At 53.9% G+C, this 113,941-nt stretch carries 111 protein-coding genes and 4 pseudogenes (2 of these 115 cut by a window edge); 62 read left to right on the plus strand and 53 right to left on the minus strand.

The features are described from left to right. Nucleotides 1–1,509, minus strand: the 5' portion of a protein-coding gene (gene mdcA, locus ACMYSK_RS05560; RefSeq protein ID WP_434640887.1) for a malonate decarboxylase subunit alpha. Its footprint begins 147 nt before the window's first position; the window shows 1,509 of its 1,656 coding nt (coding positions 1–1,509); the start codon lies at nt 1,507–1,509; its stop codon lies off the left edge, out of view. A 325-nt stretch (nt 1,510–1,834) separates the two neighbouring features. Next, nucleotides 1,835–2,866, minus strand: a complete 1,032-nt coding sequence (locus tag ACMYSK_RS05565; RefSeq protein WP_434640889.1) for an AI-2E family transporter — start codon at nt 2,864–2,866, stop codon at nt 1,835–1,837. A gap of 549 nt (nt 2,867–3,415) precedes the next feature. Here ACMYSK_RS05565 and mdtJ point away from each other — a divergent pair. The 3 genes from mdtJ to ACMYSK_RS05580 all read left to right on the plus strand — a co-directional run bounded on the left by mdtJ (nt 3,416) and on the right by ACMYSK_RS05580 (nt 6,355). Next, on the plus strand, nt 3,416–3,778 hold the full coding sequence (gene mdtJ, locus ACMYSK_RS05570) for a multidrug/spermidine efflux SMR transporter subunit MdtJ (protein WP_434640891.1): 363 nt from the start codon (nt 3,416–3,418) through the stop codon (nt 3,776–3,778). Then, nucleotides 3,765–4,094 (plus strand): multidrug/spermidine efflux SMR transporter subunit MdtI, encoded by a 330-nt coding sequence (mdtI, locus tag ACMYSK_RS05575; RefSeq protein WP_434640893.1) that lies wholly within the window; start codon nt 3,765–3,767, stop codon nt 4,092–4,094. The genes mdtJ and mdtI overlap by 14 nt, the downstream gene beginning before the upstream one ends. A gap of 104 nt (nt 4,095–4,198) precedes the next feature. Next, on the plus strand, nt 4,199–6,355 hold the full coding sequence (locus ACMYSK_RS05580; RefSeq protein WP_434640894.1) for a putative bifunctional diguanylate cyclase/phosphodiesterase: 2,157 nt from the start codon (nt 4,199–4,201) through the stop codon (nt 6,353–6,355). A gap of 4 nt (nt 6,356–6,359) precedes the next feature. Here ACMYSK_RS05580 and ACMYSK_RS05585 read toward each other — a convergent pair whose 3' ends face one another. Next, nucleotides 6,360–7,172, minus strand: a complete 813-nt coding sequence (locus tag ACMYSK_RS05585) for a trypsin-like serine peptidase (RefSeq protein WP_434640896.1) — start codon at nt 7,170–7,172, stop codon at nt 6,360–6,362. Between the two features lie 663 nt (nt 7,173–7,835). Beyond that, nucleotides 7,836–8,753, minus strand: coding sequence for a LysR substrate-binding domain-containing protein (locus tag ACMYSK_RS05590; protein ID WP_434640898.1), 918 nt, complete (start codon nt 8,751–8,753; stop codon nt 7,836–7,838). 119 nt (nt 8,754–8,872) lie between these two features. On the opposite strand from ACMYSK_RS05590, the gene ACMYSK_RS05595 reads away from it, so the two are divergent. Then, the gene (locus ACMYSK_RS05595; protein WP_434640900.1) at nt 8,873–9,514 is read left to right on the plus strand and encodes a LysE family translocator; all 642 of its coding nucleotides are present in this window, start codon (nt 8,873–8,875) and stop codon (nt 9,512–9,514) included. A gap of 219 nt (nt 9,515–9,733) precedes the next feature. Here the strand turns inward: ACMYSK_RS05595 and asr are convergent, their stop codons facing one another. Together asr and ACMYSK_RS05605 are read right to left on the minus strand one after the other, a co-directional pair. Next, on the minus strand, nt 9,734–10,210 hold the full coding sequence (gene asr, locus ACMYSK_RS05600) for an acid resistance repetitive basic protein Asr (RefSeq protein WP_434640902.1): 477 nt from the start codon (nt 10,208–10,210) through the stop codon (nt 9,734–9,736). A gap of 183 nt (nt 10,211–10,393) precedes the next feature. After that, nucleotides 10,394–11,881 (minus strand): carboxypeptidase M32, encoded by a 1,488-nt coding sequence (locus ACMYSK_RS05605; protein ID WP_434640903.1) that lies wholly within the window; start codon nt 11,879–11,881, stop codon nt 10,394–10,396. Between the two features lie 271 nt (nt 11,882–12,152). Between ACMYSK_RS05605 and ACMYSK_RS05610 the strand changes: the two genes are divergently transcribed. Then, nucleotides 12,153–12,245 carry a KPN_01571 family protein gene (locus tag ACMYSK_RS05610; protein WP_004862449.1) on the plus strand — a complete coding sequence of 31 codons (93 nt, stop codon included), beginning with the start codon at nt 12,153–12,155 and terminating at the stop codon, nt 12,243–12,245. A 34-nt stretch (nt 12,246–12,279) separates the two neighbouring features. On the opposite strand, the gene ACMYSK_RS05615 is transcribed toward ACMYSK_RS05610, so the two are convergent. Continuing rightward, entirely contained in the window at nt 12,280–13,530 is a 1,251-nt protein-coding gene (locus tag ACMYSK_RS05615; protein ID WP_434640905.1) for an MFS transporter, read from the minus strand. Nucleotides 13,531–13,647: 117 nt separating this feature from the next. Here ACMYSK_RS05615 and ACMYSK_RS05620 point away from each other — a divergent pair, with 117 nt between their 5' ends. From ACMYSK_RS05620 to bioD, 3 genes are all read left to right on the plus strand, one after another. Further along, nucleotides 13,648–14,556, plus strand: coding sequence for a LysR family transcriptional regulator (locus tag ACMYSK_RS05620; protein ID WP_434640907.1), 909 nt, complete (start codon nt 13,648–13,650; stop codon nt 14,554–14,556). Between the two features lie 118 nt (nt 14,557–14,674). Next, entirely contained in the window at nt 14,675–15,895 is a 1,221-nt protein-coding gene (mlc, locus tag ACMYSK_RS05625; RefSeq protein WP_434643887.1) for a sugar metabolism global transcriptional regulator Mlc, read from the plus strand. Between the two features lie 127 nt (nt 15,896–16,022). Continuing rightward, nucleotides 16,023–16,718 (plus strand): dethiobiotin synthase, encoded by a 696-nt coding sequence (bioD, locus tag ACMYSK_RS05630; protein ID WP_434643889.1) that lies wholly within the window; start codon nt 16,023–16,025, stop codon nt 16,716–16,718. Here the strand turns inward: bioD and clcB are convergent. From clcB to ACMYSK_RS05655, 5 genes are all read right to left on the minus strand, one after another. Then, nucleotides 16,671–17,966: a voltage-gated ClC-type chloride channel ClcB gene (clcB, locus tag ACMYSK_RS05635; protein WP_434640909.1), complete on the minus strand. Its 1,296-nt coding sequence runs from the start codon at nt 17,964–17,966 to the stop codon at nt 16,671–16,673. The genes bioD and clcB overlap by 48 nt on opposite strands. Nucleotides 17,967–18,160: 194 nt before the next feature. Further along, complete coding sequence (gene dmsD, locus ACMYSK_RS05640; protein ID WP_434640911.1) at nt 18,161–18,769, minus strand: Tat proofreading chaperone DmsD; 609 nt, start codon at nt 18,767–18,769, stop codon at nt 18,161–18,163. Between the two features lie 42 nt (nt 18,770–18,811). Then, the gene (locus tag ACMYSK_RS05645; RefSeq protein ID WP_434640913.1) at nt 18,812–19,669 is read right to left on the minus strand and encodes a dimethyl sulfoxide reductase anchor subunit family protein; all 858 of its coding nucleotides are present in this window, start codon (nt 19,667–19,669) and stop codon (nt 18,812–18,814) included. A 54-nt stretch (nt 19,670–19,723) separates the two neighbouring features. Next, nucleotides 19,724–22,174, minus strand: a complete 2,451-nt coding sequence (gene ynfE, locus ACMYSK_RS05650; RefSeq protein WP_434640915.1) for a selenate/tellurate reductase subunit YnfE — start codon at nt 22,172–22,174, stop codon at nt 19,724–19,726. A gap of 144 nt (nt 22,175–22,318) precedes the next feature. After that, the gene (locus tag ACMYSK_RS05655; RefSeq protein ID WP_434643892.1) at nt 22,319–22,582 is read right to left on the minus strand and encodes a DUF1161 domain-containing protein; all 264 of its coding nucleotides are present in this window, start codon (nt 22,580–22,582) and stop codon (nt 22,319–22,321) included. Nucleotides 22,583–22,717: 135 nt separating this feature from the next. Here ACMYSK_RS05655 and ACMYSK_RS05660 point away from each other — a divergent pair, with 135 nt between their 5' ends. After that, a complete protein-coding gene (locus ACMYSK_RS05660; protein ID WP_434643895.1) occupies nt 22,718–23,395 on the plus strand; it encodes a YnfC family lipoprotein in 678 nt (225 codons plus the stop codon). On the opposite strand, the gene speG is transcribed toward ACMYSK_RS05660, so the two are convergent. Both speG and ACMYSK_RS05670 read right to left on the minus strand, forming a co-directional pair. Further along, the gene (gene speG / locus ACMYSK_RS05665; RefSeq protein WP_434640917.1) at nt 23,389–23,949 is read right to left on the minus strand and encodes a spermidine N1-acetyltransferase; all 561 of its coding nucleotides are present in this window, start codon (nt 23,947–23,949) and stop codon (nt 23,389–23,391) included. The genes ACMYSK_RS05660 and speG overlap by 7 nt on opposite strands. Before the next feature lie 60 nt (nt 23,950–24,009). After that, nucleotides 24,010–24,351, minus strand: a complete 342-nt coding sequence (locus ACMYSK_RS05670; RefSeq protein WP_434640919.1) for a DUF1283 family protein — start codon at nt 24,349–24,351, stop codon at nt 24,010–24,012. A 154-nt stretch (nt 24,352–24,505) separates the two neighbouring features. Here ACMYSK_RS05670 and ACMYSK_RS05675 point away from each other — a divergent pair, with 154 nt between their 5' ends. From ACMYSK_RS05675 to ACMYSK_RS05705, 7 genes and pseudogenes are all read left to right on the plus strand, one after another. Continuing rightward, nucleotides 24,506–24,832, plus strand: a complete 327-nt coding sequence (locus ACMYSK_RS05675) for a YnfA family protein (RefSeq protein WP_434640920.1) — start codon at nt 24,506–24,508, stop codon at nt 24,830–24,832. 58 nt (nt 24,833–24,890) lie between these two features. Continuing rightward, nucleotides 24,891–25,034 (plus strand): annotated as a pseudogene (locus ACMYSK_RS05680) (MFS transporter); the annotation flags it as partial. A gap of 132 nt (nt 25,035–25,166) precedes the next feature. Further along, nucleotides 25,167–26,381: a D-mannonate dehydratase ManD gene (manD, locus tag ACMYSK_RS05685; protein WP_434640921.1), complete on the plus strand. Its 1,215-nt coding sequence runs from the start codon at nt 25,167–25,169 to the stop codon at nt 26,379–26,381. Between the two features lie 10 nt (nt 26,382–26,391). Next, complete coding sequence (locus ACMYSK_RS05690; protein ID WP_434640923.1) at nt 26,392–27,405, plus strand: Zn-dependent oxidoreductase; 1,014 nt, start codon at nt 26,392–26,394, stop codon at nt 27,403–27,405. 49 nt (nt 27,406–27,454) lie between these two features. Then, nucleotides 27,455–28,831, plus strand: coding sequence for an MFS transporter (locus ACMYSK_RS05695; protein ID WP_434643897.1), 1,377 nt, complete (start codon nt 27,455–27,457; stop codon nt 28,829–28,831). Nucleotides 28,832–29,045: 214 nt separating this feature from the next. Further along, nucleotides 29,046–30,509, plus strand: a complete 1,464-nt coding sequence (locus tag ACMYSK_RS05700; protein WP_434640925.1) for a mannitol dehydrogenase family protein — start codon at nt 29,046–29,048, stop codon at nt 30,507–30,509. 415 nt (nt 30,510–30,924) lie between these two features. Continuing rightward, nucleotides 30,925–31,356, plus strand: coding sequence for a universal stress protein (locus ACMYSK_RS05705; RefSeq protein ID WP_434640927.1), 432 nt, complete (start codon nt 30,925–30,927; stop codon nt 31,354–31,356). Between the two features lie 54 nt (nt 31,357–31,410). Here ACMYSK_RS05705 and ACMYSK_RS05710 read toward each other — a convergent pair whose 3' ends face one another. Both ACMYSK_RS05710 and ydfG read right to left on the minus strand, forming a co-directional pair. Next, nucleotides 31,411–32,097, minus strand: coding sequence for a GntR family transcriptional regulator (locus ACMYSK_RS05710; protein ID WP_434640929.1), 687 nt, complete (start codon nt 32,095–32,097; stop codon nt 31,411–31,413). Nucleotides 32,098–32,189: 92 nt separating this feature from the next. Then, nucleotides 32,190–32,939 carry a bifunctional NADP-dependent 3-hydroxy acid dehydrogenase/3-hydroxypropionate dehydrogenase YdfG gene (gene ydfG / locus ACMYSK_RS05715; protein WP_434643900.1) on the minus strand — a complete coding sequence of 250 codons (750 nt, stop codon included), beginning with the start codon at nt 32,937–32,939 and terminating at the stop codon, nt 32,190–32,192. Between the two features lie 528 nt (nt 32,940–33,467). On the opposite strand from ydfG, the gene ACMYSK_RS05720 reads away from it, so the two are divergent. After that, the gene (locus tag ACMYSK_RS05720; protein WP_434640931.1) at nt 33,468–33,590 is read left to right on the plus strand and encodes a hypothetical protein; all 123 of its coding nucleotides are present in this window, start codon (nt 33,468–33,470) and stop codon (nt 33,588–33,590) included. Nucleotides 33,591–33,694: 104 nt separating this feature from the next. Further along, nucleotides 33,695–35,740 (plus strand): peptidyl-dipeptidase Dcp, encoded by a 2,046-nt coding sequence (gene dcp, locus ACMYSK_RS05725; protein ID WP_434640933.1) that lies wholly within the window; start codon nt 33,695–33,697, stop codon nt 35,738–35,740. A gap of 168 nt (nt 35,741–35,908) precedes the next feature. On the opposite strand, the gene ACMYSK_RS05730 is transcribed toward dcp, so the two are convergent. Then, the gene (locus tag ACMYSK_RS05730) at nt 35,909–36,151 is read right to left on the minus strand and encodes a DinI family protein (RefSeq protein WP_434640935.1); all 243 of its coding nucleotides are present in this window, start codon (nt 36,149–36,151) and stop codon (nt 35,909–35,911) included. A 276-nt stretch (nt 36,152–36,427) separates the two neighbouring features. Here ACMYSK_RS05730 and ACMYSK_RS05735 point away from each other — a divergent pair, with 276 nt between their 5' ends. Together ACMYSK_RS05735 and ACMYSK_RS05740 are read left to right on the plus strand one after the other, a co-directional pair. Beyond that, a complete protein-coding gene (locus ACMYSK_RS05735; protein ID WP_434643903.1) occupies nt 36,428–36,847 on the plus strand; it encodes a translesion error-prone DNA polymerase V autoproteolytic subunit in 420 nt (139 codons plus the stop codon). A 2-nt stretch (nt 36,848–36,849) separates the two neighbouring features. Then, the gene (locus ACMYSK_RS05740; RefSeq protein WP_434640937.1) at nt 36,850–38,115 is read left to right on the plus strand and encodes a Y-family DNA polymerase; all 1,266 of its coding nucleotides are present in this window, start codon (nt 36,850–36,852) and stop codon (nt 38,113–38,115) included. A gap of 382 nt (nt 38,116–38,497) precedes the next feature. Here ACMYSK_RS05740 and ACMYSK_RS05745 read toward each other — a convergent pair whose 3' ends face one another. The 3 genes and pseudogenes from ACMYSK_RS05745 to ACMYSK_RS05755 all read right to left on the minus strand — a co-directional run bounded on the left by ACMYSK_RS05745 (nt 38,498) and on the right by ACMYSK_RS05755 (nt 40,125). After that, entirely contained in the window at nt 38,498–38,809 is a 312-nt protein-coding gene (locus tag ACMYSK_RS05745; protein ID WP_434640939.1) for an HNH endonuclease, read from the minus strand. A gap of 192 nt (nt 38,810–39,001) precedes the next feature. Next, a pseudogene (locus ACMYSK_RS05750) lies at nt 39,002–39,203 on the minus strand (L,D-transpeptidase family protein); the annotation flags it as partial. Nucleotides 39,204–39,306: 103 nt separating this feature from the next. Then, complete coding sequence (locus ACMYSK_RS05755) at nt 39,307–40,125, minus strand: AraC family transcriptional regulator (RefSeq protein ID WP_434640941.1); 819 nt, start codon at nt 40,123–40,125, stop codon at nt 39,307–39,309. Nucleotides 40,126–40,396: 271 nt separating this feature from the next. Between ACMYSK_RS05755 and cfa the strand changes: the two genes are divergently transcribed. Together cfa and metK are read left to right on the plus strand one after the other, a co-directional pair. Then, on the plus strand, nt 40,397–41,545 hold the full coding sequence (gene cfa, locus ACMYSK_RS05760) for a cyclopropane fatty acyl phospholipid synthase (RefSeq protein WP_434640943.1): 1,149 nt from the start codon (nt 40,397–40,399) through the stop codon (nt 41,543–41,545). A 67-nt stretch (nt 41,546–41,612) separates the two neighbouring features. Then, nucleotides 41,613–42,758 carry a methionine adenosyltransferase gene (gene metK, locus ACMYSK_RS05765; protein WP_434640945.1) on the plus strand — a complete coding sequence of 382 codons (1,146 nt, stop codon included), beginning with the start codon at nt 41,613–41,615 and terminating at the stop codon, nt 42,756–42,758. Nucleotides 42,759–43,146: 388 nt separating this feature from the next. On the opposite strand, the gene ACMYSK_RS05770 is transcribed toward metK, so the two are convergent. Both ACMYSK_RS05770 and ACMYSK_RS05775 read right to left on the minus strand, forming a co-directional pair. Beyond that, nucleotides 43,147–44,340, minus strand: coding sequence for an MFS transporter (locus ACMYSK_RS05770; protein ID WP_434640947.1), 1,194 nt, complete (start codon nt 44,338–44,340; stop codon nt 43,147–43,149). 141 nt (nt 44,341–44,481) lie between these two features. Beyond that, entirely contained in the window at nt 44,482–45,618 is a 1,137-nt protein-coding gene (locus ACMYSK_RS05775; protein WP_434640949.1) for an alpha/beta hydrolase, read from the minus strand. Between the two features lie 172 nt (nt 45,619–45,790). Here ACMYSK_RS05775 and ACMYSK_RS05780 point away from each other — a divergent pair, with 172 nt between their 5' ends. The 6 genes from ACMYSK_RS05780 (at nt 45,791) to arsC (ending at nt 51,298) form a co-directional block, all read left to right on the plus strand. Next, nucleotides 45,791–46,681, plus strand: coding sequence for a LysR family transcriptional regulator (locus ACMYSK_RS05780; RefSeq protein ID WP_434640951.1), 891 nt, complete (start codon nt 45,791–45,793; stop codon nt 46,679–46,681). A 314-nt stretch (nt 46,682–46,995) separates the two neighbouring features. Continuing rightward, a complete protein-coding gene (gene arsR, locus ACMYSK_RS05785; protein ID WP_434640952.1) occupies nt 46,996–47,346 on the plus strand; it encodes an As(III)-sensing metalloregulatory transcriptional repressor ArsR in 351 nt (116 codons plus the stop codon). A gap of 47 nt (nt 47,347–47,393) precedes the next feature. Then, the gene (gene arsD, locus ACMYSK_RS05790; RefSeq protein ID WP_434640954.1) at nt 47,394–47,756 is read left to right on the plus strand and encodes an arsenite efflux transporter metallochaperone ArsD; all 363 of its coding nucleotides are present in this window, start codon (nt 47,394–47,396) and stop codon (nt 47,754–47,756) included. A gap of 17 nt (nt 47,757–47,773) precedes the next feature. Continuing rightward, entirely contained in the window at nt 47,774–49,525 is a 1,752-nt protein-coding gene (gene arsA, locus ACMYSK_RS05795; protein ID WP_434640956.1) for an arsenite efflux transporter ATPase subunit ArsA, read from the plus strand. Between the two features lie 45 nt (nt 49,526–49,570). Next, nucleotides 49,571–50,860 (plus strand): arsenite efflux transporter membrane subunit ArsB, encoded by a 1,290-nt coding sequence (gene arsB / locus ACMYSK_RS05800; RefSeq protein ID WP_434640958.1) that lies wholly within the window; start codon nt 49,571–49,573, stop codon nt 50,858–50,860. A gap of 12 nt (nt 50,861–50,872) precedes the next feature. Continuing rightward, the gene (arsC, locus tag ACMYSK_RS05805) at nt 50,873–51,298 is read left to right on the plus strand and encodes a glutaredoxin-dependent arsenate reductase (protein WP_434640960.1); all 426 of its coding nucleotides are present in this window, start codon (nt 50,873–50,875) and stop codon (nt 51,296–51,298) included. 31 nt (nt 51,299–51,329) lie between these two features. Here arsC and arsA (ACMYSK_RS05810) read toward each other — a convergent pair whose 3' ends face one another. From arsA (ACMYSK_RS05810) to ACMYSK_RS05830, 5 genes are all read right to left on the minus strand, one after another. Continuing rightward, a complete protein-coding gene (gene arsA, locus ACMYSK_RS05810; RefSeq protein WP_434640961.1) occupies nt 51,330–53,087 on the minus strand; it encodes an arsenical pump-driving ATPase in 1,758 nt (585 codons plus the stop codon). A 20-nt stretch (nt 53,088–53,107) separates the two neighbouring features. Continuing rightward, the gene (locus tag ACMYSK_RS05815; protein ID WP_434640962.1) at nt 53,108–53,470 is read right to left on the minus strand and encodes an arsenic metallochaperone ArsD family protein; all 363 of its coding nucleotides are present in this window, start codon (nt 53,468–53,470) and stop codon (nt 53,108–53,110) included. Nucleotides 53,471–53,545: 75 nt separating this feature from the next. After that, nucleotides 53,546–54,091: a sigma-70 family RNA polymerase sigma factor gene (locus ACMYSK_RS05820; protein WP_434640963.1), complete on the minus strand. Its 546-nt coding sequence runs from the start codon at nt 54,089–54,091 to the stop codon at nt 53,546–53,548. 8 nt (nt 54,092–54,099) lie between these two features. Next, entirely contained in the window at nt 54,100–54,813 is a 714-nt protein-coding gene (gene arsH, locus ACMYSK_RS05825; protein ID WP_434640965.1) for an arsenical resistance protein ArsH, read from the minus strand. Beyond that, nucleotides 54,803–55,138, minus strand: coding sequence for an ArsR/SmtB family transcription factor (locus tag ACMYSK_RS05830; RefSeq protein ID WP_434640967.1), 336 nt, complete (start codon nt 55,136–55,138; stop codon nt 54,803–54,805). The genes arsH and ACMYSK_RS05830 overlap by 11 nt, the downstream gene beginning before the upstream one ends. 311 nt (nt 55,139–55,449) lie before the next feature. Here ACMYSK_RS05830 and ACMYSK_RS05835 point away from each other — a divergent pair, with 311 nt between their 5' ends. Then, nucleotides 55,450–55,731: a hypothetical protein gene (locus ACMYSK_RS05835; RefSeq protein WP_434640969.1), complete on the plus strand. Its 282-nt coding sequence runs from the start codon at nt 55,450–55,452 to the stop codon at nt 55,729–55,731. Between the two features lie 364 nt (nt 55,732–56,095). Here the strand turns inward: ACMYSK_RS05835 and ACMYSK_RS05840 are convergent. Continuing rightward, nucleotides 56,096–56,310 (minus strand): annotated as a pseudogene (locus ACMYSK_RS05840) (SOS response-associated peptidase); the annotation flags it as partial. An 808-nt stretch (nt 56,311–57,118) separates the two neighbouring features. Between ACMYSK_RS05840 and ACMYSK_RS05845 the strand changes: the two are divergent. Continuing rightward, nucleotides 57,119–57,349: a hypothetical protein gene (locus tag ACMYSK_RS05845; RefSeq protein ID WP_434640970.1), complete on the plus strand. Its 231-nt coding sequence runs from the start codon at nt 57,119–57,121 to the stop codon at nt 57,347–57,349. A gap of 110 nt (nt 57,350–57,459) precedes the next feature. Here the strand turns inward: ACMYSK_RS05845 and bla are convergent, their stop codons facing one another. Next, nucleotides 57,460–58,335, minus strand: coding sequence for a PLA/ORN/TER family class A beta-lactamase (gene bla, locus ACMYSK_RS05850; RefSeq protein ID WP_434640972.1), 876 nt, complete (start codon nt 58,333–58,335; stop codon nt 57,460–57,462). 282 nt (nt 58,336–58,617) lie between these two features. Between bla and ACMYSK_RS05855 the strand changes: the two genes are divergently transcribed. Beyond that, nucleotides 58,618–58,878 carry a hypothetical protein gene (locus tag ACMYSK_RS05855; protein ID WP_434643906.1) on the plus strand — a complete coding sequence of 87 codons (261 nt, stop codon included), beginning with the start codon at nt 58,618–58,620 and terminating at the stop codon, nt 58,876–58,878. A 68-nt stretch (nt 58,879–58,946) separates the two neighbouring features. Next, nucleotides 58,947–60,050, plus strand: a complete 1,104-nt coding sequence (locus tag ACMYSK_RS05860) for an AAA family ATPase (RefSeq protein WP_434640974.1) — start codon at nt 58,947–58,949, stop codon at nt 60,048–60,050. Nucleotides 60,051–60,089: 39 nt separating this feature from the next. Here ACMYSK_RS05860 and ACMYSK_RS05865 read toward each other — a convergent pair whose 3' ends face one another. Together ACMYSK_RS05865 and ACMYSK_RS05870 are read right to left on the minus strand one after the other, a co-directional pair. Further along, nucleotides 60,090–61,355, minus strand: a complete 1,266-nt coding sequence (locus ACMYSK_RS05865) for an MFS transporter (protein ID WP_434640975.1) — start codon at nt 61,353–61,355, stop codon at nt 60,090–60,092. Nucleotides 61,356–61,546: 191 nt separating this feature from the next. Then, nucleotides 61,547–64,657 carry a beta-galactosidase gene (locus ACMYSK_RS05870; protein ID WP_434640977.1) on the minus strand — a complete coding sequence of 1,037 codons (3,111 nt, stop codon included), beginning with the start codon at nt 64,655–64,657 and terminating at the stop codon, nt 61,547–61,549. Between the two features lie 222 nt (nt 64,658–64,879). Here ACMYSK_RS05870 and ACMYSK_RS05875 point away from each other — a divergent pair, with 222 nt between their 5' ends. The 5 genes from ACMYSK_RS05875 to ACMYSK_RS05895 all read left to right on the plus strand — a co-directional run bounded on the left by ACMYSK_RS05875 (nt 64,880) and on the right by ACMYSK_RS05895 (nt 68,788). After that, entirely contained in the window at nt 64,880–65,944 is a 1,065-nt protein-coding gene (locus ACMYSK_RS05875) for a LacI family DNA-binding transcriptional regulator (protein WP_434640979.1), read from the plus strand. 496 nt (nt 65,945–66,440) lie between these two features. After that, the gene (locus ACMYSK_RS05880) at nt 66,441–66,815 is read left to right on the plus strand and encodes a Spy/CpxP family protein refolding chaperone (protein ID WP_434643909.1); all 375 of its coding nucleotides are present in this window, start codon (nt 66,441–66,443) and stop codon (nt 66,813–66,815) included. A gap of 79 nt (nt 66,816–66,894) precedes the next feature. Then, nucleotides 66,895–67,323: a glycine zipper 2TM domain-containing protein gene (locus ACMYSK_RS05885; protein WP_434640980.1), complete on the plus strand. Its 429-nt coding sequence runs from the start codon at nt 66,895–66,897 to the stop codon at nt 67,321–67,323. 150 nt (nt 67,324–67,473) lie between these two features. Beyond that, a complete protein-coding gene (locus ACMYSK_RS05890; RefSeq protein WP_434640982.1) occupies nt 67,474–67,809 on the plus strand; it encodes a TonB family protein in 336 nt (111 codons plus the stop codon). 415 nt (nt 67,810–68,224) lie between these two features. Beyond that, complete coding sequence (locus ACMYSK_RS05895; RefSeq protein WP_434640983.1) at nt 68,225–68,788, plus strand: YagU family protein; 564 nt, start codon at nt 68,225–68,227, stop codon at nt 68,786–68,788. 53 nt (nt 68,789–68,841) lie between these two features. Here the strand turns inward: ACMYSK_RS05895 and ACMYSK_RS05900 are convergent, their stop codons facing one another. The 8 genes from ACMYSK_RS05900 to ftrA form a co-directional block, all read right to left on the minus strand. Beyond that, complete coding sequence (locus ACMYSK_RS05900; protein ID WP_434640985.1) at nt 68,842–69,801, minus strand: YbgA family protein; 960 nt, start codon at nt 69,799–69,801, stop codon at nt 68,842–68,844. Between the two features lie 239 nt (nt 69,802–70,040). After that, nucleotides 70,041–70,814, minus strand: coding sequence for a MerR family transcriptional regulator (locus ACMYSK_RS05905; protein ID WP_434640987.1), 774 nt, complete (start codon nt 70,812–70,814; stop codon nt 70,041–70,043). Between the two features lie 272 nt (nt 70,815–71,086). Then, the gene (locus ACMYSK_RS05910) at nt 71,087–72,868 is read right to left on the minus strand and encodes a tannase/feruloyl esterase family alpha/beta hydrolase (RefSeq protein ID WP_434640989.1); all 1,782 of its coding nucleotides are present in this window, start codon (nt 72,866–72,868) and stop codon (nt 71,087–71,089) included. Between the two features lie 108 nt (nt 72,869–72,976). Beyond that, nucleotides 72,977–75,100 carry a TonB-dependent siderophore receptor gene (locus tag ACMYSK_RS05915; protein ID WP_434640991.1) on the minus strand — a complete coding sequence of 708 codons (2,124 nt, stop codon included), beginning with the start codon at nt 75,098–75,100 and terminating at the stop codon, nt 72,977–72,979. A gap of 473 nt (nt 75,101–75,573) precedes the next feature. Beyond that, nucleotides 75,574–75,765: a hypothetical protein gene (locus tag ACMYSK_RS05920; protein ID WP_434640993.1), complete on the minus strand. Its 192-nt coding sequence runs from the start codon at nt 75,763–75,765 to the stop codon at nt 75,574–75,576. Nucleotides 75,766–76,164: 399 nt separating this feature from the next. Further along, complete coding sequence (gene mgtS, locus ACMYSK_RS05925; protein ID WP_004102377.1) at nt 76,165–76,260, minus strand: protein MgtS; 96 nt, start codon at nt 76,258–76,260, stop codon at nt 76,165–76,167. Between the two features lie 147 nt (nt 76,261–76,407). After that, on the minus strand, nt 76,408–76,623 hold the full coding sequence (locus ACMYSK_RS05930) for a DUF4177 domain-containing protein (protein ID WP_434640994.1): 216 nt from the start codon (nt 76,621–76,623) through the stop codon (nt 76,408–76,410). 53 nt (nt 76,624–76,676) lie between these two features. After that, nucleotides 76,677–77,690, minus strand: coding sequence for a transcriptional regulator FtrA (gene ftrA, locus ACMYSK_RS05935; RefSeq protein ID WP_434643912.1), 1,014 nt, complete (start codon nt 77,688–77,690; stop codon nt 76,677–76,679). Between the two features lie 68 nt (nt 77,691–77,758). Between ftrA and ACMYSK_RS05940 the strand changes: the two genes are divergently transcribed. The 7 genes from ACMYSK_RS05940 (at nt 77,759) to urtE (ending at nt 85,178) form a co-directional block, all read left to right on the plus strand. Beyond that, nucleotides 77,759–78,151: a rhodanese-like domain-containing protein gene (locus ACMYSK_RS05940; RefSeq protein WP_434640996.1), complete on the plus strand. Its 393-nt coding sequence runs from the start codon at nt 77,759–77,761 to the stop codon at nt 78,149–78,151. 191 nt (nt 78,152–78,342) lie between these two features. After that, the gene (locus ACMYSK_RS05945; protein ID WP_434640998.1) at nt 78,343–79,446 is read left to right on the plus strand and encodes a cobalamin-independent methionine synthase II family protein; all 1,104 of its coding nucleotides are present in this window, start codon (nt 78,343–78,345) and stop codon (nt 79,444–79,446) included. Nucleotides 79,447–79,621: 175 nt separating this feature from the next. Beyond that, nucleotides 79,622–80,893, plus strand: coding sequence for an urea ABC transporter substrate-binding protein (urtA, locus tag ACMYSK_RS05950; protein WP_434641000.1), 1,272 nt, complete (start codon nt 79,622–79,624; stop codon nt 80,891–80,893). Nucleotides 80,894–81,035: 142 nt separating this feature from the next. After that, complete coding sequence (urtB, locus tag ACMYSK_RS05955; protein WP_434641001.1) at nt 81,036–82,601, plus strand: urea ABC transporter permease subunit UrtB; 1,566 nt, start codon at nt 81,036–81,038, stop codon at nt 82,599–82,601. After that, nucleotides 82,601–83,674, plus strand: a complete 1,074-nt coding sequence (gene urtC, locus ACMYSK_RS05960; RefSeq protein ID WP_434641002.1) for an urea ABC transporter permease subunit UrtC — start codon at nt 82,601–82,603, stop codon at nt 83,672–83,674. Before urtB ends, urtC begins: the two co-directional genes overlap by 1 nt. Beyond that, nucleotides 83,674–84,471, plus strand: coding sequence for an urea ABC transporter ATP-binding protein UrtD (gene urtD, locus ACMYSK_RS05965; RefSeq protein ID WP_434641004.1), 798 nt, complete (start codon nt 83,674–83,676; stop codon nt 84,469–84,471). Before urtC ends, urtD begins: the two co-directional genes overlap by 1 nt. An 8-nt stretch (nt 84,472–84,479) precedes the next feature. After that, the gene (gene urtE / locus ACMYSK_RS05970) at nt 84,480–85,178 is read left to right on the plus strand and encodes an urea ABC transporter ATP-binding subunit UrtE (protein ID WP_434641006.1); all 699 of its coding nucleotides are present in this window, start codon (nt 84,480–84,482) and stop codon (nt 85,176–85,178) included. 41 nt (nt 85,179–85,219) lie between these two features. Here the strand turns inward: urtE and ACMYSK_RS05975 are convergent, their stop codons facing one another. Continuing rightward, nucleotides 85,220–85,690: a helix-turn-helix domain-containing protein gene (locus ACMYSK_RS05975; RefSeq protein ID WP_434641008.1), complete on the minus strand. Its 471-nt coding sequence runs from the start codon at nt 85,688–85,690 to the stop codon at nt 85,220–85,222. 117 nt (nt 85,691–85,807) lie between these two features. After that, entirely contained in the window at nt 85,808–87,004 is a 1,197-nt protein-coding gene (ydeE, locus tag ACMYSK_RS05980; protein WP_434641010.1) for an efflux MFS transporter YdeE, read from the minus strand. A 213-nt stretch (nt 87,005–87,217) separates the two neighbouring features. Here ydeE and eamA point away from each other — a divergent pair, with 213 nt between their 5' ends. Together eamA and ACMYSK_RS05990 are read left to right on the plus strand one after the other, a co-directional pair. Then, complete coding sequence (eamA, locus tag ACMYSK_RS05985) at nt 87,218–88,117, plus strand: O-acetylserine/cysteine exporter (protein WP_434641011.1); 900 nt, start codon at nt 87,218–87,220, stop codon at nt 88,115–88,117. Nucleotides 88,118–88,983: 866 nt separating this feature from the next. After that, nucleotides 88,984–89,466, plus strand: a complete 483-nt coding sequence (locus ACMYSK_RS05990; RefSeq protein WP_434641013.1) for a glutathione peroxidase — start codon at nt 88,984–88,986, stop codon at nt 89,464–89,466. A gap of 4 nt (nt 89,467–89,470) precedes the next feature. Here the strand turns inward: ACMYSK_RS05990 and ACMYSK_RS05995 are convergent, their stop codons facing one another. Beyond that, nucleotides 89,471–90,931: a TrkH family potassium uptake protein gene (locus tag ACMYSK_RS05995; protein ID WP_434641015.1), complete on the minus strand. Its 1,461-nt coding sequence runs from the start codon at nt 90,929–90,931 to the stop codon at nt 89,471–89,473. Between the two features lie 177 nt (nt 90,932–91,108). Further along, nucleotides 91,109–91,696: a cysteine/O-acetylserine transporter gene (eamB, locus tag ACMYSK_RS06000; protein ID WP_434641016.1), complete on the minus strand. Its 588-nt coding sequence runs from the start codon at nt 91,694–91,696 to the stop codon at nt 91,109–91,111. A 104-nt stretch (nt 91,697–91,800) separates the two neighbouring features. Between eamB and ACMYSK_RS06005 the strand changes: the two genes are divergently transcribed. After that, nucleotides 91,801–92,676 carry a LysR family transcriptional regulator gene (locus ACMYSK_RS06005; protein WP_434641018.1) on the plus strand — a complete coding sequence of 292 codons (876 nt, stop codon included), beginning with the start codon at nt 91,801–91,803 and terminating at the stop codon, nt 92,674–92,676. Between the two features lie 92 nt (nt 92,677–92,768). Here the strand turns inward: ACMYSK_RS06005 and marB are convergent, their stop codons facing one another. From marB to marR, 3 genes are read right to left on the minus strand one after another with little or no spacing between them, the layout of a single operon-like run. After that, nucleotides 92,769–92,975, minus strand: a complete 207-nt coding sequence (gene marB / locus ACMYSK_RS06010) for a multiple antibiotic resistance protein MarB (RefSeq protein ID WP_434641020.1) — start codon at nt 92,973–92,975, stop codon at nt 92,769–92,771. 30 nt (nt 92,976–93,005) lie between these two features. Further along, nucleotides 93,006–93,386 carry an MDR efflux pump AcrAB transcriptional activator MarA gene (gene marA, locus ACMYSK_RS06015; protein WP_434643915.1) on the minus strand — a complete coding sequence of 127 codons (381 nt, stop codon included), beginning with the start codon at nt 93,384–93,386 and terminating at the stop codon, nt 93,006–93,008. Nucleotides 93,387–93,403: 17 nt separating this feature from the next. Then, nucleotides 93,404–93,838: a multiple antibiotic resistance transcriptional regulator MarR gene (marR, locus tag ACMYSK_RS06020; RefSeq protein WP_434641022.1), complete on the minus strand. Its 435-nt coding sequence runs from the start codon at nt 93,836–93,838 to the stop codon at nt 93,404–93,406. Nucleotides 93,839–94,084: 246 nt separating this feature from the next. On the opposite strand from marR, the gene ACMYSK_RS06025 reads away from it, so the two are divergent. Next, complete coding sequence (locus tag ACMYSK_RS06025) at nt 94,085–94,753, plus strand: MarC family NAAT transporter (RefSeq protein ID WP_434641024.1); 669 nt, start codon at nt 94,085–94,087, stop codon at nt 94,751–94,753. A gap of 87 nt (nt 94,754–94,840) precedes the next feature. On the opposite strand, the gene ACMYSK_RS06030 is transcribed toward ACMYSK_RS06025, so the two are convergent. Further along, nucleotides 94,841–96,040, minus strand: coding sequence for a sugar transporter (locus ACMYSK_RS06030; protein ID WP_434641026.1), 1,200 nt, complete (start codon nt 96,038–96,040; stop codon nt 94,841–94,843). Between the two features lie 205 nt (nt 96,041–96,245). Here ACMYSK_RS06030 and ACMYSK_RS06035 point away from each other — a divergent pair, with 205 nt between their 5' ends. Beyond that, entirely contained in the window at nt 96,246–97,037 is a 792-nt protein-coding gene (locus ACMYSK_RS06035) for a PhzF family phenazine biosynthesis protein (RefSeq protein ID WP_434643917.1), read from the plus strand. A gap of 9 nt (nt 97,038–97,046) precedes the next feature. Then, nucleotides 97,047–97,835 (plus strand): PhzF family phenazine biosynthesis protein, encoded by a 789-nt coding sequence (locus ACMYSK_RS06040; protein WP_434641028.1) that lies wholly within the window; start codon nt 97,047–97,049, stop codon nt 97,833–97,835. Between the two features lie 49 nt (nt 97,836–97,884). Here the strand turns inward: ACMYSK_RS06040 and ACMYSK_RS06045 are convergent, their stop codons facing one another. Then, the gene (locus tag ACMYSK_RS06045; RefSeq protein ID WP_434641030.1) at nt 97,885–98,835 is read right to left on the minus strand and encodes an L-lactate dehydrogenase; all 951 of its coding nucleotides are present in this window, start codon (nt 98,833–98,835) and stop codon (nt 97,885–97,887) included. A gap of 142 nt (nt 98,836–98,977) precedes the next feature. Between ACMYSK_RS06045 and ACMYSK_RS06050 the strand changes: the two genes are divergently transcribed. After that, a complete protein-coding gene (locus ACMYSK_RS06050; RefSeq protein ID WP_434641032.1) occupies nt 98,978–99,460 on the plus strand; it encodes a GNAT family N-acetyltransferase in 483 nt (160 codons plus the stop codon). Here the strand turns inward: ACMYSK_RS06050 and ptrR are convergent. Continuing rightward, a complete protein-coding gene (gene ptrR, locus ACMYSK_RS06055) occupies nt 99,414–100,292 on the minus strand; it encodes a putrescine utilization regulator PtrR (RefSeq protein WP_434641034.1) in 879 nt (292 codons plus the stop codon). The genes ACMYSK_RS06050 and ptrR overlap by 47 nt on opposite strands. Before the next feature lie 118 nt (nt 100,293–100,410). Here ptrR and sad point away from each other — a divergent pair, with 118 nt between their 5' ends. From sad to ACMYSK_RS06090, 7 genes are all read left to right on the plus strand, one after another. Beyond that, nucleotides 100,411–101,796, plus strand: coding sequence for a succinate-semialdehyde dehydrogenase (gene sad / locus ACMYSK_RS06060; RefSeq protein ID WP_434641036.1), 1,386 nt, complete (start codon nt 100,411–100,413; stop codon nt 101,794–101,796). 78 nt (nt 101,797–101,874) lie between these two features. After that, nucleotides 101,875–102,801: a glutaminase B gene (gene glsB, locus ACMYSK_RS06065; RefSeq protein ID WP_434641038.1), complete on the plus strand. Its 927-nt coding sequence runs from the start codon at nt 101,875–101,877 to the stop codon at nt 102,799–102,801. Beyond that, nucleotides 102,801–103,169 (plus strand): DUF4186 domain-containing protein, encoded by a 369-nt coding sequence (locus ACMYSK_RS06070; protein ID WP_434641040.1) that lies wholly within the window; start codon nt 102,801–102,803, stop codon nt 103,167–103,169. Before glsB ends, ACMYSK_RS06070 begins: the two co-directional genes overlap by 1 nt. Nucleotides 103,170–103,281: 112 nt before the next feature. Continuing rightward, nucleotides 103,282–104,703 (plus strand): diguanylate cyclase domain-containing protein, encoded by a 1,422-nt coding sequence (locus ACMYSK_RS06075; protein WP_434641042.1) that lies wholly within the window; start codon nt 103,282–103,284, stop codon nt 104,701–104,703. Between the two features lie 81 nt (nt 104,704–104,784). Next, entirely contained in the window at nt 104,785–105,312 is a 528-nt protein-coding gene (locus tag ACMYSK_RS06080) for a GNAT family N-acetyltransferase (protein WP_434641043.1), read from the plus strand. Between the two features lie 103 nt (nt 105,313–105,415). Next, nucleotides 105,416–106,867, plus strand: coding sequence for a tagaturonate reductase (locus ACMYSK_RS06085; protein WP_434641044.1), 1,452 nt, complete (start codon nt 105,416–105,418; stop codon nt 106,865–106,867). A 297-nt stretch (nt 106,868–107,164) separates the two neighbouring features. After that, nucleotides 107,165–107,605, plus strand: coding sequence for a GNAT family N-acetyltransferase (locus tag ACMYSK_RS06090; RefSeq protein WP_434643920.1), 441 nt, complete (start codon nt 107,165–107,167; stop codon nt 107,603–107,605). Nucleotides 107,606–107,860: 255 nt separating this feature from the next. On the opposite strand, the gene tam is transcribed toward ACMYSK_RS06090, so the two are convergent. The 3 genes from tam to ACMYSK_RS06105 form a co-directional block, all read right to left on the minus strand. Continuing rightward, entirely contained in the window at nt 107,861–108,625 is a 765-nt protein-coding gene (gene tam / locus ACMYSK_RS06095) for a trans-aconitate 2-methyltransferase (protein ID WP_434641046.1), read from the minus strand. 196 nt (nt 108,626–108,821) lie between these two features. Beyond that, the gene (locus ACMYSK_RS06100; protein ID WP_434641047.1) at nt 108,822–109,112 is read right to left on the minus strand and encodes a hypothetical protein; all 291 of its coding nucleotides are present in this window, start codon (nt 109,110–109,112) and stop codon (nt 108,822–108,824) included. A gap of 228 nt (nt 109,113–109,340) precedes the next feature. Further along, nucleotides 109,341–110,531, minus strand: a complete 1,191-nt coding sequence (locus tag ACMYSK_RS06105; RefSeq protein WP_434641049.1) for an MFS transporter — start codon at nt 110,529–110,531, stop codon at nt 109,341–109,343. A 202-nt stretch (nt 110,532–110,733) separates the two neighbouring features. Between ACMYSK_RS06105 and ACMYSK_RS06110 the strand changes: the two genes are divergently transcribed. From ACMYSK_RS06110 to ACMYSK_RS06125, 4 genes and pseudogenes are all read left to right on the plus strand, one after another. Continuing rightward, nucleotides 110,734–111,180, plus strand: a complete 447-nt coding sequence (locus tag ACMYSK_RS06110; protein ID WP_434641051.1) for a glyoxalase — start codon at nt 110,734–110,736, stop codon at nt 111,178–111,180. Further along, nucleotides 111,177–111,721: pseudogene (locus ACMYSK_RS06115) on the plus strand (GNAT family N-acetyltransferase). The gene ACMYSK_RS06110 and the pseudogene ACMYSK_RS06115 overlap by 4 nt, the downstream one beginning before the upstream one ends. Before the next feature lie 136 nt (nt 111,722–111,857). Further along, nucleotides 111,858–112,478, plus strand: coding sequence for a LysE family translocator (locus tag ACMYSK_RS06120; protein WP_434641053.1), 621 nt, complete (start codon nt 111,858–111,860; stop codon nt 112,476–112,478). Between the two features lie 227 nt (nt 112,479–112,705). Next, on the plus strand, nt 112,706–113,875 hold the full coding sequence (locus ACMYSK_RS06125; RefSeq protein WP_434641055.1) for a YbfB/YjiJ family MFS transporter: 1,170 nt from the start codon (nt 112,706–112,708) through the stop codon (nt 113,873–113,875). Here the strand turns inward: ACMYSK_RS06125 and ACMYSK_RS06130 are convergent. After that, on the minus strand, nt 113,852–113,941 hold the final stretch of the coding sequence (locus ACMYSK_RS06130) for a LysR family transcriptional regulator (RefSeq protein WP_434641057.1). Its footprint extends 759 nt past the window's final position; 90 of the gene's 849 nt are visible here — the last part of the coding sequence; its start codon lies beyond the right edge, outside the window; it ends in the stop codon at nt 113,852–113,854. The two genes, ACMYSK_RS06125 and ACMYSK_RS06130, sit on opposite strands and share 24 nt — an antisense overlap.

Consider the following 113,941-nt stretch of genomic DNA (forward strand, 5'->3'; position numbering starts at 1 on the left):
GCGCAGTTCGGTGACACGCTTCGCATCGACGCCCAGGCCGATGTCGGTGATCCCGGCGACCGCGGCGACCATTGCCCGACGTTCTTCGAGGCTTTCCGCGCGGTAGAGATAGGCAATACCTTCTTCGGTCAGCACGTGGGTCACGTCATCGCCGTAGATCATCACCGGCGCCAGGGGCATTCCGGAGGCTTTGGCCACCTCAACAGCATCGAGTGTTTCCACAAAGGTGGGTTTCGCGCCGGCCTGGAAGGTTTCGACCATCTGCACCACCAGCTTTTTGCCGCGCTGCATGGGGTCCGGTTCCGTTATCATGTTCAGCCAGGCCGGAGTGGCATGACGACGACCGTGCGGATCATGGCCCATGTTCGGCGCGCCGCCGAAGCCGGAAAGACGACCGCGGGTAACGGTAGAGGAGTTAGCGAGGCCGTCGACTTGCAGGGTAGAACCGATAAACATATCGACCGCGTACTGGCCTGCCAACTGGCAGAAGGCGCGGTTAGAGCGCATGGAGCCGTCGGAGCCGGTGAAGAAGATATCCGGACGAGCGCGGATGTACTCTTCCATCCCCAGTTCGCCGCCGAAGCAGTGCACGCTTTCCACCCAGCCGCTCTCAATTGCCGGGATCAGCGTCGGGTGTGGGTTGAGCGTCCAGTGTTTACAAATTTTGCCTTTCAGGCCGAGCTGTTCGCCATAGGTCGGGAGCAGCAGTTCGATGGCGGCGGTATTAAAACCGATCCCGTGGTTCAGGGACTGCACCTGATGCTCCGCGTAGATGCCTTTAATCGCCATCATCGCCATCAGGATATGTTCCTGCTTAATCAAGCGTGGGTCGCGGGTAAACAGCGGTTCAATAAAGAACGGTTTGTCGGCCACCACCACGTAATCGATCCACGAACCGGGAATATCGACGCGTGGCAAATCGCACTCGTCGTCCACCAGTTCATTGACCTGAGCAATAACAATGCCATCGTGGAAGGCGGCGGCTTCTACCAGCGCCGGGGTATCTTCGGTGCTGGGCCCGGTGTAGAGATTACCTTTGCGGTCGGCTTTGTAACCGGCAATCAGCGCGACGTTCGGCGACAGGTCGACGTACAGGCGGGAGTAAAGTTCGATGTAGGTATGAATCGCGCCAATTTCCAGCAGACCATCTTCCAGCAGCTGCGAAATTCGCAGGCTTTGGGTGCCGGAGAACGAGAAGTCGAGCTTATGGGCTATCCCTTTTTCAAATAGATCCAGATGCTCACTGCGCCCGACGCTGGGCATGATCATGTGCAGGTCGTGGATTTTTTGCGGGTTAACTTCCGCAAGCATGCGGGAGAGAAAATCGGCCTGTTTCTGGTTATTACCTTCAAGAACCACGCGGTCGCCGGGCGCAAGCAGGTGCTCCAGGGCATCGACCAACTGGTCGGTAGGGATAACCTTACCGGAGACGTTAGCGGCAGCCAGTCGCCGCTGCTTTTCCGTACGGCGGCGGTTCCACACGCGTCCCGTCGTTTGTTCGGCATTCATTATTAACCTCCTGATTCGACAGATCGTTTTGATTGTCATGGTATGGCGGTCAGTGTGCGACGCGCGGAGCTGCGCATCAATTAAGCCCGGCAGAGAATCGTTAGCTTGAGAGTAATGATTTCCTGAGTGATTATGTGATGAGGATCGAGGATGGAACCGGGAGGGTCAGCTATGGGGCGATATACAGAGCCATGGTCACCGGTCTCCCGGGAGGGAAACATTGTTGCTATGAAGTAGCATCACAGATAGCGTGGCGTCCCCTTTAGTTGTACAACTGAAGAGAACCTGCCGCTGGCGGCATTGCACCGCCAGGGTGAATACAAACCTACCGACTTAAATCACTTAGCAGTACCGCAATACTCTGCCCGCCAGGGCTCTGCTCAAGTGCGATTTTGACAATAATCGTCAGCGGTACGGACAGCAGCATGCCGACTGGCCCCAGCAGCCATCCCCAGAAAATCAGTGACAGGAATACCACCAGCGTTGATAGCCCCAGGCCGCGCCCCATGATCCGCGGTTCAAGGATATTCCCGAAAACAAGGTTAATCGCCAGGTAGCCCGCCAGCACCACCAGCGCATCGTACAGCCCGCCAAACACCAGCACCTGCAAAATGGGCGGAATGGCGGCCAGGACCGAGCCAATATTCGGAATATAGTTGAGGGCAAAAGCCAGCAGGCCCCACATAAAGGCAAAACGAACGTCCAGGAGCACCAGCATGCCCCAGACGACCAGCCCGGTAACCAGGCTGATGGCGGTTTTTAACACCAGATAGTGAGAGACACTGTCGAGTGCGCGCTGAATAGCGCCCATGCCTTCCACCGGCCTGGACATCAGCTGCTGTAGCTTGGCCGGTAGCTGCGGAACTTCCAGTAGCATAAAGACCACCGTCAGCAGCAAAAGGAAGATGGAGGACATGGCGTTGGACAGCTGGGTAAGCAGGCCGGTCACCATCATCATGACCGCATTAGGGTCGATGTATTTATTCAACTCTACGACGGATACGGTAAAGCCAAATCGCTGTAGCCAGGGAGTCACGGTATGCACCGGGCCGGACAGGGAGGTGCGGTATTCCGGGAGCGTGCGCGCGAGTTCATTTAGCGAGGTGCCTAATGAGGCCAGTAAAACCACCGCCAGCATGACAATCGCACCAATTAATAATGAAATGGCCAGCACGCGGGGGACCCGACAGCGCATCATCAGGTGGACCACGGGGTTGATCACCACGGCGAGGAACAGCGCAAGGATGAACGGGACGATGATATCTGCCGCGAAGCGGATACCGGTGAGAATGATGACCAGCATGCCCAGCATGATGACAATCTTTAATCCATTAAGCGTAATGATGGGTTTGGCCATAGGTGTCCCTGAAAAATATAATCGGGTTTTCCTCACAGTGTAGACCCGAATGGTGCGATAAAATCAGTAAAAATGCATCAGCCGGACGAGGGTGTTACCTTGATAAAAGCCTACGGTGGAGAAAACTATCCTGTTGCTAAAATAAAATAATGAAGTTGCCATCATAATGGCGACTGGCATCAGTAAAAGCTAATCAAAATCAAATGTTGGACGTAAAGAAGTGCAAAGGATTTGAGTGTAATGTAGCATTATGGTACAAATTTACTGTGTATAACTACCGAGGACAATAGTCATCCGCAATGACGAGAAGCAATACCGCGGATAATTGTAATTTTATGGACAATCAGTTCAGGATGTATATTTCTAATCACCCTGCAGTTTCCTTCCTTGTCTGCCGCTTTGCCGGCGAGCAACACTGGCGCTCCGCGCTTTAGTCCTTTCTCTCTGCCTGAGTTGGCGCTATGCGCACGGCTAAACGATCTCAGAATTTTTTCGGTTTACCTTCGCTGTAAGCCGCAGTGGATTATATTCTCTAGCAGGAGAAGGATTATGTTTTATTGGATGTTATTAGCTTTAGCTATCGTTGCTGAAATTACCGGCACACTGTCTATGAAATGGGCCAGCGTCAGCGGTGGGCATACGGGTTTTATTTTGATGCTGGTGATGATTGCACTTTCTTATATATTCCTGGCGTTCGCCGTTAAAAAAATCGCCCTCGGTGTGGCCTATGCCTTGTGGGAAGGTATCGGTATTTTACTGATCACTTTGTTCAGCGTTCTGCTGTTTGATGAAACGCTTTCGCTGGTCAAAATGGCCGGTCTGGCAACGCTGGTGGTCGGGATTGTATTAATTAAATCCGGGACTAAAAAAGCGGTGAAACAACCAGAGGAGTCGGCTCATGCAACAGTTTGAGTGGGTGCACGGCGCCTGGCTGGCGCTGGCGATTGTGCTGGAAATTGCCGCGAACGTTTTTTTAAAGTTTTCAGATGGTTTCCGCCATAAAGTGTACGGCATGCTGTCGCTGCTGGCGGTGCTGGGTGCCTTCAGCGCACTCTCCCAGGCCGTGAAAGGGATTGACCTGTCGGTGGCCTATGCGCTGTGGGGTGGTTTCGGTATTGCTGCCACCATTGCGGCCGGTTGGATCCTGTTTGGCCAACGCCTGAATAATAAGGGCTGGATAGGCGTGATACTGCTGGTGACCGGCATGGTGCTTATAAAACTGGCGTAATGTGATGCCGCCTGCATGCGCGGGCGGCAAAATTTGTTCTCTGTATTATTCTTTAAAAAGAGTACTGGCGGCGCGTTGACCTTCAGCCGTAATGAGGACAGATAATGGTTAATTTGCCTGGTTGGCGCAATCTTCCCTCGGCCAAAACGCTTTCGGTTATGATCTTCCTCGCCGGCATTGGCCTTATTGTCTCAATTATCTCTCTCATCTATCTTTCCCAGCATCTGATTGGCATCAAAACCAATGAAATCGACAGACACCGATCCGTACTCTCCGTAGACGGCGCAGTGCAAACGTCGGTGAACCGCGTACTTTCGCTGGTGCTGGATAATTCGATATGGGATGACGCGGTCAAGCAAACCTATGCGCCGACGCTGAACGCCGGCTGGCTGTATGACTCCTGGGGCTCAGGCTTCAAAATTAATAATCTCTATGACGGTACCTTTGTTCTCGATCAGCATTATCGCGTGCTGTGGGGCTCGTTTCGCAGCCAGGCCTTTAATGAAACCGATATTCGATTTTTTGGCAGCGGCCTGCAAACGCTGATTACGCTGCACGCCGAAGCGTTACGCAGCGGCAAAGGCGCCTACGCCGGGATTACCCGCACCCGTGAGGGGATAGCCTTTATTGGCATCGGGCTGATTCGCCCGACAGTGGGGCGTTTGCAGGTGCACGATGACACGCGCCGCTATCTGGTCGTCACCCGGCATATTAACGCCGAGATGCTGCAAAGGTTAGGTAATACATTCCAGATCAATGGGCTGCATGAAACGCAGGGCAGCGGGGAATATAGTATTCCGCTGCGCACCAATGCCGGGGAGATCATCGGTTACCTGAGCTGGCAGCCGCGTCTGCCGGGTGCTGAGGCTGCACACGCGGCGTCAAACAGCATCAGGCTTATTGCGGTAATGGCTGCCAGCCTGATCCTGCTGTTTATCCTGTTCAGCTGCCTTGGACTGTACAAGCTATCGTGCGGGGAGAAGCTGGCGCGAAAAATCGCCATGACCGACTGGCTCAGCCAACTGCCCAACCGACGGGCGCTGATTGGGCGGTTGAATCAGGTGTGCGAAAAGTCACGGCATGAGATTCAGTGCGTGGTGTTTATTGACCTCGACGGTTTTAAAGATGTCAACGACAACTACGGTCATGATGTTGGTGATGCGCTGATTGCCCATATTGCCAGAGAGCTTCAGCAGCGGGTGCCGGCGGACGGTCTGCTGGCCCGCATGGGTGGCGATGAATTTGCCATGACCATCAGTGGAGAGCAGGCGATCGATCACGCATCGGCTTTTGCGTGGGCGGTGCTGGAGATGCTGAAATCGCCCGTGCATCTCAATGAACGTAAAATTTACATCAGCGCCAGCATCGGTATTGCCAGCGGCACTCCGGCCTCCTGTTCAAGCACCGAGCTGTTTCGCCGGGCTGATATCGCGATGTATCACTCTAAAAAATCAGGGAAAGGGCGTACATCCTGGTATGACGAGACCCTCAGCGATACCCGCCAGTATCAGCTGAATATCGAAAACGGCATTCGCCAGGGGCTGGAAAACGACGAGTTTGATGTCTGGTATCAACCCATTGTTAACGCCGATACATTGGCGATGGAGGGCGTCGAAGCGCTGCTGCGTTGGCCGCGCCGCCCGGAAGGGCCGCTGCCGCCGGATGTGTTTATCGGCATCGCAGAAAGCAGCGGTCTGATCTATGCGCTCGGGCAGTTTGCGCTCTACCGGGCCTGCTGCGATCTGCAATCGGCAGGGGAACTGATGCTGTCGGTGAATATCTCTCCCGCGCAGTTTCGCGACCCGGAATTTGAAACGCGTGTCGTACAGGTTCTTGGCCGCTGCCATTTTCCGGCCCGTCGTTTGCAAATAGAGGTCACCGAAAGCTACGTGATGGAAAATCCCGCCCGCGCCCTTGCGGCCATTGAGAATCTTAAAGCGCTAGGGGCTGCGGTCGCCCTGGATGATTTTGGCATCGGTTATTCCAGCATCGGCTATCTGCGTAGCTTTCGCTTCGATACCCTTAAGATTGATAAATCGCTGGCCGGGCTGGTTGATGTCGATGCCCAGGCCGCGGAGCTGGTTCGCGGGACGGTGCGTATCGCCGGGGCGCTGGGAATGACGGTGGTGGCCGAAGGGGTTGAGAATCAGCAGCAGCTGGCGCTGCTGCGTCGGGCTGGATGCGACCGTCTACAGGGCTTTTACTTCAGCGAACCGATGCCACTTGCATCTCTGTTACAGCTGCGCCAGCAGCAGGGCTAGCGGTTTACTCGCTGGCCAGCGCTTCCAGCCGGTCACGAAAACCGGTCACCGAAATCGCCCGGTTATCCGCCCGCCAGCGATCTTTAGGACCAGGGGCAGAACTCTGTACGGCAATAACCTGCCAGCCGGAATCGGTTTTTAACAGCAGCGGTGAACCGCTATCGCCGGGCAGGGTATCGCACTGATGTGACAGTACCGTTGTCTGCGCCCAGCCGGTCACAATGCAATCCTGATGGTTATATAAATCATCAAGATGGTCTTCCGGGTAGCCGGACTGGGTGACCTTTCTCTCTGCGACCTTCAGCGCGGCGGTGAGCGCGGCTTTATCTCCGCTAAACAGCGGGACAGGGGTAATCCCGCCGGGCGCATAGCGCAGAACAATTAAGCCAAAGTCCCACGGTGCAGCGGCCGAGGGGACAATCCAGCCGTCGCCATCGGCTTTCAGGCGTTTGCCCAGTGTCGGGTCGACGCGGCCTTCAATGCCATGAATCTCATAGACCCAGCTGCCTTTACGGGAGATAAAACGCAGGGCCACGACTTTATCCGGTTTGCCTTTTGGCGGCGTCAGCAGGCAGTGACCTGCGGTCAACGCCAGGTGCGGCGAAATGAGGGTGGCGGTACACAGATTGCCGCTGGCGGTTTCTAACTGACCAATGGCATCCCAGGGTTCCTCTGCGGGATTGCTGACCGGCTTGCGATCGTCATGACCAAAAAAAAGCGTCTTGATATCTTTCGCACTCATGCTGTCATCATCAGCGTGAGCAAGCGGGGACAGCAACCAAAATGAACACAGTAATAACAGTACGTCTTTACGCATATCACTCTCTGGGGAGAAATTATGATTTTACATATCATCCTTTCACGCGCGTCACTCGGGTGAAACGGCCGGGATGATTTTGTGTATATTGACAGTAGCAGGAGATTTAAGTTTATGAAAGTTAAGAGTAATTTTAATTAAAGCAAATGGCGAGCAAAATTACATCAAAACGGCCCTTATTTGCGGAAGAATGAAGATAACTCAACCGGTTAGCGCGTATCTCTCCGTGGTGTTATTTCCGCAGAAACCGGTGTGGGAAGCAACATAAATCGGGTTACCGAAAGTACCAAATCAGACGGAAATCCGGCGTTTGGCGAGTGGAGGTGGCATAAGATTATTTTGTGGGTAACGCCGATAAAACGACAAAAATACAAATGTACTCACCGAAAAATGCACTTCTTTACCGTGTTCTTGAATACTTTCAAAGTGAAACATTTTCTCACCGCAAATATTGTTATTCCTCTCATCCGTTGAGCAAACAGAGATGTTGTCCTGGCGATGATGACACCAGTAAATTCTTATTTCCGGTTTCGGGAGGATGTATGTCAAAAAAAGGTATTCGCGCGTTAGTTTATGTTTCCCTTGCGTCAGTTTTTATCTGGGGCGCGGCGGGATATCTGGTCGTACAGGCCGTTCACGTCATGTAAATCCTCGCAGCAGAAATCACTTCGGTGCCTGGCCTCGACGGGTTATTCCCTCGGGGAATGGCGCCGGAATATGCTCAAGTAAAAATTGATACAGCAGGGCGACGGGCTGCGGATTAAGCGTGTTCTTTGGCCACACCAGATAATAACCCTCGCCGGTCGCAATGGCTTGCGTAAACGGCAGCGCCAACAGGCCGCTGCGAATAGCCGCCAGACTCAGAAAGAGATCCCCCACCGATACGCCGTGCCCGCTCATGGCGGCCATCGTGCCTTGTTCCAGACTGTCAAAAACGATGCCCTGATTGATCTCTACCGGCGAGGGGGTTTCGGCATGCTGTAGCCAGCGTCGCCAGTCCCGACGGTCAGTTGTCGGGTGAATCAATGGACAGGCTGCCAGCCTCTGGCGTGCAGCCTCGACCATCGCCGGGGCACAAACCGGAATCAGCCATTCGGCGAACAACAGTCCATGACATTTATCTTCGCCAAAATGACCGTCTCCGAGGAGGATCGCACAATCGTAAGGCTCGCGGGTGAAGTCGACGCTGTCTCGGTCCATCCAGACGCTACTCATCTCTATTACCGGTCGCGGATGCTGCTGGCGAAAGTGTTGCAGCACATCCAGCAGCCAGCGCATGGTCAGCGTTGATGGCGATTTCAGCCGTAGCTTGCCCACCTGATGTCGTAAGGTCTGGCAGGCTCTGTCGATGGCAGAAAAATTCTCCGCCAGCGCACTGGCAAGCTGTCTTCCTGCGTCGGTAAGCGCGATTTTCGGCCCCTGACGGATAAACAGCCGGCAGTCGAACCAGGCCTCGAGCGTGCTGATATGTCGGCTGACCGCTCCGGGAGTGACGTGCAGCGTTACGGCAGCTTTGCTAAAGGAGCCAAGGCGGGCGGCGGTTTCGAAAGCGCGCAGGGCATACAGCGGAGGCATCGACATGGCTGTGAACTCTCTATGTTGAGTTTTACTCACATTCAAACTCATCATTTGTCGTTTTTCAACCCTGAAATCAAAGTAGAGAATGCGCTGACCGAAAGAGCTTAAAGTGAGTCAGAGTCATGAACTATACGTTGATGGTGGGATATGCCCTGGCGGTGCTGGCGCTGATTGCCACCCCTGGGCCGGTGGTGTTTCTGGTGACCGGTGCCGCCGCCAGGGACGGGGCTTTATGTGCACTGCGTACGATGGTGGGCAGTCATCTGGCGTCGCTGGTATTGCTTGCTGGCGCGGCCGCTATGTTGACCGGCGCGGTGGGAATCAATCCTGATATTTTGCTGCTGCTGGCGATGGCGGGGTCTGTCTATATTACACAGCTCGCCCTGCGTATGCTGTTCACACCTTCCAGAGCGTCTGGACCGGTGGCTGCGCAAGGCGGGTTGCTGGCGGGGTTTGTAACCGCGTTAAGTAATCCCAAGGACATTTTGTTCTTTGTCGCGTTTTTTCCGCAGTTTATTCATATCACCAGCGATGTTGGTCTGAGTCTGGGCCTGCTGACCGTCATTTGGGTGGCAATCGATCTGGCTGTGCTGTCGCTGTATATTTTTGCCATTCGCCGCTGGCTGGCGCCGAAGCATGCCCGCCGTTTAACGACCGTATCGGCGTGTTTTTTGTTGGTTATTGGCGTGTATGGCGTTGGCTATCATTTCTGGCGGATTTTTCGCACGATGGGCGAGTCAAGCCTGATGTCGGGAATATTCTGATGAAAGACAATCGGCGTATTGAAAGGTTACTGGCCCGCTGCGAGAGACGATCGGGTGCCGCTTTATTCAGTAAAGGAAAAAGCGAGTTGCGATCAGCGCGCAGAGGATTAACAGGATCAGGATGAGCTCAAAACGATAGCGCCGCAGCATAAGTGCCCTCCAGAAAAAAACGGCGCTGAAACAGCGCCGATTTAGGATTAACCAGACTTACCGGAAGAATTAAGCAGCCGGTTGTGCAGCAGGTTTAGCAGCCTGATGTTTAGTGGTTTTGTGATGCTTTTTGGCAGCCTGAGCTTTCTGCGCTACTGGTTTAGCGGCAGTTTTGTGGTGTTTTTTCGCAGCCTGGGCTTTCTGAGCTACCGGTTTGGTTGCGGCTTTGTGGTGTTTTTTAGCGGCCTGGGCTTTCTGCGCAGCGGCTGGTTTGGCAGCGGCTTTGTGGTGCTTTTTAGCGGCCTGGGCTTTCTGTTCAGCGGCTGGTTTGGCAGCGGCTTTGTGGTGTTTTTTAGCGGCCTGAGCTTTCTGCTCTGCAGCTGGTTTTGCGGCAGCTTTATGGTGTTTTTTGTGATGAGTGGTCTTGGCAGTGGTGCTGTGAGTTGCAGCAGCCGGAGCCTGAGTGGTGCTTACTGCATCAGCAGCGAAAGCAGCGGAAGACAGACCCATAGCAGCGGCAACGACCAGAGCTAATACTTTTTTCATTCTGATATCCTCGAAAAGGTTTTTTCATTCAACCCCACTGCGGGGCCGTTGGAAGAACTATATGCTTGTCTTATCTGGCTTTCCGTGAGTGTTTGGTATCGGCGTGTAACGATATGTACAACGTGGGACGAGGCGGGGATATCTCAAAGAAGATTGCGCCGGGAGAGCCCCGGCGCAACAGGCTTACAGGTAACGTGAGATCAGATGCTGACGGAAATAGTCGCTGTTCAGATCTTCCCCGGTGGCGTTGATAATGAGCTGCGAAGTGCTAAACCGGCTGCCGTGCTGCCAGATATTTTGCTGTAACCAGTGAAACAGCGTCGAGAAATCGCCACTGGCAATACTGGTCTCCAGCTGCGGTAGCGCGCGTTTTGCCGCGGCCATCAGCTGCGCAGCATACATGGCGCCGAGCGTGTAGGAAGGGAAGTAACCAAACCCGCCATCGGTCCAGTGAATGTCCTGCATACAGCCGTTGCGATAATTGCCGGTGGTGGAAAGCCCCAGCCAGCTCTGCATTTTCTCATCCCACAGGGCGGGAATATCGTCCACCTCGATGTCACCATCGATCAACGCGCGCTCAATCTCGTAGCGCAGAATTACGTGCGCCGGATAGCTGACTTCGTCGGCATCGACGCGGATATAGCCCGGCTTGACGCGCTGGTTCCAGGCGATGAAATTCTCACTGCTGAAAGCCGGCTGCTCTCCGAAACGCTGGCGCACGGCAGGCAACAGGCGTTTTAAGAAGGCATCGCTGCGCCCAAGCTGCATTTCGAAGAACAGGCTTTGCGATTCATGAATCGCCGTTGAGCGGGCAAGGGCTACCGGCTGATCGAGCCATTTACGCGGCAGATTTTGTTCGTAGCGCGCGTGACCCGTTTCATGAATCACTCCGAACAGGGCGCTGAGCAGGTCTTCTTCGTTATAGCGGGTGGTAATACGTACGTCCTGCGGCACGCCGCCGCAGAACGGGTGGGCGCTGATATCGAGGCGCCCGCCATCAAAATCAAAGCCCAGAATCCGCATTGCTTCCAGTCCCAGCTCACGCTGTTCGGCTACCGGGAATGGGCCCTGTGGGGCAACCGGCGGCCGCCGGGACTGTTTTTCGACAACCTCGGCGAGCAGGGTCGGCAGCCAGGATTTAAGATCGGCAAATAACACGTCAAGCCGCGCGCTGGTCATATCAGGTTCGAAAATATCCAGCAGGGCGTCATAGCGGGAGCAGCCTTTTGCTTCAGCGCGAATGGCCGCTTCTTCACGGCTGAGCTTCACCACTTCACGCAGGTTTTCAGCAAAGCCTTCCCAGTCGTTCGCCGGGCGCTGACTGCGCCAGGCATGTTCACAGCGGCTTCCCGCCAGCGATTTAGCTTCCACCAGGCTTTCCGGCAGCAGCGCCGCCTGTTCGTACTGGCGGGTCATTTCGCGCAGGTTCGCCTGTTCAACATCATTCAGGTTTTCCTGGCGCGCGTCGCGCAGTGCCTGAGCGACGCTCTTATCCGTCAGGATCTGATGCTGTAGCACGCCCAGCTCAGCCAGAGCCTCTCCGCGCGCGGCGCTGCCGCCGGGCGGCATCATGGCGAACATATCCCATCCGGCGATAGCACCGAGATGCGAGAAGCGTGACAGTCGCTGGAAGGTGCGGGTAAGTTGCTGATAGTTTTTGTTTTCAGTCATGTTTATTCTGGCCTGTTGCGAGTGAACGAAAGGCGTTGCCCGTTGACCACTACACTAGCCTGATCTGCGTCAATCTTCCAGACAGGATGCGCCGAACGTCTCGTCGGCGGCTCAGGCGAAAGATCATGAACAAACAGAAGATTGTGCCAGTTTTAACGCCTGACCGGCGTCAGGATCGAAATATTGTCATACTGATGTGGTCAAGATGGCTGATTCTTTTTTGAGCAGCGGCTACACTCATTTGAGCACAGGCCGCAGATGGGGAGTCACTATGAATCCGTTCACCATGCTGTTTATTGCACTGCTGTCTATCGATGCCGTCAGAGAATTGTTGGGTGCTTCGTCGGTATTGGGCATGTGGTGAAAGACGTGGCCCGTAAAGGCCACGTGAAGAGAGGTTATTTCAGACGTTTGTGCAGGCAAACGCCGGTAAGAAGTGCTGCCATTAACATCAGAGCGATAAAACCGCCGACGCCATTCCAGCCATATTTATGCCAGAAAATCCCGCCTAATGTCCCCGCGATACTCGAACCCAGATAGTAGCTGAACAGGTACAGCGATGACGCCTGGCCACGGGCGCGGCGAGCACGCGGACCAATCCAGCTGCTGGCGACCGAGTGGGCGGCAAAGAAGCCGGCAGAGAACAGCAGCATGCCGGCGAAAATCAGCCACAGAGATGAGAACAGCGTCAGCATCAGCCCGGCCAGCATAACGGCGGTAAAGGCGAGCATGACCGGACCGCGTCCGTAACGCGCGGTCATTGCTCCGGCCTTCGGTGAGCTCCAGGTCCCGGTCAAATAGGCCACGGAGAGCAGGCCAACCACCGCCTGATTCAGCGACCACGGCGACATCATCAGGCGATAGCCAATGTAGTTGAACAGCGTAACGAACGATCCCATCAGCAGGAACCCTTCGAGAAACAGCAGCGGCAGCCCGCGATCGCGCCAGTGCAGGTGCAGGTTAATCAGCAGGGTTTTGGGGCGCAGCGAACTGGGGCGAAAGTGCCGTGATTCGGGCAGAATTCGCCAGAACATAATGGCTGATGCGAGCGCAAAACAGCTGATGACCGCCAGCGCGACGCGCCAGCCGAAGAAGTCGGTAAACACCCCGGTCAGCAGACGACCGCTCATGCCACCAATCGAGTTGCCGCTGATGTAGAGGCCCATGGAAAAGGCGACGACGCTGGGGTGGATCTCTTCACTCAGATAGGTCATCCCGACCGCCGCCACGCCGCTAAGCGACAGGCCAATCAGCGCTCGCATAATCAAAATGCCGTGCCAACTGGACATCATCGTAGACAGTAAGGAGCAGCATGAAGCCAGCACCAGCGCGGTGACCATCACCTGTTTGCGGCCAATAGCATCCGACAGAGGACCGGTAAACAGCAGGCCGACGGCAAGCATCGCCGTAGAAATAGACAGCGAAACGCTGCTGCTGGCTGGGGTTATGCCAAATTCCGTCGACAGCACCGGCAGAATTGGCTGAACGCAGTAGAGCAGGGCGAAGGTCGCCAGACCGGCAGAGAAAAGTGCCAGGGTGACCCGAATAAACTGGGGGGTACCGCGTTTAATAAACTGATTTGGCTGGGATATAACATTGTCGCTGACTTCGCTTGCCGGCACGGTGTCAACGGTAGTTGTACGACTCACGGAAAAATCCTTGCTGAGAACACAGAGTTAGGAGACATCACAGATCACGTTTTAAGGGTATGAAAATGTAAATATTCTGTCTAATATATTAATAATCTCAAATAAGACGTTTTAAATATGAATATCGAGCTGCGCCATCTTCGCTACTTTATTGCCGTTGCCGAAGAACTCCATTTTGGCCGGGCGGCGGCGCGGCTGAATATTTCTCAACCGCCGTTAAGTCAACAGATTCAGATACTTGAACAACAAATTGGCGCGCGTCTTTTTGCCCGGACAAACCGCAGCGTCAGTCTGACGGCGGCCGGCCGGCAGTTTCTTGCCGACAGCCGACACATCCTTAGCCAGGTCGATGATGCCGCGGCCCGGGCGAGTCGTTTGCATCACGGTGAAACCGGGGAGCTGCACATCGGTTTTACCTCCTCCGCACCGTTCATTAAGGCCGTCTCCGATACGCTATCCACCTTTCGCCGTCGGTATCCGGACGTACATATTCAGACCCGGGAAACCAACACCCGCGAGCAGATAGTGCCGCTCAATGAAGGCGCCCTCGATCTTGGCCTGATGCGCAATACTCAGCTGCCGGAAACGCTGGTCTGGGAGCGGGTGCTGCGCGAACCGCTGTTGGCGATGGTGCCGAGCGATCATCCGCTGGCGCGTCAGTCGGCCGTGAGTCTGGTTGAGCTGGCGCGCGAGCCGTTTGTCTTTTTTGATCCCCACGTCGGGACCGGGCTCTACGATGACATTCTCGGGCTGATGCGGCGCTATGGTCAGACGCCGATGATGGCTCAGGAGGTCGGCGAAGCGATGACGATTATCGGGCTGGTGGCATCGGGCCTGGGCGTATCGATATTACCGGCCTCATTTAAGCGGGTTCAGCTGGATGAAATGCGCTGGCTTCCCATCAAAGAACAGGATGCCGTGTCGGAAATGTGGCTGGTGTGGTCGAAGCACCATGAACAGAGTCAGGCGGCGCAACGCTTTCGGGAATACCTTCTTGCCGCCGCAGCGGTGAATAATTCAGACTAAAAACGGTCAAAAATGTGCGGTAAATCACAAGGCTAAGTAAAAATTTGACGAGTGCTACCGAAGTGCTTCACCATAGCTAAAAGTTTATTTCGAAGCGCGAAAATAAAGGGAGTCAATGGTGGTAGCGGACAGTCAGCCAGGCCATATCGATCAAATAAAGCAGACCAATGCAGGAGCAGTATATCGCCTGATTGACCAGCTTGGCCCGGTGTCGCGTATTGACCTCTCCCGTTTCGCGCAGCTGGCGCCAGCCAGTATTACTAAAATCGTGCGTGAAATGCTCGAAGCACATCTGGTCCAGGAGACGGAAATTCAGGAACCGGGGAGCCGCGGGCGTCCCGCTGTCGGCCTGATGGTTGAAACTGAGGCCTGGCATTATCTCGGCGTTCGTATCAGCCGCGGTGAAATTCACCTCGCGCTGCGCGATCTCAGCAGCAAGCTGGTCGTGGAAGAGCAGCTTGAGCTGGCGCTCCAGCACGAACAGCCGTTCCTGACGCGGGTCGTCGAGCATATCGACCAGTTTTTTATCCGTCATCAAAAGAAGCTGGAACGCCTGACCGCCATCGCCGTCACCATGCCGGGCATTATCGATACCGAAAATGGCGTTATCCACCGGATGCCATTTTATGACGACGTCATCGATCTGCCGCTCGGCGAGGTTTTAGCGAACCACACCGGCGTCTCGGTGTATATCCAGCATGACATCAGCGCATGGACGATGGCCGAATCGCTGTTTGGCGCCTCCCGGGGCGCGCGGGACGTGATTCAGGTGGTGATCGACCATAACGTCGGCGCCGGAGTGATTACCGATGGTCGCCTGCTGCATGCCGGCAGCAGCAGCCTGGTGGAGATAGGCCATACCCAGGTCGATCCCTATGGCAAACGCTGCTACTGCGGGAATCACGGCTGTCTGGAGACCATTGCCAGCGTCGAAAGCGTGCTGGAACTGACCCAGGTGAGGATGACCAAATCCATGAGCTCGATGCTGCATCAGCAGCCGCTGAGCGTGGAGTGGCTGTGCCAGGCGGCGCTACAGGGCGATTTGCTGGCGCGAGATATTATCAGCGGAGTAGGCCAGCACGTCGGGCGGATTCTGGCGATCATGGTCAACCTGTTCAACCCGCAAAAAATCCTGATCGGCTCTCCGTTTAGCCTTGCGGCCGATATCTTGTTTCCGGCGATATCGGACTGTATTCGCCAGCAATCCCTGCCTGCCTATAGCCGGCATATTAGCGTCGAAAGTACACAGTTTTCTAACCGTGGCACGATGGCCGGCGCGGCGCTGGTAAAAGACGCCCTCTATAACGGATCTCTGCTTATTCGACTGTTACAGGGTTAACATTTTTTCGTAGTCACACCAAAAATTGCGCTATCTCAAGCTGGTATCCGGCGGCTTCGCGTAGACTTTTCCCACAGTTTATTCCTTCTCTTCTGTATAAATCATCAACATAACTGTGGGGTTAATGATGTTTAAGCGTTTCTTTATAACAGGTACTGACACCTCTGTCGGGAAGACAGTGGTTTCTCGTGCGCTGTTGCAGGCACTTGCTGCCAGCGGCAAAAGCGTCGCGGGATACAAGCCTGTGGCGAAGGGCAGCAAAGAGACGCCGGACGGATTGCGTAACAAAGATGCGCTGATTTTACAGAGCGTGTCGTCGCTGGCGTTACCGTATGATGCTGTCAATCCCATAGCGTTAAGCGAAGATGAAAGCAGCGTGGCACACAGCTGCCCGATTAACTACGGACTGCTCTCGGATGGGCTTCAGCGCCTGAGCGGGCAGGTTGATCATGTGGTGGTCGAGGGGACCGGCGGCTGGCGGAGCCTGATGAACGACCTGCGCCCGCTGTCTGAATGGGTGGTTCAGGAGCAACTGCCGGTGGTGATGGTGGTGGGCATTCAGGAAGGGTGTATTAACCATGCGCTGCTGACCGCACAGGCCATTGCCAACGACGGACTGCCGATGATTGGCTGGGTGGCAAACCGGATTAACCCAGGCTTAGCGCATTACGCAGAAATCATCGATGTGCTGAGCAAAAAGCTGCCTGGGCCGCTGATTGGCGAACTTCCCTACCTGCCGCGCGCCGAACAGCGCGAGCTGAGTCACTATATTGACCTAACCATGCTCGGTGGCGTGATGGCGGTAGATAGAGTCCTGGCGTAACGTCCGCGAGAGCACCGATGCCAGAACACTGGCAATCAGTAAGCCGGGCAGTAATGCATACTGCCCGGTCATTTCACAAATCATCAACGTTGACATAATCGGCGCATGCGTCGTGGCCGCCAGGAAGGCTGCCATTCCGGTCAGACCAATCATAATCGCTATCCCTTGATCGTGGTGCAGCCACAGCCCGCAGAAGCAAGCAAACAGCATGCCTGTCGCCAGACCGACAAACAGGGTGGGAGTAAAGACCCCTCCCGGCGCGCCGGAGCCGCTGCTGGCCAGTACGGCAATCAATTTACACAAAAAGACCACCGCGATGGCGCTAAACAGCGGCGGCGATTGCAGATAATGCTGCACTGTGCTGTAGCCGTTGCCCCACACCGCAGGCGTCACCAACGACAGCAGACCGACAATTAACCCGCCAAGCGCCAGCTGCCAGGGCGGCGACAGGCGCAGGCGTAAAAAACAGCGATGGCTGTAGCTCATCAGCGCGATAAACAGCGGCCCGCAAAGTCCTGCCAGCAATCCGGTCGCCAGCATCAGCGCATAGTGCAGGGCGGTGAGCGACTCGTGAAATTCCACATGGTACAGCGGCGACGCACCGCCGTTGATCAACTGCGTGAGCAGCAGGGCGATCACCGCGGAAATAACCACCGGTCCCAGTGACGCAAGCATCAGCGTGCCAAATAAAATCTCGGCGATAAACAGACTGCCGGCCAGCGGCGCGTGATACGCGCTGGCCATCCCGGCGGCGGCCCCGCAGGCAACCCACAGCTTCCATTCCGCTTTTGGCGTGAACCGGCGGGCGAAAAGCGACGCGGCCAGCGCAGCCAGCAGAATCATCGCCCCTTCGCGACCAATCGCGCTGCCGGTGGTCACCACCAGCAATGACGCCAGGGATTTGATCAGGCTGGCGGGCGTATCGAACTGCCCGTCACCGGTTTCCAGCGCTTCCATATAGTCGGTGGGGGCATGCGGGCGCTGGCGGGTTCGGCGTTGCCAGAGCCAGAGCAGAGTGCCGGCGGCCAGCCCACCTGCGGCCGGCGTCAGCAAGCGTCGCCACCCGGGCAGTGCCTCAGCCGCATTGACCAGGCTTCCGCTATGATCCTTGAGGAAGAGTCCCTCAAGGATCCCCATTGCATAATGAAACAGCGCAACGGCCAGCGCCGCCAGGATACCGACCAGCGTAGCAATCAGCAGGCGACGAAACATGACCTGAACATCAGGATAATTATGGAGACGATGCATCAGAGGCTTCGGTTAGCGGGAATCATAGGCTTATTGTGATGGGAAATAAGCTTAGACGCAAAAGCTATAAATGCCGGTAGCGATGAAAAATATCCGCAGAATGAGGACGCAAAGGCGAAATTGAGTGCGTGACGTTGTCACGAAAAAGGTAAGCCATGCCGGGGATACCGGCATGGTACTTAACAAAAGAGTGCTTAACGATAAAGCGGCTTGTCGGCGACGGCGACAGGCAGCTGGCGTTGCCATTCGGCAAGCGTGGCCTGCGCCAGCTGACCGAGGGTCTGATAAAAGGGGTGTTCAGCCCCGGCGATAAACACCTCGAGGAAGCGGCCTGACCACGGCAGCAGGTGCCAGGCGAGCAGCTGTGAAAACGCCTCATCCTGCCCTGACTCACTCAGCCAGGCGGCCAGCAGCAGGAGCGTGCCAAAATGATCTTCCGGCTCCTGGCTCTGTGCCGCGTGGCCAATTCCGTTTGCCCGCATCCACTCCCGCAATGCGAGGGTGGAGTCACCAAACAGCACGTTTTCTTTGTCCAGCCAGACCGACCCCCACGGCGGCGCAGGCAGCGCCCAGGGACCAATAAACAGGCGCTGCCAGGCTTGAGGGAGCGGCTCATCGCTCTCTTTGGCAAACCCGTTAGCCAGTGAATCGGCGACCGGGAAAGGCCATTGCCCCTGCCAGCTGCCGTCTCGTAGAGCCGTTACCAGCGGTGCTGCCTGCTCGCTTTCCGGTGCAAATGAAAACAGGGCGCCCAACGTGCGGGCGCTCAATGCGACGGCGTCGCGGGAGTGAGCTTGTGTCATGTCCTCTTCCTTACAGCGGCGGGGCTGACCCTCGCCTGAAAATTAACCAGCAATTGCCATGCCGACGGTCATATGCAGACCGTAAAACAGACCGCGACCAATGAGTTCTCCGGCCAGAACCAGCAGCAGCCCGATAAATAAGCTGCCCGGCCGCGGAGTGTTACTCCGGATAAGCGGGCAGATCCAACAGCCCAGCCCCAGAGCCAGCAGCGCGATGCGCCATACCTGCCACGTTGCATAGTCCGGAACTAAGGCGCCGGCGCGCTGCACTGAGCTGTGGATAGCGTTGAGTTCGAATCCTTGTAATACCACGAGGGCAATGCTGGCAAACAGTGCCAGCACGCTCAACGTAGCGAAAAAGCGACCGTTAAACGCGACGTTAGCCACCCGCAACAACAGCGCGGCAAACAGCGGTCCGCTCAGCACCATCGTCAGAAAGAAAGATGTTGTGGTGCTGCCATTATACCATGTCGGGACGGTCTCAATCTGGTAAACCCGGGTCATCGCCAGCACAAAAACGACGCCCAGCACCATGCTGAGCAGCAGCCAGGGGCGGCTGAGCGCGGCGGGTAATTTACCGAGTGCCCCCAGCAGCCACCAGAGGCCGCCGGTGGCAAAGAACAGGGCGCCGCTGGCGATTTCATTGCTTAGCGCCGATGCACCAACGCGGTTCAGTGAATTGAACGCCCGCAGGGGGGAACCCAGGTGCAGAACCGATGCCAGAAAACCGATCCCCATCATCAGCCAGAGAAAGAACATCCGGCTGACGAGGCGCTGCTGCGCCTCGGAGTTATTGTTTAACGACATCCATCCCAGGCCGGTGACGATGGTCGCACCCGCCACGCATTGCCCCAGAACCGTAAATAGCACCAGCGGCCATTCGTGCCATCCATTACCCATTTGCTACCTCCTTGCCTGTTATCGCGTCGTTTGGACAACACCGAACGCGGGGGATCATGAGGTCGCATCCTCGACCCTGGCGATATCGACCAGGTTAGTGTGCTGCGGATTGCCTTTTGCCAGCGGTGAAGGGCGATGAGTGGTCAGGGTATTAATGCAGGCGCCATGATCGATACGATCGCCGTTCATACTGGCGTCATGCCACGCCCCCTGGCCCATGGCCGCTACGCCGGGCATGATGCGCGGCGTGACCTTTGCCGGAATGCGAAGTTCGCCACGAGGGTTAAACACGCGCACCAGATCGCCGTTTTTAATGCCGCGTTTTTCGGCATCGAGCGGGTTGAGCCACACCTCCTGACGACAGGCGGCCTGTAGCACGTCGATATTCCCGTAGGTGGAGTGGGTACGGGCTTTGTAGTGAAACCCGAAAAGTTGCAGCGGAAACTGGCTACGTAACGGGTCGTCCCAGCCTTCAAAGGTGGAGGCGTAAACCGGCAGTGGGCTAATGGTTTCATCTTTTTGCAACTGCCAGCGGGCGGCGATATCCGCCAGTTGGCTGGAGTAAATTTCAATCTTACCGGAGGGCGTTTTTAACGGATGCGCGACCGGGTCCTGGCGAAAATCACGATAGGCCACAAAATGGCCAGCAGGATCTTTACGCTTATAAATTCCCATTTCTTTCAGCGCGTCGTAGGTAGGCAGCGCGGGATCTCTGGCCAGCATTTTGGCGTACAGATGCTGGAGCCACTGGGCCTGAGTGCGTCCTTCTGTAAAGCGCTGGTGAATATCGCCGCCGAGGCGTTTTGCCACTTCGCTGAGGATCCAGTAAATCGGTTTACGTTCGAATTTCGCCGACGTAGCGGGCTGAATAAATATCAGATAGCCCATGTTCCCGGCATAGTCGTTAGGAATAATGTCTTCCTGTTCGACGGTCATCAGGTCCGGCAGCAGGATGTCGGCATACTTCGCCGATGAGGTCATAAAGTTTTCAATAACCACGATCGTCTCGCATTTGGTCTCATCCTGGAGAATTTCGTGGGTTCTGTTGATATCAGAATGCTGGTTGACAAGGGTATTCCCGGCGTAGTTCCAGACAAACTTAATCGGGACATCCAGCTTATCTTTGCCCCTGACGCCATCGCGCAGCGCGGTCATCTCCGGCCCGCGTTCGATAGCATCGGTCCAGCTAAAGCAGGAGATGGCGGTTTTGACCGGATTGACCAGCACCGGCAGACGCTCAATGGTGAGGGTGTAGGTGGATTCACGTGCGCCGCTGTTGCCGCCGTTAATGCCGACGTTGCCGGTCAGAATTGGCAGCATTGCAATCGCCCGGGAGGCCAGTTCACCGTTAGCCTGACGCTGCGGTCCCCATCCCTGGCAAATACAGGCCGGTTTGGTCATGCCGATTTCTCGGGCCAGCTTAATGATTCGGTCGGCTGGGATCCCGGTGATACGCGACGCCCACTGCGGCGTTTTGGCCGTTCCGTCCTCGCCGTTGCCCATAATGTAGGCCTTATAGTGACTATTCGCCGGGGCGTCGGCGGGCAGGGTTTTTTCGTCGTAGCCGACGCAGTATTTATCCAGAAACGGCTGATCGACCAGGTTTTCGTTAATCAAGACCCAGGCGATGCCTGCCACCAGCGCGGCATCGGTGCCGGGGCGGATGGGGATCCATTCATCCTCTCGCCCGGCGGCGGTATCGGTGTAGCGTGGGTCAATCACGATCATGCGCGCATTGGAGCGTTCGCGCGCCTGTTCCAGAAACCAGGTAATGCCGCCTCCGCTCATGCGGGTTTCCGCCGGATTATTGCCGAACATCACCACCAGCTTGCTGTTTTCGATATCAGAGGTGCTGTTGCCGTCGTTGCTGCCGTAGGTGTAGGGCATGGCGCAGGCAATCTGTGCGGTACTGTAGGTACCGTACTGATTCAGTGAGCCGCCGTAGCAGTTCATCAGCCGCGTAACCGGTGAGGCCGAAGGTGAGGAGCGGGTCATATTGCCGCCAACGATCCCCGACGAATAGTTAATGTAAACGGCTTCGTTGCCGTACTCTTTCACAATTCGTTGCAGATTCCCGGCAATGGTATCCAGCGCTTCAGCCCAGCTGATGCGCTCAAATTTGCCTTCGCCGCGTTTACCGACGCGTTTCATCGGGTAGTTCAAACGATCAGGATGATTGATGCGCCGCCGAATAGAGCGTCCACGCAGGCAGGCGCGCACCTGATGGTCGCCATAATTATCCAGCCCGGTATTATCCGTCTCAACCCAGGTCACTTCATTATCGCGAACGTGCAGACGCAGCGCGCAGCGGCTGCCGCAATTCACCGAGCAGGCGCCCCAGACTACGCGTTCTTCACTTTGGGTCGCCAACTGGACGGCCGCCGCAGCGGAGCGCACGCTGAAGGGGAGCGAAAGCCCACCGGCAGCAAGCGCCAGTGAACCTATCGCGGACGATTTGATTAACGTGCGTCGGCTGACGCCGCCAGAATGTTCCTGACTGGACATGGCTCACCCCATCGTTGTGATGATGCTAAAAGATTGCCGGTATCATTTTCCGGTTGTTGGGTAAGCCATCATACTCAGAGAGGGGTAAAGGGATATTATCCCTGGTCAACTCAGGGATAATATCCTTCGAATGAAAATAAGAGGTTAACGGGCGTCGCTGTCAGAATCGGCGCTGCGGGTATAGGTGATTTTAAAGGTATCGTTGGCGCAATGACCGACCACCTGGGCTCCGGGCTGATCGGGTTGATCGTTTGGCACGATCGCTAAACTAAAGCCTGAGGCCGGTACGCCGTTGTTGACTATCTTTTGTTGAATATCATTTTTCACACGTTCGCAGGAATCGGGGGCGGCCAGCACTGAGGTTGATGCCAGCAGCAGAGCCGCGCATAGCCAGGGAGAGCGTTTCATCATAGACTCCTTATTAATGTTATCCAGATTTAAGCATAGCAGAACTGGTGTAAACAATTGTATTTGCTAATATGATTGCAAGATACACAAAAGGAATCCGGCGTGAAAAAACGGTTATTGCTGATATCGGCGGTGATGGTGCTCAGCGCCTGTGATGCGCAGAAGACGCCAGAAGCATTTACGCCAGAAATGGCGAGTTTTTCCAATGAGTTCGAGTTCGATCCGCTGCGGGGGCCGGTGAAAGATTTCAGCCAGACGCTATTTGACGAACACGATGAGGTGGTCAAGCGGGTCAGCGCTCGCCTGTCCCGGGAAGGGTGTTTCGATCTGCTGGACTTTGAGGACCGCGAAAATAACACCGGTGCGACGCTGATGCTGGATGCCAACTTCTATCTTGACGCGCGTACCCACGAGAAGCGCCTGCGCCTGCAGGGAAAATGCCAGCTCGCGGAACTGCCGTCGGCAGGCGTCACCTGGGAAACGGACGATAACGGTTTTGTGGTGACCGCGCGAGGGAAAGAGACCACGGCGACCTACCAATATGACAGCGAGGGCTACCCGACCGGTAAAACCACCGTCGCAAAAGATGAGCGATTTACGGTGGTTTCCACCCCGGCGGCGGATCCGCGAAAAAAGCTGGATTATACGGCGACCAGCACGTTCAACGACCGTCAACTGGGGAATGTGCGCCAGGCCTGCGACTATGATAGCCACGATAACCCGGTCGATTGCCAGCTTCAGGTTGTCGATGAAAGCGTTCAGCCGCCGTTGACCCGCCGCTATACCATCAAAAATAGCATCGAATACTACTGAGCCGTAGGCTTCAGCAGGGCCTGTCCCTGGGGGCGGTGTTCGCTAATATATTGATGCTGGAACAGGCACATGCGAATGGTGTTGCGATATTCACCGTTGATGAAAAACTCATGAATCAGCTCGCCCTCTACCATAAAGCCCAGCTTGCGGTAGATGTGGATGGCTTTTTCATTTTCGCTGTCAACGATAAGGTACAGTTTGTACAGGTTGAGAACGGTAAAGCCGTAGTCCATCGCCAGCTTCGCGGCGCGTGTCGCCAGGCCTTTGCCCTGATAGTCTGGTGAGATGATTATCTGAAATTCGGCGCGGCGGTGAACATGGTTGATCTCAACCAGTTCTACGAGTCCGGCTTTTTCACCATTACACTCGATAACAAAACGGCGTTCGCTTTGATCGTGAATATGCTTGTCGTAGAGATCGGAGAGCTCGACAAAAGCTTCGTACGGCTCTTCAAACCAGTAGCGCATCACGCTGGCGTTGTTATCGAGCTGGTGGACAAAGCGTAAGTCTTCGCGCTCCAGCGGACGAAGTTTGATTGCATAAGCGTCAGTCATGGCTGTTCCTGTCGATAAAAGCTAAATATCGCGCCCGCGGGCGCCATGGTGTATGACGGATTAAGGTGCAACGGCACGCCCGGTGCGGCGGTCGAGGCAGCGCAGGGTGTTGGGCTCCCAGTAGGCATTGACGTTTGCGCTTTTCTGGCAGTTGTCCTGGGCATCAAAAGCGACGTCGGCCTTGTCCCACTCTTTTTCGGTGCGGGTGTTAACCTTCTGGCGCAAAGAACGGGTGTCGTTCCACTGCTCTTTTTCCATTGTCGCCTGCTGGCGGCTTTGCGCGCTATCGCCAGATTCAATCACCAGTTTGCTGGTTTGAGCGAAGGATGATGCGGTAAAGACCACGGCACTCAGCGCCAGCATGGCGGTCAGGCACCAGCGTGTTTTTTGTGTTGTTTTCATCACGATTTCCTTTAAGTGATAAAAAGAGGGATCCCCCGGAGACTGGGGCCAGTTTACTACATCTCTTTTCGGCGGCATACCCGACAAAAGAGTGTGTGAGAGAAGGATTATTGCGTAAAATGGGCTAACAACCCGATCTCTTTACGTGTCTTTAATGTTCAAAACTACGCTGCTGTTCTTCGCCACTGCGATCTGTGAAATCCTTGGATGCTATTTACCCTGGCTATGGCTAAAACGCGGTGCGACGCCGCTGCTGTTGATTCCTGCCGGGCTGGCGTTAGTGATGTTCGTCTGGTTGCTGACGCTGCACCCGGCGGCAAGCGGGCGGGTTTATGCCGCCTACGGCGGCGTTTATGTCTGCACCGCGCTGCTGTGGCTGCGTTTTGTCGATGGCGTGAAGCTCAGCCATTATGACTGGGCTGGCGCGCTGGTTGCGCTGTGCGGCATGCTGATTATTGTCGCTGGCTGGGGACGCGCTTAACGCGCGTTCTTCTACGATCGCTCACGCTAATGTTAACTTTGATTCTGGCTTATTGCTGGTTTCTGCCTCTTTTGCCCCGCTAGTTTCCGGTTGGGTAGTCGACACTACCCACTCATTCAATCTCGCGTTAGTTATTGCTGCCTGCGTGACTTTCACCGGCGCACTTTGCGACTTCTTCATTGTAAAAGACCGTATTCACTAGCCCACAGAAGCGGTGCTTCACCTCGTCTGGAGAATGTGACCGAACGCGTCTTTTTTTAATTTCATACTTGTATGGTAGTAGGTCTGATGCTTTAATTTTGATCACTTATCGCCAGAATGGAAGGAAACAGAGATGAAGATCGTTGCCGCTGAAGTTTTCGTCACCTGCCCCGGACGTAACTTTGTCACCCTTAAAATCATCACCGATGAAGGCGTTATCGGGCTGGGGGATGCGACGCTGAACGGACGCGAGCTCTCCGTGGCATCGTATCTGCAGGACCATCTCTGCCCGCAGCTTATTGGCCGCGATGCGCACCGAATTGAAGACATCTGGCAGTTTTTCTACAAAGGGGCGTACTGGCGCCGTGGGCCAGTCACCATGTCGGCTATTTCTGCCGTCGATATGGCGCTGTGGGATATCAAAGCGAAAGCGGCGGGGATGCCTTTGTATCAGCTGTTGGGCGGCGCATCGCGAGAAGGCGTTATGGTTTACTGCCACACCACCGGGCACTCCATCGATGAGGTACTGGAGGACTATGCCCGCCACCAGGAGATGGGCTTTAAGGCCATTCGCGTGCAGTGCGGCGTTCCGGGGATGAAAACTACCTATGGAATGGCAAAAGGGAAAGGCCAGGCGTACGAGCCGGCGACCAAGGGCCAGTGGCCGGAAGAGCAGCAGTGGTCGACGGAGAAATATCTGGATTTTACGCCGCAGCTGTTTGCCGCCGTGCGTGAAAAATTTGGTTTTAACGAGCATCTGCTACACGACATGCATCATCGGCTGACGCCCATCGAAGCGGCTCGCTTTGGTAAAAGCATCGAAGAATATCGCCTGTTCTGGATGGAAGACCCCACCCCGGCAGAGAACCAGGCGTGCTTCCGCCTGATTCGTCAGCACACCGTGACGCCAATTGCCGTCGGTGAAGTCTTCAACAGCATCTGGGACTGCAAGCAGCTGATTGAAGAACAGCTGATCGATTACATCCGCACCACTATCACTCATGCAGGTGGTATTACCGGCATGCGACGCATTGCCGATTTTGCTTCCCTTTATCAGGTCCGTACCGGTTCTCACGGGCCGTCCGATCTGTCGCCGGTTTGCATGGCTGCGGCGCTTCATTTTGACCTGTGGGTGCCGAACTTCGGCGTACAGGAATATATGGGTTATTCCGAGCAGATGCTGGAAGTTTTCCCACACAGCTGGACCTTTGACAACGGCTATATGCATCCGGGAGAAAAGCCGGGGCTGGGTATCGAATTTGATGAAAAACGGGCAGCAAAATACCCGTATGAGCCCGCCTGTCTGCCGGTAGCCAGACTGGAAGACGGCACGTTATGGAACTGGTAAGGAGATAAAAATGAAAAGTATCGTGATTCAACAACCCAATGAGCTGATGGTTGAAGAGAGGGAAAGGCCAGAACCTGCGCCAGGAGAAGTCCGGGTGAAAGTCAAGCTGGCGGGGATTTGTGGCTCCGATAGACATATCTATCGCGGGCATAATCCTTTTGCCAAATACCCGCGCGTCATTGGCCATGAATTCTTCGGCGTGATCGATGCCGTTGGCGATGGCGTGACGGACAGAAAGGTCGGCCAGCGGGTGAGCGTTGACCCGGTCATCAGCTGTGGTCATTGCTACCCTTGCTCAGTGGGTAAACCCAACGTATGCACCTCCCTGGTTGTACTGGGTGTCCATCGGGACGGGGGTTTTAGCGAGTATGCGGCGGTCCCTGCGCAAAATGCCTGGCTCGTGCCGGATACGGTTCCCGATCGGCACGCGGTGATGGTTGAACCTTTCACTATTGCGGCCAACGTCACCGGACAGGTGAAACCAACGACTGAGGACATCGCCCTCGTCTATGGCGCGGGGCCGATGGGGTTAACCACGATTCAGGTTTTGAAACGGGTCTATCAGGTCAAGCAGGTGATTGTCGCTGACCAGATTGAGGAACGCCTGCAAATGGCGAAACGAAATGGGGCCGACTGGACAATCCACAACGGTGAAACGTCATTAGCAGAAAGTCTACAGGCTAAAGGTATCAAACCCACGCTGATTATTGATGCGGCCTGCCATCCTTCGATTCTACAGGAGGCGGTCACTCTGGCTTCTCCGGCGGCCAGAATTGTACTGATGGGATTCTCAACTGAACCTTCACAAGTTGCGCAACAAGGTATTACCGGTAAAGAACTGTCTATATTTTCATCGCGGCTGAATGCGCATAAATTCCCCATTGTACTGGCATGGTTAGAACAAGGATTGATCGATCCTGACGGGCTGATTACTCATGAGTTTGAGTATCAGCAGATTATTGATGCTATCGAAATTTTTGAAAAAGACAGAAAGAGCTGCTGTAAGGTTTTATTAACATTTTAAGTCTAATAATTAATGCGAACTCTACATATTACAATTAGAGAAAATAATGATGACTACAGTAAATAATGAGAGAACGACTGCCGATCTCATCCGCGCGGCGGTGTCCGGTTGGTTAGGTACCGCGCTGGAGTTTATGGATTTTCAACTTTATTCTCTGGGTGCCGCGCTGGTATTTCATGAGATCTTTTTTCCTGAGCAATCAGCGGCCATGGCGCTGATTCTGGCAATGGGTACTTACGGTGCCGGATATATTGCGAGAATAGTCGGTGCGTTTATTTTCGGGCGAATGGGGGACAGGATTGGGCGTAAAAAAGTTCTCTTTATTACTATTACCATGATGGGCATTTGTACCACCCTGATTGGTGTTTTACCCACCTATGCGCAGGTTGGTATTTTTGCGCCCGTGCTGCTGGTGACCTTACGTATTATCCAGGGACTGGGTGCCGGGGCTGAAATCTCCGGTGCCGGTACCATGCTGGCCGAATATGCGCCGAAAGGGAAGCGTGGCATTATTTCATCGCTGGTGGCGATGGGCACCAACTGCGGTACGCTGAGCGCCACGGCTATCTGGGCGGTGATGTTTTTTCTTCTCGACCGGGAAGAACTGGTCGCATGGGGATGGCGAATCCCGTTCCTTGCCAGCGCCGTGGTGATGATCTTTGCTATCTGGTTGCGTCTGAACCTTAAAGAAAGTCCGGTATTTGAACAGGTCAGCGAAGGGAGCGCTCAGCAGAATAGCGTCGCAGAGCAGGATAATACCTTTGGCGCGATGCTGAAAAGTAAATCCTTCTGGCTGGCGACGGGCTTACGCTTTGGTCAGGCGGGGAACTCTGGCTTATTACAAACGTTCCTGGCCGGTTATTTGGTGCAGACGTTATTATTTGATAAAGCTGTTCCAACCGATGCCTTAATGATTAGCTCAGGGATTGGATTTATCACCATTCCCTTCCTCGGGTGGTTATCCGATAAAATTGGGCGTCGCGTGCCTTATATTATCGTCAATATTTCAGCCATTATACTGGCCTACCCGATGGTCTCGATTATTGTTGATAAGAGCTACAGCGTGGGCGCCATTATGGCATCGTTGATTGTCATTCATAATATTGCGGTGCTGGGCTTATTCGCGCTTGAAAATATTACGATGGCGGAAATTTTCGGCTCGCGTAACCGCTTTACCCGAATGGCAATTTCGAAAGAAACCGGCGGGTTAGTGGCTGTCGGTTTTGGCCCGGTCCTGGCCGGTATTTTCTGTAACGTCACTGAATCGTGGTGGCCGATTGTCGTCATGCTTATTTGCTATTCGATTATTGGTCTGATTTCCGCTCTTCTCATGCCGGAAGTGCGGGATCGCGATCTGAGCCTGCTTAACGATGCGGCAGACGCAGCGCCTCAGCATAATGAAGTGAGATCCCGTCAGTTAACCTGATCCGTTGACAGACTGGTGTTCAATCTGGCCGGGGGCAGCGCCCGGCTTTTTTATTGTTTCACGCAGATTAAAACAGAAGGTGAGTTGTAAAAATCTTCTTGTATGGTAGTTGATGGAAATCAAAGATGTCATACCAATTGCATGAGATGGTTTACCTCACAGAGGCATTCTCCTCGAGAATGGTTGATTAGTCATCATAAAAACGAGAGTCACCATGGAAAACACGCTTTTAACAGCCAAGGCAACGCTTCCTTCCTACGATCGCAGCAAACTGGTCTCGCGTATCGTCCATCTGGGTTTTGGCGCATTTCATCGCGCACACCAGGCGGTCTACGCCGATATTCTGGCGGCAGAGCAGGGCAGCGACTGGGGCTACACTGAAGTCAACTTGATCGGCGGCGAGCAGCAGATTGCCGATCTGCAAAATCAGGACCTGATGTACACCGTTGCCGAAATGTCGGCAGATGCCTGGACTGCTCGTGTGGTAGGCGTAGTTAAACAGGCGATGCACGCGGAGGTCGATGGCCTGGAACGCGTGCTGGCGAAAATGTGTGAGCCACAGGTGGCCATTGTATCACTGACGATTACTGAGAAGGGTTATTGCCATTCACCCTCTACCGGTGAAATTCAGCTGGATCATCCGCTGATTGCCGCTGATATTCAGAATCCGCATCAGCCAAAATCTGCACCAGGCGTTATTGTTGAAGCCCTGGCACGGCGTAAAGCCGCAGGCCTGCCGGCATTCAGCGTGATGTCCTGCGACAACATGCCGGAAAATGGTCATGTGACGCGCAACGTCGTTTGCGCCCTGGCGCGCGCGATTGACCGCGAGCTTGCCGACTGGATTGCACAACACGTGACTTTCCCGTCGACGATGGTTGACCGTATCGTGCCAGCCGTGACGGCCGATACGCTGGACAAAATTGCACAATTGACCGGCGTCCGCGATCCGGCTGGCGTGGCCTGCGAGCCGTTCCGTCAGTGGGTTATTGAGGACAACTTCGTTGCGGGCCGCCCGGCGTGGGAAAAAGCGGGTGCTGAACTGGTTGCCGACGTGGTGCCTTTTGAAGAGATGAAGCTGCGTATGTTAAACGGCAGCCACTCTTTCCTGGCCTATCTGGGGTATCTGGCCGGATATCAGCATATCAACGACTGCATGCAGGACCAAAATTACCGTCTCGCTGCCCGGACGTTAATGCTTAGTGAGCAGGCGCCGACGCTGAAAGTTAAAGAGGTTGATCTGGACCGCTACGCCGGGCTTCTTATCGACCGTTACAGCAACCCGGCGCTGAAACATCGCACCTGGCAGATTGCGATGGACGGTAGCCAGAAACTCCCGCAAAGGATGCTGGACTCGGTTCGCTGGCATCTTGCACAACACAGCGACTTCAGCCTGCTGGCGATGGGAGTGGCGGGCTGGATGCGCTATGTCGGGGGTGTTGATGAGCAGGGGCAGGCGATTGAGATTTGCGATCCGCTGTTGCCGGTGATTCAGCAGGCTGTTCAGAGCAGCGTTGAAGGGCCGGAGCGGGTTAAAGCGCTGCTGGGTATCGAAGCCATCTTCGGTCGCGATTTGCCGCAGGAAGGGCGTTTTGTTGATGCCGTCACCGATGCCTGGCTGTCGCTAAAAGCGAAAGGCGCTAAAGCAACCGTCGAAGCCTGGGTTCAGGCGCACTAATATTTTGAGTATTCAATGCCGCCGTTGCTGGCGGCATTTATCTATTCTGGCCGTCACTGCTCGTGACCGTCGCCGCTAATCAACCGTTATCCAGGATAACGCTTCCTGCACCATATTTTTCAACCACTATTATCTTGTTTATTTTCGGTGAGGATACCTCCTTTCAACCGAATCTGAGTTTTACGTATTTATACGGATATCTCATTCTGGTCGGAAAAATAACAGTAAATAGATAATAATATGATCGAGGGCATGGAATATACATATCTTTAGCTAACCAAAGCTAACTACATATAATTGATGTTTATTTTAACGAATATCCATATCTCTGGCTTATTATTTGTGCTGAATTGAAAATAAATATGTCATGATGTGTGCAGTAAAATTAAGTCTCTCGGAAAAAGGAGTGCCGAATATGTACAAGAAAATTCTACTGCCCGTCGATGTATTTGAAATGGATTTGAGTGATAAAGCGGTTCGGCATGCTGAGTTTTTGGCATCGGCTGAAGAGGGTGAAATTACCTTACTGAACGTCTTGCCAAACAGCAGTCGTTCAATTTTGCGCGGCTTTGCCGCAGATATTAAGAAGCTCGAAGCCTTTATGCAAGCAGAGTCGGAGAAGAAAATGCAGGCGCTGTCCCGTCTGTTCTCGATTCCCGCTTCACGTATTCATACCCGAGTGGTATTTGGCAACGTGCGGGATGAAATACTGGCAATCGGTAACGCCGATGAGTTCGACGTGATTGTTGTCGGCTCACGCACGCCGGGCTTTTCCACGCATCTTCTCGGTTCGAACGCCGAATCAATCTTACGCTATGCCAAAATACCGGTGCTGGTTGTTCGCTAGCATATTCGTCAATCAGGGCGGCAGGGGCGTTTCTACTACTGCCGCCAGAATCACTTAGTCTTCACTAAACCAGTCGCGATTTTCCTGACGAATTAATAATACCGATTCACTGATTTCGTGCAGGTGAATATTCATTGCCTTTCCCACCGCATCCGCGTCGCGGTTTTCCAGTGCCTGAAAAATTTGATGGTGTTGGCGCAGCAGCATTTCCGGAGGCGTAATGTGATCGAGGCTCATATAGCGGACCCGGTCAATTGTCGCTTTAATATTCTCGACGGTATCCCACGCCAGCTGGCAGTCGGCAATCACCGAAAGCTTTTGGTGAAATTCATCATCCAGCTGAAAGAAATCATTTAATTGCTGGCGTTCAACGGCGATACGCTGCTGATTAAGATTTTGCTCAAGCTGATAGGTTTGTTCTGATGTGATCATTCCGGCGGCACGTCGTACTACGGCGCATTCGATAGCCTGACGAACGAAACACCCGTTACGAACCTGAGAAAGCGAGATCTTATTCACGTAGCTACCGCGCTGCGGGCGAATCTGAATAAGTCCATTCTCAGCCAGTTTGATAAAGGCCTCACGCACCGGCTGGCGAGAAACGCTAAAACGCACAGACACTTCTTTCTCAGACAGCGGGGTACCCGGCGGGATCAAACAATGAACGATATCATGACGAAGGATACGATAAATTTGCTGGTTAACAGGCTGTGTCGGATTGAGTTGCAATTCTGCGGCCATTGATGGTTACTTTTATTGGGTGATATGCGCTATTTTACGCGTTATTTGTCCGTTCGCCCATACCCGACCGCGTAGCGGCCGGGCGGCGAGCCTTAGCCCGCGCGATGGACGCTAAGGCCGGCAAAGCTTTGGCTGACGGGCATCATTTCCAGCGTGTTGATATTGACATGCTGGGGCAGGTTGGCAACCCACCAAACGGCTTCGGTCACATCTTCCGGCGTCAGCGCCTGGGTATTCTCGTAAGCTTTCCCCGCTTTGGCATCATCGCCTTTAAAGCGCACGTTAGAAAACTCCGTACCGCCGACCAGACCCGGTTCAACATCGGTCACGCGAATCGCCGTGCCGTGCAGGTCGGTACGCAGGTTCAGGCTGAACTGGCGCACAAACGCTTTGGTTGCACCGTAGACGTTACCCCCAGCATAAGGCCAGCTGCCGGCGGTGGAGCCGATGTTAATAATATGACCGCGGTTACGTTCAACCATACCCGGTAAAACGGCACGGGTCATATACACCAGCCCTTTGTTGTTGGTGTCTATCATATCTTCCCAGTCTTCAACGCTGGCTTTGTGCGCTGGCTCAAGGCCTAGCGCCAGGCCGGCGTTGTTGACCAGCACATCAATGGCCTGCCACTCTGCCGGCAGGCCGGCAATCATCTCTTCAATAGCGGCGCGATTGCGGACGTCCAGCTGCGCCGTGTAGAGATTATCGCCGAGCTCATCTTTCAATGTTTGCAGGCGCTCTTCACGACGCCCGGTGGCGATCACCTTGTGACCATTAGCGATAAAACGGCGAGTCATGCTTTCACCAAAACCTGCTGTTGCACCGGTAATCAGAATAATCATCATCGCTCCTGTCAATGTTCTCATGCACCCCAACCGGTTTATGTCAGGGCTATCAGTACCGTCTTGCTTAATGTTTTTCTTTAACATTGTTCTCCGGTGTGACCCCGCGCCGCGAAAGCTCGTCGTCCGGAGAAAAAGATTAAGCAATGACGACACACCGTACGCTATAAGCACTGTAGCTACAAAAGAAAAGAGAGTCTACATCCGCGAAGCATGCAATACGTTTCCAAAACAGGTAATTGCGATAATTTGCATCACACGAATGTACGCCGGGAGCAAAAAATAATCGTACCGTGAAGAGACGTCGTTTAACCATTTTTGCCAACGGTAAAATACGTTGCCGGTCAACCTATCCACCGAACCTTGTGGAAAAATAAACAAGAAAGTATTCATGGCATGAATTGATCATCGATGCATTATGGGGATTGTTATTCTGCCGCCGCACGACAACAGAGCGCAGTATTTCAACTTACATTTTTATCGCTACGGCCAGCTGTGCCGGCGCTTTTTGGCCTGAAGAGGGTTCAGATGAACGAATGGGAAGAAGAAGAGAGTATCCCTACGCACGCCACCATAACCCGCACGGCAATCGATATTCTTGGCGTAACCGGTGCGGTGATGATTGCCTGTATTTTCTATTTTTTGCTGTAGCTTCGTGCACGCCTTGCGTATAGGTTTCACTGGCGAGCGGAAATCATTGCGGTCAATCAATGAGTTGCCTAATCTTACTGGATTACCGAGTCCAGGAGATAATAATGGCCGACAACAACCCCTTTTTGTGCGTGAGTCTTCTGCCGTATCAGGCGCCGCATTTTGATCTGATTGACGATAACCACTACCGACCGGCCTTTGATGAAGGGGTTCGCCGTCAGCAGGAAGAGATGGCCGCGATAGTGAACAACCCGGCACCGGCAGATTTTACCAACACGCTGGTTGCGCTTGAGCAGAGCGGGCAGCTTCTGGCGCGCGTCACCCGGGTATTCTTTGCCATGGCCGGCGCGCATACCAACCCGACGCTTCAGGCGCTTGATGAGCAGTTTTCTGCTGAACTGGCGGCGCTGGGAAATGATATCTGGCTCAACGAGGCGCTGTTCCAGCGCGTGAAACAGGTATGGCAACAGCGCGACACGCTGTTGTTAGATAGCGAATCTCGCCGCCTGCTTGATATTACCTGGCAACGTTTTACGCTTGCGGGCGCGACCCTCGGCGAAGAGCAAAAAACGGGGCTGCGGGCGTTGAATACCCAGGCGGCCGCTTTGCAGAGCCAGTTCCAGCAGCGGCTGCTGGCAGGGGTTAAATCCGGCGGTCTGGTGGTCGATTACCTGCATCAGCTAGACGGTCTGAGCGACGAAGAAATTGCTGAAGCCGCAGAGGCGGCACGGGAAAAAGGGTTAAACGACCGCTGGTTGCTGCCTTTGCTGAATACGACCCAGCAGCCGGCGCTGCTTGCCCTACGTCTTCGTCAGACTCGTGAAAATCTGTTTACCGCAGGATGGCAACGTAATCAGAAGGGTGATGCGAATGATACCCGCGAGCTGGTGCTGCGTCTGGCGGAGATCCGCGCCCGGAAAGCCGAACTGCTGGGCGTGGCGGACTATGCCAGCTGGTCGATGGCCGATCAAATGGCCGGGACGCCAGAAGCGGCATTTGCCTTCATGCGCCGGATAGCCCCGGACGCACGGGCAAGGGCGGAGCGGGAGCTGGCGGATATCCAGCAGGTTATTGACGATGAGGGCGGCGGCTTTACGGCAGCGGCCTGGGACTGGTTGTACTACGGTGAGCAGGTGCGACGGGCGACGTACGCCATTGATGAGGCGCAGCTAAAACCCTATTTTGCGCTCGATCGCGTTCTACAGGACGGCGTGTTCTGGACGGCCTCACAGTTGTTTGGTCTGCGATTTGTCGAGCGTTTTGATATTCCGGTTTATCATCCAGATGTCCGGGTATGGGAAATCTTTGACGCCAACGGGGAAGGCCTCGCGCTGTTTTACGGGGACTACTTCTCGCGGGATTCGAAAAGCGGCGGGGCATGGATGGACGTTTTCGTCGAGCAATCCGCGCTGCTCGCACAGCATCCGGTGATTTACAACGTCTGTAACTATCAAAAGCCGAAGGCCGGTTACAGCGCGCTGCTCTCCTGGGATGAGGTCATTACCTTATTCCATGAGTTTGGCCATGCGCTGCACGGTCTGTTTGCCAGCCAGCGTTACGCCAGCCTGTCGGGAACCAATACCCCGCGCGATTTCGTTGAGTTTCCCTCGCAGATCTACGAACACTGGGCCAGTGAGCCACAGGTGTTCGCCCACTATGCGCGGCATTATCAAACGGGTGAAGCGATGCCGGATACGCTGCGCGAACGGATGCTGCGTGCGGCGACGTTTAATAAAGGTTATGACATGAGCGAACTGTTGGCGGCGGCGCTGCTGGATATGCACTGGCATAGCGTCTCATCGGCAGAGATCCCCCACGATGTCGATACCTTTGAAACCGCAGCATTACGCAAAGAACAGATGGATCTGGCCGCCGTTCCGCCACGTTACCGTAGCAGTTATTTTTCGCATATCTTCGGCGGGGGCTATGCTGCGGGCTATTACGCCTATCTGTGGACGCAAATGCTGGCCGACGACGGCTATCAGTGGTTTGTGGAGCACGGCGGGCTGAGCCGTGAAAACGGTCAGCGCTTCCGCGAGGCGATTTTGTCGCGCGGCAACAGCACAGATTTAGCGGAACTATATCGCCAGTGGCGCGGGCACGATCCTAAAATTGAACCGATGCTGGAAAACCGCGGACTGAGCAAGTAGAGCGCTTTGCCGAGTCATCGAGGACCGGGCGCAGAGCCCGGTTTTTTGTCCGTTTTTTCTTCACCCAAATCCCGCCAAAACTTCTCCCAAGGATAAATCTTTAAATTCTGCGAAATTTGCGAGGGGGTCCATTATGTTGTCCGGGAGCAATGACGTTTGCTATCTCCATCACTCCTCCATCATCCACATATCAGCCTCTTCAAACATCTCCTGCACGGCACGGCTGATTTGTTCTTTTTCGTGCTTGCTGGCATCGGTGTTGATTGCCGGTAAGGTCATCATCGGCTTTACGCGGACATCGGCATCGGGAAATATCCGGTGAATACGCTTCGTCAATTCAGCGGTAATTGTCTCCTTTGCCCCGGCCAGCCCCTCAAAGTTCCGCTTGTCATAAATCAGTTCCACAAACATTTCTCATCCCTTCTGCGATAGTTGTTGCGGGTATTTATACTGTATTGATGTACAGTGTCAAGCCAGGGTGATAATACGAAGACCAATAGCGCATGCAGCGGTGGTTCCTCGTGTGCTGCTCGCGAAACCATCAAACAGTTCATCATGAAAAGACCCGCAGGTTAAACGCATCAATCAGTTACAGCAGTGGTGGCAATTGATAGCTGTAATCAATGTTGACCTGGCGAACTGATAAAACTACTGTATATATAATCAGTATTCATTGGTGGGTTTATGATGAAGTTTTTCACGCCAGTTGAGATGCGGCAGATCATCTCTATTCCTTTGTTCAGCGACCCGGTGCAGTGCGGTTTTCCCAGTCCGGCACAGGATTATGTTGAGCAGCGAATCGACTTAAACGAATTGTTGATTAGCCACCCCAGCGCGACGTATTTCGTTAAGGCTGCCGGGGACAGCATGATCGACGGTGGTATCAGTGAAGGCGACTTACTGGTCGTTGATAGTTCGCGTAAAGCGGAACACGGCGATATCGTTATCGCCGCTGTCGAGGGCGAATTTACCGTCAAAAAATTACAGCTTCGACCGACGATTCAGCTTAACCCGATGAACAGCGCCTATTCCCCGATAGTCGTCGGCAGTGAGGACACGCTGGATGTATTCGGCGTCGTGACCTACATCATTAAGTCGGCCGGCTGAATATGTTTGCGCTCTGCGATGTGAACTCGTTTTATGCCAGCTGTGAGGCAGTCTTTCGGCCCGATTTGAAAGGGCGGCCGGTGGTCGTACTGTCAAACAACGATGGTTGCGTGATATCGCGCTCTGCGGAGGCTAAAGAATTTGTGAAAATGGGGGAGCCGTACTTCAAACAGAAGGATGTGTTCCGCCGACATGGCGTGGTCTGTTTCAGCAGTAATTACGAACTCTATGCAGATATGTCAAACCGGGTGATGACAACGCTGGAAGAGCTATCCCCGCACTGCGAAATTTATAGTATTGACGAGGCTTTTTGCGATCTGACTGGCGTGCGCAACTGTCGTGACCTGACAGATTTTGGTCGGGAAATTCGCGAGACAGTATTACGCCGGACGCACCTTACCGTCGGCGTCGGCATCGCCCAGACTAAGACTCTGGCGAAGCTGGCCAACCATGCCGCCAAGCAGTGGCAACGACAAACGGGTGGGGTGGTTGATTTGTCTAATCAGGAACGGCAAAGAAAGCTCATGGCTCGGTTGCCTGTCGATGAGGTCTGGGGCGTCGGGCGCCGCATCAGTAAGAAATTAGAGACTATGGGCATCAAAACCGTATTGCAGCTGGCAGACACCGATATTCGGTTTATCCGCAAGCACTTCAACGTTGTACTGGAAAGAACCGTGCGTGAGCTGCGAGGCGAGCCTTGTCTTGAACTTGAAGAGTTTGCGCCAACTAAGCAGGAAATTGTCTGTAGCCGGTCGTTCAGCAGTCGCATCACGGAATACCATGAGATGCGGCAGGCGATATGCAGCTATGCATCGCGCGCAGCGGAGAAACTGCGTAGCGAACATCAGTACTGTCGGTTTATCTCAGCATTTGTCAAAACCAGCCCGTTTGCGCTAAATGAGCCCTATTATGGCAACAGCGCATCGGTAAAACTGCTGACCCCGACGCAGGATAGTCGGGACATTATCGCTGCGGCTATCAAGTGTCTCGATGCCGTCTGGAAAGATGGACACCGGTATCAAAAAGCAGGTGTGATGCTCGGTGACTTCTTCAGCCAGGGCGTGGCCCAGCTAAACCTGTTTGATGACAACGCACCGCGACAAAACAGCGAAAAGTTGATGGAGGTTCTGGATCATCTCAACGCGAAGAACGGAAGAGGGGCGTTGTATTTTGCCGGACAGGGCATTCAGGCGGGCTGGCAGATGAAGCGGGAAATGCTCTCGCCGCGTTACACGACAAGATACTGCGACTTGCTCAAGGTCAGGTGATATTAGCACCTGTTCATTGCTATCTACCATCACCTGGATTTGCTGCAATATGAGTCTGCTTTGAGCGAGGAGCGGAAGTTCGCTTTAAGTGTATACCAGAGGGGCTCTAAAAGAGAATGGTGTGTATTGCAGGGATGCTTACAAGATCATCAGTATCATCCTCAAGGCCGAATCCGGGGTTAACGCATTATATTCCTCCGGAGTTGCGGTCGCAGTTCGGTTTATTTTTGCTCCGGCTAACTGGGGTCCGCTTGGAAAACGGAAAATACCCTACGTCAAGCTTGTTTTTTAAGCAGGTATGACAGGCGGCTTTGAGCGAGGGGCTGACATTTTCTTAAAAGAAAATATAATGTAAAATAAAATTTAACATTAAATAGACTGGTTAACTTGGATGACTATAAGTATTTTTCATCCATTCAATAAGCGCAGATTCATTAGCAATATCTGGGCTTTCTCTATGGCATTTACTGCATAGCAGAATATAATTTGAGACATCATTACTTCCGCCTAATGAGTGAGGGATAATATGCGCCCTCTCCAATTTTGAGGATTCGCGGCCACAGCAGACACATACATTGAAATCACACGCATTATCATAGCGCGTATCATCCAAACCTCGTTGAATTCCATTGTCAATCCAGTACTGCCAGATCATTTTTTTACTTGGTGCGTTTTGTCTAGGAACTACTGCCATATTACTGCTCCTCAAGAATTCAAACAGTTGATGAGGGATAAGCTGACCTGCGCCCTATAGATTAACACACTACGCTTTTAGCAACGTCCGCTTCTGGCTGTGAGTTCAACTGATGGATGCCAGACATGGATAATCTTGATTTCAGTGATTCAGGTAATATTGCAGCAGAAGATTGAATCTGAATACTTTCTGTCTCTGATTCTGATAACCGGCGATGGACTTCCAGATAACGCGACCCATCGGCCTCCATACTCTCTTTGATCGGTTGATCGACCCGTTCCACGCGTGTTCCAACGGGGACTTCACTGAAGAGCTGTTTAAGATCGTCTGCACGTAAACGAACACAGCCGTGGCTTACGCGCAGGCCAATACCAAAGTTGGCGTTAGTGCAGTGGCTGCGGATCTTTATACTGAATATCAGAGATATATTTTTACAAAATCATCCGAATATCAAGCCTCTTCGGATGAATGAAATAAAAATGATCTAATTTTATTAATTATCGGGTTGTTGGCGCATCGGATTCGTATTGGGTAGGTGAAACGCCAAACAATTGTCGGAATGCGTAGGTAAAGGCAGACGTACTGCTGTAGCCAAGCTCAAGGGCGATTTCAGTAATGCTTTTAGTGCTTCTTAGCATCATGACCGATTGCAACAATCGCATACGCTGCTTCCATGGGCCGAAATTTAACCCCGTTTCTTTCAGAAAATGGCGGGAAAATGTGCGGGGCGACATACCCGCACGTTCTGCCCAATATTCCATCAGATGGGGCTTGTCAGGTGTGTCACGAATTTCACGACACATGGCAAGTAGTGAAGGGGTTATAGGCCAGGTCAACGTAAAAGTGACGTCAGGTAAATCAGACAATACATCCAGCAGAACCTTTACCATTCTGCCTTCCTTGCCCTCTGTGTCGTACAGCTCTGAAACATGTTCCGTGGCGTAGTGAATAAAACTGCGGGCAAATTCCGACACTAAAGAGACGCGACACCCTGCAAGCGGTTGAGACAGTTCAGAGGTGTACACGTCCAGACCTTCCAGCACCGTGTCACCAATGGCGCGAACGGTATGCTCAGTATTCGCCGGGATCCACATTCCATACAGCGCCGGGATAATGTAGGTGGTGTTATCCACCCCCAACAGCAGGGCACCTTGTCTGGCGTAATGGAACTGATCGAAAGGGTGGTGGTGACGATGCGCCTCTGATCCATCTTTCAGCAGATAGGTGCGAAAAAAAACAGGGCGAGGAAGCGCCTCGCGATGGATGTCTATCTCCGTTCGCCAATCCTGCGGGGAAAAAAGGTCTTCTGCCGACATAGTTTATCCTGAGTTGTCATCTACTCTACACAAATTGACGCTTGTTCAGCATACATCATACCTGCAATCAGTAATACTGCATCCAGCAACGGCTTTTGGTTATGCTGAAACGATAAATTCTGAATCCATTACTGTGAAATAAAAAGGGTCCAGCCTGTTCATTATTTATTAAGAATCCCCGTATCTGATATTTTTGATGATTAGAATGTCAGTGCGTTACCCAATCATTTAAATACAGTATGATCTGTATGCCATAAGATGTGAGGCCCGTATGTCTGTTGATGTAAGTTTGTCACCTCCTAATAAACACCACCATTGGTATCGTATTGCTGATGAAATGCTCAGCGGTGCGGGAATCCAAATTAATGGGCATCAGTTATCAGATATTCAGGTTCATAATCCTGATTTTTTCAAACGAGTGATACAACAAGGTTCTCTGGCTTTAGGAGAATCTTACATGGAAGGCTGGTGGGACTGCGATCGCCTGGATATATTCTTTGCAAAAGTATTAAGTGCTAATCTTGATAGCAAACTGCCTGCAAGCATGGCGGATATTATGCGTATTGCCGTGGCCAGAATAATAAATTTACAATCGCGGCAGCGGGCATGGATCGTCGGCAAAGAGCATTATGATATCGGCAACGATCTCTTTGCTAAAATGCTTGATTCTTATATGCAGTATTCATGTGCTTACTGGAAAGAGGGTGCCACGCTCGAGCAAGCACAGGCCGCAAAATTAAAAATGCTCTGTGAAAAATTGCAGTTATCGCCAGGTATGACGCTGCTGGATATCGGTTGCGGCTGGGGTGGACTCGCGGAATATGCAAGCACACATTACGGTGTACATGTCGAAGGCGTGACGATATCTACCGAACAACAGAAAATGGCGCAGCAACGTTGCAAAGGCTTAAACGTGGTAATCAGGTTGGAAGATTATCGCGATCTGAATATGCAATTTGATCGCATTGTGTCGGTGGGCATGTTTGAACACGTTGGACCAAAAAACTATGCAACTTACTTTGAAGTTGTTGACCGCTGTCTGAAGCCTGATGGTCTATTTTTATTGCATACCATTGGTGCCAATCAAACAGACATGAACGTGGATCCGTGGATTAATAAATATATTTTCCCCAACGGCTGCCTGCCTTCGGTGGATCACATCGCTAAAGCCAGTGAAACTCATTTTATTATGGAGGACTGGCATAATTTTGGCGCTGATTATGATAAGACACTGATGGCCTGGTACGCGCGCTTTAATAAAGTGTGGCCGGAATTAAGCCAGAGTTACTCTCCTGACTTCAGGCGAATGTTTAATTACTATTTATGTGCCTGTGCGGGTGCCTTCCGCGCAAGAAACATTCAGCTTTGGCAGGTTTTATTTAGCCGTGGTAAGGATGGTGGAATGTATGTCTACCGCTAATCCGTGGCGTCGGGAACTACTGCAACTTATTGTTTTTACTGTACACGTTGTCAGCTAAGGAATTTATATGTCAAAACAATTATTCACTTCAGAATCTGTCTCTGAAGGACATCCGGATAAAATCGCCGATCAAATTTCTGATGCCATTCTTGATGCTATTATTGAACAAGATCCTAAAGCCCGTGTTGCCTGTGAAACGCTGGTCAAAACAGGAATGGTTTTAGTCGCAGGTGAGATAACCACCCATACATGGGTTGACATCGAAAATATTGTGCGGGCAACCATCAATGATATTGGCTATAACGGTTCAGACTTGGGATTCGATGCTAATACCTGCGCAATATTAAGTGCGATTGGCAAGCAATCCCCGGATATCAATCAGGGTGTTGACCGCGAAGACGAAGAGAATCAGGGCGCTGGCGATCAAGGGTTAATGTTCGGCTACGCCTCAAATGAAACCGATGCATTCATGCCTGCGCCTATTACCTATGCGCATCGTCTGATGGAACGTCAGTCCCAGGTTCGTAAAAGCGGCGTATTACCCTGGCTGCGGCCTGATGCGAAAAGTCAGATTACGTTTGTCTATGAAAATGGGAAAATAGCGGGAATTGATACCGTCGTTATCTCCACTCAGCATCATGAGAATGTGACTCAGCAGATATTGTGTGAAGGCGTGATGGAAGAAATTATCAAACCTGTTTTACCCGAAGAGTGGATTAGGGCTGATACCAAATATCTTATTAATCCGACGGGGCGTTTTGTCATTGGGGGACCGATGGGGGACTGTGGTCTGACAGGCCGTAAAATTATTGTCGATACCTACGGCGGCATGGCGCGCCATGGTGGCGGCGCTTTTTCAGGTAAGGATCCATCAAAAGTGGACCGTTCCGCGGCCTATGCTGCACGTTATGTCGCGAAGAATATCGTCGCTGCAGGGCTGGCCGATCGCTGTGAAATTCAGATTTCTTATGCAATTGGTGTCGCCGAGCCAATATCGATTATGGTAGATACCTTTGGTACCGGAAAACTCGAAAATGAAAAACTGATTATGCTGATTCGCGAGTTTTTCGATCTTCGCCCGCACGGTGTGATACGCTCATTGAACTTATTACGCCCGATCTACCAAAAAACAGCGGCATATGGTCATTTTGGTAGAGATATATTCAGCTGGGAACAGACAGATAAAGCCGATCTGCTGAGACGTTTTATTTAAAACAAGTAATAAGTGTGTAGTCAGTGTTCAATACACATTTTTACTGGATAAGTTTTATGGCAACCGCTTGGCATAAATATCTACTTGGGGTGATGTAATGTCTAGAAGGTCGATGCGTGAAATGCTACGGCGCCCTATAAAGTTGTTGTTCAACTCATTTGCATTTATTTATTTTATATTACAAATGGCACTGATTATTGTGGGTTTGCTGAGTTATATCCGTGAGTTAAAACATCACAGCCACCTGAATAACAGTTAATCTATTCCGATGTAGGTCGTTTTAAATGCATTCAAGGTGAAGCGACCGTTGAACTCACAGCGAGGAGCAGACATTTGGCTCTCTGCCGTTTGTCATGACAGAGAGCACGCCAGAAATGAAGGGGTAGTTCTAGTTCGCTTTACTATTTTGCCGGGATGTGACAATCGTCATCGCTGCCGCCCCCAGAAGTAAGAAACCGCTCAAGCCAAAAGCACTGCGCCATCCCAGAGTGTCAAATACTAACCCTCCTGCCGTTGAACCCAGTGCAATCGAGAGCTGGATCACCGCAACCATTAGGCCACCACCTGCCTCTGCATCTTCGGGTAACGCCCGCGCTATCCATGTCCACCATCCCGTTGGCGCAGCCGTTGCGAGTAGTCCCCACAGGCTCAGCAACACGGCAACAGCCCAGATGCTGTGTCCAACCAGCAGTAACGCCCCGGCAGTCGCTGCCATAAGCAGGGGTATCATGATTAAGGTCTGATAAAACCTTGCGTTCAGGAATATTGATACAGCCAGTGTGCCGACAAAACCCGCCACGCCTATTGCGAGCAAAATCAGAGAGAGGCCAGAAGGACCTACGCGGGTCACGGTTTCAAGAAAGGGGCGCACGTAGGTAAATAAGGCAAACTGCCCTATGAAGAAGAGCCCGCAGGCCAGAAGTCCCGTAGGGACAATGGTGATGCGGAACAGACGATGCACAGATCTCTTTGATTTTTGTTTTTTATCGCTTTCCATCGATGGCAGGCTGACCCACTGCCAGATGAACGCAGCTATAGCCAGGGGAACGAGGCATAAAAAAGCCCCTCGCCAGCCCACGGTTGTCCCCAGATAACTGCCAAGCGGTGCCGCGACAACGGTAGCCAGCGCATTCCCACCGTTAAAAATCGCCAGCGCGCGGGGAACCTGACGCTGCGGAACGAGCCGAATGGCGGTTGCAGCCGACATGGACCAGAATCCACCAATGGCCACCCCAATCAGGGCCCTCCCCAGCATATAAACCGGATAGCTGGGTGCCAGGGCGATGACTATCCCCGATATGGCCATTAAAACCGTCAGCCCCTGCAGGAGATATTTTCGGTTCAGATCTCCGGCAACATGGGAGATAGTCAGGCTGGTAATGACCGCCAGTGCGCCAGAGATTGCAATCCCCTGGCCAGCCAGCCCTTCGGTAATGTGTAAATCACTGGCAATAAGCGTAAGCAGGCTGACCGGCATAAACTCGGAAGCGATCAGCACAAACACGCAAAGCGTCATGGCAAACACGCCTCCCCACTGCACATGGTTTTTTTCGTAAGGCGGTTTTAGTCTTAATGTGGACATTATCAGATCCATTAATATCAAATCGGCCAGATTCAGGCGCAGTCCGGACAGACGTCATTCAGGGAATCACGTCAAAACATGGGTGAAAATGATGCGCAGGCGATTTATAGCCGCCTGCATATATCAGGCGGCTTGGGACGATTATCTTAGGTTGGTTTTGAAAAACTGCTCAAATTTAGTAAACGGAATCTTACCCGCAACGTTGTCATACAGATCAACATGATTTGCCCCCGGAACAATCACCAGCTCTTTCTCGTTGCTGCCGATCGCCTTAAAGGCATCTTCAGCAAAATAGCGTGAATGGGCTTTTTCACCGGTCACGATAAGCGTAGGGATAGTCACTTCATTGGCGTAACTCAGCAGCGGCATATTCATAAATGACAGCGGCATCGTCGCGTTCCAGGCCCCGGTTGAGTTGACCGAACGCGCATGGAAACCACGTGGCATGCGGTAATAATCAAAGAATTCTTTCAGGACCGGATTGGGATTGGCGGGTAACGTTTCTGGCAGAATACGTTTCGACGTACTGACGTTCCCCTTTTCATCAACATAAATGTCATGCCCGCCGGGCGCGAAAGCTCCGTTCTTCGCATCTTCCCAGCGCTGTGCATTCAGATACTGTAATACGGCGCGACGATCCGTAGTGGTATAACGGTCTTTACCATCACCCACGCCATGCCCCATCGCACGGCTCATGTCATACATCACGCTGGTCGCCACCGCTTTCACGCGGGTATCCATCGCGGCGTCGTTTAAGGCCATCCCGCCCCAGCCGCAGATACCCAGTAACCCGATACGATTTCGATCGACCTCTTTTTGCAGGCCCAGGAAATCAACAGCCGCGCTGAAATCCTCGGTGTTGATATCCGGAGAGGCAACGTTACGCGGATAGCCACCGCTTTCCCCCGTATATGAAGGGTCAAAAGCCAGGGTAACAAACCCCTGCTCAGCCAACGTCTGCGCATATAGACCGCTGGACTGTTCTTTCACCGCGCCGAAAGGCCCGCTGACGGCAATGGCCGCCAGTTTGCGCTCGCCGCGATCCTTTGGAATGTAGAGATCACCGACCTGGGTGAGCCCGAAGCGGTTCTGAAAGGTCACTTTACGATGATTAACTTTCGTACTTTCAGCGAAGGTTTTATCCCATTTCTCGACCAGCGAAACTGGCGCGTTCGGATGGGTTGTATTGGCATAGCTCATCGTTGTGACTCCACTTAATGATGCGCAGAGCAGCATGGCTGGTATCGCGGTTGTCAGTTTTTTGGTGAAGGCAGTCATCAAAATCCCCTCATAAAGCGTGATAGGTACAGGTTTCATACGGACAACACTGCTGTGCTTTGTTGCAATGCGGGCATTATAGTGAGCAGAAATAGTGCTTATTAGAGGGGTAAAATTGCTAGAATTAATACCATATTGTTCTAAATGGTGATGCGATAGCGAGGGAAACGTGATGGCGAAACGGGAAAACTATAATGATTTATACCTGTTCATGCAGGTGGTGCGGGAAGGGAGTTTTACCGCTGCGGCGCAACGACTCGGCCTGGCACAATCAGGTATAAGCCGTTCTGTACGCGAACTTGAAGAAAGACTGCGCGTTCAGCTTCTGGCACGTACCACGCGCAGGCTATCGCTCACCCATGCTGGCGAACAACTCTACCGGACCATTGAGTCAGGATTCGACGCTTTAGATATGGGGCTCGCCACGCTGGCCCATTATCGCCAGTCCCCGTCAGGTACGGTACGGATTAATGCCAGTCAGCACGCTATTGATAAACTGCTCCTGCCAAAGCTTGCGGTGTTTAAGCAACGCTACCCTGACATCCGGCTGGAACTCATCAGCGAAAGCCGGTTTGTCGATATTATTGCCGAAAGATTCGATGCCGGTGTACGTCTCGGGCCGGAAGTTGGCGGTGGCATGATAGCGGTCCGTATATCCCCCGACATGGAGATGGCCATTGTCGGTACGCCAGAACACTTTCGCCGTTATGGCTTTCCGCAAGCCCCGGCAGATTTAGCGGTTCATCCGTGCATCGCTTATCAATTTGGCGATGGAAGCCTCTATACATGGGAACTTCAACAGGATGGTAAAAAAATAACGCATCAGCCGCAGGGACAATGGGCTTTCGCTGACAGCTATATGGAAGCCAAAGCTGCCAGACTGGGACTGGGGCTGGCTTATGTTCCGGAAGAACTGGTGTCCGATGATTTAGAGCAGGGTTCGCTCATCAGAGTTTTACAACGCTACAGTCAACGCCTGGAAGGCTCATTTCTCTATTATCCGCACCGCAACGTGTCTCCCGGCCTGCGAGCGGTTATCGATACACTGAGAATTTATGAATGAAGACCAGGCTGTATCCGTGCCAGGGTAACTGGTGCGCTCCTGGCACGGGGGCTGACGGAAGTGGCGACTCTGAAGGTCTGCTGTGAGCGAGGAGCGGACATTTACAAGTATCAGTTTCGATATCTTTTTGGATTATGCCTAAGAAAAAACACGTCAACCTACGGATGTATAAGGCCATTGCCCTGGTACGGCTATCGCTATTGTCTCTACGTTAATCATTGTGGCGCCATTTCTTAACACATTTGATTTTTCACATGTGTTGTTGATTTTATAATCCCAGAGCGTATCCTGTTACTAAATGGAAAGGAGACGTGATGCAATTAACCGCCCTACAACTCTTCAAAAATCTCTCCGATGAAACTCGTCTGGGTATCGTGTTGCTGCTCAGAGAGATGGGGGAGCTGTGCGTGTGCGACCTCTGCACTGCACTGGAACAATCTCAGCCTAAGATCTCCCGTCATCTGGCGATGCTCCGGGAAAGTGGTCTTTTACTGGATCGCAAGCAGGGCAAGTGGGTTCACTACCGTTTATCCCCGCATATTCCTTCCTGGGCTGCCCAGGTGATTGAGCAGTCCTGGTTAAGCCAACAGGACGGCGTACAGGCCATCGCTCGTAAGCTGGGATCAGCCAACTGCTCTGGTAGCGGTAAGGCCGTTTGTATCTAAAAAATTTGCCTTAACATATATGTTTTTACGAATATGAGGTGTTAAAGATGAAAACGTTAACCGTGTTTGATCCGGCGATGTGCTGCAGTACCGGCGTTTGTGGTTCAGATGTCGATCGGTTACTGGTCGATTTTTCAGCTGATGTGCAATGGCTGAAAGGGCGTGGGGTTCAGATCGAGCGTTTCAACCTGGCGCAACAACCGATGAGCTTCGTTGAGAACGCAAAAGCGAAAGCATTCCTGGAAGTTTCTGGAGCCGAAGGGCTTCCGCTGCTGTTGCTTGATGGTGAAACGGTGATGGCCGGGCGATACCCCAAACGTGCTGAACTGGCTCGCTGGTTTGGTATACCGCTGGAAAAGGTGGGTTTAGCTTCCACCAGTTGCTGTGGTGGTAAAACTTCCTGTTGTTGAGTATGTCAGGAGGACATATGAAATTCTTACAGAATATCCCGTCTTATCTGTTTTTCACCGGTAAGGGTGGCGTCGGTAAAACCTCAATTTCCTGCGCAACAGCTATACGCCTGGCAGAGCAGGGTAAGCGCGTCCTGCTTGTCAGCACCGACCCTGCTTCTAACGTCGGTCAGGTATTCGATCAGTCTATCGGTAACACTATCCAGCCCGTAACTGCGGTGCCAGGCCTTTCGGCGCTGGAGATCGACCCACAGGATGCTGCCCAGCAATACCGCGCCAGAATTGTTGACCCAATTAAAGGTCTTCTGCCTGATGATGTTGTGAGTAGTATCCGCGAACAGCTTTCAGGTGCATGTACAACTGAGATTGCTGCGTTCGACGAGTTTACTGGCCTATTGACCGACGGTTCTCTACTGACCCGCTTTGATCACATCATTTTTGATACTGCACCAACGGGCCACACTATTCGCCTTCTCCAGCTTCCCGGGGCCTGGAGTCGCTTCATTGAAAGTCATCCAGAGGGGGCTTCCTGTCTTGGGCCGATGGCGGGGCTGGAAAAGCAACGCGCGCAATATGCTCATGCGGTTGAGGTATTATCCGATCCTGAACGAACTCGCCTGGTGCTGGTCGCGCGATGGCAAAAATCAACACTGCAGGAAGTCGCTCACACTCATGACGAACTATCAGCCATTGGCCTTAAAAATCAGTATCTCGTCATTAACGGTATCTTGCCTGCGCGCGAAGCTGAACGTGATGTACTGGCTGCTGCAATATGGCAACGAGAACAAGAAGCACTGGCAAATCTTCCCGCGAGGTTATCTGACTTGCCGACAGACACACTATTCCTTCAGCCACTGAATATGGTTGGCGTGTCCGCATTGAAAGGCCTGCTCAACAAACACGCTGAGATAGCATCGCTTCCTGAGCAAAGCATACAAAACAAGCCAGAGAATATGTCGTTGTCTGTCCTGGTCGATGATATCGCCCGCAGTGAACACGGTTTGATTATGCTGATGGGCAAAGGTGGCGTGGGTAAAACCACGATGGCTGCTGCCATTGCTGTCAGGTTAGCGGACATGGGATTTGATGTGCATCTCACCACTTCTGATCCTGCTGCGCACCTGAGCACAACATTGAACGGTAGCCTTAAGAATCTGCAGGTTAGCCGAATCAACCCTCATGATGAAACCGAGCGCTATCGCCAGCATGTTCTTGAGACGAAGGGCAGAGATTTGGATGACGCGGGGAAACGGCTGCTGGAAGAGGATTTACGTTCACCTTGCACGGAAGAGATTGCGGTGTTTCAGGCGTTCTCACGTGTCATCCGCGAAGCCGGTAAACGATTTGTGGTCATGGATACGGCACCTACCGGGCATACGTTATTACTGCTTGATGCTACCGGGGCTTATCACCGTGAGATGGCTAAGAAGATGGGGGATAAAGGCCATTTTACCACGCCGATGATGCAGCTTCAGGACCCGGAACGTACCAAAGTCTTGCTGGTCACTCTGCCTGAAACCACACCTGTACTGGAAGCGGCAAACCTGCAGTCCGATCTTGAGCGTGCGGGGATTCATCCCTGGGGCTGGATTATCAACAATAGTCTTTCCATTGCGGTGACTAGTTCACCACTTCTTTGCCAGCGAGCCCGGCAAGAGCTACCTCAGATTGATGCCGTGAAGAACCAACATGCAAGCCGCATAGCGTTAGTACCGGTAATGGCTTCTGAACCCACTGGCATCGAAAAACTCAGAGAGCTGGTGGGTTAATTTTTGTGTTTACAGGTCGGCAGAGCCGCCCTGTCTGGAGGATTTATGTTACTGGCAGGCGCTATTTTTGTCCTGACCATCGCTTTGGTTATCTGGCAACCGAAGGGAGTAGGGATCGGCTGGAGTGCGACACTGGGCGCGGTACTGGCGTTGATCTCTGGCGTTGTACACATAAGCGATATCCCTGTGGTGTGGAATATCGTCTGGAACGCAACGGCAACGTTTATTGCCGTAATCATCATCAGCCTGCTGCTCGATGAATCCGGCTTTTTCGAATGGGCGGCGCTGCACGTTTCCCGTTGGGGCAATGGTCGTGGACGTTTGCTGTTTACCTGGATCGTTCTGCTCGGTGCAGCGGTAGCGGCACTGTTTGCCAACGATGGTGCGGCACTGATTTTGACGCCGATCGTCATCGCAATGCTATTGGCATTAGGGTTTAGCAAAGGCACAACGCTGGCATTTGTCATGGCCGCCGGGTTTATTGCCGATACGGCCAGCCTGCCGCTTATCGTGTCGAACCTGGTTAACATCGTTTCTGCAGACTTCTTTGGGCTAGGCTTCACGGAGTATGCGTCGGTCATGGTGCCGGTCGATATTGCCGCTATTATTGCCACGCTGCTGATGCTGCATCTGTTCTTCCGCAAAGATATTCCGCCGACTTACGACCTGGCTCTCCTGAAAGCACCGGCAAAAGCGATTAAAGATCTGGCAACCTTCAGAACCGGCTGGATTGTGTTGATTCTTCTGCTGGTTGGGTTCTTCGTCCTCGAGCCGCTCGGTATTCCCGTTAGCGCGATTGCGGCTGTTGGCGCTGTAATCCTGTTTGCAGTAGCTAAACGAGGCCATGCCATTAACACCGGAAAAGTGCTGCGTGGGGCACCATGGCAGATAGTCATCTTCTCGCTGGGGATGTATCTGGTGGTCTATGGCCTGCGTAACGCCGGACTAACAGAATACCTCTCTGGCGTACTGAACGTGCTGGCAGATAAAGGACTTTGGGCCGCGACCTTTGGTACTGGCTTCCTGACGGCTTTCCTCTCTTCCATCATGAACAATATGCCTACCGTGCTGGTTGGTGCTCTCTCTATCGATGGCAGCACCGCAACAGGCGTTATCAAAGAGGCGATGATTTATGCCAACGTAATTGGCTGCGATCTGGGGCCGAAAATTACACCTATTGGTAGCCTGGCAACGCTGCTCTGGCTGCATGTCCTTTCACAGAAGAACATGACCATCACCTGGGGGGACTATTTCCGCACCGGGATCGTCATGACTTTGCCTGTGCTGTTTGTAACGCTGGCCGCGCTGGCGCTACGTCTCTCTGTCACTTTGTAATGAGATACTGAAATGAGCAACATCACCATTTATCACAACCCAGCCTGCGGCACGTCGCGTAATACGCTGGAGATGATCCGCAACAGCGGTACTGAGCCGACCGTTATTCTTTACCTCGAAAACCCACCTTCGCGCGATGAACTGATTAATCTCATTGCCGATATGGGGATCACGGTACGGGCACTGCTGCGTAAAAACGTCGAGCCTTATGAGGAACTGGGCCTTGCCGAAGATAAATTTACTGACGATCAGCTAATCGATTTTATGTTGCAACATCCGATCCTGATTAACCGTCCGATTGTGGTGACGCCGCTGGGAACTAAACTGTGCCGTCCTTCCGAGGTGGTTCTGGATATCCTTCCAGATGCTCAGAAAGCGGCTTTCGCTAAGGAAGATGGCGAGAAAGTCGTTGATGATGCAGGTAAACGACTGAAATAAAGATGAAGGGGGCGAATGCCCCCCTTATGTCTTACTTAGCCATCTCGGCCAGCAGATCAATACCAACAGGTTCTTCGCTCCGCAGAGCCGTTAGTGCTATACGTTTTGCGTACTGCTCTTCTACATCAGAGATAAGTGGCAACTCGCGGTTCGCTCTGGTCTGCAGGAAAGGTGAAGATGGTCCAGCAGCGGCCAGGCTGTTATTCACAACCCATGCCCATGGCTCGATGTCAGCGCGACGCAGATCCTGCTGCAGATTTGCCGCTTCCAGAACAGGTGTCGTTTCGGCAAGCGTCACGATAATCACCTTCGTCTTCTCCGGGTCCTGCAATTGCATCATTGGCGTCATCACATGGTCATGTGTTTGCCCCATCTGGCGCACCATTTCCCGGTGATAGGCTCCGGTCGCATCCAGTAGCAGAAGCGTATGGCCCGTTGGCGCGGTGTCCATAATGACAAAATGGTCGTCTGCCTCTTTGATGATCCGCGAGAATGCCTGGAAGACGGCGATCTCTTCAGTGCATGGCGAGCGGAGGTCTTCCTCCAGCACCGCTAGTCCTTCAGCGTCTAATCCTTTGCCCTGATTTTCCAGGACAAAGCGGCGATAACGCTCTGTCTCTGCCTTCGGGTCGATACGGCTAACCTGAAGAGTTGGCAGCGATCCATCCAGCGTGTAAGACAGATGTGCCGCCGGGTCGGATGTGGTCAGGTGGACCTTATGACCACGCTTCGCCAGCGATACCGCCACCGATGCCGCAATGGTCGTTTTACCTACACCGCCTTTACCCATCGTCATGACCAGCCCTTTTTCGGTCTGGCTGAGTTCATCCACCAGCGAGGCAAGTTTCGGTAAATCCAGAGTGCTGAGCGTTGTGCCTGGGAGCTGTAGTGAGGCTTTGGTTTCTGTAAATAACTCACGCAGGGCTTCGAGACCGACCAGATTAAATGGCTTCAGGTACAACTGAGAGCGGGGGAGGTTCGCCAAATTATCAGGCATTGCCTGTAATACTTTTTCTTCCCGAGCCAGAATACTCTGTGCCAGTGGATCATTTTCACCTGCAAACGGCGGCAGCACACCATTGATGGCAAGGTGTTGATGCCGCAAACCGATAGTAGACAGCTCATCGTGGGTATGAGACACCTCTTTTAGTGTCGAAGCCTGGGCACGGGCAACCAGAACTAAGCGAGTGAGAGCTGCATCAGACAGCGCGTTAACCGCATCGGAGTACTGGTGCTGTTGTTTCTCCAGCCCTACCAGAGGCCCGAGATTAGCTGCGGCATCAGGATTCGCTTCCAGATAACCACTCCAGGCTCCCGGCAACTCAAGCATGCGGATGGTGTGACCGGTTGGCGCGGTGTCAAATACGATATGGTCATATTTTTCCCGCAGCTCATGATTGGTCAGCAGGCCGGTAAACTCATCAAATGCAGCGATTTCTGTGGTACATGAACCTGAAAGCTGTTCTTCAATACTGCTGACCACATCGGCTGGCATCAGCCCGCGAACCGGGTCGAGCACGCGGTCACGATAAGCCTGTGCTGCAGCCATCGGATCAACTTCCATAGCGGCAAGATTTTCTACGGGACTGATATCTGTGATTCGGTGGCCGATAGTCTGGCTAAATACCTGGCCGACATTGGAAGCCGGATCGGTACTCACCAGAAGCGTTCTCTTACCCTGATCGGCCAGCCATACCGCAGTAGCACAGGCCAGGGATGTTTTACCCACACCACCTTTGCCAGTGAAGAAGATAAACGGGGGAATGTCTTTTAAAAATGGCATATTCATCAGTGATAGCTCCTCTGGCATTAAGGCATACGTGGAATGCTGCAACAGCGTGGTTGCGTGCTGCCTTCACTCCAGTCCTGAGTAAGCGGAATACCTGACCAACGGGCGATATCTTCTCGCGTCGGGAGTTTGCCTGCCATCACGAGCTTCCCATCGAGCAAGGTGACGGGGAGGGATTCCATTCCTGATGTGTTCAGGAACTCTTTGATGACAGGGGTATTCAGGAACTGCTGCGGGTTCTTCGCAAGGCTGTAACGCTGAATATCAACGCCATTCTTTTTCGCCCATTCGGCGCTGGCATTCCATTTGATGGCTTCGTCGCTGACCACAACGCCACGGGTTGCGCAGCAGCCTGCTGCTTCAAAGATCTCTATTTTTGACATGGACTGTTTACCTCAGTGTTTAGTCATTTGGCTTTACACTGAGGTAAACGAAGGTGGCGGGAAAAAGATGCGCGATTAATTCATTTTTTTGTGGCAGCAGACAGGAGAGGTGTTATCCGCCTCAATTTGGCAGAGTTCTGTCATCGTCTCTTTCAGGTGCTTTCTGGCCCGAAGTAGTCGGGATTTAAACGCCGTAAGCGTGATACCCAGTTCATCGGCCAGGGACTGCTGGGGACGCCGGTTGAGATCGGATTCTTCAATCAGCCACCGCTCATCTTCGGGTAAAGCCTGCAACGTTTCAGGCAGGCAAATACCCAGCGTTGAGATCGCATCATGGGATACGTCAGTCAGTGGGGCATCTTCTTCCAGCTCAACGAACTCCCTGGTGGTGCGGTACTCATCAATCAGCAGATTCCTCGCAGCCCGATACAGCCAGGCTCGTGGATTCTCCATCTCGCAGAAACTGTCTGAATGCGCGCGGGCACGCAGGAATAGCTCTTGCAGAAGGTCTGCTGCTTTTTCGCTATCACCTGTCTTCGCTGTCAGAAAGCGAGAGAGTTCGGCTTCATGTTGCCGCCAGAACACGCTCATGCAGTTGTTGAATGCCGTTACATCACTCATACCAGCCCTCAAATTTTGCTCTGATTAACCCGCCGGGAAAGCTCTTCTGCCGATTCTTTTCGTTCGCTGTAGCGATCAACGAGATAGTCTGAGTTACCTCTGGTCAGCAGTGTAAATTTCACCAGTTCTTCCATTACATCCACAATGCGATCGTAATAAGACGACGGTTTCATTCGTCCATCTTCATCAAACTCTTGCCAGGCTTTTGCCACAGAGGACTGATTCGGGATGGTGATCATCCGCATCCAGCGGCCAAGAATGCGCATCTGGTTGATGGCATTGAAAGACTGAGAGCCACCGCAGACCTGCATAACGGCCAGCGTCTTACCCTGAGAAGGGCGAACAGCGCCTTCCGAAAGTGGTATCCAGTCAATCTGTGCCTTCATGATGCCGGTCATCGCACCATGGCGTTCAGGTGAGCACCACACCATCCCTTCGGACCAACGAACCAGCTCACGCAACGCCATAACTTTGGGATGAGAATCGGGCACATCGTCAGGAAGAGGCAAGCCAGAAGGATTGAAGATCTTCACTTCCGCACCCATCGCGGTCAGCAATCTTGCAGCTTCCTCAGTTGTCAGTCGGCTGTATGAGCGTTCACGCACAGAGCCGTACAGCATCAGGATACGGGGAGGATGAGGAACGGCAGGAACACTTAGCCGAGCCTCTGTAATGGAGGTATCAAACAGATTTGTATCTATATGAGTCAGTTCAGTTTTCATGGTTTTTCTCCCGAGGGAATTTTGTGGCCAGGCGGTCATCCGTTCCTGAGCAGCACTCTTCAGTCAGGAAAGCCATCAGCTCAGCAAGGTTTTCATAGCAGGCATGGCAAAACAGCGTTCTTCCCTGACGTTCCTGGCGAACCAGCGATACTGAAATCAGGGATGAAAGATGATGGCTAAGTGTGGATGCAGGGATACCGAGTTTTTTTTGCAGTTCACCCACAGGCATTCCCTGATATCCGGCTTTGATTAAGGCTTTATAAATCTCGAGCCTTGTCGCGTGCCCAAGCTCTTTCAGTACCGCCGCAGCGAAGTTCAGTTCCATGCTTGCACTCACATTCTATGATTCTATATTTCCAGAATAATGGAAATATTTTTTACTTTCAATATTCACTCTGCCTGGCTGGGGACGAAGTTAAGCGTTTCTAAGTAATGGTCGTGACCTGTCACGTATGTAGGACCAATGTGATGAAGAGGCTAAGCTCTGTACTCTCTTTATGTACGCTGCTGGCACGGAGCGGGCAGAAAGCCAGGTTATGAGGTCAGATGTGAGCGAAGAGCTGACATTGAGTAATCCTTTCCTGGGCCGGCGTTTTATGTTTTCCTTGGCTTAGGCAACGGAACAAGGAAAACACCGTGAAAATCTACTGGACCCTAAAAAGTATTACCGAACTAAAAGACCTGTCTTTTCGGGAGCGCGGAAGACGGTGGCGGAATGCGTATAAATCGGCCTTCCGACACTGGCAGACCTGGGGCGGACTCGTCCTCTGCGGGGCCTTCAGCGGCGCGGGAGCGCACTTTGGCGGCATGGCCGGCACCGTAATATTTGCTGGGCTGGGTGGCTTTATTTACGGCCAGATCGTTACACACGTTGTCCTGAAACATTATCGGCACCGACTGCAGGGCGAAGCCAACTGATCTTTCAGGCCTGAAAGGCTTCCAGGCTCATCAAGTTGCAAGTGACAGGTCTTCGTTCAGCGCGTCTCAGTGAATGCCACGCGGGATCAGCTCATAGCCAGCCAGCTGCACATCACTGGTCTCCCGAAGCTTTGGGGGAAAAGGCCTGCGGCACGCCAGTTAGACCACTTCCTCATTGCGCGAACCACCTACCCCATGAACAGCTCACGGGTAATAACATGATACGACGGCAATAACGTCTGCTCATGGCACTCAGCGGACCTTCTGAAGTCCCCAAGGTCTGCTTTGAGCGAGGAGCGGAAGTTGCTAACAGCATTCTGTGTGAATCAACAGGGAGCAGGTCAGGTCTATATGGCATATTTGTTTAGCTGATTTTCCCTGTCAGTTCTGGCCCCTGACTCTTCACATTGCCGATGGCGCGGGCAACAGGGGGGCAGGTAAAATAGTCCGCTGCCACAGTACCGTTACCGGCAATGTCTCCAGCGTCCTTCCCTCGGCTTCATCCCCGTGCTCGAACGGTACGCTACCGATCGCCGCCATAAAAATCGGCTGGCCATCTTTTCGTTGGGTAAAGCAGGGGAGGATCGCCAACCTTCATTCCTTGTGACTGCAAACCCTAATTTCCTGGCGGGCGTCTAGTGGTCGCATCTGGCTTTAACGTCACCAACAAAAGACGATACGGCATCTTGCGAGACGTAATTTGAGTTTGTCCTGTTGATAGTCATAAATGCTTTCGTCTTATCCGTCGAAATCTGCCACGTCTGAATAGTCAGCCCCAAATCTGTAGAGTATGTTCCCAACATTGATGTCGGGCTTATCACCGTATAGGTCATGATGCTATCGGTTACGGAAGGTGACTTTTTATCAATATTCACAACAAACACTTTTCCCGTGTAGCCATCCTTTTTGAAAGCATACTGGTTGTACTCATTCGCACCGAAACCCTGTAAGTTTTCAATAACCCAGCATCCGGCATGGGCGGATGAGACGGTCAGAAACAAAGCGGAACCGAGCAGACATTTCCTCAGCATAATGAGTTATTCCCTTTTGCCAGAACTGTGGATAGTGAAAGCGCAGCAGCAATTCTACACTCTTATCTACCATTATATTGATGCGTATTCGGCGGCGGCTACGCCTGGCTGTAGACGCAAATGCCGGGTGATGACGGCTGGCGGTGGTTTGTTGAGCGAAGTACCTGGGCGTCGGATGAATAGCAAGGTTTTTCTGTTTTCACCCCGGTCCTCTTCAGGCATCGTGCTCTTTGTGTGACATCGCCGATCAGGTGGAAAGATTAACCCTTTGTAATAAATGTTTTTTTACTTTTTATTTCCCTTCGCTTAGACGAGAATATCCCCCTCGACAATGAAATGGCTGAGAAGGATCCGCTATGTTAGATAAATACTTTCAATTAGATGGTGATAGTGGCGACACGGCTATCGAGAAGCATAAACGTCTGCTCGCTGTTCAGGCTGCCTTAGAAATTTCGAAAGCGGCGGTCTCTTCGTCAACTGCGAACTCCGGTATCCGTAGCCAGATGGATTTACGCAACGTTGCGCAGGAAGTCGCTTCTTTGGCCGATGCGATTCAGGATGCACTTGAAGGCTACGAGGAAAACTAACCCTCGCCATTGATGCGTTTTTATCCGCGCCAGGCCTCGCTTTTGCGAGGCTTTTTTATGGCAGGGTCATCGTGCGGGGTTCCTCCTGATGAGGAGCCCCGCTGACTGCTCTACGGTGTTTTATGGTCTGCGGACCAGTGGCTGACCAGCGTTTCACCGATGGCCGCAATCTGCTTATTGCGATCATCCATGGAGGCCGACGTCCCGGTTAAATAAATCACCACGATGCGCTCGGCTTTACCGTTCGGGCCAAGAGCCGCGACGATACCGCGTGAGCCGCGATTGCCCGCTCCGGTCTTATCGGCGATAAACCAGCCCGCCGGCAGCGCCGAACGCAGCAGCGGCCCCGCGACCTTGTCCTCAACCATCCAGCGCTGTAGCTGCTGCTGCGACGCGGCTGAAAGCACGCTGCCGGTCAGCAAATTCCGCAGCGTCCCGGCCATTGCTGTTGGGGTCGTGGTATCGCGCACATCGCCCGGTCGGGCTTCATTGAGCTCCGTTTCCCAGCGGTCCAGTCGCGAGGTCTCATCGCCGGTGTGGCGCAGAAACGCAGTTAAACCTTGTGGGCCGCCGAGGCTGGTCAGCAGCAGGTTTGCCGCCGTATTATCGCTCAGAGTTATAGCAGCGGCGCACAGTTCCCCTACGGTCAGTCCGTCGGTAAGGTGCTTTTCCGTCACCGGGGAATATTCCACCAGGTCCTGCTGCCGGAAATGAATGCGGCGATCGAGTTTTTCTTTTCCGGCGTCCACGCGCGATAATACGGCGCCGCAGAGCAGCACTTTAAACGTGCTCATCATCGGGAATCGCTCGTCAGAGCGGTAGCCGGCCAGCAGCTCGCCGGAGGATAAATCCAGCTCGGCGTAGCCGACCCGGGCCTGAAGCTGGCTTTCGGTTTTTTTTACCGAGTTCACCGTGGCGTCATGGGCCCAGCCGGGCAGTGCCAGAGCGGCTAACAGCGGAATAAGGGCGAAACGATAGTGGCGCATTCCACAAGGCTCCTTTGGGGGTGTTTTATGTCATTGGGCCTGGCGGACTATGCTTACGCAACGGAAAATAATGAAAATAGGAGTTATGAAGATTCACAATTTCTCTTTTTTCCTTCATCATCTGCCAGCTTTTACCAGTAATAATCAATGCTTAGCTCAGCATAAGAAAGAGTTTTTTTCATTCGGGCTGGTATGAACTATAAGAATGTACTGAAGGTTGTGTAAATGTTTTACGCCGTCGGCAATAATAAATTAACCATTGATCCATCCGGGAGGAACATGGTGGACCCGCTAATTAAGGTCATGCTGGTGGGGGGAAAGGCGGATGGCCTGCTGGTCAGCGTCGCCGGTTCCGCGACGGAATTGTCCGTCACCGCTGCGCAGTACGGCGCGAAATCCGGCATGCCGCTGAGCTATCGGATTGTTTCGCAAACGATCGATGATGAGCGCTACTTTTTCGGCGTGTTTAGCGAAACCCATGACGATGCCGACAAACTCAAAAGAGTCGCGCTGACCCGAGGTATGAAAAAGTCTCTTTGCTGAGGGCGTCTGCGCCGGGCGAATGATTCTCCGTCCGGCCTGGCCGCGTTGTTATTTTTACCGGGAGCACCATGATTCAGCAGATCCGCATACAAAATTTCAGGTCGGTCAGGGATATCGAGCTGGAACTGGGCGCGCTCAATATTGTATTTGGGCCGAATGGCTGCGGTAAGTCCAACATCTACAAAGCTATTCATCTGCTAACGGCCTGCGCTGACGGAAAATTCTCAAACTATATCAGCGATGAAGGGGGCCTGGAAAATATCATGTGGTCAGGGCGAAGTGCGCCAACGGCCCGCCACCCGCGTCGGCTGCAAATTTCCTGCCTGACAACAGAATTCGACTACGAGTTACAGGTTGGTTTCCCGGAAAAACTGCCTTATCCCACCCAGTTTATGCTTGATCGGATTGTGAAAGAGGAATCTATCTGGCTGGCGGGATTTTCCCGGCGTCCGTCCGCCAGGGTATTGCAGCGTAAGAATCAGGCCGCCTTTTTACTTGATGTCAGCGGAGAGAAAAATACCTTCACTGACACGATTTATGAAAACGAATCTATTTTTGGTCAACTGGGCGAACCGCACCGCTTCCCGGAGATTTCCCGGGTCAGAGAAACGATGCGCCAGTGGCGTTTCTATCACGAATTTAATATCAACAGACACTCGGCGCTCCGACACCCGACGGTAGGTTACCGCTCGCCGGTGCTGGACAGCGACGGGCACAACCTTGCCGCTGCTTTTCAGACCATTGTTGAAATCGGCGCGGAAGAACTGCTGCACGAGATCCTTGCCACCGCCTTTCCGGAGTGCGCGTTCTTTTGTGAAAACGAAAACTCGCGCTTCTCAATCAAAATGCGGCGCAACGGGGTATTTCGTCCGCTGCTGGCGGCAGAAATGTCGGACGGCACGCTGCGATTTTTATGTCTGGCCGTCGCGCTGTTAAGCCCGCGCCCGCCGGCATTTCTGGCCATTAACGAACCGGAAAACAGCCTGCATCGACAGATGTTCCCGGCGTTGGCCCGGCTGATTGTTGAGGCATCCCGCTATAGCCAAATCTGGCTGACCAGCCATTCCGCCGAGCTGGCGGCGCTGATTTCCTCGCTGGCTGACAGCCGGATATATGCGCTGGAAAATTGCGACGGCGAGACGCGGATCAAAACCGCAGCGGCAGGGGGATAGTAACGGCCCGTCCGGAGCAACGGGCCGCTGATTAACGCCTTACGCGGCGTTGTTATAACCGGCGGTGGGCAGCAGCGTTTTACTGCCTTTCAAAGTGAACAGCGAGATAATCGTAAAGCTCAGCGTAATCGACCCCAGAATCAGATACGCCTGGTGAAAGCCAACGGTATCATACATTCGTCCAACCCATGCCGAGAGCACGACCCCAGAGAGCTGCTTCGATAAGTTGAACCCAATCAGGAACAGGGTGGCGGACAATTTTGGGTTAAACGCCGAGGAAATATATTTGAAGGTGCCGACCAGCAGGAACGGGACTTCAAACATATGCAGCATTTTTAATATCACCACTTCGACCGCCGTAGTGGCAAATGAAGAACCGAGAATGCGTACGGACATAATAATCCCGGCGGTCAGCAGCGCATTTTTCGCCCCGATACGGTTAACGATAGCCGGAGCGCAGAACATGATCAGCGCATTCAGCAATTCGCCGCCGGTGGTGACAAAGCCAAAGACTTCGGTTCCGCGCTGCGGGTCGGCAAAAAAGCCTTTAAAGAAATTGGCAAACTGCTGGTCGAATACGTCGTAAACGCTGGCGACGCCGACGACATAGATAATAAATCCCCAGAACCGCGGCATGCGCAACAGTTCCGCTGCGACGCGCAAAGAAAATGCCTGCCGGTTAGCGCCTAAAGCATCCATCACCTGGGCACTGTTGCTGCTTTCCGGACGGGAGAACCACAGCAGCACTCCGAGCACCAGCGCAAAGCCGGAAGCAATCCAGAAGGTGATATTTGGGTCGATGCCGAATAAGATGCCGGTTATCGAGGCGCAGAGCGCCCAGCCGATACAGCCGGCCACGCGGACCTTGCCATATTCGAACCGGTTGGCGCGGCTGACGCGTTCGATGTAGGCCTCAACCGCTCCGGAGCCGCTGGAGAAGACGATCCCCAGATAGAGTCCGCCCACCAGCGCACCGACGATAATATTCATCTGCAGCAGCGGTGATAAAACAAAAATAAAGAACGGAGCAAACAGAATTAATAAGATGGTGATGGTCCACAGCAAATGTTTGCGCAGCCCCAGCTTATCGGAAATCAGGCCAAATATTGGCTGGCAAATAATAGCGAACAGTGAAATAGCGGAGAAGACAATCCCGGTTTCCGTTTTGGTCAAATGGTTGACGTCCGCCAGCCACACCGGGAAAAATGGAAAATAGGCCGACATAATGAAGTAGTAAAAGAAAAAGAACAGCAGGAAATAAATAAAATTATGCCGTTCGCGTGGCGCCAGTTCAGAGAATTTCATAGAGATGTTCCATTGTTATTATACTCGTCATCATTCCAGCTGCCTGATTCTGGCGGCGCGCGGTTCCCTTTGTGATGCGACTCGTCCGTGCGCTTCGCCCCGAACAGGGCTTAGCTATTTTCCGCCGCGGTGCATCCCGAATATGCGGGTATAGCCGTTTTTATGGGGGGCAGGAGCCCCCCGTTGGTGGTTTAGCGTAAAGACAGAGAAAGCTGGTACTGCCATTGCGTCCCGAGAAGCAGCCACTGCGGCAGCACGCTGGGTGTCCAGGAGTCATCGCCGCCGACGCCCATGTGCTGGCCGTCGAGTGTTATCCAGACGCCGTTTTCCGGCGTCATCCGATGCCAGTGATCGGTTTCCGTCAGTTGCCCGGTGCCGTAGGGCTGAACCGAGAAGTGGAACGCGTTGCCTGCTACGTGCCAGCGTCCCCAGTCCAGCACTTTGGTGTCGCAGCGCAGGCCGTTTTCGGTTGGGAAAATATACGGCGTGCTCATCTCTGTCAGCGGAAGCTGCCAGCGGGAAAAACAGGCGCTGCTCCTGCGGTCAGGATAGTTTTCATGCGGCCCGTAGCCGAGCCAGGAGACCGGGGCCTGCTGATCGGCGACCTGGAAGCGCAGGCCCACACGCGGCAGCGGCGGCAGGGTGCTGGCGCGTTCGCCGCTCACCGCCAGATGCAGACGACCTTCGCTGTCAAAGGTCATCCGCCACTGGCTAACGATGACCACCTCATCGCCGCGCAGATAGTGCCAGCGGCTGTCGACGATCGTTTCATGTGCCAGACGCTGGGCTTCACAGTGGACGCAGCGCGCTTCGAGCGCATAGAGCCCGGCGCTTTTCCAGCGTTCAACCCAGGCGTTGGGGTCGATACGATCCGTTTCGCTGACGCCGATATCATTGTCCAGCGGGGCGCGAACGAACTGGTCGCGCAGCGCAGACAGCAGCTGCTCTGCGCCCTCAGCTCGCCAGTGGCTTAACAGGCCGCTCTGACGATCGATAATCCATTGCTGGGATCCCTGGCTGATGGTGAAGATCTTATCTTCGACGCTCAGCTCCGGAGCCTGGCCGACCACTGCGGGCGCGGGCACGACCAGCGGGGCGGTGAGAGGGAACTGCGCCCAGGCCACGCGGTGCCCGGCGGCAGACCAGGCTGTCGCCTGCGGCTGAATAACTTCCAGCGTCAGCCAGATGTCCTGCGCACCAGCCGGCAGCGCCAGGCTATCGCACAAGGCCAGCTCACCGTGGCCCTGCGGCGCGAGGTTCAGCGTATGGCTGCCGCTGGCAACGGTTTCACCGGCGGCTTGTACCTGCCAGTTCAGCACTTCATTATCGGTCGCGCGGAACAGGTATTCGCTCTCGACGCCGATCCGCAGCGGGGACTGCGTCAGCAGGCTGAACTGGAAATATTGCTGAGCATGCTTCGCTTCAATCAACGAAGGATGAGGGCGACGATCCGGGAACACCAGCCCGTTCATGCAGAACTGACGATCGTTGGGCTTATCGCCAAAATCCCCGCCGTAGGCCCAGCCGACACTGCCGTCATCGAAGGTTTTCTCAATCGCCTGATCCGCCCAGTCCCAGATAAACCCGCCCTGCAGGCGCGGGTATTCGCGAAAGGCCTGCCAGTAATCAGCAAAATTACCGAGGCTGTTCCCCATCGCATGGGCGTATTCGCAGAGGATCAGCGGGCGCTGTTCACCGGGCAGGCCGATCCACTTTTTAATCCCCCATTTAGGCACGGCCGGAATGAGCTGGTCACGCTCTACGCGGGCGTACATCGGGCAGATAATATCAGTCGCGGAGCTGTCGGCGCCGCCGCCTTCGTACTGAACCGGGCGCGTAGGGTCCTGGCGCTTCAGCCAGTGATACATTGCTTCATGGTTGGCGCCGCAGCCGGACTCGTTCCCCAGCGACCAGATAATAATCGACGGATGGTTGCGGTGACTTTGCAGCATTCGGGTGACGCGAGCGCTGTACGCCGGGAGCCACGCCGGATCGTCGGACAGGCGGTTCATTGGCACCATGCCGTGGGTTTCGATGTTTGCTTCATCGACGACGTACAGGCCGTAGTGGTTACACAACTCATACCAGCGCTCGGCATTCGGGTAATGTGAACAGCGCACGGCGTTAAAGTTATTCTGCTTCATCAGCAGAATATCCTGCAACATATCCTCTTCGGTCACGACCTGACCGCGCTGAGGGTGATGCTCATGACGGTTCACCCCGCGGATCAGCAGCGGTTTGCCGTTGAGCAACAGCAGGCCGTTGTTGATTTCCACCCGGCGAAAGCCAATGTCCCAGGCTTCGGCTTCAATCAGCTCTTCCCCGCGCCATAGGGCGACCACGGTGCGATAGCAGTGGGGCGTTTCCGCACTCCATGGTAACGGCCGTTCTACCGGCAGGAAAAGCGTTGCCCGTTCGGCATAATTACCGCGTTCATCAACGGCCGCCGAGCCGGGGCGCTGACGCTGGCTGGCAACCAGGCGTTCGCCGTCCCACAGGCTGACTTCAGCCACCAGATCGGTAAGCTGACCGTCAGGAGTGGCGATAGACAGGTCGACCTGCAGTTCGCCGTCGCGATACAGCGCATCCAGCTGCGGGGAGATCTGCACGTCGCTGAGGTGCTGCACCGGTTTATTCAGCAACCATACCGAGCGGAAAATCCCGCTCATCCGCCACATGTCCTGATCTTCAAGCCAGGTGCCCGCGCTCCAGCGCATGACCATGACACACAGACGGTTTTCACCTACCTGCAGGAAGGGCGTCAGGTCGAAGGCGGCAGGCAGACGGCTATCCTGGGAGTAACCGACCCACGTGCCGTTGCACCACAGATGAAATGCCGAGTTAACGCCGTCAAAAATAATCTGCGTCAGGCCGTCGGCCAGCCAATTTTGCTCGAGCGTGACATTCAGGGAGTAGCAGCCGGTCGGATTCTCTTCCGGGACCCGCGGCGGCGTGGTGTCGATGGGATAGCGGACGTTGGTGTAGATTGGCGCATCGTAGCCCTCCATCTGCCAGTTAGAGGGGACCGGCGTGCCGCGACTGTCTTCAGGATCGCGCTCGATCCAGCGGGCATCGACAGCAAACGGGCTGCGGGCATAAGAAAACTGCCACTGTCCGTCGAGCAGGCGACGACGGCTGGAGGGGCGGTTATTCCGCGCTTCGTCTATCGTGCGCCAACTGGCAAACGTAGGGTGGGCCGCTAAGCGGTTAACGTGAGTAATGGTCTGATTTTGCCAGTCTTCACGGGCCAGTACGTTGTGAAACGTCAACGATTGAATCGCGCTTGAGTCATGTTGTTGCATACGCATACCCGACGGATAAGTGAGAGAAATGTCATTCGCTAGACAAGAATGATGTCGTTATCAGATATTTTTCTTCATGCCGCAATATTGGCGAAAATGAAACCGACCCGCGATCACGAAACTCTGGAAACGGAGCTGATTTTTGTCGTTAATAAGACATAGAATGTTAGCGGACGACATTTAATAAAAATGTACGATTTTTTACGCTGACAGGAGGCCATTATGCAGCGGCGTTCGGCAACCTTAGACGATGTGGCACACGAGGCCGGGGTATCGCAGCAAACGGTCTCCCGGGTGCTTAATCGGCCCGATGTCGTGTCCGCGCGGACACGCGAGAAAGTGATTCGCGCGATGCAGGCGCTACATTATGTTCCCAACCGTTCGGCGCAGCTGCTGGCGGGGAAGGCGGCGCCCTCAATCGGACTGATTACGGCGTCGCTCACGCTGCATGCACCATCCCAGATAGCATCGGCGGTAAAAAGCCATGCCGGTGTCCATCAGCTGGAGGTCTCTATCGCGATGCCGGAACGCACCGATTACGCTTCGTTGCAGACCCGTCTGGACGAGTTTCGCGCTCAGCATATCCGCGGTGCGATTGTCAGCCTGCCGCTGGAGAGCAGCATCGCTGAACGCCTGGTTAAGGAGAATCCGGATATCGCCTGTTTGTTTCTTGATGTTTCGCCGGAAACAGAGGTGTCCTGCGTGCGCTTTGATCATCGCGACGGCTGCGGAGCCTGCGTGCTGCATCTGTGGGAGCTTGGCCATCGGGAATTTGGACTGCTGGCTGGCCCTGAAAGCTCAGTCTCCGCACGGATGCGCCTTGGCAGCTGGCGGGAAGCATTGCATCGCCTCGGGGTGAGCCAGGCAACGACGGTGTTCGGCGACTGGAGCGCCGCCAGCGGCTGGCAGAAAACCTTTGATCTCTTCCACCGGCAGCCGCGGATCAGCGCCATCGTGGTGGCCAATGACCAGATGGCATTGGGGGTGCTCAGCGCGCTGGCCCAGCTCAATCGTAGCGCAAGCAGCGCCGTCTCGGTCACCGGCTATGACGATACGGCAGACAGCCTGTACTTCCAGCCACCGTTGACCACCGTGGCGCAGAATTTCGATCTGCTGGGTAAAAGGGCGGTGGAGCTGCTGGCACAGCAGATGGCGGCGCCACAGGTGCCGATCCGCGAACTGTTACCTACCCGGCTGATCGTCCGGCAGTCGACCTGGCCGCGTGAGGGGGGAGAACCCCGCGAACCGCTGATTGCACAGCTCAAGGCGCTGGTGGATAAACTCTAAGCCGTTTCGGTTTAACCTTCATTGAAGGTGGATGTGCTAGCGTATGAACAGGCGTAGAGGGAGATGGACATCGCCTCTACGTAAAATGCAAAACACAATCTATCCATGCAAGCATTTATTCACCGCCAGCTATCTGGCGGTTTTTTTTTACCTGTGATTCAGCCTTGTGTACCGTTATTTTATTTAATTCTGCAACCTGCGCATTAATTAATCATATAAAAGAATAAAGCGACTGTTTTTTAGGGTGGTGGTGACGAGGATCTCGGGAGTTATAGTTTTGAAATCAGCATAAAATGCTGATAAGGGGAGTGCCTGTCTACCGCTCCTCTGACGGGAATCAGGACGCGATGACTCACGAATATTTGTCCAAATTTAAATTTAACCCTTTGTTACAGATGGGTTTCAATTTGAGAGCAATAATCGCGGCTCTTCTTCTGTACATTAAGGATAATTGATTGTGAATAAACTGTTCCGCAACACCCTGCTCGCCGTTGCCATGACCGCGGGTTTCTCCATCGCTGCCCAGGCTGCGACTACCGCCAACGACGTACCGCCGGTCTCTCAGGACCCGGTGGTGCAGCACCTTAAGCTGAGCAACGATCAGGTAACCAAAATTAAAACCCTGCATCAGGAATTTGAAACTAATGTCAATAATATCAAAATTGAAGGTTTCAAAGATGGCGCGCTGCTTGATGTGATCCATTCCGGCAAGTGGGATGAAGCAAAAGTGAAACAGCAGCTGGCCGCGTTTGGACAGCTGGATCAGCAGGTCCGTTACTACCGCGTGAAATACTATTTTGGCGTCAACCAGGTGCTGACTCCGGAACAGCGTACTCAGGTTAAAAAAGATCTTCAGGAAGCACTGAATTAATGACGAACCCGCCAGCAATGGCGGGATTCTCTTTTTGCAGGTTCGCATTGTTAGCGACAGAACGGAAAAATGAGCCATTATGAAGAGATTCGCATTCATTGCTCTCGGCTTTCTCGCCTTTACCTGCCAGCCCAGCTTTGCTGGCACTAAAACCATGGTGGATTATGGCGTTGTACAGCAAAGCCAAATCCTCAGTAGCCAGACCCATACCCAGCCGCTGCGTACGCTTGCCGCTGGCGCAGTAGGCGGCGCTATTGGCCATCAGTTTGGTAACGGACATGGGCAAACGGCGATGACGGCAGTGGGCGCCGCGGCCGGTGCCAGCGCATCGCACCATCGGCAAGCGCAGCGTCAGGCCGCCCAGGAGATCCAGCTGTTGATCAAAACGCAGTCCGGTCAGGTAATCCAGGTGACCCAACCCTATGATGGTCGACTTATTTTCAATAAAGGGGATAAGGTTCGCATCCTGACGTCCGGTTCAAATACCAACGTCGACAAATCCGTGTAACGCCGTAAGACCGCCTGCGGACAGACGTACGCGGTCTCTGTTCATGCCATTTCTCGGCAACGCGTTAAAAATTCTCATAAAATATTTGAAAGTCATCCTAAAACCAGCCGTCCATGATAATATTGAGAATTATTATCAATATGGAGGGTGATGATGAAAATAAAATATGCGCTTCTTTTTGCCGGCTGCTGCCTGATATCAGCCTGTACCCCTCAGGTGAAGGGCGTTGAACCTGAACAGCTTGTCTATTCCCAACCCAATTACCCCTATTATGCCCAGAGCAATCGTCTCGAGGGGGAAGTGAAGATCCGTTTTGATGTGGGTGCCGACGGGAAGGTTGAAAAACTATGGATATTAACGTCAGAACCACAGCATCTGTTCGATGATGCCGTCATTGCCGCCGTGGCAAAATGGCGTTTTGAAACCCATAAGCCCTATAAGGGAATAACCAAAACCATCCACTTTAGACTCAAACACGCCCTGTAACGTTAATGTTGCCTCCGCCCTGCAAACCCCTCGATCGTTCAATATCTCTTTGCTGTTGGCATGATTTCGGCTGGCGGGATAATCCTCTGGCGAGAGGCAATCCGGAGATAGCGACAGCCAAAGCAGGAGATATGGCTGGGGCCGAACGGGCTGCTACGCGCTACATTACATGACCCACATAACGAAAATTAGCGCTTATTTGTCGCCATTCTGGCGCTAAATGACGTTAATCTGGTGGGTTCTTATGCTGTGGTGAGGGTGGCATCGCTGAGCCGGGGATGACCATTGCCGATAATGAAATACGAATAAAAACTGTTCTCATAAACAAAAGTGTGATCGCGATCAATATGCCACGTTATGAGTACTATTAAACATAGCTAATGTATTCACTCTTGTAATATTTAGGTGGTAATAGATGGCTATCAAGGATTTCTTTGTACAAACGGAACCCGGGCGCCGCCGTTATGGTGTGGCATTATTTGTGGGGGTTATTGCGGGTATTATGTCGGCATTCGTGAAGTGGGGGGCTGAAGTTCCCTTACCTCCTCGCACATTCTCTGGCGGCAGGGATGAATTTAACCCACCTTATCTTTTTTTACGTGATTACCTTGGTATTGATCCTACGCACACGGTGTATACCTTCTCAGAACACATTATCAATCCGGTGATGGTGACGCATATTATCTTCTCGCTGGTGTTCGCCATTGGTTATTGCCTGGTAGCAGAAGTCTTTCCTAAAGTGAAATTATGGCAGGGGGCATGGGCGGGTATCGTCGCCACTATCGCCGTTCACTGGATCTCTTTCCCGTTATTAGATCTGACGCCCTCACTGTTTAATATTCCTGCAGATGAATATATTTCGGAACTGGTCGGGCATATATTCTGGTTCTGGGCGATAGAAATGATCCGTCGCGATCTTCGAAATCGCATCACCCATGAACCTGATGCCGAAGTCCCGCTGAATTCACCGTTCCGATAATCTCAATACCGGTGATAAACAGGCCCGCCTCGGCGGGCCTTATTGCTGTGTTATCAGAGTAGCCCCAGACGCAGACCTAAATTCGACGGATAGGGGTTAAAGTAGTTTTGCGTCAGCAGGTAGCGATCCGGGTATTCAGCCAGATAGTGCTTCAGCAACGTGATCGGCGCCAGTATCGGCAGCAAACCGGCGCGATAGTTGAGGATCACCTCGCGAAGTTCACCGCGCTGGCGGCTATTTAGCCGGTTGCGAAAATAACCCTGGATATGCATCAACACATTGGTGTGGTTTTTCCGCGAGGCAGGTTGCTTCAGAATCGCCATCAGCTTATTGCGGTAAGCCGCAAAGAAGGCATCCAGGTCTTCCCACTCGTGAAGTGAGGCAACGAACGGCCCTATTTCACGATACCCCGCCTGGTGGTGTGCCAGCAGCTGCAGTTTGTACTGGCTATGAAAATCCAGCAGTGCACGGCGGCTAAGGCCTTGTGCCTGCAGGGCATTCAGCTGGTGAAGGGCGAAGACGCGCTCGACAAAGTTTTCCCGTAGCGCCGGGTCGTGCAGGCGGCCATCTTCTTCTACGGGCAACCACGGGTAGTGCTCCATCAGTTTTTGCGTGAACAGGCCGATTCCCTCTTTGCGCCCGCGGTTGCCGTTTTCATCATACAACCGCACGCGTTCCATGCCGCAGCTGGGTGATTTAGCGCAGACAACAAACCCGGACAGATCGCCCACGCGGGGGAGATACGACCGGATAAACTCATCCATTTTCTCCGTCACATCGGCGTGGGGCGTCTGGCTAAAGTGCATTCGAATATTCCCTTCGCCAGTCTGCACGAGGCGAAGAGCCGGGCGGGGGACAGGCAGGCCGATGGCCATTTCCGGGCAGACCGGTTTAAAGGCCACCCAATCAGCCAGTTCATCCATGACAAAACCCATCCGCTTATGCCCGCCGTCAAACCGAATGGCTGAGCCGGTTAAGCATCCGCTGATGCCGATCGTGGGTTGCGTGTTCATGGCGCCATCCTCTTATTGCGTTCGTCGTATGAAGAACCGGATGACGGTGTATGCCCGGCCTGCGGTCAGGCACCGCTTTGTGCCACCCGTTCTTACACTTAAAACTTACACAATAAATTATGTTTGTCCAAGTATTGGCGAGGGTATTTGGTACTGGTTATGTAATCCCATGTATTAATGGCGTTTATTTTCCCCATGCTTTGCCGCTTATGATGTGCGGAAAAACCAGGGGAAGCCCATCATGGACGCGTTTCGGGGGGATTGTTCACGGCGGTCAGCCCGGATGACAGAGAGATCACATCGAGGAAGTTAACCTGCTGCCGCCAGCATTCGATCTGCTTTTTGCGGGCGGCGGTGAGCTTGCCTGAGGTCACCAGCAGCCAGTTTCGTTCCGGTAAAATCTCGGGGGCCAGGGCCACCGGCGGGACGGGAAGTACGTCGATGCGCTGACCCTGACCGGTGCGTTTGAGGGCTTCCAGCCAGATTTCACAGGGATCGGAGAGATGCCAGCCGGTTATCAGATAGTTATCTCCCGGCGCTTTTTTGTCGCCTTCGAGACAAAACGAGGTGTAGGCGATAATGACGCCGTCGAGCATTTCGCGCAGGGTCATCATCGTCGGCGTCTGGGCGGACAGCTTACTGCGTAACGGGCGCAGCACTTCCGTGACCAGCTCAGGGCGAGGGGCCTCGCGCCCTGAATCGTAGATCAGCTGGCGCAGGGCGTCGAGTTTTCCCTCTTTCAATCGTTGCAGCAGGCTATCCTGCAGGGTTAACCAGTTGTCAGTATGCTGTGCGCCAGGGTGAACCAGCAGGGGTTTCACCTGACCGACGGGAACGCCTTTTTTTACCCAGTCGAGAATTTTGAGCGCCTGCTGAACATCATCGTCACTGTACAGACGATGGCCACCCTCCGAACGCAGGGGTTTGAGCAGGCCATATCGCCGTTGCCAGGCGCGCAGCGTGGTCGGGTTGATCCCGCAAATCCGGGCAAATTCTCCGATGGAATAGGACATGACGGACACCTGAAGAGTGGGAAGATTCTCCCAATATACTACGAAACCAGGTACGGTCATCTCAACGATGCCGCTGACACCCGGTTTATACATGCAGCCGACTGACGCTAAGCCAGCGATTTCAGCCGTCGGTTCAAAACCGGGACTGTCCGTATGTTGCGGTGTCCGGTCTTGTTTCCAGGCAATGAAAAAGCCCCAGAAAGTGGGGCTTATATCAGTTTTAAGCTATCCCTCGTTTGACGGCATCGCTGTCGGCCAGTCGGTGGCAGCAACTATTGCTGAACCTCCAGCTTACCGTTGTCGACGACATAATTTTTCTGATTATTCGGGCCGATATATTCGCTGGCCGGTTTCCCAACGCTGAGGTTGGCAAACGCCGCCGATTTGACCGGGATAAAATTCTCCGCGTTAGCTGGCGATCCTTTACCGCTGTATTTCGCAATATACGGGTAAGGGAACACCGGACGAGTGATTTTTAAGGTTGGCATCCCGGCAGCGACCGGAGTACTTGCACGCTGCGCGCCGTGGAAATGAGCTTGCGCATCGCTATCCGCATCCGCCGATTTTTCTTGTGGCGCCATTGCCGGTTTTTCCAGCTGATCGGTCGCCGCCTTACCGGAAATGAGTTCCTCTGGCGCAATATGCTGCTCGGTCCATTTCATCAACGGTGAGAGTAAGTCTATCTGATCTAAGCCGTCGCCACCGCCACAGTGGCCGACACCCGGTAGCAGGAACAGACGAACAAACTGGTCAGTGGATTTCTCACCAAGATAGGCCTTCACGCCACGGTAGTAGGCGATGGAAAACGCCGGACTGACGGAGTCATCAGCAAGGCCATGCCACATAATCAGCTTACCGTTTCGTTGCAGAAAACCGCTGAGATCGGTGTTGGTTGCGTTATAGAGCGGAGCCAACTGCGCGACAGCAGCAAAGTTTTGCTTGTTTAACGGGAAGTCTCTTAAGGTGGTGATGTGGTGTTTCCCGCCTGGCAGCAATACCGATTGCAGAGCAGGCAGTACCATCGTCTCTGACATTGAGTGACCATCGGCGGTAGCCGGGACTGGCCAGCGTAGTTCGGAACCGAGAGGCAAACCTGCAATCACAAACTGATTCCCGGCGCTGTCATAGGCCCCGCGATAGAGTTTCTCCGCGACGCTGATTTCTTCTGCCGTCAGACAATTCGATTTATCGGTCTGGCTTGCTGCACAGGTAGTCACCCAGTCGGGCGAAAAGGTGCAGGCATACGGATTGGCCAGTATGCCATCGTTTACGCCGGAAAGCGTCGGGCAGTGGGCCAGTACCGAACGATGCAGAATGGGCAGTCTATCCTGCAACAGGATTGCTGAACCATCCGCGCGTAGATTAGCGGCAACGTTCCAGCCGTGGAAAAATGAGTTCTGGAACTGGAAGAAGGCCGCCGGAGCTCCGGCACTGATACCATCAAAATCTTCCGGGAAGCGCTGGGCTTCCATGAGGGCCTCGCGTCCACCGTCAGAACATCCCATAAAATAAGCGTATTTCTGTGGCTGGCCGTAGTAAGCCTGAATCACGGCCTTCGCCAGCAGCGCGGTGAGGTGATTGGCGCGATAAGCAAAATCGATACGTTTCTGGGGATCTTCCGCCCAGCTGGCATCCATCATGCTGCCGCTGTGGCCCATATCGGTCGCGGCGACTACAAATTCTCCCTGGGTGGCTGGCGCACAGCCGCCGGCATTGGTCGGGGTGAGGTTGATTTGCCCGCATAGTCCGCCACATCCAACTTGCAGGAAGCGCTGCGTCCACTGTTGTTGTGGCAGGGCTATTTCAACGCCAGTCGAGGGACCGATGGTGGCTTTGATCTGGCAATAAATTCCTTTGTCAGTTTTTAGCGCGCTTGCAGAGTTAACCGACACTTTCTCGCCCGTCTTGTCACTAAAGTTAATGGAAGTTAACTGGCTACAGTCTATGACTGGTTTTACGGTGGGCAACTTCTCCGCCGCGATGGCCTGCGACGCTATTAACATTATACCCGCGGCTATTAGCCACTTAAGGGTTCTGGTGTAAACCTGTTTCATATTAGCTGGCTCTTTTTTTATCAGTCGATCTGTATTGTGTTGGGTGAATGACAGTGGATTGAGTTTAGGGGCAGACTGTCGCTGATATCAGACAATCCATCGTGAGCCTCAGAACTCAATATTAGCACTGAGTACCAGGTTGCGCGTTTCGCCTTCGGCTACGCGTAAGTTACCGCCGCTGGAGGTATAATAGTGCTTATTAAACAGATTATTTATATTTAACTGCAGATGCGTTTTTTTACCGATGAGTTGATTATCCCAGCCAATAAAACTGTCTGCGACGGTATACTCCGGGAGAGTGAAGCTGTTATCGGGATCGCCCGCGCGGGTACCAACATAACGAACGCCGCCGCCGATACGAAAACTTCCTGGTAACAGGCTAATTTGCTCATTATGGCTTAAATATAACGCTCCCGAATGGCGAGGCGCATTTTGCAGGCGGTTACCATTGTTATTCGGGTCATTCTTATCGTTAACAATTTCTGCGCGGTCGTAGCTGTAATTCGCACTAATATCCCAGCCAGGATAAATCTCTCCGTTCATTTCCACTTCAACGCCGCTGGAGCGGGCTTTATCCACCGCATAAGTCCCTTCGTTTAATGATAAGGCAACATTGCGTTCATCAATACGATAAAGTGCGAGCGTGGCGAAGAGCGCGGGCATCATCTTCCATTTGCTGCCGATTTCATAGGTTGTGCCCTGTTCCGGAGCTTCAACGTGGCCGTTATCGTCAGGATTGGTGGATGGCGTAAATGATTGACTCATGCTGGCGTATAAGGATACCTCAGGCGTCAGCTTATAGATGAGCCCGGTTTGAGGTAAAAATTTATTGCCTTCGCTACTATAGCTCAGCGTGGCAGGGTTACCCTTTGATTCGCGCTGTTCATAATGCTGATAACGGGCACCGGCCACAGCGGTCCAGCGTGATGTCAGATCAATGTTATCTTTGAAATAGACCGAGCGGCTGTGAAGGCGGTTGAGCAGATTACTGTCCGCGGTTTTTTCTGTGCTGCTGTCGGTAACGGTCTCCAGGCCATAAACCGGGTTACTCAGCGTGAAGTCCGTATTTTTTGTCCCGTTATAAGCGTGAGCGCGATAGGTTTGATTCATTTCGTAATCGGTGCCGACGACCAGATTATGCGTCATGCCAAATATTTCCGGCGTACCCATGGCATCCCACGAAACATATTTTGTTTTGTGATTAAACCCACGAAAAGCATCGGGACGCCGCGTCACCACTCCGCTGGTGGCATTGATGGCGGTCGTAGTGACAGTATTGCTACTGTACTTACGTTGGTTCAAACCTACGGTTACGCGGGTTGACCACACGCTGTTGAACTGATAATCCCAGTACGTGTTAAATGTCTGATTGCGTCCCCATGCATGGTTTGAATAATCATCCAGACGGGTTTTGTAACCGATATTAATCGGCTTGCCATTAATAAAAGCCGTGCCGCGATCGTACGGAATATCATATTGATAACTGCTATAGCTGATATTAAAACTGGCTTTCTCTCCATACCACTGTAGCGACGGGGCGAGCAGATTATGTTTATCGTTGCCGTATCCGCGCCAGTAATTTTGCGCCTGTTTTTCGGCAATCAGACGGAAAGCAAAGCCGTTGCCAAGTGGCCCGGTAATATCAATACTACCGGCACCACCTCCGGTACTGTTGTAGTGTCCGCCGACAATCGTGTGCCATTCATATTGCGGTTTCTTACTGACGACATTAATCATGCCTCCGGGATTCAAAACGCCGTATAACAGTGAAGATGAACCTTTCAACACTTCGACGCGATCGGTAGTGGCGTCAAGGTTGAGCCCCTGACTGCTGCGAATACCGTCGCGGAAAATTGAACCGTCGGAGTTCGAGCCAAACCCGCGGCGAACGATACCGTCTTCCGTCTGGCCCAGCGTATTTGCTTGCGCGACGCCGCTGACAAAGCGCAGTGCATCGGACAGATTACTGGGTTGATAATCATCCAGTTGCTTTTGGGTCACCACGCTAATCGACTGTGCTTCATTCAGTTTAGACGTTGGCGTTTTACTGGCGACTGAGGTGGTCTGGTTGGCATAGCCGCTGTCCGCATTTTCGCTCGCAGTCACCGTCATCGTATTATCATCATCAGCAGCATAGCTGCTGGTTGATGAAATTAATGCGCTACTGCAAACCGCAAGCCATATTTTCCCCAACGGGCGCTTGTGGTGCTGAGCGTTTTTATTTTGATTCATTTCAGCTTTTTCCCTGAATATTAAAACAAGATATTTTTATTTTTTGTGCAATGTCTTTCGCTTGCGTTGAGCGGGTAAGGCGAACGGTGGACCTGTATTTGGAGCAGGGCACGAGCCGGTTTTAATGTAAGTGATAATCATTTCAGCATGAAAAAATGTAGTAGTAAATATAAAGAAGCATCTTCATTATTTCTTCTGATTGTAAGTGTTGCTTACAATTATGGGCTTGTGAATATCACAGGTGTGTGAATTTGGCTATCCGGTACGGAGTGCGATATACGACGAAGAAATAATCCAGATTAGCCGACTAAGTAGCCAGGGAACGTAAAAATACGGTGTGACATATCAGCAGTCTGAAATGTTTTAAAATCCTGTCAGGGCGAAGGGGGGCGTCCGTTTAGCGTGGGTGACGGCATTATCTGCAAGCCAGATGAAACACCGTATGAGATAAAGGTGAGGTTTAAATCCAGATATTATTTTGACCGCAATTTATTTTTCGGTATTGCCGGGCGGTATCTGGAGAAGAAGAAAATGATATTGTTGTATTTGTCATGTACACGTCGGATAAGCCACCCGCGGGTGGCTTTGTTAATGGTATCAATCGCCATGGAGCTTAATTCATTAACGAAGGTCAGGCCCATGATAATGGCCTCCACCAGGGCCACCGGGACCTCCGCCGTGACCTCCCGGAGGTGGAATACATCCGGATAGCGATATCGCTCCGCAAAGCACAAAAACGAAGAACATTATTTTTTTCATAATTACTCCTGAACGGGGGAGTGCTAATTCAAAAGCATAAATGTGAATATTTTATGGAGAGTCCGGAAATTCTCGTGGCATCACACATTAACCAGGATTAATCCTGCCGCAGATCGATTTGTGCGATATGTAAAGTTCGTAAGGCTATTCTGAAGGTCGACATTGCTGCCGGGGAAACGGGCTTAACGATGCAATAAGGGTTTTATTTTTGATGAAGGAAACGTCGTGACGGGAAGCCAAAAGCAGAACGCCCCTTGATGCATAAGCAGCAAGGGGCGTTTAAGGGTGGGGATTATCGTCGTTCATCAGTCATCCCATTTGTGGCTTAGATACGCGGCAAGAAAACCAAAGAACAGGATTGTTCCCAGTACTGCCATAAATACATGCATATTTCCCAGCATGATTAACCTCCATCAGTGATTGTGTGCGCTAAGTAGTCCTTATTGAACGGGGTATACGGTTGTTGAATGAATAGTAACCTGGCCAATCTAAACAGATAATTAACCAGGGTAACTTTTTCAGCAGGTAATAAATATTACACAGAGCGATCAGAGCGGGCGTTCGAGGACGAACAGATAGGCCTCGCGTGACCAGAACAGCCCGGTTCGGCGGCGCTCTACGGACATCGTTTTGACTTCCCAGCCCTGCAGGGTGTACTCATTGAGAAAACGGCTCATCTTTTCCGGGTCGGCTTTTGCTTCACCAAAAAACAGACTTCCGAGAATTCCCTCTTTATATAAAACAACGCGACACTCTTTTTTCATCCGGCAGGCTCCTTGCACCATGACAGCAACGTGAAAACCATTGTGACCGACCGTTATGATTTTACAACCGCGGCGGCAGAAAACGTCTTCCGGTATGCGGACGGACTGATGGCAAACTGCTGACGAAAATGATAGCGCAGGGTGCCGGCATCGGTAAAACCGCTGAGCTCGGCGATTTTATCGATGCTGATGCGGCTGTGGGTAAGATGTTGCTGCGCGCGCTGCAAACGTTCGTCCAGCAGCCAGCGCGCGGGGGTCTTGCCGGTCGCCGCCTGAAAGCGGCGTAAAAACGTGCGGGGACTCATGCCAGCCTGCTGCGCCAGCGATGCCACGGTATGGCTGGCGGCGAGATGCTGATGCAGAAAATCAAACACCAGCCCCAGGCGCTGGCTTTCCCGTGCCTGGGCGACAGGGCGGACAACCTGCTGTGCCTGGGCGCCGTCGCGGTGCGGGGAGACAACCAGTCTTCTGGCCACCGTATTGGCGGCATCAATACCATAATCCTCCCGCACAAGGTGCAGACATAAATCGATGCCGGCGGCGCTGCCCGCGGAGGTCATGATGCCGTCAGTACCGACGTACAGCACGTCGGCGACCACCTCAATCTGCGGGAAGCGCTGGCGTAGGGTTTCGGTATATCGCCAGTGGGTTGTCGCTCTGCGGCCATTGAGCAACCCGGCCGCGGCGAGGACAAAGACCCCCGAGCAGATAGAGATAATCCGGCAGCCTCGCGCATGCGCGGCAGCTAAGGCATCGCACAGCGCAGCCGGTACCGGCGCATCGATCCCCCGCCAGCCGGGAACAACGATGGTCTGTGCGTCCTGGAGTAAAGCCATCCCACCGTCGGCCACCAGCCGAATACCGCCGGTAGCCCGCAGCTCACCGTCATCGACGGCGGCGACCGCGAACCGGTACCAGCACTCGCCCATCTCCGGGCGGGGAAGGCCGAATATCTCCACCGCAATACCGAATTCAAAGGTACACAGCCTATCGTAGGCCAGCGCAACGACCCGGTGTTGTGACGGTGTCACGGATGAGTTTGTCAGGATTTTAACGTTTTCTGTCATGGTTGCCAGCAGAGGGAAAGTGGGCGGATTCATTAAATTAGTGGTACCACAGACAAGGAGAATACGCCATGAGTGTTGTTACCGCTTTTACCCCTGCTGCCTCCGCCGAAGCCGTCGCCTGGTTCCGGCATAAGCTGAGCGTTGAAACCGACTGCGCAGATGTACATAACGCAATGCGCGAGGGAGATCGTGATTTCGTCCTGCTGCACGTTGTGGGCAGTGAGGAGGCCTTTTCCCGGCGACATCTTCCGGGCGCGCTACATTTACCCCATCGCCAGATCGATGCCGCCCGAATGAGCGAATGGCCAGCAGAGACGCTGTTCGTCGTCTATTGCGCCGGCCCACACTGTAATGGTGCAGATATTGCTGCCCTGAAGCTGGCTGAACTGGGACGACCGGTCAAAATGATGCTCGGCGGCCTGACCGGATGGCAGGACGAGGGGCTACCGTTCGCGTCGTAAAACGGGAGCGGCCGGTTTACCGCGGTATCCGGCCGCTAAATGAATTTATTTCACGTCCGATGAAATATTCTCGTTTGCCGCAGACGACGCTGCATGACAGTATCTGGACATATAGCCATCCAGAAGTCTAAAATTCAAATAATGAATTATCACGGTAGGCAACTAATCCTGCTCGCCGCTAAGGAGACACCATGCAACGTCAACAGACCCCGTTTCGCGCTGATATTGTCGGCAGCTTTTTACGTCCGGATGCCATAAAAATCGCCCGCCAGCAGCTTGCTGAAGGTGCCATCGATGCCCGTCAGCTGCGTCAGATCGAAAATGATGCCATCCGCCAGTTGGTTCAACAGCAGTGCGATTGCGGCCTGCATGTGGTAACCGACGGGGAATTTCGTCGCGCGTGGTGGCACTTCGATTTCTTCGATGGTTTGCAAGGCGTTGAACGCTACGATTCTGATAAAGGGATCCAGTTCAACGGTGTGCAGACCAAAGCACACGGCGTTCGCGTGATTGGTAAGCTGGCCTTCGGCGATCACCCGATGCTGGAAGATTTTCGCTATCTGAAAAGCGTCAGCGGCGATGCTCAGCCGAAAATGACCATTCCGAGCCCGAGCGTGCTTCATTTCCGCGGCGGGCGAAAAGATATCGATGCGACCGTGTACCCGGATCTTGCCGATTATTTTGACGATCTGGCGACAACCTGGCGCGATGCGATCCGCGCGTTTTATGATGCGGGCTGCCGCTATTTGCAGCTCGACGATACCGTCTGGGCCTATCTGTGCTCCGATGAACAGCGTCAGCAGGTACGCGAACGCGGCGATGATCCTGACGAGCTGGCAAAAACATATGCCCGGGTACTGAATAAGGCCCTGGAAGGCAAGCCGGATGATTTAACCATTGGTCTGCACGTCTGTCGCGGCAACTTCCGCTCCACCTGGATCTCAGAAGGCGGCTATGAGCCGGTTGCCGAAGTGCTGTTTGGCGGCGTTAACATCGATGCTTTCTTCCTGGAATATGATAATGACCGCTCCGGTGACTTTGCCCCGCTGCGCTTTATCCGCCCGGGCAAGCAGCAGGTCGTGCTGGGATTGATCACCACCAAAAACGGTGAGCTGGAAAACCCGCAGGGGGTGAAAGCCCGCTTGCAGGAGGCGGCGCAATATGTCGCGCTACAGCAGATTTGCCTCAGCCCGCAGTGCGGTTTCGCTTCAACTGAAGAGGGGAACGCCCTGAGTGAATCCCAGCAGTGGGATAAAGTCCGCCTGGTTACCGGGATCGCCGCCCAGGTCTGGTAACCGTTCTTCATAGCGCAGCGTTGCACCGTTTTGAGGCAACGCTGCCCGTCTGTTTCTCTCCCTCTGCGCCACTGCGCACCTTCCCGTCGCCAGACAACCTGGCACCATTTTTGCCTTATCACTTCCGGTTAGTCGTTCATTTATTTTTTATCTTTGCGATTTTCAGGAGTGAATCATGCAGCGTCGAACATTATTAAAAGCTTTTGCACTCTCCGCCTCTACCGTTCTCATGGGCTACACATTTCAGGTATATGCCGCCGACACCATTAAAGTCGGGATCATGCATTCGCTCTCGGGGACGATGGCGATTTCCGAAACGCCGTTGAAAGACGTCGCGCTGATGGCCATCGATGACATTAACGCCAAAGGCGGCGTGCTGGGGAAAAAGCTGGAGCCGGTGGTCGTGGATCCGGCGTCAAACTGGCCGCTGTTTGCGGAAAAAGCCCGTCAGCTGCTGACCCAGGACAAAGTGGCGGCGGTTTTTGGCTGCTGGACCTCGGTCTCGCGCAAATCGGTCCTGCCGGTCTTTGAGGAGCTCAATGGCCTGCTGTTCTACCCGGTGCAGTACGAAGGCGAAGAGATGTCGCCAAACGTCTTTTATACCGGTGCGGCGCCTAATCAACAGGCGATCCCGGCTGTGGAATACCTGCTGAGTGAAGATGGTGGTGGGGCTAAGCGCTTCTTCCTGCTGGGTACGGATTACGTCTATCCGCGTACCACCAACAAAATTCTGCGTGCATTCCTGCATGGAAAAGGAATTCAGGATAAGGACATTGAAGAGGTCTATACCCCATTTGGCTACAGCGACTACCAGACCATCGTGGCCAACATTAAGACGTTCTCCGCCGGCGGCAAAACTGCGGTGGTCTCCACGATCAACGGCGACTCCAACGTCCCGTTCTATAAAGAGCTGGCGAACCAGGGGTTGAAAGCGACCGACGTGCCGGTGGTGGCCTTCTCGGTGGGTGAAGAGGAGCTGCGCGGTATTGATACTAAACCGCTGGTGGGGAATCTGGCGGCGTGGAACTACTTTGAGTCGGTCGATAACCCGACCAACAAACAGTTTGTCGCGGACTACCGGGCCTATGCCAAAGCCCACAAGCTGCCAAACGCTGACACCGTAGTGACCAACGATCCCATGGAAGCCACCTGGGTTGGGCTGCACATGTGGGCCCAGGCGGTGACGAAAGCGGGGACGACCGATGTCGATAAAGTGCGGGCGGCGATGGCCGGGCAAACCTTTAACGCACCCTCCGGCTTTACTCTGACAATGGATGCCACCAATCACCATCTGCACAAGCCGGTCATGATTGGCGAAATCGAAGGTAACGGCCAGTTCAACGTCGTCTGGCAGACCGATAAACCGGTACGTGCTCAACCGTGGAGCCCATGGATCGCCGGTAACGATAAGAAACCCGATCACCCGATTAAAACCGCCGCGAATTAAGCACCTCTCTCCCGGGCGTGACGTCAACGCTTACCGGGCTACATGACCGTAGCCCAGGTAAGCGCCAGCGCCACCGGGGATGTCCCCGATTCCCGCGCTATCCCGGTTAGCGTTAACAGGGAGATGACACAAGGAGATACACATGAGCACATGGCGCACGTTGGGTTATTACCTCGCACTACTGATGATGATCGTCCCGTGGCAAACGCAGGCGGCGGAAGCTGACGATTTCGTCGTGGCAAACCGCAGCCAGCAGGCTCAAATGCTAACGCAGTGGGCCGCCGTACCTCAGGCGCAGCGCCTGCCGCTGCTGCGGGCGTTGAAAGCGGAAACGCTGGTCGTGGACGGTAGCGGTCATGCCTTCAGCCAGCAACTGGCGCTGGGGGCCGCGCAGTCTCCACAAGGGCCGACGAAACCCATTCGATTGACGAATCGCTTGCGTAACCTGGTGGCCGGAGCGCTAGCCACGCACCTGCTTTTTAGTGACAGTGTCACGGAAAGGACCGCGGCGGTTAAAACGCTACAACGGGAGGCCACCCCGGAGATGGCCGGCCTGCTGCAACAGCGTCTGGCGATTGAACCCGATGCCGAGATCAAAACGCAGCTGGAAATTGCGCTGGCTCGCCTGCAGCTTGCCAGTCCGGATAGCGCCCGACGACTGGCCGCCGTTGAACAACTTGGCCACTCCGTCGACCCGGAGACTCAGGCGTTACTGATCCCCTATACCGATGTGCAGCATGAGCCCGACGCCCGCGTGCGCGATGCGGCGACAACCAGCCTGAGCCAGATAAAACAGCGCCTGCTACTCGGCGACATTCTCGGGCAGGCGTTTATGGGACTGTCTCTGGGATCTGTGCTGCTGCTGGCGGCGCTGGGCCTGGCTATTACCTACGGACTGCTGGGCGTTATCAATATGGCGCACGGTGAGATGTTGATGATCGGCGCCTACAGCTGCTGGCTAGTGCAGCAGGCGTTGTCCCAGCTGGCGCCGCAGTGGCTGGCGTTTTATCCGCTGATCGCGCTGCCGGTAGCATTCTTGATAACCGGCGGTATCGGCATGGCGCTGGAACGTACCATTATTCGTCATCTTTATGGTCGCCCGCTGGAGACCCTGCTTGCCACCTGGGGGATTAGTCTGATGCTTATCCAACTGGTACGCATGCTGTTTGGCGCCCAGAACCTGGAAGTGGCAAACCCGGCCTGGCTTTCCGGCGGCCTGCAGGTACTACCAAACCTCATCCTGCCCTGGAACCGGCTGGCGGTGCTTGGCTTTGTCATGCTGGTCCTGTTCTTCACCTGGCTCATTTTGAATAAAACGCGCTTAGGTATGAACGTGCGGGCGGTGACCCAGAACCGGGCGATGGCTGCCTGCTGCGGCGTACCGACCGGGCGGGTGGATATGCTGGCTTTCGGTCTTGGTTCAGGCATCGCCGGGCTGGGCGGCGTGGCGCTGTCGCAGCTTGGCAACGTTGGGCCGGAGCTGGGCCAGGGCTATATCATTGATTCATTCCTCGTGGTGGTGCTGGGCGGGGTCGGCCAACTGGCCGGGAGCGTGGTGGCGGCCTTCGGGCTGGGGATCTTCAACAAAATCCTTGAACCTCAGTTGGGCGCGGTGCTGGGTAAGATCCTGATTCTGGTGCTGATTATTCTGTTTATCCAGAAACGTCCGCAGGGGCTGTTTGCGCTTAAAGGGAGGGTAATTGACTGATGAGCCAACCTGTTACATTGACTCTGGCGCGTAAAGCGCCGCGACCGCTACAGTGGCTCGGTGTGCTGCTGGTACTGGGCCTGCTGAGTATGCCTTTTCTGGCGCTGCTGCCGCAGTCGCACCCGCTGGCGGTTTCAACCTGGCTGCTGACGCTGACCGGTAAAATTCTTTGCTATGCCATTGTTGCCGTTGCGCTGGATCTGGTCTGGGGCTATGCCGGCATGCTCTCTTTGGGCCACGGTATCTTCTTTGCCCTCGGTGGGTATGCGATGGGCATGTATCTGATGCGCCAGGCGGCGGGCGACGGCTTACCGGCGTTTATGTCTTTTCTGTCATGGACTGAACTGCCGTGGTTCTGGTGGGGAACGCAACATTTTGCCTGGGCGATGCTGCTGGTGGTGCTGGTTCCGGGCGCGCTGGCGCTGGTGTTCGGCTGGTTTGCTTTCCGTTCAAAAATTAAAGGAGTCTATTTCTCGATCATGACCCAGGCGCTGACCTACGCCGGTATGCTGCTCTTTTTCCGTAACGAAACCGGATTTGGCGGCAACAACGGATTTACCGGGTTCACCACGCTCCTCGGCTTTTCCGTTACCGCGACCGGAACCCGGGCCGCGCTGTTTATGGCCACGGTTTTACTGCTGCTCCTGACGTTATGGGTCGGGTATCTGCTGGCGCAAAGCAAATTTGGCCGCATTCTGACCGCGGTGCGTGATGCTGAAAATCGCCTGATGTTCTGTGGGTACGATCCGCGCGGGTTCAAGCTGCTGGTGTGGACGCTTTCGGCGGTACTGTGCGGGCTGGCAGGGGCGCTGTACGTGCCGCAGGTGGGGATTATCAACCCCAGCGAAATGTCGCCGACCAACTCCATCGAAGCGGCTATCTGGGTCGCGCTTGGTGGGCGTGGGACCTTAATCGGACCGGTGCTGGGTGCCGGGTTGGTGAACGGAGCGAAAAGCCTGTTTACCGTCACCATGCCGGAATACTGGCAGCTTTTCCTTGGCCTGATTTTTATTATTGTGACCCTGTTTTTACCGCGCGGGGTCATTGGCCTGCTGCGTAAAGGAGATCGCTAATGCAACCGGATGAAGGCCTGTTTACCCGCCAGCAGCCCACGGACCGTTTTCGCGAGCAGACGGACCCGGTGCTTGAGCTGGAGAATATCAACGTCAATTTTGATGGCTTCCAGGCGCTGACGAATCTCTCATTGCAGATTGGCGTGGGCGAACTGCGCTGCATTATCGGGCCAAACGGCGCCGGGAAAACAACGTTGATGGATGTGATTACCGGAAAAACCCGGCCGCAGAGCGGCAGGGCGCGCTATGACCAGTCGATAGATCTCCTGGGACTGGATCCGATAGCCATCGCTCGCCAGGGGATAGGGCGGAAGTTTCAGAAACCGACGGTGTTTGAAGCACTTAGCGTCGCCGAAAATCTTGAACTGGCTCTTAAAGGCGATAAGTCGGTCTGGGCCAGCTTACGGGCGCGGCTGAACGGCGAGCAGGAGGACCGTATTAGCGACATTCTGCGCCTGCTGCGTCTTGATGCCGAGTACGGCCGACCGGCAGGCCTGCTTTCACACGGGCAAAAGCAGTTTCTGGAGATCGGTATGCTGCTGGTCCAGGAGCCGCATCTGCTGCTGCTTGATGAGCCTGCCGCCGGAATGACCGATGCGGAAACCGAGTATACCGCCGAGCTGTTTCGAACCCTTGCCGGACAACATTCTCTGATGGTGGTTGAGCACGACATGGGCTTTGTCGAAACGATCGCCGATCGGGTTACGGTATTGCATCAGGGACAGGTGCTGGCAGAGGGGTCGCTGCGTGAGGTGCAGGCGAATGAACAGGTCATTGAAGTCTATCTTGGGCGTTAAGGAGAGCGATGCTACAGGTTAATCAGCTACATCAATATTATGGCGGCAGCCATATTCTGCGCGGGGTCGATTTCGAAGCCCGCCCGGGTGAAATCACCTGCCTGCTGGGACGCAACGGCGTGGGTAAAACCACCTTACTGAAGTGCCTGATGGGGCTGCTTCCGGCGCGCAGCGGCGTGGTCATCTGGCAGGAAAAGGTCATTACGCAACGTAAACCCCACCAGCGCGTACAGGCCGGTATCGCCTATGTGCCACAGGGGCGTGAAATTTTTCCCCGGTTGACGGTCGAAGAGAACCTGCTGATGGGCCTCTCCCGGTTTCCGGCCAGAGAGGCCGGGCAGGTTCCAGAGGAGATTTACCAACTCTTTCCGGTACTGAAAACGATGAAGCAGCGGCGTGGCGGCGATCTCTCCGGCGGCCAGCAGCAGCAATTGGCCATTGGTCGTGCGCTGGCCAGCCGGCCGCAGCTGCTGATTCTGGATGAGCCCACGGAAGGTATTCAGCCGTCGGTTATCAAAGAGATCGGTGAAGTGATCCGCCAGCTGGCGAACCGCGGTGATATGGCGATCCTGCTGGTCGAGCAGTACTATGACTTTGCCGCGGCGCTGGCGGACCGGTATTTGGTGATGTCGCGGGGAACGATTATCCAGCAGGGGAGCGGGGCGGAGATGGAAGTTGAAGGCGTTCGCGATATGGTGACGATTTAATCCTGTCGGCCCATGGGGGCCGGCAGGCTTGTTCACCGTCGTTATTTACGCAACAGCCGCTGTAGCCGAGTCTGGCGCCAGCTGCGGATCCACCCGCCGAAAACAAACAGACGCAGACCTCTGACCAGCAGCAATGCCCCCCAGATACCGGCGACCCACGCTGACCAATAGTAGCCCGGACTGGTAAACCGGTTAATCAGGACCAGCAACACGCACACGACCACGGCGGTCGACAATGAACGGAAAAAACGGCTTTCCTGATGCACGCGCGCTTTTGCCTCTTCAATACGCAGATCGAGAGACTCCTCGTGGCCCGCCGGGGAATCACCGCTAATATCGGCAACGTTGACTTCAAAGACCGCGGCAAGGGCGCTCAGGGTTTCCAGCCCCGGACGGTCGCCATTCTCTATACGCTGAATTGTCCGGACGCTAACGCCGGCAAGTTCGGCCAGCTGTTCCTGAGACCAGGCGCGCTGCAGACGTAATTGTTTAACCTGATTACTGCTGTTCATGATGTCTATCTCCGGGTAATAACCTGAGATGGAGTGTGGTGCCGGGCACTGTCGGGCACCACGATCTGTACCCGACACCAGGACGACATTAACCCGACAGCCGCATGACGCCTGAGTTTATGCGCTGACAGTGGAACAACCATTCTGCCACGGGCGAACTTTCATTCCGCGCAAAATCAGCAGCCACGCGACGATAATAGCGAGCATCAGGACGACAAACAGCGACCAGTGCGGCATATGGGTGAGGATAGATCCGGTCATCATCGGGTTAAAGGCGGCACCCAGCCAGCCCAGCGACTGGGCGGAAAAATAGCTCGCCTTCATGCCTGCAGGGGCGATGTTATCAATCAGCATATATTCTCCCGGCGCATAGATAACTTCGCCAAGCGTAAACACGGCGGCGGCTATGCCCCACAGCAGCAGGCTGTTGTCGGCGAGAATAAAACCACCCAGCCCGAGGATGAAACATCCCGTACCAAAGGTCATTAACGGCCGAATATTTCGGGCGCTCAGGCGACGGCCAACCGCGTACTGGAGTACCACCACCACCGCGGCGTTGACCGGAAGCACGACCGCCACCACCTTTTCGGCAAAATCGCTATCGGCGACCACCAGCACATACTGTGAAATACAGGAGGCGAATGAACCGCCAACGAACGAGGCCAGCAGGCCGGAGAGCGTAAACCACATCAGCGCCCGGTCGCGCAGCAGCACCGAGGGCGACCACTGGGTGGCGTTATTCTCGGCAAAAGCCGCTGAGGTACGCTGAACAAACAGCTGAATAAAAACCAGCGGTAATGCAGCGCAGCCCGCCGCCAGCCAGAAAGGCAGGTTAATACTGTGCATGACCAGCAGCGTGCCAATGGGCGGGCCGACGGTCCAGCCAATATTCAGGAAGGTATAGTTGAGGGAAAAGATCCGCGCTTTCTTTTCTGGCGTGAGAACATCGGCAAACCAGGCCTTCAGCACGGTAGAGAAGACGGAATAGGCGCAGTTGATCAGGGCAAAGAAAAACACCACCAGGCTTACGCTATTGACCAGCGGGATGGCGATAAAGCCGCAGATAAAGGCCAGCACGGCGACAAGCATATAGCGCTTTTTATCAAATTTATCGGCCAGAATGCCGAATCCCAGGCTAAACACGACGCCGACGGTGAGGGCGATGGAAAGCGCATAGCCAATTTTATCCACCTCAAGGTGGTACTGTCGGGTGAGGAAGATAGTCATAAAGGGCAGGGTCGCGCCGCGGCCGATAGTCAGCAACAGCGAGGACGCCAGCAGCGCTATGGTTGAGCGCCTGATGGTCGGTATCATGTTCTTTGCCTGATGAAATGTTATTTTTATGTTGTACTGCTCACAAATACCATGCTCTCAGGGGCTTGTATAGCGCTACCCGGTGTCAGGATGTGCTTTACCTGCCTGCTAAAAATAATGATCTATCCGCAGGCCGTATTTTTGGTTACTTTGATTTTGTTCACAAAAATTCGCACAACAACAGATAACAACAGATAACAACAGAGGCAGGGTATGACACGTAAAGACGGACTGCTGGCGCTGCTGGTCGTGGTGGTTTGGGGGCTGAATTTTGTGGTGATTAAGGTGGGGCTGCACTCGATGCCGCCGCTGATGCTGGCGGGACTGCGTTTTTTACTGGTGGCTTTTCCGGCGCTGTTGTTCGTTCCCCGGCCAAAAATCCCGCTGCGACTGCTGCTCGGCTACGGCCTGACCATCAGCTTTGGTCAGTTCGCCTTTTTATTTTGCGCCATTGGTCTTGGGATGCCTGCCGGTCTGGCCTCACTGGTGCTTCAGGCGCAGGCATTCTTCACCATCATTCTCGGCGTCTTTGCCTTCGGCGAACGCCTACAGGGAAAACAGGTGGCAGGGATTGCGCTGGCTATTTTTGGTGTACTGGTCCTGGTGGAAGCCAGCCTTGGCGGCCAGCATGTGCCGATCCTTGGATTTATGCTGACCCTGGCGGCCGCGCTGAGCTGGGCCTGCGGTAATATCTTTAATAAAAAGATAATGTCCCGCGCCGAGAAGCCGAAAATTATGTCGCTGGTGGTGTGGAGTGCGCTGATTCCCGTGCTGCCGTTTATGCTGGCCTCGTGGTTGATCGACGGCCCGCAGACAATGGCGGCGAGCCTGATGCATATTGATATGCTGACCGTGTTATCGCTGCTGTATCTGGCGTTTGTTGCCACGATTGTGGGATACGGCATCTGGGGATCGCTGCTTGGACGCTATGAAACCTGGCGAGTGGCGCCGCTCTCGCTGTTGGTGCCGGTGGTCGGAATGGCCAGCGCCGCGTTGTTGCTTGGTGAAACGCTAAACGGACTGCAACTGCTGGGTGCCGTTCTGATTATGGGCGGGCTGTATATCAACGTTTTCGGCCTGCGGATACGGCGAGCAGGCGCGGTGTCGAGATAAGCAAAAGCCATCGTATCTGGACATGGATGTCCGATATTCCCGGTGTTATATCCGGGTGGATTAAATTGCCGGCGTCATCAGGCTGAACAGGCCTTTTGTCGACTTATTAAACAGCTCTGTCCGACGTAAGGATAACCTTAAAAACACTGTGAAAAAATACAGTGTTGACAGGTGATTAATAACGAGTAAATTGACCCTATACCGGTGTGGAATTAAGTCAGAGTTTTATTAACCGGTGCGACTTACCTGCTTAAGGTAAGTGAGATGCGATAAAGGCCACGATGTTTTTTGTTTGGGTTCTTCAGCACTGAGCGATAGGTTTAGGCTCGTGTGAAGAGGTTTTAAGGCCACGTAGTCAATCTCGACAATCGCATAATGTGGACGATGGCGCGATGATGTAAGGCCTTGTTGTTGATAGTCATTTCGCGTTTCGAACTGTAGAAAATACGGTGTCGAAAAGACGGCGAAGAGAGTAAGGCAACGCATCAAAGAGTATATATCGCGCGGGCGATGTACTTGTTGAGAAATGTCGTAAAGATAATTCTCGATGAAATAAACAGGATAGAAATTTATCTAACAGGATTTCAGGAGGACAGCAGCATCTGAAGTGCCGATATATCCTGTAAAAACATGTACATCATAGCAGTAGTATTAAATAACTAAGTTGATTAATGTTAAATATTAATTTGAATGTGTCTTAAAAGCCCCGGTGCGTTATTGCTGGGGCTTTTTCATTTTTACGGTTTAAAAAAACGGGTGAAGTTTTCAAGGTGTTGATCATACTGTAAGATCTCTCTTTTGGCTGAGTGTCCTGGCGCCACCACCGCAGCGAGACGCCGCCTGGGTTTGACTCTGAGGATTTCGATATGACCTCTTTTTATCAACTGACGGCAACCAGCCTGGGTGGCCAGCTTATCTCTATGGCTGACTACGCGGGTAAACTGGTTCTGGTGGTGAACACCGCCAGCCATTGTGGCTTCACTCCACAATATGCAGGCCTTGAAACACTCTACAAGAAGTACGCCGCTCAGGGGCTGGTGGTGCTTGGTTTCCCCTGCAACCAGTTTGGCAAGCAGGAGCCCGGTGGCGCTGATGAAATCGCCCAGACCTGTCACATCAATTACGGTGTGAGCTTCCCGATGTTTGACAAAGTGGAGGTCAACGGTGGCGCAACGCACCCGGTATTCCGTTACCTGAAAGACGAATTGCCCGGCGTGCTGGGTGGGCGGATCAAGTGGAACTTCACTAAGTTCCTGATCGGACGCGACGGTAAACCGCTCAAGCGTTTTGCGCCGTATACCCCCCCCGAGAAAATGGAAGCCGTAATCCTTGCTGCACTGAAAATCTAAGTTATCAGCTGCGCCAGAACGTGCGTGAAAGCAGGATCAGCACCGGATAGATTTCCAGTCGTCCCAGCAGCATCGCCATACACATCAGATATTTCGACATATCGTTCAGGCCAGCAAAACCATCGGCGGTCGCGCCAAAACCGAGGCCCATGTTATTGATACAGGCGGCGACCGATGCAAATGACGTCAGCAGATCGTAGCCCTGCAAATTCAGCAGCCAGACAAATACGCAGGTCGTGAGGATATAGAGAAAGAAGAAGCTCCACACCGAGCGCAACACGCGGTCGTTGATGATAGCGCTTCCGACCCGAATACTCATGATCGCTCGCGGATGAGCTAACTGATGCACCTCATGGCGACTCTGCTTCAGAAGGATCAGAAAGCGCAGCGCCTTAATCCCTCCGCAGGTCGATCCCACGCAGCCACCGAAAAAGCTCGCTGACAGCAACAGCACGACGATTTCCGGCGGCCAGGAGGCATAATCCGCCGTTGCCAGACCGTTGTCGGTGATCATCGAGCTGGTGAGAAAAAAGGCGTGGACAAACGATTTTGGCAGGCTGTACATCCCGGCGCGCCAGACTTCAAACGTGACCACCGCGACCACCAGCGCCACAACCAGGAAAAAGAAATGCATCTCGGTACTGCGGCGAAACGGCTTCAGGCTGCGACGTGCGATGGCCACAAAATAGAGGGTAAAGTTAACGGCTGAAAGCAGAGAGAATACCCCGGCGACCAGTTCTATCGCATCGCTCTGGTAGTAGCCGATACTTTCCGTATGCGTGGAAAATCCTCCGAGTGATACCGTGGATAACCCATGGCACAGGGCATCAAAAAAGGGCATTCCGGCAAGCAGAAAAGCGACAGTACAGCAGCCACCCAGCAGCATATAGGTAAACCACAGGCTTCTGGCGGTATCCGCCAGTCTCGGCGTCAGACGCTCCTCTTTAAACGGACCGGGCATCTCGGATTGATACAGTTTCATTCCCCCGATCCCCAGCAGCGGTAGCACCGCCACGGCGAGAACGATGACGCCTAAACCGCCAACAAAGTTGAGCTGGGCACGGTAATAGAGGATCGAAACGGGTAACGAAGAGACGTTGTGAAAGATTGACGCTCCGGTAGTGGTAATCCCCGAGATCCCTTCAAACATCGCGTCGGCAAGCGAGAGGTGCAGTTCGTCATTCAACCACAGTGGCAGCGCACTGATCGCGGAAAACAGCAGCCAGAACAGGACGATGATAAGAAAACCATCGCGGGTTTCGAGATTGACCTTTTCCTGATGCGTGGCCTGCCAGCAGAACAAACCGCCCGAAAAGGCAATCGCAAAAGTAGAGAAAAAGGCAAAGACGCTGCGCTCTTTTTCGACCAGCGCAATCAGCATGGGTGGAATCATGGTCAGGCTGTAAAGCAGAACCAGAAATCCGCACAGGTGAAGAACAATTTTGAAACGGGTTGAGATGTACATCAGCGGTGTTGTCGTTTCGCGAGAGTGACTACGATGAACAGGGATAAGGAATTATATGATATCCGGGAACAAATTGTGACTCAGGGAGTATTGCAAACGGCAATTCAGCCCGCTTTTTGGCCGGGTCAACCGGTGCGGATGCGCACACCGGTGCAAACCATTGCCGTTAAGCCGGTCTCAGAAAAACATCCGGGCGGCGCAGTAAACCAGCAACAGGGCCAGTATCAGATTCACGACCCGGCCATGGCGGCGGAACAGCGACTGAAACAGATGCCCGGCGAGCGCCCAGATAAGATTACCCAGACAACCGATCACCGCCAGGAGAAGACTGACTACGATGACCCAAAAAATATCCTGGGTATACGGCAAAACGAATGCTGATAAGGCGGTGATGCCGTAAAGAATGATCTTAACGTTGGCAAACTGAAGCCAGAAACTGACCCAAAAACTCAGCGGGCGCCCGCTACCGTTTGATGCTGTTGTCGAACTAGTGGCAATACGCCATGCAAGCCAGAGTATATACGCCGCCCCTATCCAGATAAGCCATCGAGTCATCGACGGAAGCAGGCTAATCAGGGTGAAGGTAAATGCGCCGCAGGCAAGCATCAGCACCAGAAAGCCTGCGCTCATCCCCAGCAAAACACGAAGACTTCGCCGCAGACCGTACTGATTTACGGAGCTCAGGGCCAGGATATTGTTTGGCCCGGGGGTTAAGGCGGTAATGAGTGTATAGGTTAAAAAACCACTGATAATCATTGGTGTCACTTGTGCTCTCCTTGTTCCTGCCGCATAGTAGCCGCCCTAAAACATTCAAAAAAGCGAATGTTTTGAATGTCAAAGTTTCAATGTTTCGATATATAGAGGGCCTTATGGATCTGCGTCGCTTCATTACCTTTAAAACGGTTGTCGAGGAGGGGTCTTTTGCTCAGGCCGCACGTAAACTCTGCTGTACTCAGTCAACCGTGACGTTTCAGATCCAGCAGCTTGAGCAGGAGCTGGCATATCCGGTTTTCGAAAAGGTAGGGCGCCGAATGGCGCTGACTCCGGCGGGAAAACTACTCTTGCCGCGCGTGAGGGAACTGACTCGTGTCCTGGACGGGATCCGGCAGATTTCTTCTGCTGAGCAGGAGATTGCCGGGGATCTGCGGGTCATGGTAGGCGAGACGCTGCTGGCCTATAAAATGCCGGAAGTGCTCCGACTCTTCAGAGCCAGAGCGCCAAAGGTACGCCTGTCTCTGCAATCGGTTAACTGCTATGTCATCCGCGATTCGTTGTTGGCTGACCAGACGGATCTGGGGGTTTTCTATCGCGTCGGGAAGGATGATGCGTTGCATATGGAGGACTTCGGGCAGCAGGAGCTGGTACTTGTTGCTTCTCCACAGCTTGAGCCGGTCGATTTTACCCGGCGGGAACAGCATATTCCGCTGAGCTTTATCATCAATGAGCCGCAGTGCGTGTTCCGGCAAATTTTTGAATCTACGCTCCGTGAAAGAAAGATAACCCTTGAAAACACGATTGAACTCTGGAGCATTGAGAGTATAAAGCAATGCGTAGCCAGTAATCTTGGCGTTTCGTTTCTGCCGCGCTTTAGCGTAGCGCGTGAACTGGCGTCTGGAGAGCTACAGGAACTGCCTTTTTCGTCTACGCCAGCCTCGATTACCGCGCTATGTGCCCATCACGCAGGCAGGACGGTCAGCCCAGCGATGCAAACGTTTATTGATTGTATGCATCATTGCCTGGATTAAACCGGCGGTGCAACGGGTGCTGTTGATTGCCATCTAACGTCAGAATCAAAAAAAAAGCCCCGTAAACGGGGCTAAATGCTCGGGTAGTGCAGTTAATTGTAATACGGTACGCCTAACTCATCCGATTTGTCGCTACCGGCAGCCATGTGATTGAAATCAAATGGAGAGTCGTTATGCTCGGAAGGCATAATCATCGCGTCGCGGTGATTGTGGCGAACCGGCGTGGTGGTTTGCTCCGCATAGCTCTGGCTTGAGGCCAGGGCGACCAGGACAATGGCAGCGGCAGCGAATAGTTTCATGATTTCCTCAATACGTCTTGTTGCAGGCGATTAACAGCAGTTGTTCAGTGGCATCAGATAGCGGGATTCACCCGGTATATTGGTCATGCGATATTTGTGCGGCGGAACGTCGAAGTAGTTTTTAAAGGTTCTCGTCAGCGTTTGTTGCGATTCGAAACCGTAGCGCTCCGCCAGGTACAAAATCGGCTCATTGCTCTGCTTGAGTTTTTGCGCGATTTCCGTCAGTTTGCGACTGCGGATGTACTGGCCTAACGAGTGACCGGTCTCTTTTTTAAACATTCTTTGCAGGTGCCATTTGGAGTAACCAGAACGCTCGGACACTTTTTCCAGCGACAGGGGCGATTCCAGGTTATCTTCAATCCACGACAAAATACTATGGATAGTGATGGCGTCATTATTGCGTCTGGACATCATCTTACCTCTTCTTATTACGGCAGAACTTTCTTGAGTAAATGCTCAAGGGTGACCACTTCATCCGCCGACAGATTTTTTGTTAATTCCTGGTGCAATTTCTGACCCACAACCTGATGACACTGCTCACAAAGGGCCGCACCGTCTGATGTCAACTGCACCAGTACGCCGCGCTTGTCATTGGGGTTGGGTAACCGTTCAATCCAGCCTTTACAGACCAGACGGTCGAGCATGCGCGTCATTGCGCCTGGGTCGACCGAAAGCACGGTTTTCAGCTCAACGGGGGTAATACATACTTCGCAACGAATGGAACAGAGCACCCGGAACTGGGTGGACGTAATATCCATAGGTGAGAGGTACTCGTTGAGCAGGCGATCTTTTTTCTGGTTAACCATCTGGATTAAGCGACCGAGGGGGATCATTTCGTTAAACAGATCGCTTGTGTTTTTCACAATGGTTGCCCAGGCAAGTAGTTAATTGCTGCTGATATTATTGCCTAGGCAATCATAAGTCAACCTGATGAATTAGACGATGACACGTTTTGCTAAAACGGGTGCTCCGCCTGGCTTGAGGCGGCGATACCGCGGTCCGTAAAGGGGGGAGCAGGCGATAAGCACTGGAATGATATTGATGACAAAAGTTATACTTACGCGGCGAAACTTTTTAATAGTGGAAGATAAACGGGGCCTTAATTCATTATGATTGAACTCTTTCAAGCGATAGGTCTGGGGCTGGTGGTCATCTTACCGCTGGCGAACCCGCTGACTACCGTTGCGTTGTTCCTTGGTCTGGCTGGCAATATGAACAACGAGGAGCGCAACAAACAATCGCTGATGGCCTCGGTGTATGTATTCATCATCCTGATGGTTGCGTGGTACGCCGGTCAGGTGGTGATGAGCACCTTCGGTATTTCCATTCCCGGTCTGCGCATTGCCGGCGGGCTGATTGTTGCCTTTATCGGTTTTCGGATGCTTTTCCCGCAGCAGAAATCGCATGACTCGATGGAAGCGAAGATGAAATCCGAAGAGTTGGTGGATGAACCGTCGGCCAATATTGCCTTTGTGCCGCTGGCCATGCCGAGCACCGCGGGACCGGGGACCATCGCGATGCTGATCAGTACGGCGTCGACGGTGAAACACGGCGTTGATTTTCCAGACTGGGTGGTACTGGCTGCACCGCCGATCATCTTCGCTCTGGTCGGGATAATCCTCTGGGGCTGCCTGCGCAGTTCAGGGGCGATTATGCGCCTGGTGGGTAAAGGGGGGATCGAGGCGATTTCTCGCCTGATGGGCTTTCTGCTGGTCTGTATGGGTGTACAGTTTATTATCAACGGCGTACTGGAAATTATTACTACCTATCACGCCTGATAATGTCGGTATTGCCTCAGCTGCGAACCGGAAACAAAAAAACCTGCCGATGAGACCACCGGCAGGTTTTTTTATTGCATCACTGCATCAGGAGTGATGCGGCTGCTGATCGTCCAGCGACACTGGCCAGCGGCGGAATATCATCACTGACCACACCAGCGCCACCAGCGCCGGAATCGCCCCGACATAGCCGATAGAACCCATCGAAAGATGCGTGCTGACCTGGCTGCCGACCAGCGCGCCCGCGCCGATGCCGATATTGAAGATCCCCGAAAACAGCGACATCGCCACGTCGGTGGCATCCGGTGCCAGCGCCAGAACCTTCACCTGCATCCCGAGGCCAATAATCATAATGGCGACACCCCAGAAGAGACTTAACACCATCAGATGGTTAGCGCTTTGCGACGCGGGGAGCAGCAGCAAGAGGCTGGCCAGCAGCAGGCCAATAGCGATGCTAATCAGTCCCGAAGCATGCTGGTTGCCCAGCTTACCGAACAGCACGCTGCCGATGATGCCTGCGCCGCCGAGGGTCAGCAGCAGTAAGGTGGCAAAATTACCGCTCAAACCGGCCACCGTTTGCACAAACGGCTCAATATAGCTGTAGGCGGTGTAGTGTGCGGTAACCACAATGACGGTCAGCAGATAGATGCTGAGCAGCGCCGGGCGGCGGAACAGTACCGGCAGACTCTTCAACGAGCCGGAATGCTCGCTGGGCAGCTTTGGCAGCAGTTTGAACAGGCATACGAGCGTCACCAGTGCGCCCAGACCGATCGCCAGGAAGGTGGTCCGCCAGCCAAAATACTGGCCGACAATGCGCCCGATAGGAATGCCGAATACCATTGCCAGTGCGGTACCGGTCGCAATCAGGCTCAGCGCCTGCGCCCGTTTGCCCGGTGGCGCCAGGCGAATCGCTAATGCGGAAGTGATGGACCAGAAAACCGCGTGCGCGAAGGCGATACCGATACGGCTGATCACCAGAACATTAAAGCTCCAGGCAAAAAACGACAGCACGTGGCTGGCAATAAACAAAATAAACAGGCCTATCAGCAGGCGGCGGCGCTCCATCTGGCTGGTCAGCAGCATAAACGGCAGCGACATTAAGGCGACTACCCACGCATAGATGGTCAGCATCATGCCCACCTGGGCGGTTTCCATGCCGAAGCTGTCGGCAATATCGGACAGCAGACCGACAGGGGCGAATTCGGTGGTGTTAAAAATGAATGCGGCGATCGCAAGCGTGACTACCCGAAGCCACGCGACCCTGCGTGAAACCGTGTTTGTAATCATAGATTCTGGACTGGTTACTAAAGAGGAAGAAGAGGCCCCGATCTTAAAACGATTACTGGTGAAAATACAATCGTTTTGTGATCTGGATCTCACTATGCTTTTAAGCGTCATTTATAAGCTAACGGATTCATTTTTATATAGATCGTGTACATGACGCGCTTTTATGTCATGTTGAATAAAAGTAAAAAACAGGAAGGGTTGTATGATGCAGGAAATTGATTTTTACCTGGTGGATGCCTTCAGCGATCGCAATTTTGGCGGCAATGCCGCCGCGGTGTGTCCACTCACCGAATGGTTACCGGACGAAACGCTGCTGAGTATGGCACAACAGCACAACCAGTCCGAAACCGCATTTTTTGTGCGCACCGACGAAGGGTATGAGCTGCGCTGGTTCACCACGCTGCATGAGATCAACCTCTGCGGCCACGCCACGCTGGCCTCTGCGCACATTATCTTTGAATATCTCGATCATCCTTCTGCCACCGTTGTTTTCAGCACCCGTTTTGTGGGAGAGCTGAGGGTAACGCGCAACGGCGACTGGCTAACGCTGGACTTCCCGGCGTGGCAAACCACGCCGGTTGTCACACCGCCGCCGGAGCTGCTTGCCGGGCTTGGCCTGGAGAAGGCCGTAGAGATTCGCGAGGGGCGGGATTATCTGGTTATCCTCGAAAACCGTAAACAGGTGGAAGCCGTACAGCCGAATATGCAGCTGCTTGAACGGACGGGCAAAATGATCTGCATCAGCGCCGCCGACGATGAATATGATTTCGTCAGCCGCTTTTTCTGCCCGGGTGAAGGGGTGGCTGAAGACCCGGTTACCGGGTCGGCGCACAGTATGTTGATTCCCTACTGGGGAGAGAAACTCGGTAAACCGACCCTGCAGGCACGCCAGGTCTCGGCGCGCGGCGGCGATCTGCGCTGCCAGTGGCAGGGTGACCGGGTACTGATTGGCGGGCAGGCGACAACCTATATGATCGGCACCATCACGTTACGCTAAGGAGACGCCGTGAAAGAGATCCCTATGTATCTGGTGTCCGCATTCAGCGATCGGCCTTTTTCCGGCAACCCGGCGGCGGTCTGCCTGCTGGATGCGTGGCTGGCGGATGATATTTTGCTGAAGATGGCGCAGGAGCACAGTCAGTCGGAAACCGCTTTCGTGGTATGTGAAGGCGAAGGGTTTTCCCTGCGCTGGTTCACGACCCGTAATGAGGTGAACCTGTGTGGCCATGCCACGCTTGCCAGCGCACACGTTATTTTTCACCATCTCGATTATCCGCATGCGGCTATCCATTTTGCTACCGCTTCCGGCCGCTTGACCGTCAGCCGGGAAGGGGACTGGCTAACCCTGGATTTCCCGGCGGGTGCAACGCAGGAAAGCACGCCGCCAGCCGCTTTGCTCGCCGGGTTAGGCATTGACCGCTACGTCAGCGCCCGCCTGGGCCGGGCATGGCTTATCGAGCTGGCCAGTCGTGAGGAGGTTGCCGCCGTACGTCCGACTATCTCGGCGATGACGCCCGGCGAACATAAGGTGACGATTACCGCGCCAGGGGATGGCGAGTATGACTTTGTCAGCCGCTTTTTCTCCCCGGGGGAGGCGGTGTGGGAGGATCCGGTCACCGGGTCTGCGCACACGATGCTGATTCCGTTCTGGAGTGAGAAGCTGGGGAAAAGCAACATGCTGGCCCGCCAGATATCGGCGCGCGGCGGCGATGTGCGCTGTGAGCTGAAAGGCGATCGCGTGCTGATGGCCGGGCAGGCGGTAACCTGGCTGCAGGGAAAAATTTTCCTGCGCTGATGTCTGAACTTACCGGGCCAGTGGACCCGGTAACGACGAGGCGCTTTGCTTAACGTGCCTCGAGACGCGCGATATTAGCTTTAATGACGTCTACGGAATGACGGAATTTCTCTGTCTCGTCCGCCGCCAGCTGGAGTTCGATAATCTGCTGAACACCGCTCTGCGCCAGTACGGCCGGTACGCCGACGGCGACATCATGCATGCCGTACTCACCATCAAGAACACACGAGATAGCCAGGGCGCGATGGCTCCCGGTGAAAATATTACGGCAGATTTCGGCGATGGTGCCGGCGACCCCGTATTCTGTACAGCCTTTCCCGGCGTAAATCTCAAACCCAAGGGTGCGGACCTTCTCGGCGATCTGCTGACGGTCCAGCACCTGGCCGGTATGTTTCAGATAGACATCGGCAATCGGGGAACCGTAAACCGACGAGTGGGACCACACCGGAAACTGAGTATCGCCATGTTCGCCGAGAATAAAAGCGTCAATGCTCTGGGCGCCTATATCCAACGCTTGCGCCAGCACCCGACGTAAGCGGGTGGTATCCAGCCAGACGCCGGTGCCTATCACCTGGTTGCGCGGCAGTCCGGAAAGCTTCCATACCTGCCAGGTAATAATATCGCAAGGGTTGGTGGCAATCAGAAAGATCCCGTTGAAGCCGTTAGCCATCATTTGCGGGACGATGCCGCTGACGATTCTGGCGGTCGCGTTCAGCTCGTCGAGGCGGGTCTGACCTTGTTTCAGCGTCCCTCCGGAAACGGTAATCACCGCAATATCCACATCGGCACAGTCGCTGACATCTCGCGTTGAAATGGTCATCATGCCCGGCATATAGGCGGCGGCATCGCTAAGATCCTGGGCATGCGCCTGCGCTCTGGTCGTATTGAGGTCGACGAGGATCAGCTCTTCACAGATAGTCTGGTTCAACAATGCGTAGGCCGCCGAGGTGCCCACATTACCAGCCCCGATAATCATCACCTTGCGTGCTTTGGTATTCATGCTTCATTCCCGATATCAAGTCATCCCATAAAATTACTGCCGTTCAATTGCTTAGCGCAAGAGGGGGCGAGTTGTATAAGTTAAAGCTATGAGAAAGGGGTGTACGCCCTGCGCTACAGTAGGTGAAAAAAGGAGCACACCTATGTATACCATCGCCCCAACATCATTGACCGATTCGGATCTGACTGCGCTGATTGCCCGACTGGATGCCTATCAGGAATCCCTCTATCCGGCGGAAAGTAACCATCTGATTGATCTGAGCCTGCTGGCGGCGGAATCGGTGATTGTGCTGCTAATCCGGGATCCACAACAGCAGGCGGTCGGCTGCGGGGCGATTGTGCTCGGCGATGAAGGGTTTGGCGAAATGAAACGCGTCTTTATTGACCCGGAACATCGTGGACAGAAGCTAGGAGAGCGGCTGCTGGAGGCGCTGGAAGCGGAAGCACTGCGTCGGGACTGCCATACCGTGCGACTGGAGACCGGGATCCATCAGCAGGCGGCGGTCAGATTGTATACCCGCGGCGGTTATCAGACCCGCTGCGCCTTTGCTCCGTATCAACCCGACCCGCTTAGCCTGTTTATGGAGAAACTGCTCGTTGCCGATCTTCGTTCAGCTGTTCTATAAACGCCTCTAGCTGGCGGGTTTTCGCGCCGCGTCGCCAGACCAGCCAGGTGGTCAGCCAGCGCCACTCCTCGGCCAGCGGCCAGGCTGATACCTGCTGGTGGCCGGGCATGCTCTCCAGCATACTGCGCGGGATCAGCGCCAGCCCGGCACCGGCAATCACGCAGGCCAGCATCCCGTGGTAGGACTCCATTTCATGGATCCGACCCGGCGTCGCCCGGTCGGCGTGAAACCAGCTTTCAAAATGACGTCGATAGGAGCAGTTGGCGCGAAAGGCATAAACATTATTGCCGTTCACCTCGCTGGCGCGGGTAATCGGCGGATGGCCGAAGGGGGCCACGATCATCATCTCTTCAGGGAAGACCGGTAGACCCTCGAGGCCGGGGTGCACCAGCGGCCCGTCAACAAATGCCGCGCTTAAAGTTCCCTCCAGTACGCCATCAATCATCGTGCCGGAAGGCCCGGTAGACAGCGCAAGATGAATTTTCGGATAGCGTTGGTTATAGAGCGCCAGCGTCGACGGAATACGAACCGCGGCTGTACTCTCCAGCGAACCCAGCGAAAACAGCCCCTGCGGTTCATCTCCGGCAACAACCATTCGGGCTTCATCGACCAGCGCAAGGATCTGCTGGCTATAGCGTAAAAAACTGTGTCCCGCAGGTGAGAGACGCAGCCGCTGGTTCTCACGAATAAACAGCTCGACGCCGAGATCGGCCTCCAGCTGGCGGATACGGGTTGTCAGATTTGACGGGACGCGATGCACCTTCTGCGCGGCCTGGGTAATGCTGCCGGTGCTGGCGACGGCGTTAAACATCTCAAGCTGGGTCAGGTCCATATTGTTCTTCTTTCGTGAATGGGTTGCTTAATATTATTCATTTTCAATGAAAATAAGGGTAAGCCAGAATGAGGTCAATTCGCAATCAACATTCGTCATCAACAGAGAGAGCATAACGATGAATTTATCTGCAACTCACGCGGTTTCCGTCAACCCGGCCACGGGAGAAAGGGTGTCGTCTCTGCCCTGGGCGAGCGAACAAGAAGTCGATGCCTCCATTGCGCTTGCTGAGCAAGGCTATCGCCAGTGGCGTACGGTGAGCCTCGCCCAGCGCGCCGACGCCCTGCGTAAAGTGGGTAGCGCGCTGCGTGCCCGCGCCGAAGAGATGGCGCAAATGATCAGCCTTGAGATGGGCAAACCGATTGCTCAGGCGCGCGGTGAAGTGACCAAATCGGCGAATCTTTGCGACTGGTATGCTGAGCACGGCCCGGCCATGCTGGCGACCGAAGCAACCCAGGTCGAAAACAACAAGGCGGTCATTGAGTATCGTCCGCTGGGTGCCATTCTCGCCATTATGCCGTGGAACTTCCCGCTGTGGCAGGTATTACGCGGTGCGGTTCCGATTCTGCTGGCGGGGAACAGCTATCTGCTTAAACACGCGCCGAACGTGATGGGTAGCGCGGCGCTGATTGGCGAGATTGTGAATCAGGCCGGACTGCAGGCGGGCGTATTTGGCTGGGTGAACGCGACGAACGACGGCGTTTCACAGATGATTAACGACTCCCGGATTGCCGCAGTGACGGTAACCGGCAGCGTGCGCGCCGGGAAGGCGATCGGCGCCCAGGCCGGCGCTGCGCTGAAGAAATGCGTACTGGAGCTGGGTGGGTCCGATCCGTTTATCGTCCTGAATGATGCCGACCTCGATGAGGCGGTAAAAGCCGCGGTGATTGGCCGCTATCAAAATACCGGGCAGGTTTGTGCCGCCGCCAAGCGTTTTATTGTCGAAGCCGGGATTGCCGAGACCTTCAGCAAAAAATTTGTCGCCGCCGTTGCAGAGCTGAAAATGGGCGATCCGCGGGACGAAGCCAACTATCTTGGGCCAATGGCGCGTTTCGATCTGCGCGATGAGCTGCATCAACAGGTCATGGCCACGCTGGCAGAAGGGGCGACCTTGCTCGCAGGAGCCGAGAAAATTGCGGGCGCCGGTAACTACTATGCACCAACCGTGCTGGGTAACGTCACGCCGGAAATGACCGGATTCCGCCAGGAGCTGTTTGGCCCGGTGGCGACCATTACCGTAGCGCGGGATGCATCCCATGCGCTGACGCTGGCAAATGACAGCGAATTCGGCCTGTCGGCTACCGTCTATACCGCCAGCGTTGATGAAGCAGAGCGTTTTTCTCGCGAGCTGGAGTGCGGCGGCGTCTTTATCAACGGCTACAGCGCCAGCGATGCACGCGTGGCGTTTGGCGGGGTGAAGAAGAGCGGTTTTGGCCGCGAGCTGTCTCATTTTGGCCTGCATGAGTTCTGCAACGTCCAGACCGTATGGAAAGACCGTCGCTAGCGGAAGTCACACCTGACGACCGTCGCCGCGCTCTGCTATACTCCCTGCCCGAATTTGACGGCGGGCAAGGAGCCGGGTGTGGCGACGGTCATCAATAATGCAATGCTGGAAACCATTCTGGCAGAAATCAGGCCGCTGATTGGGCGCGGCAAGGTGGCGGATTATATTCCGGCGCTGGCGAGCGTCAGCGGTAATAAGCTCGGTGTGGCCATTTGTACGGTGGAAGGAGAGCACTATTTCGCCGGCGATGCCCACGAGCGTTTTTCCATTCAATCTATCTCCAAAGTGCTGAGTCTGGTGGTGGCAATGAACCACTATCAGGAAGAGGAGATCTGGCAGCGGGTAGGGAAAGATCCTTCCGGTCAGCCGTTCAACTCTTTATTACAGCTGGAAATCGAACAGGGTAAGCCGCGTAACCCCTTTATTAATGCCGGGGCGCTGGTGGTCTGCGATATGCTACAAAGTCGACTAAGCGCGCCGCGACAGCGAATGCTGGAGATCGTGCGTCGTCTGAGCGGCGTAGCGGATATTGCTTACGATCCGCTGGTGGCGCGTTCGGAGTTCGAGCATTCGGCGCGTAACGCTGCTATCGCCTGGCTGATGAAATCGTTCGGCAACTTCCATAATGATGTGGCGACGGTGCTGCAAAACTATTTCCACTACTGTTCGCTGGAAATGAACTGCGTTGAACTGGCGCGCACGTTTCTGTTCCTCGCCGACCGCGGCATTGCTCCGCATCTGGATACTCCGGTTATTGCCCCTATCCAGTCGCGGCAGGTGAACGCCCTGATGATGACCAGCGGGATGTACCAGAATGCCGGCGAGTTTGCCTGGCGCGTCGGGCTACCGGCAAAATCGGGTGTAGGCGGGGGAATTGTGGCAATCGTACCGCAGGAGATGGCTATCGCGGTGTGGAGTCCGGAACTGGATGCGGCCGGTAACTCACTGGCGGGGACTGCGGTGCTGGAAAAACTGACGCAACGCCTGGGAAGGTCGGTATTCTGATGGAGACCTTGGATCATTTATTTGCTCGTCTTCAGCGCTCGACGTTTCGTTCCCGTTTTCATCTTGGCATGAAAGAGCGACAGTACTGTTTTGATAAAGGGCCGGAGATCATCGACCAGCACGCGGCGGATTTTATTGCCCGCCGTCTGGCGCCAGCGCATATTCCGAATGATGGAAAACAGACGCCGATGCGCGGCCATCCGGTGTTTATCGCCCAGCATGCCACTGCGACCTGCTGTCGTGGCTGCCTGGCGAAGTGGCATGCTATTCCTGCCGGGCGGGAACTGACCGACCGGGAGCAGGAATATGTGGTGCAGGTGATTCACCGCTGGCTGGTTATCCAGATGCATTTATCCGAACGTCGTTAATGCGCATTTATTCGGCATGGGTATGCCGGATAAATATTCTCATGCTATGATAATCCGCTAACTAATTATTAACATAATAATTGCCTGAAACAATTAGACGGATCATTACTGAATGTCTTCACTGTCGATTCGGTTATTCACGCTGTTTCGTGAGGAACACCCCGTGCGTGACGCACTGGTGCTATTCACTCTGACTTTACTGCTCCATTTTTTCGGCGCCATGCTGCGTCTGGTACAAGAACTGTCATTTTTCTGGCCACTTAATGCGGTGATGGCCGGGATCTTTGCGCGCTATGTCTGGCTGAATCGCAGCTATTTTTATGCGACCTGTTTTGTGGCGATGATGGTCTATGACGGTCTGACCTCGCGCTGGGGGATGGGCTTCGCCTCGCTGCTGATCAACCTCTCGAATATTGTCTTTATCGTAACGCTGGCACAGCTGGTGCTTTGGGATAAGCGGCGTACGGGCTCCATGCCAGGGCCGATTAATGTGCTGAATTTGTTCTGTTATTGCCTGCTTGCGGCGTTTCTTAGCGCCGCCGTTGGTGCGCTTGGCTCTATGGATGTCGAGCGGGAGACGTTCTTTTCTCTGCTGGCCGACTGGTTTAGCGAACAGTTCTCGACCGCGGTGCTGATCCTGCCGTTTATCCTGACGCTGACGATCCCTTCGACGCTGAGCGGTTTTCGCTGGAGTCAGCTGCTCCCGATGATTGTGCTGGTGATGTCCATTCTTCTGGGCGTTGCCGTGGGGGGCGCTGAAAGTATCACTTTCCCGCTACCAGCGCTTATCTGGTGTGCCATTCGCTACCCTTTGCCGCTGACCTGCCTGCTGACTTTTGTTACCGGGGTCGGGGAGATCCTGCTGGTGGCGAACGCCTTGATTCATCTCTCGCCCGATGCACATCTGCGGCCGTGGCAGCTGTTCTCAACGCGGCTCGGTATTGCCGCTATGCTCATTAGCCCGGTGATTGTTGCCTCAAGCGTGGAAGCCATTAATAACCTGGTGAAACAGCTGGCGCTGCGGGCCGATTTTGATTTCCAGACTCGCGTTTATTCGCGTTCCGGATTGAGTGAGGCGCTGAAGCGTCAGCCCCAAATTGAAACGCAGCAGCTTACGGTGATGCTGCTGGATATCGACGGCTTCAAGCGGGTCAATGATAGCTGGGGGCATGAGTGTGGGGATTGCGTGCTGGCTCAGTTTGCGCAGCGGGTTCGCGAGCTGGTTGGTGAGCAGGGGCTGGTCGCGCGTATTGGCGGGGAAGAGTTTGCCGTTGCTCTGCTGAGCGCGACGCCGCAGGACGGTCAGCTGCTGGCGGAGAAAATTCGCCAGGGCGTGGCGGAACAGACATTCATCTGGGGACAACAGCAGATTAAGCTGACCCTCAGTATAGGTCTGGCGTGTCGCCCGGTTGGCTCAGGGCGAATTACTGAGCTCTTTAATCAGCTGCTGATGGCCGCCGATGATTATCTTGTCAGTGCCAAGGAAGCCGGGCGGAACCGTATTTGTACTTCGACCCTCGTGGATAATCGGTAATAAGAAAATACGATGTTAGTTTTGCTTGTGTTAAATAAAAGTTAAAAACATAGTGATGTGGTCAATTTCATGGAGCGACCAATGACCACATCCTTTTCTCTTCGTACGCTGTCTTGCAACGATATTCTCGATAATATTTCTTCCCTGAGCGATGTTCTGACCGATTGCGTTAATGGCGGTGCATCCGTCAGCTTTATGCTGCCTTTTTCTCTGCATACGGCGCGTGCGTTCTGGTTGCGCATTGCCCAAAGCGTTGCGGCAGGAGAACGTCTTGTGCTGGTGGCAGAAAATGCCGGGCAGATCCTGGGAACGGTGCAGCTGATTATCGACCAGCCGGAAAACCAACCACATCGTGCCGACGTCGCTAAACTTTTGGTTCACCAAAACGCGCGGCGTCAGGGTCTGGCGAATGCGCTAATGAACTACCTGGAGCAGCTTGCCCGCGAGCAGGGCAAGTCTGTTCTGGTGCTCGATACGGCAACCGGCAGCGGCGCTGAACGTTTCTATGTCCAGTGTGGCTGGGAAAAAGCCGGGGAAATTCCGCGCTATGCCTTAATGCCAGACGGGACGATGACCGCCACCTCATTGTTCTATAAGTTCCTGCAATAACAGAGACAGGTTTGATCAAAACACGGTTTTACTCTTAGAGAAAGCTGATAAGTTATTACACCAATTACTCAGGTTGTATGACTACTCTACGAGGGAACCTATTGTGAAAACATTAAATCGTCGTGATTTTCCCGGCGCGCAGTACCCTGAACGTATCATCCAGTTTGGTGAAGGTAACTTTCTTCGGGCATTTGTCGACTGGCAACTTGACCTGCTGAATGAGCATACCGACCTGAACGCTGGCGTGGTGATTGTTCGCCCCATTGAGAGCGCATTCCCTCCGTCGCTTAGTACGCAGGATGGGCTGTACACCACGATTATTCGCGGACTGAACGAACAGGGGGAAGCGGTCAGCGATGCGCGTCTCATCCGTTCGGTAAACCGGGAAATCAGCGTATACGCTGACTACGACGCTTTTCTTCAGCTGGCGCATAACCCGGATATGCGATTTGTGTTTTCCAATACCACCGAAGCCGGTATCAGCTACCACGCAGGCGATCGCTTTGACGATGCGCCGGCGGTGAGCTACCCGGCGAAACTGACCCGTCTGCTGTATGAGCGCTACAGCCACTTTAACGGCGCGGCGGATAAAGGCTGGGTCATTATCCCTTGCGAACTGATCGACTATAACGGCGAAGCGCTGCGCGAGCTGGTGCTGCGCTATGCCCATGAATGGGCGCTCCCGGCGGCATTTATCACCTGGCTACAGGATGCCAACGCCTTCTGTTCGACGCTGGTGGACCGGATTGTCACGGGCTATCCGCGCGATGAAGCTGCGGCTATCGAAGCAGAGCTGGGCTACAAGGACGGTTTTCTCGCAACCGCTGAGCACTTCTATCTGTTTGTTATTCAGGGGCCTAAATCGCTGGCCGCTGAACTGCGACTGGATAAACTGCCGCTGAATGTGCTGATTGTTGACGATATTAAACCGTATAAGGAACGGAAGGTGGCGATCCTCAACGGAGCGCACACCGCGCTGGTGCCGGTTGCTTTCCAGGCGGGGCTGGATACCGTAGGCGAAGCCATGAATGACCCGGCAGTCTGTGCTTTCGTCGAAAAGGCGATTTATGAAGAGATTATCCCGGTACTCGATCTGCCGCGCGATGAGCTCGAGTCTTTTGCCAGCGCGGTGACAGGGCGTTTTCGCAATCCGTATATCAAACATCAGCTACTCTCTATTGCGCTAAACGGGATGACCAAGTACCGTACCCGCATTCTGCCGCAGCTGCTGGCAGGGCAGGCAAAATCAGGGAAGCTCCCGGCGCGGTTGACGTTTGCGCTGGCGGCGTTGATTGCGTTCTATCGCGCAGAGCGTGATGGCGAAACCTATCCGGTGCAGGATGACGCCGAATGGATGATGCGCTATCAGACGCTGTGGGCACAGCATCGCGATGCGCAGCTCAGCACCAGTGAACTGGTGAAAGCGGTGCTCTCGGTCTCGTCCCATTGGGAGCAAGACCTGACGCAGGTTAAAGGACTCGTTGAACAGGTGACGCTGGACCTGGATGCGATTCTGCTGCGAGGGATGCGTGAGGCGGTGAAGCCGCTGTGCTGAAATAATGTTTGCTGATTAATCAGTGACCCGGCCACGGCCGGGTTATTAATAAACCCGTATTAGTTACAACATACATTGATGTTGCATTAACTCCAGACCGTGCAGGCCGGTCACTCCGCAGATGTTTTGCCGGGCAGAAATCCTCGGTGCTTTCAGACAAAGACGAATAGGGGCAAATTGTGCCCCTGCCGCTTGAAGTATTTTTCGGGCAGGAAAATAATGGGTTATCGTAACGGTTCGGTAACCGCCGATCGCACGCATTACCTGCGTGGTTCAGGCGCCAGAAGAGGAAAGCCCATGCTCATTGATATTCGTGAAATCTGTGCGCAAGACCAAATGCAGTGGCTCCAGCTATGGGAAGGCTATACCTCCTTTTATGGCAGCCCCCAGCCGGCCGATGTGACGGAATACACCTGGCAACGTTTACTGGATCGCAACTCGCCGCTCCTGGGCCGCGTAGCAGAGCTTGATGGCCGCGTGGTGGGCTTCGCGATTTGCGTTCTCCATGAAGGGACCTGGGTGAAAACCCCGATATGCTATCTGGAAGATCTGTTTGTTGACCCGGAGGTGCGTGGCCGCGGCATTGCGAGGCAATTAATGCAGGCACTGCGTACGGAAGCCAAAGAGCAGGGATGGTCTCGTCTTTACTGGCATACACGGACAGATAATCCGGCCCGGAGGTTGTATGACGAATTCACCCCCGCCGATGATTACGTGCGTTATCGCATAACCTGTTAAAACAGCTAACAAGAGAAGATGTTGTTGAGCGGTGTCTGTCTACTGGCTGAAAACAACGCAGGAGAATCAACAATGGAAAAACGCATCGAGACCACCATTAACCTGATTATGTTTCTTTCGCTGCTGGCCACCGCCTGGGATCTCTCCCTGGTGCACCATCTTTCCTGGTAAACCTGCTCACGGCGCCCGCTTCGGCGCCGTGATTGGGGCATCGAATCAGCCGTTCTTCCCGATACCGATCTTTGCCGCCTGCATTCAGGCGCTGTGCTTGCGCTGCGCCACGATAAACAGGCGCGGAAACAATAATAATACCTTTCCGTTACACTGTAACGGATAGTGCTGCTGCAAAAGCGCCAGATAGCGGGTCAGGAAAGCCTCCCGCTGAGCGGCATCGAGCGGTTGCAGATAGGGGCGCAGCCCGGTGGATTGTAGCCAGTCAATAATCGCCTGATGCGATTCCAGCGGGTGATAATAGGTTGTCCGCCAGATATCCACCTCACACCCGCAGGCGGTGAGGATATCGTAATATGCCTGTGCGCTCGGGAGAGGATGCCGCCCGCTCTCCGGGAATCCGAGTTCCTGCGCAACCTGACGCATCAGCGTATGGGACGGTTCCTGCCAGTTGTCCGGCATCTGCACCGCCAGTATGCCGTTGTCCGCCAGTTGATTGACCAGATGCGGAAACAAGGTCTCATGATCCGTCAGCCACTGTAACGAGGCGTTCGCATAGAGGAGATCCGCCGGACGAACGGGGTGATATTCACGAATATCGGCGGCGACGAACCGGCAGGCCGGTAGTGCCTGGGCAGCGTCATCGAGCATCGCCGGTGAGCTATCCACCCCGATAAGCGTCGCTTTTGGCCAGGTGTGATGGAGTAACGCGGTGCTATTACCGGGGCCGCAGCCCAGGTCGACGGCGAAGGTGACGGAATGCTGTGCAATTCGGGCGACTAATTCAGCGGCGGGGCGCGTACGTTCTGCGCCAAACTTCAGATAGAGGGAGGGATTCCAGTCTGCCATGGTTGACTCCGGATAAGGTATACGCGTTCACCAGCATAGAGGGCAATGCCGCCGGATAAAACGTATTTTGTCGCGCATTAATATTTTGTCGCGATTATTGTGACAACGTCACATAACGTCAGGGTAATGTAACACAAGGTTCGGCGCGCAGAAAATGGCGCAAGGGAGATGCCGGGGAACCCGGCATACGGCAGGCTTAATCGCTCTCCTTGAGCGCTTCAGCGCGTTTGGCGGTGGCGTAGACAAAATCCAGCATCGGCTCCAGATCGGTATCATGTCCGGCCTGGATGATTTTACCGCGCAGCCATTCAATTTCGCTGGTGATATCCGGGTGGAAGATATTGTTGTCCTGAGCTTTACGCAGCCATTTCAGCAGAAAGTTGTTCTTTCCTCTGACCCCACCTGCTTTTTTTGATTTTCCATGAATTTTCAGCGCGACTAAGATGCAGTAATAGAAATGAACGCGCTGATTAAAGCTTTGATGCATTTGCGTATTTCCCGCCAGGCTTAAGAACTCACCGTAGAGGCCAGTGATTTGGGTTGGGTTACGTAGCGGGCCGGATCTTTGATTACGCGATCTCTGTTATGCCACCCGTCACGTCAGTACGCCTGTAACCAGACGTGACGAGGATGTTGGCACGGATGCCGAATCGCAGTCAATTGTTGATTAATTTTTTGCCCATACCGGCAACCTGTGGCCGCCGGAGACCATGCCTCAGACACGGTGCAAACCGGTGTGTTGTTGCAGATACACACGCAAAACCAGGAAGAATGCCAGCACGACGACCACCGCCGCCAGCAGATAAATGGTATCCAGAGCATAGTAACCGGCGACCCACCCGGCGACTGGACCGGTTAACCCCAGGGCTAAATCGAGAAAGGCCGAATAGGTACCCAGCGCGGTTCCCTGGTTTTGTTCTTCAACTTGCCTGACCGCTTCCACACCGAGCGCCGGGAAAACTAAAGAGAAACCACAACCGGTCAGCAGCGCGCCACAGCCGGCTATCCAGGCGGAGGGGGCGAGCCAGATGATCACCAGTCCGGCACATTCGACAACGAAGCAGACCAGAGAGACGCGAACGCCGCCGTAACGCGTAATCGTATTGCCGGCAACCAGACGAATGCAGATAAACCCGGCGCTAAACAACGACAGGGTAAATGCCGCGCCTTGCCAGTGCTGTGCGGTAAAGTAGAGCGTAATAAAGGTCGCGATAACCCCGAATCCCACCGTTCCTAATGCCAGGCCGAGGCCATAGGGCCAGATCTTACGCACCACCACGTGAAACGGCGCTCTGACGCCGGCGGTGACGCTGACATCCTGGCGCGTACGGGCAAAAAGCAGGCCGATAACCGCGACCAGAACCACCACGGCGGCAAAGCCGCTGATGCCAAAATAGCTATTCAGCATCACCCCGAGCGGCGCACCAACGGCCATCGCCACATAGGTGGCTACGCCATTCCACGAGATAACCCGCGAAGTATGAATCGCCCCCACGGTTTTGATCCCCCACAGCGTTGCCCCGGTAGCGGTAAAGCTTTCGCCGACGCCGAGAAAAATGCGACCAATCAGTAACGCGGTTATCGCCAGTAGCGGTATCGACTGCAAAACGACGGCACACAGCGTGAACAGGCCGCTTAGCAGGCAGCAGACGATCCCCAGACTGACGACTTTTTTCGGCCCCCAAATATCCGCGTAACGTCCGGCGTGCGGGCGGCTGAACAGCGTCGAAATGTACTGCAGACTGATAACAACACCGGCGATGAGCGTACTGTAGCCCAGTTGGTAGTGGATATATCCGGGCAACACGGCAAGCGGCAGGCCGATAGAGAGATAGCAGATACAGGTGAAAACGACGATCGAGATAATGCGCAGATTGAGCTGAGTATTACTGACAGAAGAGGTCATAACGTCATGGTATTTCAAACGAAGGTGTAAGCAGCATATCCCAGACCCGGCCGTCCGGACGAGCACAGGATGCGTTTTGCCGCCATTTTAGCAGAACCCACAAAAAATAGCGTTGTGACAAGACGAATCTGTGCAAGTCTACGTATTTAATGTATAAATTTTCTACCGGCTCTATTTGTCTGTTTTATCGTCAGGAGGGAAGATGACCGAAGATTTCGCCGCTCTCACCGTGCTATTCGTCGCGGGATTTGGCCCAGTTACACAAAACACTCCGCTTAGCCACGCCTTTTATGCTGACACACTGGGTTTGCCCCTGAAGCGAATGGCGGGTAATGAAGACTATCTGCTGACGGAGCAGGATGCCCTTGCGGGGGTGAAACATTTTGCTCTCTGGCCGCTGGCCCAGGCGGCAACCTCTTGTTTTGGACGTGAAGAGTGGCCGGCAGAACTCCCCGTGCCTCAGGCCTGGATTGAATTTGAAGTGCGCGATATTCAGGTCGCCACCGACGCGTTGATCGCCAAAGGATACCGGCTGTTGATCGCCAATCGTGAGGAACCATGGGGTCAGACCGTCACACGCTTGCTCAGCCCGGAAGGACTGCTGACGGGCGTTACGGTGACGCCGTGGCTGCGCGAGGAGACTCCGTGATCGCACCGCTATTGACGACCGACAGGCTGTTGCTCGTCCCGCTCGACAAAGACGACGCGCCCCAGATTCAGGCCGTCTTTCCGCAATGGGAAATTGTGCGCCACCTGGCGGCCAGTTTTCCCTGGCCGTTCCCTGATGACGGGGCATTTCGCTTTGTTAACACGATAGCTTTACCGGCCGCAGAAAAGGGCACCGGCTGGTTCTGGACAATTCGCCACAGGACTGCACCGGAGAAATTAATTGGCCTGATTACGCTTTCCGACCAGCCTGATAACAACCGAGGGTTCTGGCTGGATCCGGCGTGGCAGCGTCAGGGATTGATGACCGAGGCCTGCCGCTGCGTGACGGATTTCTGGTTTAACACCCTGCATCGTGAGGTGCTGCGGGCGCCAAAAGCCCGCGACAACGATGGGTCGAGGAAAATATCGATGAACAGCGGTATGCGCCTCATTCGTATTGAAAACAGCAGTTTACCGCAGGTATACTGGATGCGGAATTGTGGGAAATCACCCGGGATGAATGGAACCGCCTGCCGCGCTGAACAACGACGCAGCCCGTTACCGTAGCGGTATCGGGCTGTCGGTCATGCCTGTCACGAAAAGTCAGCCGTTGGCTCAGGTTATTTGATTGCCCGGCCGGACCGTTTTCCATAGAATCATCTCTTTCGGAGAGAGAACATGTCCGTCGCCGATGCACTTCTGGCTTATTCCTTAGCCGCTTTACTTCTGACCCTGACCCCTGGCCTTGATACCGCCCTGATTCTACGTACCGCAACCGTCGAAGGGGGTAAAAAAGCCTTTCAGGCGGCCCTGGGGATAGATACCGGGTGTTTTATCTGGGGCGCGGTCGTCGCATTTGGCTTAGGGGCGTTACTTGCCGCCTCGGAAGTGGCCTATAACCTCCTGAAATGGTGCGGGGCCGCCTATCTATGCTGGCTGGGTCTTCAGCTCCTGCTCCGGCCGCGCCGGGCTTTTGACACCCACCAGACCGCCGCATCGCCGGGCAGTAACTGGTTTTTAAAGGGGATGCTCGGAAACGTGCTGAACCCTAAGATGGGCGTGTTTTACGTCTCTTTTTTGCCACAGTTTATCCCCGTCGGGCACTCGCCGGTCATCTGGACCTTCCTGCTGGTTGCTATCCACGTGTTTATCGGCACGCTGTGGTCCTTAACGCTGATCCTCGCAACGCGTTACGCCTCAGGTCTGCTTAAAAAACCGGTATTTATTCAGTGGATGGACCGCACCACCGGCGGAGTATTTATGCTCTTTGCCGCCAGACTCGCACTCAGTCATCGCTAACCACGCCAGGGGCCGCAAGCCCCTGATTACGCATCCTCGACGTACATATTTCGTTGTTCAGCGAAGCGTCGCCATTCTGCTCCCGTACAGTGGCAGCAGACGGCAGCGTGGCGGTCCCGATTCGTCGTATCTTGCTTGCCGGCACATTCATTACCATAATAAAATGAGAATAATAAATTTATATTGTTCTCATTTTAAGATTTTAAATGGCGAGGTAGCGTGTGAATATGACGAAACACCGGCCGGAACGTCAGGCTTTGTTGCTGGCACTGGCCGGTTCCGTGGTGCTGATTATCGGCATGGGTTATGGGCGTTTTGCCTATACCGGCATTCTTCCGGTGATGCTGAATGAGCAAATTCTGTCACTACAGCAGGGAAATCTGGCGGCTTCGGTTAATTACGCGGGCTATTTACTTGGCGCGCTACTGCTATCGAAGGCCAGACCGGCTGACAGCACCCGTCTGACTCTCGCCTCGATGGTGTTCACGCTGCTGTGTCTGGCGCTTCTGGCCTGGGTCACGTCGCCCTTAGCGATTGTGATTGTGCGCGGTATTGCGGGAATGCTGAGTGCGGTGGCATTGATCGCCGCCTCGCTGTGGCTGCTTCAGCATATGAAACATCATCATGGCGCACCGATACTCTATTCCGGCGTAGGGATGGGAATATTTTTATCCGCCGAGTTTATCTCGTTGGCAAAAAGCTGGGCGCTCTCCAGCCCGCAAATCTGGCTTATCTGTGCCGGCAGCGCGACGCTCCTGTTTTTGCTGGTACTGCGCTTGCTGTTGACGCCAGAACACGAGGTGCTTGCCTTGCCACAGCAGACGGTGGCTGCGTCATCGGTGGCAGAAGGGCAAACCGCCGATGCCTGGCGATTGTTAGTGGTATACGGTTTGTCTGGCTTTGGTTACATCATTACGGCGACCTACCTGCCGCTATTTTTATCCGGCACGCTGGCACATATCGACCCCGTGCAGATTTGGGCGCTGTTTGGTCTGGCGGCGGTACCATCCTGCTTTATCTGGCACAAACTGGTGATCAAACTGGGCTATCGTCGGGCATTCACCGCCAACCTGCTGATTCAGGCCGCGGGAGTTGTCCTGCCCGTGATCAGCCACTCATTGTTCTTTTGCTTATGCAGTGCGCTGCTGGTTGGTTTTACCTTTATGGGCACCGTAACCATTGCGCTCCCGGAAGCCAGAAGGTTGAATCATCGGGTCAAATTCAACATGATCGCGGCGATGACGGCCACCTACGGCGTCGGACAAATTATCGGGCCGTTTGTCGCCGGGACGCTGCATAACCTGACGGGATCGTTTAATCCCTCACTGATTGCGGCGGCAGCGTCACTGCTTCTGGCCGCAGGGTTGGTCGCGCTAAAGTCCACTCGCGCTGGCTGACGCCAGCAGCTTTCGCATTTCACTCAGCGCAGGGGACATATATTCCCTGCGCCAGATTAATTGAGT

The sequence above is a fragment of the Klebsiella sp. I138 genome, from assembly GCF_051131765.1.
Classification (GTDB): Bacteria; Pseudomonadota; Gammaproteobacteria; order Enterobacterales; family Enterobacteriaceae; genus Klebsiella.

Bases quoted from the DNA above. Each gene is read 5' to 3' on its own strand.
- ACMYSK_RS05565 (WP_434640889.1), bottom strand. From the start codon at position 2,866: ATGGCCAAACCCATCATTACGCTTAATGGATTAAAGATTGTCATCATG.
- mdtJ (WP_434640891.1), top strand. From the start codon at position 3,416: ATGTTTTATTGGATGTTATTAGCTTTAGCTATCGTTGCTGAAATTACC.
- mdtI (WP_434640893.1), top strand. From the start codon at position 3,765: ATGCAACAGTTTGAGTGGGTGCACGGCGCCTGGCTGGCGCTGGCGATT.
- ACMYSK_RS05580 (WP_434640894.1), top strand. From the start codon at position 4,199: ATGGTTAATTTGCCTGGTTGGCGCAATCTTCCCTCGGCCAAAACGCTT.
- ACMYSK_RS05585 (WP_434640896.1), bottom strand. From the start codon at position 7,172: ATGCGTAAAGACGTACTGTTATTACTGTGTTCATTTTGGTTGCTGTCC.
- ACMYSK_RS05590 (WP_434640898.1), bottom strand. From the start codon at position 8,753: ATGTCGATGCCTCCGCTGTATGCCCTGCGCGCTTTCGAAACCGCCGCC.
- ACMYSK_RS05595 (WP_434640900.1), top strand. From the start codon at position 8,873: ATGAACTATACGTTGATGGTGGGATATGCCCTGGCGGTGCTGGCGCTG.
- asr (WP_434640902.1), bottom strand. From the start codon at position 10,210: ATGAAAAAAGTATTAGCTCTGGTCGTTGCCGCTGCTATGGGTCTGTCT.
- ACMYSK_RS05605 (WP_434640903.1), bottom strand. From the start codon at position 11,881: ATGACTGAAAACAAAAACTATCAGCAACTTACCCGCACCTTCCAGCGA.
- ACMYSK_RS05610 (WP_004862449.1), top strand. From the start codon at position 12,153: ATGAATCCGTTCACCATGCTGTTTATTGCACTGCTGTCTATCGATGCC.
- ACMYSK_RS05620 (WP_434640907.1), top strand. From the start codon at position 13,648: ATGAATATCGAGCTGCGCCATCTTCGCTACTTTATTGCCGTTGCCGAA.
- bioD (WP_434643889.1), top strand. From the start codon at position 16,023: ATGTTTAAGCGTTTCTTTATAACAGGTACTGACACCTCTGTCGGGAAG.
- clcB (WP_434640909.1), bottom strand. From the start codon at position 17,966: ATGCATCGTCTCCATAATTATCCTGATGTTCAGGTCATGTTTCGTCGC.
- dmsD (WP_434640911.1), bottom strand. From the start codon at position 18,769: ATGACACAAGCTCACTCCCGCGACGCCGTCGCATTGAGCGCCCGCACG.
- ACMYSK_RS05645 (WP_434640913.1), bottom strand. From the start codon at position 19,669: ATGGGTAATGGATGGCACGAATGGCCGCTGGTGCTATTTACGGTTCTG.
- ynfE (WP_434640915.1), bottom strand. From the start codon at position 22,174: ATGTCCAGTCAGGAACATTCTGGCGGCGTCAGCCGACGCACGTTAATC.
- ACMYSK_RS05655 (WP_434643892.1), bottom strand. From the start codon at position 22,582: ATGAAACGCTCTCCCTGGCTATGCGCGGCTCTGCTGCTGGCATCAACC.
- ACMYSK_RS05660 (WP_434643895.1), top strand. From the start codon at position 22,718: ATGGTGCTCAGCGCCTGTGATGCGCAGAAGACGCCAGAAGCATTTACG.
- speG (WP_434640917.1), bottom strand. From the start codon at position 23,949: ATGACTGACGCTTATGCAATCAAACTTCGTCCGCTGGAGCGCGAAGAC.
- ACMYSK_RS05670 (WP_434640919.1), bottom strand. From the start codon at position 24,351: ATGAAAACAACACAAAAAACACGCTGGTGCCTGACCGCCATGCTGGCG.
- ACMYSK_RS05675 (WP_434640920.1), top strand. From the start codon at position 24,506: ATGTTCAAAACTACGCTGCTGTTCTTCGCCACTGCGATCTGTGAAATC.
- manD (WP_434640921.1), top strand. From the start codon at position 25,167: ATGAAGATCGTTGCCGCTGAAGTTTTCGTCACCTGCCCCGGACGTAAC.
- ACMYSK_RS05690 (WP_434640923.1), top strand. From the start codon at position 26,392: ATGAAAAGTATCGTGATTCAACAACCCAATGAGCTGATGGTTGAAGAG.
- ACMYSK_RS05695 (WP_434643897.1), top strand. From the start codon at position 27,455: ATGACTACAGTAAATAATGAGAGAACGACTGCCGATCTCATCCGCGCG.
- ACMYSK_RS05700 (WP_434640925.1), top strand. From the start codon at position 29,046: ATGGAAAACACGCTTTTAACAGCCAAGGCAACGCTTCCTTCCTACGAT.
- ACMYSK_RS05705 (WP_434640927.1), top strand. From the start codon at position 30,925: ATGTACAAGAAAATTCTACTGCCCGTCGATGTATTTGAAATGGATTTG.
- ACMYSK_RS05710 (WP_434640929.1), bottom strand. From the start codon at position 32,097: ATGGCCGCAGAATTGCAACTCAATCCGACACAGCCTGTTAACCAGCAA.
- ydfG (WP_434643900.1), bottom strand. From the start codon at position 32,939: ATGATTATTCTGATTACCGGTGCAACAGCAGGTTTTGGTGAAAGCATG.
- ACMYSK_RS05720 (WP_434640931.1), top strand. From the start codon at position 33,468: ATGAACGAATGGGAAGAAGAAGAGAGTATCCCTACGCACGCCACCATA.
- dcp (WP_434640933.1), top strand. From the start codon at position 33,695: ATGGCCGACAACAACCCCTTTTTGTGCGTGAGTCTTCTGCCGTATCAG.
- ACMYSK_RS05730 (WP_434640935.1), bottom strand. From the start codon at position 36,151: ATGTTTGTGGAACTGATTTATGACAAGCGGAACTTTGAGGGGCTGGCC.
- ACMYSK_RS05735 (WP_434643903.1), top strand. From the start codon at position 36,428: ATGAAGTTTTTCACGCCAGTTGAGATGCGGCAGATCATCTCTATTCCT.
- ACMYSK_RS05740 (WP_434640937.1), top strand. From the start codon at position 36,850: ATGTTTGCGCTCTGCGATGTGAACTCGTTTTATGCCAGCTGTGAGGCA.
- ACMYSK_RS05745 (WP_434640939.1), bottom strand. From the start codon at position 38,809: ATGGCAGTAGTTCCTAGACAAAACGCACCAAGTAAAAAAATGATCTGG.
- ACMYSK_RS05755 (WP_434640941.1), bottom strand. From the start codon at position 40,125: ATGTCGGCAGAAGACCTTTTTTCCCCGCAGGATTGGCGAACGGAGATA.
- cfa (WP_434640943.1), top strand. From the start codon at position 40,397: ATGTCTGTTGATGTAAGTTTGTCACCTCCTAATAAACACCACCATTGG.
- metK (WP_434640945.1), top strand. From the start codon at position 41,613: ATGTCAAAACAATTATTCACTTCAGAATCTGTCTCTGAAGGACATCCG.
- ACMYSK_RS05770 (WP_434640947.1), bottom strand. From the start codon at position 44,340: ATGTCCACATTAAGACTAAAACCGCCTTACGAAAAAAACCATGTGCAG.
- ACMYSK_RS05775 (WP_434640949.1), bottom strand. From the start codon at position 45,618: ATGACTGCCTTCACCAAAAAACTGACAACCGCGATACCAGCCATGCTG.
- ACMYSK_RS05780 (WP_434640951.1), top strand. From the start codon at position 45,791: ATGGCGAAACGGGAAAACTATAATGATTTATACCTGTTCATGCAGGTG.
- arsR (WP_434640952.1), top strand. From the start codon at position 46,996: ATGCAATTAACCGCCCTACAACTCTTCAAAAATCTCTCCGATGAAACT.
- arsD (WP_434640954.1), top strand. From the start codon at position 47,394: ATGAAAACGTTAACCGTGTTTGATCCGGCGATGTGCTGCAGTACCGGC.
- arsA (WP_434640956.1), top strand. From the start codon at position 47,774: ATGAAATTCTTACAGAATATCCCGTCTTATCTGTTTTTCACCGGTAAG.
- arsB (WP_434640958.1), top strand. From the start codon at position 49,571: ATGTTACTGGCAGGCGCTATTTTTGTCCTGACCATCGCTTTGGTTATC.
- arsC (WP_434640960.1), top strand. From the start codon at position 50,873: ATGAGCAACATCACCATTTATCACAACCCAGCCTGCGGCACGTCGCGT.
- arsA (WP_434640961.1), bottom strand. From the start codon at position 53,087: ATGAATATGCCATTTTTAAAAGACATTCCCCCGTTTATCTTCTTCACT.
- ACMYSK_RS05815 (WP_434640962.1), bottom strand. From the start codon at position 53,470: ATGTCAAAAATAGAGATCTTTGAAGCAGCAGGCTGCTGCGCAACCCGT.
- ACMYSK_RS05820 (WP_434640963.1), bottom strand. From the start codon at position 54,091: ATGAGTGATGTAACGGCATTCAACAACTGCATGAGCGTGTTCTGGCGG.
- arsH (WP_434640965.1), bottom strand. From the start codon at position 54,813: ATGAAAACTGAACTGACTCATATAGATACAAATCTGTTTGATACCTCC.
- ACMYSK_RS05830 (WP_434640967.1), bottom strand. From the start codon at position 55,138: ATGGAACTGAACTTCGCTGCGGCGGTACTGAAAGAGCTTGGGCACGCG.
- ACMYSK_RS05845 (WP_434640970.1), top strand. From the start codon at position 57,119: ATGTTAGATAAATACTTTCAATTAGATGGTGATAGTGGCGACACGGCT.
- bla (WP_434640972.1), bottom strand. From the start codon at position 58,335: ATGCGCCACTATCGTTTCGCCCTTATTCCGCTGTTAGCCGCTCTGGCA.
- ACMYSK_RS05860 (WP_434640974.1), top strand. From the start codon at position 58,947: ATGATTCAGCAGATCCGCATACAAAATTTCAGGTCGGTCAGGGATATC.
- ACMYSK_RS05865 (WP_434640975.1), bottom strand. From the start codon at position 61,355: ATGAAATTCTCTGAACTGGCGCCACGCGAACGGCATAATTTTATTTAT.
- ACMYSK_RS05870 (WP_434640977.1), bottom strand. From the start codon at position 64,657: ATGCAACAACATGACTCAAGCGCGATTCAATCGTTGACGTTTCACAAC.
- ACMYSK_RS05875 (WP_434640979.1), top strand. From the start codon at position 64,880: ATGCAGCGGCGTTCGGCAACCTTAGACGATGTGGCACACGAGGCCGGG.
- ACMYSK_RS05880 (WP_434643909.1), top strand. From the start codon at position 66,441: ATGACCGCGGGTTTCTCCATCGCTGCCCAGGCTGCGACTACCGCCAAC.
- ACMYSK_RS05885 (WP_434640980.1), top strand. From the start codon at position 66,895: ATGAAGAGATTCGCATTCATTGCTCTCGGCTTTCTCGCCTTTACCTGC.
- ACMYSK_RS05890 (WP_434640982.1), top strand. From the start codon at position 67,474: ATGATGAAAATAAAATATGCGCTTCTTTTTGCCGGCTGCTGCCTGATA.
- ACMYSK_RS05895 (WP_434640983.1), top strand. From the start codon at position 68,225: ATGGCTATCAAGGATTTCTTTGTACAAACGGAACCCGGGCGCCGCCGT.
- ACMYSK_RS05900 (WP_434640985.1), bottom strand. From the start codon at position 69,801: ATGAACACGCAACCCACGATCGGCATCAGCGGATGCTTAACCGGCTCA.
- ACMYSK_RS05905 (WP_434640987.1), bottom strand. From the start codon at position 70,814: ATGTCCTATTCCATCGGAGAATTTGCCCGGATTTGCGGGATCAACCCG.
- ACMYSK_RS05910 (WP_434640989.1), bottom strand. From the start codon at position 72,868: ATGAAACAGGTTTACACCAGAACCCTTAAGTGGCTAATAGCCGCGGGT.
- ACMYSK_RS05915 (WP_434640991.1), bottom strand. From the start codon at position 75,100: ATGAATCAAAATAAAAACGCTCAGCACCACAAGCGCCCGTTGGGGAAA.
- mgtS (WP_004102377.1), bottom strand. From the start codon at position 76,260: ATGCTGGGAAATATGCATGTATTTATGGCAGTACTGGGAACAATCCTG.
- ACMYSK_RS05930 (WP_434640994.1), bottom strand. From the start codon at position 76,623: ATGAAAAAAGAGTGTCGCGTTGTTTTATATAAAGAGGGAATTCTCGGA.
- ftrA (WP_434643912.1), bottom strand. From the start codon at position 77,690: ATGACAGAAAACGTTAAAATCCTGACAAACTCATCCGTGACACCGTCA.
- ACMYSK_RS05940 (WP_434640996.1), top strand. From the start codon at position 77,759: ATGAGTGTTGTTACCGCTTTTACCCCTGCTGCCTCCGCCGAAGCCGTC.
- ACMYSK_RS05945 (WP_434640998.1), top strand. From the start codon at position 78,343: ATGCAACGTCAACAGACCCCGTTTCGCGCTGATATTGTCGGCAGCTTT.
- urtA (WP_434641000.1), top strand. From the start codon at position 79,622: ATGCAGCGTCGAACATTATTAAAAGCTTTTGCACTCTCCGCCTCTACC.
- urtB (WP_434641001.1), top strand. From the start codon at position 81,036: ATGAGCACATGGCGCACGTTGGGTTATTACCTCGCACTACTGATGATG.
- urtC (WP_434641002.1), top strand. From the start codon at position 82,601: ATGAGCCAACCTGTTACATTGACTCTGGCGCGTAAAGCGCCGCGACCG.
- urtD (WP_434641004.1), top strand. From the start codon at position 83,674: ATGCAACCGGATGAAGGCCTGTTTACCCGCCAGCAGCCCACGGACCGT.
- urtE (WP_434641006.1), top strand. From the start codon at position 84,480: ATGCTACAGGTTAATCAGCTACATCAATATTATGGCGGCAGCCATATT.
- ACMYSK_RS05975 (WP_434641008.1), bottom strand. From the start codon at position 85,690: ATGAACAGCAGTAATCAGGTTAAACAATTACGTCTGCAGCGCGCCTGG.
- ydeE (WP_434641010.1), bottom strand. From the start codon at position 87,004: ATGATACCGACCATCAGGCGCTCAACCATAGCGCTGCTGGCGTCCTCG.
- eamA (WP_434641011.1), top strand. From the start codon at position 87,218: ATGACACGTAAAGACGGACTGCTGGCGCTGCTGGTCGTGGTGGTTTGG.
- ACMYSK_RS05990 (WP_434641013.1), top strand. From the start codon at position 88,984: ATGACCTCTTTTTATCAACTGACGGCAACCAGCCTGGGTGGCCAGCTT.
- ACMYSK_RS05995 (WP_434641015.1), bottom strand. From the start codon at position 90,931: ATGTACATCTCAACCCGTTTCAAAATTGTTCTTCACCTGTGCGGATTT.
- ACMYSK_RS06005 (WP_434641018.1), top strand. From the start codon at position 91,801: ATGGATCTGCGTCGCTTCATTACCTTTAAAACGGTTGTCGAGGAGGGG.
- marB (WP_434641020.1), bottom strand. From the start codon at position 92,975: ATGAAACTATTCGCTGCCGCTGCCATTGTCCTGGTCGCCCTGGCCTCA.
- marA (WP_434643915.1), bottom strand. From the start codon at position 93,386: ATGTCCAGACGCAATAATGACGCCATCACTATCCATAGTATTTTGTCG.
- ACMYSK_RS06025 (WP_434641024.1), top strand. From the start codon at position 94,085: ATGATTGAACTCTTTCAAGCGATAGGTCTGGGGCTGGTGGTCATCTTA.
- ACMYSK_RS06030 (WP_434641026.1), bottom strand. From the start codon at position 96,040: ATGATTACAAACACGGTTTCACGCAGGGTCGCGTGGCTTCGGGTAGTC.
- ACMYSK_RS06035 (WP_434643917.1), top strand. From the start codon at position 96,246: ATGCAGGAAATTGATTTTTACCTGGTGGATGCCTTCAGCGATCGCAAT.
- ACMYSK_RS06045 (WP_434641030.1), bottom strand. From the start codon at position 98,835: ATGAATACCAAAGCACGCAAGGTGATGATTATCGGGGCTGGTAATGTG.
- ACMYSK_RS06050 (WP_434641032.1), top strand. From the start codon at position 98,978: ATGTATACCATCGCCCCAACATCATTGACCGATTCGGATCTGACTGCG.
- ptrR (WP_434641034.1), bottom strand. From the start codon at position 100,292: ATGGACCTGACCCAGCTTGAGATGTTTAACGCCGTCGCCAGCACCGGC.
- sad (WP_434641036.1), top strand. From the start codon at position 100,411: ATGAATTTATCTGCAACTCACGCGGTTTCCGTCAACCCGGCCACGGGA.
- ACMYSK_RS06070 (WP_434641040.1), top strand. From the start codon at position 102,801: ATGGAGACCTTGGATCATTTATTTGCTCGTCTTCAGCGCTCGACGTTT.
- ACMYSK_RS06075 (WP_434641042.1), top strand. From the start codon at position 103,282: ATGTCTTCACTGTCGATTCGGTTATTCACGCTGTTTCGTGAGGAACAC.
- ACMYSK_RS06080 (WP_434641043.1), top strand. From the start codon at position 104,785: ATGACCACATCCTTTTCTCTTCGTACGCTGTCTTGCAACGATATTCTC.
- ACMYSK_RS06090 (WP_434643920.1), top strand. From the start codon at position 107,165: ATGCTCATTGATATTCGTGAAATCTGTGCGCAAGACCAAATGCAGTGG.
- tam (WP_434641046.1), bottom strand. From the start codon at position 108,625: ATGGCAGACTGGAATCCCTCCCTCTATCTGAAGTTTGGCGCAGAACGT.
- ACMYSK_RS06100 (WP_434641047.1), bottom strand. From the start codon at position 109,112: ATGCATCAAAGCTTTAATCAGCGCGTTCATTTCTATTACTGCATCTTA.
- ACMYSK_RS06105 (WP_434641049.1), bottom strand. From the start codon at position 110,531: ATGACCTCTTCTGTCAGTAATACTCAGCTCAATCTGCGCATTATCTCG.
- ACMYSK_RS06110 (WP_434641051.1), top strand. From the start codon at position 110,734: ATGACCGAAGATTTCGCCGCTCTCACCGTGCTATTCGTCGCGGGATTT.
- ACMYSK_RS06120 (WP_434641053.1), top strand. From the start codon at position 111,858: ATGTCCGTCGCCGATGCACTTCTGGCTTATTCCTTAGCCGCTTTACTT.
- ACMYSK_RS06125 (WP_434641055.1), top strand. From the start codon at position 112,706: ATGACGAAACACCGGCCGGAACGTCAGGCTTTGTTGCTGGCACTGGCC.